105 protein-coding genes, 3 other RNA genes and 1 riboswitch (2 of these 109 cut by a window edge) are annotated in these 115,343 nt (G+C 37.8%); of the genes, 91 read left to right on the forward strand and 17 right to left on the reverse strand.

Annotation, left to right across the window (positions count from 1 at the left end; translation table 11 throughout):
• On the reverse strand, positions 1 to 259 hold the 5' portion of the coding sequence (locus tag UFO1_RS08920; RefSeq protein ID WP_038670091.1) for a PsbP-related protein. Its footprint begins 233 nt before the window's first position; 259 of the gene's 492 nt are visible here — the first part of the coding sequence; it begins with the start codon at positions 257 to 259; its stop codon lies off the left edge, out of view.
• 270 nt (positions 260 to 529) lie between these two features.
• On the opposite strand from UFO1_RS08920, the gene UFO1_RS08925 reads away from it, so the two are divergent.
• Together UFO1_RS08925 and UFO1_RS08930 are read left to right on the forward strand one after the other, a co-directional pair.
• The gene (locus UFO1_RS08925) at positions 530 to 1,156 is read left to right on the forward strand and encodes a hypothetical protein (protein ID WP_038670092.1); all 627 of its coding nucleotides are present in this window, start codon (positions 530 to 532) and stop codon (positions 1,154 to 1,156) included.
• A gap of 1,009 nt (positions 1,157 to 2,165) precedes the next feature.
• Positions 2,166 to 3,635 (forward strand): YdiU family protein, encoded by a 1,470-nt coding sequence (locus UFO1_RS08930; RefSeq protein WP_038670093.1) that lies wholly within the window; start codon positions 2,166 to 2,168, stop codon positions 3,633 to 3,635.
• A gap of 165 nt (positions 3,636 to 3,800) precedes the next feature.
• Here the strand turns inward: UFO1_RS08930 and UFO1_RS24875 are convergent, their stop codons facing one another.
• Positions 3,801 to 4,010 (reverse strand): hypothetical protein, encoded by a 210-nt coding sequence (locus UFO1_RS24875; protein WP_038670094.1) that lies wholly within the window; start codon positions 4,008 to 4,010, stop codon positions 3,801 to 3,803.
• Between the two features lie 741 nt (positions 4,011 to 4,751).
• A riboswitch (cyclic di-GMP riboswitch) is annotated at positions 4,752 to 4,838 on the forward strand.
• 178 nt (positions 4,839 to 5,016) lie between these two features.
• On the opposite strand from UFO1_RS24875, the gene UFO1_RS08940 reads away from it, so the two are divergent.
• The 8 genes from UFO1_RS08940 to UFO1_RS08975 all read left to right on the forward strand — a co-directional run bounded on the left by UFO1_RS08940 (position 5,017) and on the right by UFO1_RS08975 (position 16,004).
• Positions 5,017 to 6,510: a porin gene (locus UFO1_RS08940; RefSeq protein WP_144390877.1), complete on the forward strand. Its 1,494-nt coding sequence runs from the start codon at positions 5,017 to 5,019 to the stop codon at positions 6,508 to 6,510.
• Between the two features lie 28 nt (positions 6,511 to 6,538).
• Complete coding sequence (locus tag UFO1_RS08945; RefSeq protein WP_038670095.1) at positions 6,539 to 7,861, forward strand: nucleotide sugar dehydrogenase; 1,323 nt, start codon at positions 6,539 to 6,541, stop codon at positions 7,859 to 7,861.
• 19 nt (positions 7,862 to 7,880) lie between these two features.
• Positions 7,881 to 10,553, forward strand: a complete 2,673-nt coding sequence (locus UFO1_RS08950; RefSeq protein WP_038670096.1) for a polysaccharide deacetylase family protein — start codon at positions 7,881 to 7,883, stop codon at positions 10,551 to 10,553.
• Between the two features lie 89 nt (positions 10,554 to 10,642).
• The gene (locus UFO1_RS08955; protein ID WP_038670097.1) at positions 10,643 to 12,481 is read left to right on the forward strand and encodes a glycosyltransferase; all 1,839 of its coding nucleotides are present in this window, start codon (positions 10,643 to 10,645) and stop codon (positions 12,479 to 12,481) included.
• Complete coding sequence (locus UFO1_RS08960; protein WP_038670098.1) at positions 12,482 to 14,353, forward strand: glycoside hydrolase; 1,872 nt, start codon at positions 12,482 to 12,484, stop codon at positions 14,351 to 14,353.
• Positions 14,354 to 14,373: 20 nt separating this feature from the next.
• A complete protein-coding gene (locus UFO1_RS08965; RefSeq protein ID WP_038670099.1) occupies positions 14,374 to 15,408 on the forward strand; it encodes a glycosyl hydrolase family 18 protein in 1,035 nt (344 codons plus the stop codon).
• Between the two features lie 74 nt (positions 15,409 to 15,482).
• Complete coding sequence (locus UFO1_RS08970; RefSeq protein WP_038670100.1) at positions 15,483 to 15,767, forward strand: hypothetical protein; 285 nt, start codon at positions 15,483 to 15,485, stop codon at positions 15,765 to 15,767.
• A 60-nt stretch (positions 15,768 to 15,827) separates the two neighbouring features.
• Positions 15,828 to 16,004: an aspartyl-phosphate phosphatase Spo0E family protein gene (locus UFO1_RS08975; protein WP_038670101.1), complete on the forward strand. Its 177-nt coding sequence runs from the start codon at positions 15,828 to 15,830 to the stop codon at positions 16,002 to 16,004.
• Positions 16,005 to 16,048: 44 nt separating this feature from the next.
• Here UFO1_RS08975 and UFO1_RS08980 read toward each other — a convergent pair whose 3' ends face one another.
• The 4 genes from UFO1_RS08980 to UFO1_RS08995 form a co-directional block, all read right to left on the reverse strand.
• Positions 16,049 to 16,309 (reverse strand): hypothetical protein, encoded by a 261-nt coding sequence (locus UFO1_RS08980; protein WP_038670102.1) that lies wholly within the window; start codon positions 16,307 to 16,309, stop codon positions 16,049 to 16,051.
• A 171-nt stretch (positions 16,310 to 16,480) separates the two neighbouring features.
• Complete coding sequence (locus UFO1_RS08985; protein ID WP_038670103.1) at positions 16,481 to 17,608, reverse strand: hypothetical protein; 1,128 nt, start codon at positions 17,606 to 17,608, stop codon at positions 16,481 to 16,483.
• Positions 17,608 to 18,111 carry a PilW family protein gene (locus tag UFO1_RS08990; protein WP_038670104.1) on the reverse strand — a complete coding sequence of 168 codons (504 nt, stop codon included), beginning with the start codon at positions 18,109 to 18,111 and terminating at the stop codon, positions 17,608 to 17,610. The genes UFO1_RS08985 and UFO1_RS08990 overlap by 1 nt, the downstream gene beginning before the upstream one ends.
• 10 nt (positions 18,112 to 18,121) lie before the next feature.
• Entirely contained in the window at positions 18,122 to 18,487 is a 366-nt protein-coding gene (locus tag UFO1_RS08995) for a hypothetical protein (RefSeq protein WP_038670105.1), read from the reverse strand.
• 275 nt (positions 18,488 to 18,762) lie between these two features.
• Between UFO1_RS08995 and UFO1_RS09000 the strand changes: the two genes are divergently transcribed.
• Complete coding sequence (locus tag UFO1_RS09000; protein WP_038670106.1) at positions 18,763 to 20,466, forward strand: methyl-accepting chemotaxis protein; 1,704 nt, start codon at positions 18,763 to 18,765, stop codon at positions 20,464 to 20,466.
• Positions 20,467 to 20,687: 221 nt separating this feature from the next.
• On the forward strand, positions 20,688 to 20,858 hold the full coding sequence (locus UFO1_RS25165; RefSeq protein WP_158442787.1) for a hypothetical protein: 171 nt from the start codon (positions 20,688 to 20,690) through the stop codon (positions 20,856 to 20,858).
• A 265-nt stretch (positions 20,859 to 21,123) separates the two neighbouring features.
• Here UFO1_RS25165 and UFO1_RS09005 read toward each other — a convergent pair whose 3' ends face one another.
• The 3 genes from UFO1_RS09005 to UFO1_RS09010 all read right to left on the reverse strand — a co-directional run bounded on the left by UFO1_RS09005 (position 21,124) and on the right by UFO1_RS09010 (position 21,970).
• Positions 21,124 to 21,312, reverse strand: coding sequence for a hypothetical protein (locus UFO1_RS09005; protein ID WP_038670107.1), 189 nt, complete (start codon positions 21,310 to 21,312; stop codon positions 21,124 to 21,126).
• A 238-nt stretch (positions 21,313 to 21,550) separates the two neighbouring features.
• On the reverse strand, positions 21,551 to 21,673 hold the full coding sequence (locus UFO1_RS25965) for a hypothetical protein (RefSeq protein WP_256380538.1): 123 nt from the start codon (positions 21,671 to 21,673) through the stop codon (positions 21,551 to 21,553).
• A 105-nt stretch (positions 21,674 to 21,778) separates the two neighbouring features.
• The gene (locus UFO1_RS09010) at positions 21,779 to 21,970 is read right to left on the reverse strand and encodes a hypothetical protein (protein WP_038670108.1); all 192 of its coding nucleotides are present in this window, start codon (positions 21,968 to 21,970) and stop codon (positions 21,779 to 21,781) included.
• Positions 21,971 to 22,159: 189 nt separating this feature from the next.
• Between UFO1_RS09010 and UFO1_RS09015 the strand changes: the two genes are divergently transcribed.
• The 4 genes from UFO1_RS09015 to UFO1_RS09030 all read left to right on the forward strand — a co-directional run bounded on the left by UFO1_RS09015 (position 22,160) and on the right by UFO1_RS09030 (position 27,016).
• A complete protein-coding gene (locus tag UFO1_RS09015) occupies positions 22,160 to 24,292 on the forward strand; it encodes a BglG family transcription antiterminator (RefSeq protein ID WP_084159802.1) in 2,133 nt (710 codons plus the stop codon).
• 7 nt (positions 24,293 to 24,299) lie between these two features.
• The gene (locus UFO1_RS09020; protein WP_038670110.1) at positions 24,300 to 24,584 is read left to right on the forward strand and encodes a PTS sugar transporter subunit IIB; all 285 of its coding nucleotides are present in this window, start codon (positions 24,300 to 24,302) and stop codon (positions 24,582 to 24,584) included.
• Between the two features lie 12 nt (positions 24,585 to 24,596).
• On the forward strand, positions 24,597 to 25,970 hold the full coding sequence (locus tag UFO1_RS09025; RefSeq protein WP_038670111.1) for a PTS ascorbate transporter subunit IIC: 1,374 nt from the start codon (positions 24,597 to 24,599) through the stop codon (positions 25,968 to 25,970).
• A gap of 110 nt (positions 25,971 to 26,080) precedes the next feature.
• Positions 26,081 to 27,016, forward strand: a complete 936-nt coding sequence (locus UFO1_RS09030; protein WP_038670112.1) for a carbohydrate kinase family protein — start codon at positions 26,081 to 26,083, stop codon at positions 27,014 to 27,016.
• Positions 27,017 to 27,139: 123 nt separating this feature from the next.
• Here the strand turns inward: UFO1_RS09030 and UFO1_RS24400 are convergent, their stop codons facing one another.
• On the reverse strand, positions 27,140 to 27,364 hold the full coding sequence (locus tag UFO1_RS24400) for a hypothetical protein (protein WP_071842000.1): 225 nt from the start codon (positions 27,362 to 27,364) through the stop codon (positions 27,140 to 27,142).
• A 162-nt stretch (positions 27,365 to 27,526) separates the two neighbouring features.
• On the opposite strand from UFO1_RS24400, the gene UFO1_RS25435 reads away from it, so the two are divergent.
• From UFO1_RS25435 to UFO1_RS09050, 5 genes are all read left to right on the forward strand, one after another.
• A complete protein-coding gene (locus tag UFO1_RS25435; protein WP_173406216.1) occupies positions 27,527 to 27,703 on the forward strand; it encodes a hypothetical protein in 177 nt (58 codons plus the stop codon).
• A 119-nt stretch (positions 27,704 to 27,822) separates the two neighbouring features.
• Positions 27,823 to 28,080 (forward strand): GlsB/YeaQ/YmgE family stress response membrane protein, encoded by a 258-nt coding sequence (locus tag UFO1_RS09035; protein WP_038670113.1) that lies wholly within the window; start codon positions 27,823 to 27,825, stop codon positions 28,078 to 28,080.
• A gap of 132 nt (positions 28,081 to 28,212) precedes the next feature.
• The gene (dinB, locus tag UFO1_RS09040; protein WP_038670114.1) at positions 28,213 to 29,451 is read left to right on the forward strand and encodes a DNA polymerase IV; all 1,239 of its coding nucleotides are present in this window, start codon (positions 28,213 to 28,215) and stop codon (positions 29,449 to 29,451) included.
• An 8-nt stretch (positions 29,452 to 29,459) separates the two neighbouring features.
• Positions 29,460 to 29,693, forward strand: a complete 234-nt coding sequence (locus tag UFO1_RS09045; protein WP_038670115.1) for a hypothetical protein — start codon at positions 29,460 to 29,462, stop codon at positions 29,691 to 29,693.
• Between the two features lie 92 nt (positions 29,694 to 29,785).
• Complete coding sequence (locus UFO1_RS09050) at positions 29,786 to 30,085, forward strand: DUF960 family protein (RefSeq protein WP_038670116.1); 300 nt, start codon at positions 29,786 to 29,788, stop codon at positions 30,083 to 30,085.
• Positions 30,086 to 30,157: 72 nt separating this feature from the next.
• Here the strand turns inward: UFO1_RS09050 and UFO1_RS09055 are convergent, their stop codons facing one another.
• Positions 30,158 to 31,294, reverse strand: coding sequence for an aldo/keto reductase (locus UFO1_RS09055; RefSeq protein WP_173406246.1), 1,137 nt, complete (start codon positions 31,292 to 31,294; stop codon positions 30,158 to 30,160).
• Between the two features lie 309 nt (positions 31,295 to 31,603).
• Here UFO1_RS09055 and ssrS (UFO1_RS24405) point away from each other — a divergent pair.
• From ssrS (UFO1_RS24405) to UFO1_RS09105, 11 genes are all read left to right on the forward strand, one after another.
• Positions 31,604 to 31,776, forward strand: a non-coding RNA gene (gene ssrS, locus UFO1_RS24405) — 6S RNA.
• A 351-nt stretch (positions 31,777 to 32,127) separates the two neighbouring features.
• A complete protein-coding gene (locus UFO1_RS09060; protein WP_038670118.1) occupies positions 32,128 to 33,141 on the forward strand; it encodes a LacI family DNA-binding transcriptional regulator in 1,014 nt (337 codons plus the stop codon).
• Positions 33,142 to 33,164: 23 nt separating this feature from the next.
• Positions 33,165 to 34,595, forward strand: a complete 1,431-nt coding sequence (locus tag UFO1_RS09065; RefSeq protein WP_038670119.1) for an L-fucose/L-arabinose isomerase family protein — start codon at positions 33,165 to 33,167, stop codon at positions 34,593 to 34,595.
• A gap of 21 nt (positions 34,596 to 34,616) precedes the next feature.
• The gene (locus UFO1_RS09070) at positions 34,617 to 35,462 is read left to right on the forward strand and encodes a transketolase (RefSeq protein WP_371256679.1); all 846 of its coding nucleotides are present in this window, start codon (positions 34,617 to 34,619) and stop codon (positions 35,460 to 35,462) included.
• Entirely contained in the window at positions 35,443 to 36,375 is a 933-nt protein-coding gene (locus UFO1_RS09075; protein ID WP_038670121.1) for a transketolase family protein, read from the forward strand. The genes UFO1_RS09070 and UFO1_RS09075 overlap by 20 nt, the downstream gene beginning before the upstream one ends.
• Positions 36,376 to 36,391: 16 nt before the next feature.
• Positions 36,392 to 37,882, forward strand: coding sequence for a glycerol kinase GlpK (glpK, locus tag UFO1_RS09080; protein WP_038670122.1), 1,491 nt, complete (start codon positions 36,392 to 36,394; stop codon positions 37,880 to 37,882).
• A 76-nt stretch (positions 37,883 to 37,958) separates the two neighbouring features.
• Complete coding sequence (locus UFO1_RS09085) at positions 37,959 to 38,945, forward strand: D-ribose ABC transporter substrate-binding protein (RefSeq protein WP_038670123.1); 987 nt, start codon at positions 37,959 to 37,961, stop codon at positions 38,943 to 38,945.
• 91 nt (positions 38,946 to 39,036) lie between these two features.
• The gene (locus UFO1_RS09090) at positions 39,037 to 39,783 is read left to right on the forward strand and encodes a DUF2291 family protein (RefSeq protein WP_051788879.1); all 747 of its coding nucleotides are present in this window, start codon (positions 39,037 to 39,039) and stop codon (positions 39,781 to 39,783) included.
• Positions 39,780 to 41,321 (forward strand): sugar ABC transporter ATP-binding protein, encoded by a 1,542-nt coding sequence (locus UFO1_RS09095; RefSeq protein WP_038670124.1) that lies wholly within the window; start codon positions 39,780 to 39,782, stop codon positions 41,319 to 41,321. The genes UFO1_RS09090 and UFO1_RS09095 overlap by 4 nt, the downstream gene beginning before the upstream one ends.
• A 22-nt stretch (positions 41,322 to 41,343) precedes the next feature.
• Positions 41,344 to 42,405, forward strand: coding sequence for an ABC transporter permease (locus UFO1_RS09100; RefSeq protein ID WP_201771062.1), 1,062 nt, complete (start codon positions 41,344 to 41,346; stop codon positions 42,403 to 42,405).
• An 11-nt stretch (positions 42,406 to 42,416) separates the two neighbouring features.
• Positions 42,417 to 42,848 carry an RbsD/FucU family protein gene (locus tag UFO1_RS09105; protein ID WP_038670125.1) on the forward strand — a complete coding sequence of 144 codons (432 nt, stop codon included), beginning with the start codon at positions 42,417 to 42,419 and terminating at the stop codon, positions 42,846 to 42,848.
• Between the two features lie 145 nt (positions 42,849 to 42,993).
• On the opposite strand, the gene UFO1_RS09110 is transcribed toward UFO1_RS09105, so the two are convergent.
• The gene (locus tag UFO1_RS09110; protein WP_038670126.1) at positions 42,994 to 44,172 is read right to left on the reverse strand and encodes a MalY/PatB family protein; all 1,179 of its coding nucleotides are present in this window, start codon (positions 44,170 to 44,172) and stop codon (positions 42,994 to 42,996) included.
• 244 nt (positions 44,173 to 44,416) lie between these two features.
• Here UFO1_RS09110 and UFO1_RS09115 point away from each other — a divergent pair, with 244 nt between their 5' ends.
• The 10 genes from UFO1_RS09115 to UFO1_RS09160 all read left to right on the forward strand — a co-directional run bounded on the left by UFO1_RS09115 (position 44,417) and on the right by UFO1_RS09160 (position 52,507).
• Positions 44,417 to 45,481: an HD-GYP domain-containing protein gene (locus UFO1_RS09115; RefSeq protein ID WP_038670127.1), complete on the forward strand. Its 1,065-nt coding sequence runs from the start codon at positions 44,417 to 44,419 to the stop codon at positions 45,479 to 45,481.
• Positions 45,482 to 45,656: 175 nt separating this feature from the next.
• Positions 45,657 to 46,142: a hypothetical protein gene (locus tag UFO1_RS09120; RefSeq protein WP_236639365.1), complete on the forward strand. Its 486-nt coding sequence runs from the start codon at positions 45,657 to 45,659 to the stop codon at positions 46,140 to 46,142.
• A gap of 42 nt (positions 46,143 to 46,184) precedes the next feature.
• Positions 46,185 to 46,895 carry an MBL fold metallo-hydrolase gene (locus UFO1_RS09125; protein WP_236639366.1) on the forward strand — a complete coding sequence of 237 codons (711 nt, stop codon included), beginning with the start codon at positions 46,185 to 46,187 and terminating at the stop codon, positions 46,893 to 46,895.
• 155 nt (positions 46,896 to 47,050) lie between these two features.
• Positions 47,051 to 47,269 (forward strand): hypothetical protein, encoded by a 219-nt coding sequence (locus tag UFO1_RS09130; protein WP_038670130.1) that lies wholly within the window; start codon positions 47,051 to 47,053, stop codon positions 47,267 to 47,269.
• A 317-nt stretch (positions 47,270 to 47,586) separates the two neighbouring features.
• Positions 47,587 to 48,771 (forward strand): phosphopentomutase, encoded by a 1,185-nt coding sequence (gene deoB / locus UFO1_RS09135; protein ID WP_038670131.1) that lies wholly within the window; start codon positions 47,587 to 47,589, stop codon positions 48,769 to 48,771.
• A 201-nt stretch (positions 48,772 to 48,972) separates the two neighbouring features.
• The gene (locus UFO1_RS09140; protein WP_038670132.1) at positions 48,973 to 49,536 is read left to right on the forward strand and encodes a hypothetical protein; all 564 of its coding nucleotides are present in this window, start codon (positions 48,973 to 48,975) and stop codon (positions 49,534 to 49,536) included.
• 24 nt (positions 49,537 to 49,560) lie between these two features.
• Positions 49,561 to 50,397 (forward strand): site-2 protease family protein, encoded by an 837-nt coding sequence (locus tag UFO1_RS09145; RefSeq protein ID WP_038670133.1) that lies wholly within the window; start codon positions 49,561 to 49,563, stop codon positions 50,395 to 50,397.
• A 163-nt stretch (positions 50,398 to 50,560) separates the two neighbouring features.
• The gene (gene rlmN / locus UFO1_RS09150) at positions 50,561 to 51,619 is read left to right on the forward strand and encodes a 23S rRNA (adenine(2503)-C(2))-methyltransferase RlmN (RefSeq protein WP_038670134.1); all 1,059 of its coding nucleotides are present in this window, start codon (positions 50,561 to 50,563) and stop codon (positions 51,617 to 51,619) included.
• A gap of 46 nt (positions 51,620 to 51,665) precedes the next feature.
• Positions 51,666 to 52,007, forward strand: a complete 342-nt coding sequence (locus tag UFO1_RS09155) for a CGGC domain-containing protein (protein WP_038670135.1) — start codon at positions 51,666 to 51,668, stop codon at positions 52,005 to 52,007.
• Positions 52,007 to 52,507, forward strand: coding sequence for a GGDEF domain-containing protein (locus UFO1_RS09160; RefSeq protein ID WP_038670136.1), 501 nt, complete (start codon positions 52,007 to 52,009; stop codon positions 52,505 to 52,507). The genes UFO1_RS09155 and UFO1_RS09160 overlap by 1 nt, the downstream gene beginning before the upstream one ends.
• Before the next feature lie 463 nt (positions 52,508 to 52,970).
• Here the strand turns inward: UFO1_RS09160 and UFO1_RS09165 are convergent, their stop codons facing one another.
• Together UFO1_RS09165 and UFO1_RS09170 are read right to left on the reverse strand one after the other, a co-directional pair.
• Positions 52,971 to 53,897: a DMT family transporter gene (locus UFO1_RS09165; protein ID WP_038670138.1), complete on the reverse strand. Its 927-nt coding sequence runs from the start codon at positions 53,895 to 53,897 to the stop codon at positions 52,971 to 52,973.
• 118 nt (positions 53,898 to 54,015) lie between these two features.
• Positions 54,016 to 54,900: a LysR family transcriptional regulator gene (locus UFO1_RS09170; RefSeq protein ID WP_038670140.1), complete on the reverse strand. Its 885-nt coding sequence runs from the start codon at positions 54,898 to 54,900 to the stop codon at positions 54,016 to 54,018.
• 123 nt (positions 54,901 to 55,023) lie between these two features.
• Here UFO1_RS09170 and UFO1_RS09175 point away from each other — a divergent pair, with 123 nt between their 5' ends.
• Both UFO1_RS09175 and UFO1_RS09180 read left to right on the forward strand, forming a co-directional pair.
• A complete protein-coding gene (locus UFO1_RS09175; RefSeq protein ID WP_051788880.1) occupies positions 55,024 to 55,983 on the forward strand; it encodes a DMT family transporter in 960 nt (319 codons plus the stop codon).
• Between the two features lie 220 nt (positions 55,984 to 56,203).
• A complete protein-coding gene (locus UFO1_RS09180) occupies positions 56,204 to 57,133 on the forward strand; it encodes an NAD(P)/FAD-dependent oxidoreductase (protein ID WP_038670142.1) in 930 nt (309 codons plus the stop codon).
• Positions 57,134 to 57,203: 70 nt separating this feature from the next.
• Here UFO1_RS09180 and UFO1_RS09185 read toward each other — a convergent pair whose 3' ends face one another.
• On the reverse strand, positions 57,204 to 58,124 hold the full coding sequence (locus UFO1_RS09185) for a LysR family transcriptional regulator (protein ID WP_084159805.1): 921 nt from the start codon (positions 58,122 to 58,124) through the stop codon (positions 57,204 to 57,206).
• Between the two features lie 187 nt (positions 58,125 to 58,311).
• Between UFO1_RS09185 and fdhF the strand changes: the two genes are divergently transcribed.
• The 11 genes from fdhF to UFO1_RS09240 all read left to right on the forward strand — a co-directional run bounded on the left by fdhF (position 58,312) and on the right by UFO1_RS09240 (position 70,615).
• Positions 58,312 to 60,348 (forward strand): formate dehydrogenase subunit alpha, encoded by a 2,037-nt coding sequence (gene fdhF, locus UFO1_RS09190; protein ID WP_038670143.1) that lies wholly within the window; start codon positions 58,312 to 58,314, stop codon positions 60,346 to 60,348.
• 42 nt (positions 60,349 to 60,390) lie between these two features.
• Positions 60,391 to 61,008 (forward strand): molybdenum cofactor guanylyltransferase, encoded by a 618-nt coding sequence (locus UFO1_RS09195; protein ID WP_051788881.1) that lies wholly within the window; start codon positions 60,391 to 60,393, stop codon positions 61,006 to 61,008.
• A gap of 16 nt (positions 61,009 to 61,024) precedes the next feature.
• The gene (locus UFO1_RS09200; protein ID WP_038670145.1) at positions 61,025 to 61,612 is read left to right on the forward strand and encodes a 4Fe-4S dicluster domain-containing protein; all 588 of its coding nucleotides are present in this window, start codon (positions 61,025 to 61,027) and stop codon (positions 61,610 to 61,612) included.
• An 11-nt stretch (positions 61,613 to 61,623) separates the two neighbouring features.
• Positions 61,624 to 63,015, forward strand: coding sequence for a [FeFe] hydrogenase, group A (locus tag UFO1_RS09205; RefSeq protein WP_038670147.1), 1,392 nt, complete (start codon positions 61,624 to 61,626; stop codon positions 63,013 to 63,015).
• Positions 63,012 to 63,596: a 4Fe-4S dicluster domain-containing protein gene (locus UFO1_RS09210; RefSeq protein WP_038670149.1), complete on the forward strand. Its 585-nt coding sequence runs from the start codon at positions 63,012 to 63,014 to the stop codon at positions 63,594 to 63,596. Before UFO1_RS09205 ends, UFO1_RS09210 begins: the two co-directional genes overlap by 4 nt.
• A gap of 21 nt (positions 63,597 to 63,617) precedes the next feature.
• A complete protein-coding gene (gene fdhD, locus UFO1_RS09215) occupies positions 63,618 to 64,415 on the forward strand; it encodes a formate dehydrogenase accessory sulfurtransferase FdhD (RefSeq protein ID WP_038670151.1) in 798 nt (265 codons plus the stop codon).
• 243 nt (positions 64,416 to 64,658) lie between these two features.
• Entirely contained in the window at positions 64,659 to 65,903 is a 1,245-nt protein-coding gene (gene glp / locus UFO1_RS09220) for a gephyrin-like molybdotransferase Glp (protein WP_038670153.1), read from the forward strand.
• Positions 65,904 to 65,919: 16 nt separating this feature from the next.
• Positions 65,920 to 67,869: a molybdopterin biosynthesis protein gene (locus UFO1_RS09225; RefSeq protein ID WP_038670155.1), complete on the forward strand. Its 1,950-nt coding sequence runs from the start codon at positions 65,920 to 65,922 to the stop codon at positions 67,867 to 67,869.
• Between the two features lie 86 nt (positions 67,870 to 67,955).
• Entirely contained in the window at positions 67,956 to 68,831 is an 876-nt protein-coding gene (locus UFO1_RS09230) for a substrate-binding domain-containing protein (RefSeq protein ID WP_236639368.1), read from the forward strand.
• 9 nt (positions 68,832 to 68,840) lie between these two features.
• On the forward strand, positions 68,841 to 69,539 hold the full coding sequence (locus UFO1_RS09235; protein ID WP_038670158.1) for an ABC transporter permease: 699 nt from the start codon (positions 68,841 to 68,843) through the stop codon (positions 69,537 to 69,539).
• Positions 69,540 to 69,541: 2 nt separating this feature from the next.
• Positions 69,542 to 70,615: an ABC transporter ATP-binding protein gene (locus UFO1_RS09240; protein WP_038670161.1), complete on the forward strand. Its 1,074-nt coding sequence runs from the start codon at positions 69,542 to 69,544 to the stop codon at positions 70,613 to 70,615.
• 54 nt (positions 70,616 to 70,669) lie between these two features.
• On the opposite strand, the gene nudC is transcribed toward UFO1_RS09240, so the two are convergent.
• Positions 70,670 to 71,464, reverse strand: coding sequence for an NAD(+) diphosphatase (gene nudC / locus UFO1_RS09245; protein ID WP_038670163.1), 795 nt, complete (start codon positions 71,462 to 71,464; stop codon positions 70,670 to 70,672).
• Between the two features lie 153 nt (positions 71,465 to 71,617).
• Here nudC and UFO1_RS09250 point away from each other — a divergent pair, with 153 nt between their 5' ends.
• The 30 genes from UFO1_RS09250 (at position 71,618) to UFO1_RS09385 (ending at position 110,048) form a co-directional block, all read left to right on the forward strand.
• Positions 71,618 to 72,946 (forward strand): 5'-deoxyadenosine deaminase, encoded by a 1,329-nt coding sequence (locus UFO1_RS09250; RefSeq protein ID WP_038670165.1) that lies wholly within the window; start codon positions 71,618 to 71,620, stop codon positions 72,944 to 72,946.
• 241 nt (positions 72,947 to 73,187) lie between these two features.
• The gene (gene yqeB, locus UFO1_RS09255; protein WP_038670167.1) at positions 73,188 to 73,985 is read left to right on the forward strand and encodes a selenium-dependent molybdenum cofactor biosynthesis protein YqeB; all 798 of its coding nucleotides are present in this window, start codon (positions 73,188 to 73,190) and stop codon (positions 73,983 to 73,985) included.
• Positions 73,986 to 74,027: 42 nt separating this feature from the next.
• Complete coding sequence (locus UFO1_RS09260; protein ID WP_038670169.1) at positions 74,028 to 75,776, forward strand: sigma-54-dependent Fis family transcriptional regulator; 1,749 nt, start codon at positions 74,028 to 74,030, stop codon at positions 75,774 to 75,776.
• A 448-nt stretch (positions 75,777 to 76,224) separates the two neighbouring features.
• On the forward strand, positions 76,225 to 78,507 hold the full coding sequence (xdhA, locus tag UFO1_RS09265; RefSeq protein WP_038670171.1) for a xanthine dehydrogenase subunit XdhA: 2,283 nt from the start codon (positions 76,225 to 76,227) through the stop codon (positions 78,505 to 78,507).
• A gap of 14 nt (positions 78,508 to 78,521) precedes the next feature.
• Positions 78,522 to 79,400, forward strand: coding sequence for a xanthine dehydrogenase subunit XdhB (xdhB, locus tag UFO1_RS09270; protein ID WP_038670173.1), 879 nt, complete (start codon positions 78,522 to 78,524; stop codon positions 79,398 to 79,400).
• A complete protein-coding gene (xdhC, locus tag UFO1_RS09275; RefSeq protein WP_051788882.1) occupies positions 79,400 to 79,906 on the forward strand; it encodes a xanthine dehydrogenase subunit XdhC in 507 nt (168 codons plus the stop codon). The genes xdhB and xdhC overlap by 1 nt, the downstream gene beginning before the upstream one ends.
• Before the next feature lie 140 nt (positions 79,907 to 80,046).
• Positions 80,047 to 81,393 carry an NCS2 family permease gene (locus UFO1_RS09280; protein ID WP_371256681.1) on the forward strand — a complete coding sequence of 449 codons (1,347 nt, stop codon included), beginning with the start codon at positions 80,047 to 80,049 and terminating at the stop codon, positions 81,391 to 81,393.
• A gap of 19 nt (positions 81,394 to 81,412) precedes the next feature.
• Positions 81,413 to 83,125, forward strand: a complete 1,713-nt coding sequence (gene ade / locus UFO1_RS09285; RefSeq protein WP_038670175.1) for an adenine deaminase — start codon at positions 81,413 to 81,415, stop codon at positions 83,123 to 83,125.
• 345 nt (positions 83,126 to 83,470) lie between these two features.
• A complete protein-coding gene (gene dpaL / locus UFO1_RS09290) occupies positions 83,471 to 84,688 on the forward strand; it encodes a diaminopropionate ammonia-lyase (protein ID WP_038670177.1) in 1,218 nt (405 codons plus the stop codon).
• Between the two features lie 21 nt (positions 84,689 to 84,709).
• Positions 84,710 to 86,035: a putative aminohydrolase SsnA gene (gene ssnA / locus UFO1_RS09295; protein ID WP_038670179.1), complete on the forward strand. Its 1,326-nt coding sequence runs from the start codon at positions 84,710 to 84,712 to the stop codon at positions 86,033 to 86,035.
• Positions 86,036 to 86,108: 73 nt separating this feature from the next.
• On the forward strand, positions 86,109 to 87,440 hold the full coding sequence (locus UFO1_RS09300; RefSeq protein ID WP_038670181.1) for a nucleobase:cation symporter-2 family protein: 1,332 nt from the start codon (positions 86,109 to 86,111) through the stop codon (positions 87,438 to 87,440).
• Between the two features lie 54 nt (positions 87,441 to 87,494).
• Complete coding sequence (gene ygfK / locus UFO1_RS09305; protein WP_371256723.1) at positions 87,495 to 90,758, forward strand: putative selenate reductase subunit YgfK; 3,264 nt, start codon at positions 87,495 to 87,497, stop codon at positions 90,756 to 90,758.
• Between the two features lie 35 nt (positions 90,759 to 90,793).
• Complete coding sequence (locus UFO1_RS09310) at positions 90,794 to 92,044, forward strand: YgeY family selenium metabolism-linked hydrolase (protein WP_038670185.1); 1,251 nt, start codon at positions 90,794 to 90,796, stop codon at positions 92,042 to 92,044.
• A 35-nt stretch (positions 92,045 to 92,079) separates the two neighbouring features.
• A complete protein-coding gene (locus UFO1_RS09315) occupies positions 92,080 to 93,084 on the forward strand; it encodes an ornithine carbamoyltransferase (RefSeq protein WP_038670187.1) in 1,005 nt (334 codons plus the stop codon).
• A 2-nt stretch (positions 93,085 to 93,086) separates the two neighbouring features.
• The gene (gene arcC, locus UFO1_RS09320) at positions 93,087 to 94,037 is read left to right on the forward strand and encodes a carbamate kinase (protein WP_038670189.1); all 951 of its coding nucleotides are present in this window, start codon (positions 93,087 to 93,089) and stop codon (positions 94,035 to 94,037) included.
• Between the two features lie 122 nt (positions 94,038 to 94,159).
• Entirely contained in the window at positions 94,160 to 95,539 is a 1,380-nt protein-coding gene (hydA, locus tag UFO1_RS09325; RefSeq protein ID WP_038670191.1) for a dihydropyrimidinase, read from the forward strand.
• 38 nt (positions 95,540 to 95,577) lie between these two features.
• Entirely contained in the window at positions 95,578 to 98,139 is a 2,562-nt protein-coding gene (xdh, locus tag UFO1_RS09330) for a selenium-dependent xanthine dehydrogenase (RefSeq protein WP_038670193.1), read from the forward strand.
• 101 nt (positions 98,140 to 98,240) lie between these two features.
• Positions 98,241 to 98,996: a selenium cofactor biosynthesis protein YqeC gene (yqeC, locus tag UFO1_RS09335; protein ID WP_051788883.1), complete on the forward strand. Its 756-nt coding sequence runs from the start codon at positions 98,241 to 98,243 to the stop codon at positions 98,994 to 98,996.
• On the forward strand, positions 98,996 to 99,610 hold the full coding sequence (locus UFO1_RS09340; protein ID WP_038670194.1) for an NTP transferase domain-containing protein: 615 nt from the start codon (positions 98,996 to 98,998) through the stop codon (positions 99,608 to 99,610). The genes yqeC and UFO1_RS09340 overlap by 1 nt, the downstream gene beginning before the upstream one ends.
• A gap of 86 nt (positions 99,611 to 99,696) precedes the next feature.
• The gene (locus tag UFO1_RS09345) at positions 99,697 to 100,452 is read left to right on the forward strand and encodes an XdhC family protein (protein ID WP_038670196.1); all 756 of its coding nucleotides are present in this window, start codon (positions 99,697 to 99,699) and stop codon (positions 100,450 to 100,452) included.
• Between the two features lie 13 nt (positions 100,453 to 100,465).
• Positions 100,466 to 100,768, forward strand: a complete 303-nt coding sequence (locus tag UFO1_RS09350) for an XdhC family protein (RefSeq protein WP_236639420.1) — start codon at positions 100,466 to 100,468, stop codon at positions 100,766 to 100,768.
• 39 nt (positions 100,769 to 100,807) lie between these two features.
• Positions 100,808 to 101,836: a selenide, water dikinase SelD gene (gene selD, locus UFO1_RS09355; RefSeq protein WP_038670199.1), complete on the forward strand. Its 1,029-nt coding sequence runs from the start codon at positions 100,808 to 100,810 to the stop codon at positions 101,834 to 101,836.
• Complete coding sequence (gene yedF, locus UFO1_RS09360; RefSeq protein ID WP_038670201.1) at positions 101,826 to 102,416, forward strand: sulfurtransferase-like selenium metabolism protein YedF; 591 nt, start codon at positions 101,826 to 101,828, stop codon at positions 102,414 to 102,416. Before selD ends, yedF begins: the two co-directional genes overlap by 11 nt.
• Positions 102,417 to 102,425: 9 nt before the next feature.
• The gene (locus tag UFO1_RS09365) at positions 102,426 to 102,698 is read left to right on the forward strand and encodes a DUF3343 domain-containing protein (protein ID WP_051788884.1); all 273 of its coding nucleotides are present in this window, start codon (positions 102,426 to 102,428) and stop codon (positions 102,696 to 102,698) included.
• 204 nt (positions 102,699 to 102,902) lie between these two features.
• A complete protein-coding gene (locus tag UFO1_RS09370; protein WP_038670203.1) occupies positions 102,903 to 104,627 on the forward strand; it encodes an ABC transporter ATP-binding protein in 1,725 nt (574 codons plus the stop codon).
• Positions 104,628 to 104,631: 4 nt separating this feature from the next.
• Entirely contained in the window at positions 104,632 to 106,485 is a 1,854-nt protein-coding gene (locus UFO1_RS09375) for an ABC transporter ATP-binding protein (protein WP_038670205.1), read from the forward strand.
• Positions 106,486 to 106,637: 152 nt separating this feature from the next.
• Positions 106,638 to 106,811: non-coding RNA, 6S RNA (gene ssrS / locus UFO1_RS24410), on the forward strand.
• Between the two features lie 192 nt (positions 106,812 to 107,003).
• Positions 107,004 to 107,177, forward strand: a non-coding RNA gene (gene ssrS / locus UFO1_RS24415) — 6S RNA.
• Positions 107,178 to 107,556: 379 nt separating this feature from the next.
• Complete coding sequence (locus tag UFO1_RS09380; RefSeq protein ID WP_038670207.1) at positions 107,557 to 108,468, forward strand: hypothetical protein; 912 nt, start codon at positions 107,557 to 107,559, stop codon at positions 108,466 to 108,468.
• Between the two features lie 236 nt (positions 108,469 to 108,704).
• Positions 108,705 to 110,048, forward strand: a complete 1,344-nt coding sequence (locus tag UFO1_RS09385; RefSeq protein WP_038670209.1) for an anaerobic C4-dicarboxylate transporter — start codon at positions 108,705 to 108,707, stop codon at positions 110,046 to 110,048.
• A gap of 107 nt (positions 110,049 to 110,155) precedes the next feature.
• Here the strand turns inward: UFO1_RS09385 and UFO1_RS09390 are convergent, their stop codons facing one another.
• Positions 110,156 to 110,452, reverse strand: a complete 297-nt coding sequence (locus tag UFO1_RS09390) for a hypothetical protein (RefSeq protein ID WP_038670211.1) — start codon at positions 110,450 to 110,452, stop codon at positions 110,156 to 110,158.
• A 175-nt stretch (positions 110,453 to 110,627) separates the two neighbouring features.
• Between UFO1_RS09390 and UFO1_RS09395 the strand changes: the two genes are divergently transcribed.
• The 6 genes from UFO1_RS09395 to thrS all read left to right on the forward strand — a co-directional run.
• Positions 110,628 to 110,795 (forward strand): hypothetical protein, encoded by a 168-nt coding sequence (locus UFO1_RS09395; protein WP_236639369.1) that lies wholly within the window; start codon positions 110,628 to 110,630, stop codon positions 110,793 to 110,795.
• A 123-nt stretch (positions 110,796 to 110,918) separates the two neighbouring features.
• On the forward strand, positions 110,919 to 111,476 hold the full coding sequence (locus UFO1_RS09400) for a nitroreductase family protein (RefSeq protein ID WP_038670213.1): 558 nt from the start codon (positions 110,919 to 110,921) through the stop codon (positions 111,474 to 111,476).
• 107 nt (positions 111,477 to 111,583) lie between these two features.
• Positions 111,584 to 112,012, forward strand: a complete 429-nt coding sequence (locus UFO1_RS25725) for a DEAD/DEAH box helicase (protein ID WP_371256683.1) — start codon at positions 111,584 to 111,586, stop codon at positions 112,010 to 112,012.
• Between the two features lie 26 nt (positions 112,013 to 112,038).
• Positions 112,039 to 112,737 (forward strand): helicase-related protein, encoded by a 699-nt coding sequence (locus tag UFO1_RS26200; protein ID WP_371256724.1) that lies wholly within the window; start codon positions 112,039 to 112,041, stop codon positions 112,735 to 112,737.
• Positions 112,738 to 112,883: 146 nt separating this feature from the next.
• Positions 112,884 to 113,801, forward strand: a complete 918-nt coding sequence (gene ytxC / locus UFO1_RS09410; protein WP_038670215.1) for a putative sporulation protein YtxC — start codon at positions 112,884 to 112,886, stop codon at positions 113,799 to 113,801.
• A 379-nt stretch (positions 113,802 to 114,180) separates the two neighbouring features.
• On the forward strand, positions 114,181 to 115,343 hold the 5' portion of the coding sequence (gene thrS, locus UFO1_RS09415; RefSeq protein ID WP_038670217.1) for a threonine--tRNA ligase. It continues 745 nt past the right edge of the window; only the first 1,163 of its 1,908 coding nucleotides appear in the window; its start codon is at positions 114,181 to 114,183; its stop codon lies beyond the right edge, outside the window.

Below are 115,343 nucleotides of genomic sequence, written 5' to 3' on the forward strand. Positions count from 1 at the left end.
AGTCTGCAAATCTGTCTATCTCTTCCTCGCTAGGTTCTATTTCAGTATATCCAAGAGAAATATAAACTTTAATCGTGGAACTACTGGGTGAAGTTGCCGCGAATAAAGTTCCATGAAAGTTGCTGATTTGCCAGTCGTTGGGCAATGTGATGCGAAATGTATTGTGGAATCGATCCTCATACACACTTCCTTCGGACGCAAAGGTGCAATTTGTCATAAATACAGTAAACAATACAACAAATAATAATATACGTTTCAAATGAAGACCTCCTATTTTTCAGCATGATTCTGAAGATTTTATTAAAGTAAATACGTTTCCCTTTAGTTAATGGGCTTCCCATATTCCACCAATATATCGGTAAATGCTTACTATTTCTTAAGTTTGAGTAAGAGTGAGTAACGTGATACTTATAGCTAATCTGATTTTTTCTAAAATTTTTTTAAATAGAATGCCATCATTGCAGGAGAAAGATGTATTTTATGGTAATTATGCCATTATAAGTAATAATCGTTTAGGAGTGTGATTGTTTTGAAATTAAAAGTATCTATGATTGTATTTTTTCTTCTACTTAGCATATCAATACCAGTACTTGCGTCATCTAAAATTGACCAATATATGTCAAATGCTAGATTTTCATCTGTTGTACCTTTAGAAACCGTATTAGATAACGGTGTTAGCATTAAGTTTGTTACATTAATGACTGGATATCTAGTTGAAGATTGGGGTAAGTCATATTATACTTCAAAACAAGGATTACTCGGTGTACCTTACACTGCGACAGTTGAGGGAGTTCGTATATCTATTAATAACCCAACAACTAAAGTAGCTATTATGAAATGGAGCGAATCGAATTTATCAATAGATTCTTTTTCGGGTATTCCCTTTTTGGATGGTATGAAATATCGGGATGCAGGAAACCCAGCATTTACACCAAATACAATTATAATGCCTGGACAGATTGTAGAAAAAAGCCTTTTTATTTCGAATATTACATATGCTGCAAGCATGTCTACAATGAAACATGAATGGCAAGTCATAGGAGTTCCAATACGCAGGGACGGAACAACAAAAGCAACAGTAACTTTCAATTTAATTCTAGGTAATGATCAACCACAATACCATAGCATATCAACACCTCCAATAATTATTCAATAATCAAATATGCAAAAGTCCTTACAAGTGTAGAAAGCATATTAACATGATAGAAACCGCTTACAAATGTAGGCGGTTTTATTGTTGCTATTTGTATTAATTTGAATAAAGGAAATAATTACATTTTATCCAATATATGTAAAATATAAAATGGATGAAATGGATGTGGATGAATGACTTCTCCAGTAACTCGAATAACGCCTATTTATAAGACCGAATTGAGAAAGCAACCCTATCAAAATATCTATTTACCAAATAGGAAACCGAAGGAAATTTCTAAAGAAGTATTAAATAAAGAAATATGTAAGGAATTAGGTTCTAAAATTTCAGTGAGAATTTAAGATTTAAATCTGTTAGCGTCCTCTGGACGCTTTTTTTTGTGCAAAAAATTAAAACCACGCTTTGGTAAAGCGTGGTTGCAAGAGGTTGGGGAATTAGTGGATTAGCCTAGAAAAATTAGCAACTAGAGAAAGAGTCTTCACCGCCACAACATAAGAATAAGAGGATAATAATAATAATAATAATACAGCCGGAACCGCCAAAGCCGTTGCGACCGCCTCCAAAACCTAAACCCATAAGTATTCCTCCTTTATCTTTACTCATATATTGTATGTAGTTAAATGCAGGAGGTGAATACAATGTACCTTAATAATTAATTTAATATAGTTTTTAGTAAGCCACTGGATGAAAGAATTAACGGTGGCTATTTCTATTTTAAATTCCAAGAGATTTAATCGTAACTTGCGAGGTACAGAGTGGCACTAGAGGATTATCTTAATCGTCTAAAACAAATAATTAGATTATGTGCATATAGGGAAAAAAATCCATAAAAAATAGAATTTGGTGAGGTAGTTTAGTTCCCTAACGTGTGAAAAGAGTATAATAGAATTAGTAGAAGTAGACACTAAAAAGGCTGCCTTTCGTAGGTAAATAAACTAGATAACGAAAAGTCGTAGAATCGTTATGATTTTAGCTAAGATACACAAAGAACAAAGGCGAAGGAGATACGACGATGGAGAGAAAAACAATATCAGATACAGGATGGAACTTAGATAGCAGTTATGCCCGTTTGCCGGATATGTTTTTTACTAGACTAAACCCAACCGCTGTACGCTCACCGCAATTGGTTATTCTCAATTATCCGTTAGCTACGTCACTGGGGTTGAATGCCGAGGCACTGCAAAGTGAAGATGGCATAGCGGTATTTGCTGGCAACCAGATTCCAGAAGGTGCTTCGCCTCTGGCTCAAGCTTACGCGGGGCATCAATTCGGAAATTTTGCTTTGTTAGGGGATGGGCGGGCTCTGCTGCTTGGCGAGCAGATTAATCCTCTAGGTCAGCGGGTTGATATTCAGCTCAAGGGTTCAGGAAGAACGCCATATTCCCGCCGGGGCGACGGTCGAGCGGCACTTGGGCCAATGCTGCGCGAATACATCATCAGCGAAGCAATGCATGGTCTTGGTATTCCTACCACTCGCAGCCTAGCGGTGGTGACAACAGGTGAGACCTTAATCCGCGAAACCTACCAGCCTGGTGCAATTCTGACCCGTGTGGCTGCTAGTCATCTGCGCGTCGGCACCTTTCAGTATGCTTCAAACTGGGGCACTATTGAGGAACTCCGGATCCTAGCTGATTATACATTGCAACGACATTTTCCAAACGTTGACATTGCTCCGAACCGCTATTTTTCTTTGCTTCAAGAAGTGATCAAACGGCAGGCCGTATTGATTGCCAAATGGCAACTGGTTGGCTTTATTCACGGGGTGATGAATACCGACAACATGACCCTTAGTGGCGAAACTATAGATTATGGTCCTTGTGCCTTCATGGATATCTATGACCCAGCAACGGTATTCAGTTCTATTGATTTACAAGGTCGCTATGCTTATGGCAATCAGCCGCATATTGCTGGATGGAATCTCGCGCGATTTGCTGAAACCCTATTGCCATTGTTGCATGACAATCAGGAGCAGGCTGTCAAGCTAGCCCAGGATGCAATTTCAGATTTTACTGAGTTGTATCAATCTAATTGGCTTGCGGGAATGAGAGCAAAACTGGGAATATTTAATGAAGAAGAACAGGATAAAAATCTTATTGAAGACCTTCTCGGTATGATGAAGAAGTATCGTGCGGACTATACCAACACCTTCCGCGCATTAACTTTTGATATGCGGCCCAATATGGAACTGTTTGGCACCACAGAATTTGCTCAATGGCATGAGTTGTGGCAGGCGAGGCTAGGCAGGCAGCAGGAAGCGGAAGCCTCTTCGCATCAGTTGATGCAAAATAGCAATCCTACGATAATCCCACGTAATCACCGGGTAGAAGCCGCACTAGAAGCCGCGGTGCAAGGAGAATACAGTGTAATGGAGCGGCTTCTTGATGTTCTTTCATGTCCTTACGCACACTCCCCCGAACAGGCTGATTACTCTACACTGCCAGCGCTATCAACCCGTCCTTACCGAACTTTTTGCGGTACCTGACATAGAAGCAAAGGGAGGATGTAGAGAGTACCATATAGGAATTCAAAAAAGCCACTACTGGTCATTTGACTGGTAGTGGTCTTTTTACCTTGCAAAGCGGCACTGCTTTTAAAACGTCTCCAGAGGCCGCTATAAAACATATTATAGTAGTTACCGTTTTTTACTTTAGGTATTTGGGTGATTGGGCTGATCTATACTAGCAATATAGGCAGCATTTTTTATATCCTGTTGTTTGTCTTTGGTTGATCGTTGTTGTTGCGAGTTACTGGCTTGTTGCGAGTTACTGGCTTGTTGCGAGTTACTAGCTTGTTGCGAGTTACTGGCTTGTTGCGAGTTACTGGCTTGTTGCGAGTTACTAGCTTGTTGTTGTGTCATATGATCACCTCCTGACCATATTATTTACGCATAGTGATCGAGCTATGCAATTGGTATTGGATATACGTCGTACCTATTGGTAGCACGGTGTTTTTTATTTTGAAGATTGTGTTATAAAAAATGATAAATAAAGTATGTATATAGTAAGGCTTTTCAAAAACATATATAGTTATGGGAGGGGGAGAAATGTGGTTCGATGGGCCTGATGTGTTTGAAGTAGGGGTTATTTTAACTCTGGTAGCTGCTTTGTGTATTTTTTGGCTAACTCATTCGGATCGTGCTTAAAGAAATTATTATCTTTTTTTGACCAAAAATTTTAAAATGCCGTTCTCATCTCAGACACTACAAGGGTTAACGAGCCATGTAGTGTTTTTAGTTTACTGCTTAAAATATCTTGATTAATCAAATATTACTAACTCATAGGCGATTATAATTAGTACAATCCAAGGGAAATAATGTGAAGCATTGGATAATAAAGTACACGTAGTTGTTAAATCCATTATAAAAGTCTCCTCTAAAAATAAAATAGATTCTAAATATACCAGTAATTAGGTTAAATGTAAAGTATTTACATTTAACCTTTTGAAATGCTTCTAGAGGAATTTTATTGAAATCGATAATGGAATGTTTTGAAAAATAGAAAGATGAATTATGATAATAGATGTTATGTATCTTAAATATTTAACAATATACCATAATTATGCAGGAATTTAACAATATTGAGCGAAAATTAACTAAAAAGTATATAATTGGCAAACCTTCTGAAAAGAAGGGACGCAAAGCTATGGGTCTAAGGACGATTAAGTCTATGATTGCCAGGTTGCATTTCTTGAAATGCAACCTGGCATTTTTTTGTGCAAAAATTGATGTTTGTTGCCAATTTTCCATCGAGAGGAATTAACCTGTATAAGTGTTGCAGCAAGCTTTCAGGTGAATGAAACGTATGTAATGGGACAACCAGACGCGACTATGAAAATACATCTTATCAGGGCGGTGAGTTTTTTAAGTGAAAAAGGTTTTTATATTACTGTTTTCGGTTGCAACGATAGTCGTTATACCAATAAATGAGCCCGGGGGAAACGTGGTATATGCTTCAAATGAAATGAAAATCGAGGGTGACAATAAACTTGTAATTCCAGGAAATACAGAAAAATTCAAAGCTGAATTTGCCTATGAAATGGCACAAATTACAGGGAAAATATTATCTACCCCAACCACAAATGTCGAGAACTTTAAAGTTGAATTTGCGTATTCAACTGCTAAGGTAACAGCAAAAATAATGCCGATTTTACCTAACAACCAAAGAAATGAATTCGCATATAAAATGGCACAAATCACAACAAAAATAATTGGTGACCAAAACCTAGATATTGAAAAAGCCAAAGCTGATTTTGCGTATGAAATTGCGCAAATGACAACGAGAATTATAACGAATCCAGACAAACTCACTACTGATAAAAACACAATGCTTACACTAAATAATGACTATGTTGATCCGAAAACAATGCTTAGGAATAATGCTGATATTGAGCCAAAAACAGTGGTTCAGTTAAATAATACAGTAACTAAGGAAAAAACAAAAAGTAGTAATACAAATTATATCTCACCGGAAACGTATACAGGCCTTGTAGATGAATTGAGTCATATAGGTGACCGGAGCAATCAGTTGGATAACAAAGTAAAGATTGATGGAGAAATTCGTTATCATTACGCATTGAATAGTGGTCCTGGGCAATTAGATCGGGATTCATCTGGAATTCGTGCCCGTATTGGTTTTAATAGTGCAGTGAATCAGGATTGGCGTGCTTATGGTATGCTAGAAGGTCAAAAGAATGTAGTAAATTATAATAATGACTTCAAGCTTTCACATCTATATGTGGCGGGAAAAAGCGGTGAATCGATAGTGACAGCAGGTTCGTTCGGTTACCTTATGGCGGACGGTAATATTTATGATAGCGATTTTAAAGGCGTCAAAGTTGAGTTTGGAGATCCGATAAAATACACGGTAAGTTATGGCGAAACCGATTACACGAAAAAAACATTGATAGCAACCGCGCGGTATAACGATTTTGATTACAATCTTGAAGTCGGTGCTCATCACTACCAAAAGGATGACGGAGATCACAGTCAAAACACAATCTGGACTCTTGGTGGGAATTATAATTTCAGTAATTTTGGTGTAGGGGCCATGGCTTTGGGATCTACTTTGACAGATAGCAAAGGTTATGTGCTTAGTGCTAACTATGGAGAATTAAAAACATGGAGGCCGGGTACCTATGGAGTATTTGCCAAATATTATAATCAACCCCAGGGCACGTATATTGCTCATGGAATGAATGGCACAGGTAGCTCTATGAAAGGATTTAAAGGCTATGGCTTAGGAATGAACTATACTTTGACAGAAAATGTTGTTACAGGTATCGAATATTATGGACTAAAAGACAAAATCAGCGGAGATAAAGGCGACACATGGTGGAGCCACTTAACTCATTATTTCTAAATTAATAGGTAGGTGAAATGAGATAGGGATGGAAATATTTGAAAGAATACGAACGAAAAAAGATTTTTTAGCAGTTGTAGGCCTTGGTTATGTGGGATTACCTGTTGCTGTTGCGTTTGCTGAGAAAGTCAAAACGCTGGGATTTGATACGAATCAAGAAAAAATTAATATTTACAAAAAGGGAATTGACCCTACTAAGGAAATTGGTGATGAGAAAATTCAAAGTACGGCATTGGATTTTACCACGGACCCAGCTAGGTTAAAAGAAGCCAAATTCATCATTGTTGCTGTTCCAACGCCTGTCAATGGAGATAAAACGCCAGATTTGGCACCGATTGTTAATGCCAGTAAAATAGTAGGGCAAAATTTATCAAAAGACAGTATTGTTGTTTTTGAATCTACAGTATATCCGGGCGTTACAGAAGACGTTTGTGTACCTATTTTAGAGAAAGAATCAAATCTGGTATGCGGAAAAGATTTCAAAATCGGTTATTCTCCAGAAAGAATTAATCCTGGAGATCGAGTACATAAACTTGAAAATATTCAGAAGATCGTATCTGGTATGGATGAAGAAACCGTGGAAAACATTGCGGCTGCCTACGAGTTGATTATTCAGGCAGGTGTTTATAAAGCACCTAGCATTAAAGTTGCGGAAGCAACAAAATTAGTTGAAAATGCCCAAAGAGATATTAATATTGCTTTTATGAATGAATTGGCAATGGCATTTAATCGAATGGGCATTAATACCAAAGAGGTCATCGATGCTATGAATACCAAATGGAATGCTTTAGGTTTTTATCCAGGATTGGTAGGCGGACATTGTATCGGTGTCGATCCGTATTATTTTATCTATCAAGCAGAGGTGCTAGGTTATCATTCCCAGATTATTGCGGCCGGTAGAAAGGTTAATGACAATATGGGGATTTTTGTTACTGATAATGTAATAAAGAAAATGATTCAATCTGATATCAATGTCAAGAAATCGAACGTTTATATTATGGGAATTACCTTCAAAGAAAATTGTCCGGATATGCGCAATTCAAAAGCCGTTGATGTTTTTAAATACCTTGCTTCCTATGGAATCAAGGTAAAGGTGGTAGATCCGGTCGCTGATAAGGCTGAGTTCAAGAAAGAATTCAATATGGAACTTGTCGATATAAAGGATGTTCGAAATGCTGATTGTCTGGTGTTCTTAGTAGCACATCAGCAATTTAAAGACTTACAGATAGAGGACTTAGAAAGTATGTTAAAACAACAAAAACAACAAACAAAGCATGTAATTATTGATATCAAGAATATATTTGACAAAAAGAACATAGAAGAGAAGGGCTACTCTTATTGGAGTCTTTAATGATAAGGGGATGATATACGTGAAAAACAAGAAAATTGTATCATCACTGGTTCTGCTTATAGGTATTTGTCTAATGGGGGTGCTATTCTCCAAAGACTTCTTTACAACGCAGACAGCCGGCGACTATCGCAATATTACCGATGTCCAAAATTCCTATAATGCCGATGCAGAAACTGCACAAGCCTTAACGCAGCTTAAAACAAGTCAAGAGAAGGCAACGGTTATTACACATAGCAATAGTGGACAGCGCCATATTGCATTAACTTTTGATGGATTAACAGATCGCACAAGTGTACAACAAATTTTGGACTTATTGAAAAAATATAATGCAAAAGCGACTTTTTTTGTTGATGGGATGCAGACTGCCGAAGATCCCCAGACTGTTGTAAACATCAAAAAAGAAGGACAAAGAATCGAGAATTATACACTCTCAGGTATGGTTAAAATGGAGAATCTCCCCGTAGAAAGAATAGTTAAAGATTTTTGTCGGGCGCAAAAGATTATCAAAGTAACCACTGATCAGGGGCCAAATCTTTTAAAATGCAATGAAACCAAATATACGGATCAATTGCTTCAAGTGGTGAAAGCCTCTGGGTTTAACAGTGTTGTAAAAAGCGATGTTTTCTTAAATGTGAAACAAATAAACTCTCTTCCTACAGCAGACAATTTTGTTGGTAATATCAAACCGGGGAGTATTGTTTCCATTAAACTAAAAACTAACCCCGAGCCGGTTGTTAATGAACCAGGAAAAACAGACTTAAAACCAGCTATAGACAAACAGCCAGGTTTAAAAGTGTTGCCACAATCGACAGACTTGGGAGAAAAAGAAATTATTGATGCGGTAGAAAAATTATTAATTGCGTTGGATAAGGCAAATTATACTACAGCCTATGTGGAGGATTTTTCAAAAACCAATACTACCCCAAAACCAGTAAAAACCACCCTATTGCAGAATCGTAATGATGTTAAAGTAAATAACGTTTTTTCCTTTATGCCTAAAATCACTGACTTTTTACGAGAACAGATCGCGGATTTGTTTACCTGCCGGACAGCTTATGCAGCAGAGATTGTAGATAACAATGCTAAAGAAATTAAGATAGTTTTAACCACAGAACCAGCTCTTTCCTATACATTCGGTGGACTGTCCAACGAAGCAGTAGTGAATGATGTACTTGGAAGATTGAACAGCCTTGGCATTAAAGCAACCTTCTTTGTGGCGGAAATAGAAATGAAAAAATATCCCGAAACACTACGGAGGATTATTGCAAACGGGCACGAAATCGGTGTTGCGATACGGCCAAAAGATGGGGAAACAATCGATGAAACTCGCAACACTATTATGCGTGGCCGTAATACCTTGCAAGAACAGTTTGGTGTGAAAACCAACTTGGTAAAACAACCATGGGGTGCCGTAGCAGATACAACAAAAGAAGCCGTTTTTAGCCTGGAATGCAAATTAATTGGTCAATCAATCAATGTTGTGCAAAGTAAACATAAAGATTACACCTCCGCAGATCAGGTTATGGCGGAAATTTTCGGTAAGTCCATATTTTCTTTAGCCCGCGGACAGATCATACATTTTAGAATGGATTACTATACCAATGATCGATTGGTTGGTGATTTGATGGAAACAATCAAACAACGCAAAGTGGATAACATTGCCTATGCAACATTTTATGATAATCCTGCAAATAATCCTGCAAATTATTCTCAGTATAAGATTAAGCCAGTCGGAGAAATTCTTAGTAATACAAAATTTACTTATCAATACCCAGTAGATCCGAAGAACATTCCAGTACGCTTAAGAAATGATCTTCATAGGTTAACGATTGATCAATACAATTTCCTCGACGAAGTTTCCAAACGCTATATTGGTAACGCGGATGTTACTTATGAAGATCGTATGCTCGGTTTTTCAAAAATGGAGACTCGTCATCTTGATAAGAGCGGTTTAGTACAAACAGAAGACAATGTTATATTCCTAACCTTCGATGACTGGGGGACGGATGCGGCAATCAATAAAATTTTATATGTCCTGCATAAGCATAATGTCCCAGGGACATTCTTTGTTCTTACAAACAATGTATTGAATAACCCTAATTTGCTCCGAACAATTGCCGTGCAAGGTCATAATATCGGGAGTCATTCTGACAAACATAAGCCAATGGTGGTTCGTGATCCGAAAACAGGTAAGCAAGTTATAACCCAGAATAAAGAAGAATATACCAAGGATCTTGCCACAGCATATCAAAAATTGCGGGATGTTACAGGTGATGTAACAATCAACGGCAAAACCGCCTTGACCAGATTCTTCCGTCCACCAACGCTAGCAATCAGCAAGATGGGGGCTGAAACATTGTTTGAAACCGGTTACGAGTATATTATTTCTGGTTCGTGTAGCACATACGATTATAAGGCCCAAAGTATTCCTGAGCTTGTTGAAACTATCAAAGAAGGAGTATATGCAAAAAACGGTAGTGTAAAAAAGGGTGCTATTTTAACTATGCATATGGGGGATAGCTGTATATACACTCCAACAGCGTTAGATATATTGCTGACTGCAAATGAAGCAAAATCTGATACTGATCCTTCCAAGTTTAAAGTTGGCAGGCTATCCGACTATTTAATTGATGGCTATTCGCAAATAAATCGAAAAAAGTCACTGAAATTAACTAGCCATGATAAGGATTAAAAATAGTCGGGACAAGAAAATTTATGGTGAAATGGCGAGATTGATTTATTTTATGCTGGTGCAGCGTGGAAATGGCAAGGAAGTGAACTATGAATAAATTATTTCAACAACAGATAAAAGAAGAAAAGGATGTTTTACTTGTTGCCAAACCTGACCGCAGGCTACTTTCAAAAGTGCCTGACAAGGAAGGTGTGCGTACAAATCTAGATAGGCGCCAAGTAAAAGATAATGAGGGTTCTAGCGATATTTCAAATCTTATAGAACATGAAAAAATGGGCAGACGTTATCTAGTGAATTATGATGTTTCAATCGAATATGTTTCTGCTGACAAAAAAGTAACTTGCCACGGGAAAGGTACTGATATATCGACTACCGGTATGTTAATTGAAGTCCCCCATGAGGTTGCTCAAGATTTGAGTCACGCATCGCAAATCAAGCTAAGGTTTATCATAACACCCGGCAGTATGCCGGAAGGATATGAAATGAAAGTCAATATTGCTGCTAAATATATTCGCTTTGACAAAAATGCAGACGGGAAAACCTTATGTGGAGTAGCATTTTTAGAATCACTAGCCCAGTATGCAACCAAGAAGAAAAATTGGTATATGTTATCGGTAGCCGCATTTTTCCTATTTTTTATTAGTGCTTGCATTCTTCTGATGAGGGCGGAAAGTGTACTTTATTTTAAGTTTAATAAAATTTTGTATATGTATAGCATTATTGCAGCAACCTTTTTGCTCACTAGATATTTGTTCGGTTCTTTTTATCGACCTGTTCCCATTGATAAAGACTTTACACCAGGCGTTACGATCATTGTTCCTTGCTTCAATGAGGAACAATGGATACAAAGAACGATTTCAGGTTGTATTAATCAAGATTACCCAATCGACAAATTAGAAGTTATTGTTGTAGACGATTGCTCTAACGACCAATCTTTTAAAAAAATTAAAGAAATCGTCGAAGAACTAAAAATCAAAGAACAACGTTATGATATCGAAAACAGGGTTTATTGTGTTCGTCAGGAAGTAAATGCAGGTAAGCGGGAGGCCTTAGCAAAAGGAACTTTAATGGCCAAGCACGAATTAATTGTATTTGTTGATTCGGACAGTTTTTTAGATCCCTTTGCGATTCGTAATATCGTCCAGCCATTTAAAGATACGAAAATGGGTGGCGTTTCTGGTAGAACCGATGTTGCTAACACGTATACTAATGCACTCACAAAAATGCAGGCTGTACGATATTTCATTGCCTTTCGTATTATAAAAGCGGCAGAAAGCTATTTTGATGCAGTCACATGTTTATCCGGTCCTCTCTCTTGTTATAGGAAAGATTTGATTGTAAAACATATGGATGCGTGGTTAAATCAGCGATTTTGGGGAGCAAAAGCCACTTTCGGTGATGATCGAAGTATGACCAACTTTATATTAAGAGAAAACCGTACAGGCTACCAAGATACTGCAATATGTAATACGATTGTACCGAATACATATCGTATTTTTCTGAAGCAGCAGATGCGCTGGAAGCGTTCGTGGCTTAGAGAATCGCTAATTGCAGCTGTATTCATGTGGAAGAAAGAGCCCTTTATGGCGTTATCTTTTTATATGGGCGTGCTCGTGCCGCTCTTAGCACCCCTTATCGTTCTTTATAATTTAATTTACATTCCACTTACACACAGGGTGTTTCCGTTAACCTTTATCATCGGTATTTGTTTAATGGCATTGCTTATGAGTATGGCGCAATTGTTTCTTAGAAAAAGTTCAACTTGGATTTACGGGTTATGGTTTTGCTTATACTACGAAGCCGTACTTTTATGGCAAATGCCCATTGCTTGGTTTACTTTCTGGAAAACAACATGGGGAACACGCATGACTCCAGCAGATCTTGCAGAGCTGTTAAAAAAGAATAGTAAAAAGCAAGAGAGGGCATAGATGATGACGATATCAAATGAAAAATTCACTGCCCAAAAAGACAGAAGAAAATTTATACGTGTCGTGATACAAATTATTATCATCCTTGCAGTGATTGCTATTTGTATAACAACTTTTTTTACCCTAAGAGCGTATAAAACTTTTACGCCACAAAATACAAAAATTTCAGGAGATAAAGGCTTTATTACTCTTGCCTATTTTGGTGTAGAACGAATAGGCAACCAAAACCTAATTGGAGTGGAGCGTTTGCATGAACATTTGCAAGCGCTAAAAGATTTAGGTTATGTAACTATCACACAACAAGATGTTTTAAATTACTATCAATCAGGAAAAAACTTGCCCGAGAAATCATTACTTTTGATTTTTGAAGACGGCAGGAGAGATACTGCAATTTTTTCGCAAAAGATTTTGGAAGAAATGAATTTTAAAGCTACAATGCTGACATATCCGGAAAAGTTTGAGAAAAAAGATACTAAATTTTTAATGCCAGAAGAACTAATAGAACTTGAAAAGTCAACTTTTTGGGAAATGGGTACCAATGGATACCGACTTGCATTTATTAACGTATTTGATCGATACAATAATTATCTAGGAGAATTAGATCCATTGGAGCACGCTAAAGTTGCGCCTTATTTAGGACGTAAATACAATCATTATTTAATGGATTATATTCGTGACGAATACGGTATTCCAAAAGAGAGCTATACCAAGATGAAAAGCCGTATTGCTTATGACTATGAAACCCTGCGAGATATTTATACTAAATCAATCGGGTATGTACCTGGAATGTACATTCTAATGCATTCCAATACAGGGAGTTTCGGCAATAATGATAAAGTAAGTGCTGTAAATGAATATTGGATTAAAAATTTGTTTAAGATGAACTTCAACAGAGAAGGCTTTTCCTTCAATCAGAGAAACAGTAGTATTTATGACTTAACAAGGATGCAGCCACAGGCGTACTGGTACACGAATCATTTGCTAATGCGTATAAAATACGATAATAATCAAGACTTAGAATTTGTCAAAGGCGATTTGAATAAACAAAAATCATGGGAAACTCTTAAAGGGGCACTAGAAATCAAAGAGGAAACTATGATCTTGAGCTCTTTGCCAAAAGACAAAGGTTTGTTGCGCTTAAAGAATAGCAGTGATTTTGATGACATGAAACTTTCCGTAATGTTGAAGGGAAATAAACTTGGTTTACAGAAAATATATCTTAGAGCAGATGAAAATTTGAATCGATTCTTATCTGTACATATTCTCAATAATGTTTTATATGTTACGCAGAAAAATGGCGATTCCGAAAAAGAACTATTTAAATTAAATTTAGATAAACATGATGGTAAAGAAAGCCTGTCAATCCCTGAAGATAAAAAAGCGGCTGAAATGCGGGAGCTAGAAACTTTCGTAAAATATGCTAATTCTGCTGAGAAGGCAAAGATTTACTCAGAACGATTAAAAGATAAAAACCTAGAAAACGCTGCCACAGTGACAGCGGGCGCAGAGGAATATATACCTGACCTCAGTGTTCATGCAAAAGGCGATCGTAATGTATCACTCTCTCTCAAGGGAGATAAGATAAGTATTATGATAGATGGTAAAGATGCTGTAAAGGATTTACAAGTGTTTAATACCAAAGCGGGTGCTGTTTACCTTGAAACGGCATGGGGCGGTTATGGCTGGAGTCAAAGAAATTTGGCGGATGATGTATATGACGGTGTATTTGAAAAACTAGTTATTACAGAAAATACGGGTGCCGAGAAAGAAAAGATTTTATTTGACAGCAGTCTGCACGGACTTGATGCCGTCGAATTTAAACTTAAGAAGTTATGGGAAACGCTTATAAACTGGTTTATTGTCAACTTGTAATAATAGGAGGAAGTAAGTGGGTGGGCAGCATATTTTGTAAATTTTTAAAAGCAACTATAGTTGCATCTGTCTTTCTTATCTTAATAGGCTGTAATTATAGTAGTCAATCTGCTGTAAATGCAGTGGCAAAAGAACCAACGAAAAGAGCGGCATGGTTAGCTTACTGGGATTTAGATGCCGGGGAAAAGGATTTAGAAAAGATCGGAGATAAACTGAATAAACTCTCTTATTTTGGCGCATATTTTGACAAAAACGATTGCCTATTCATACCAAAAGAACTTAGTGATAAAAGAATGGAACTAAAAAAGAAGAAAGAAAAATATGAGACGTATCTTACTTTTGTCAATGACAAGCAAAATCTTGATGGATCGGTTGTAGTGAAAGATATAGAAGTTCTTCGCAGGCTATTTTTGGATGAGACGTCTATGGAGAAACATATTGATGAAATCATTGCGTTGACTTTGCAAGGCGGATATGATGGCATTGAAATTGACTATGAAAAAATATGGAAAGACGAAAAAGTCGGACAGTCCTTCTTGAAATTTACAGATAAACTTTATGAAGCAGCCCTGAAAAATAATTTAAAACTAAGGCTTGTACTGGAACCAAGTGCCCCTTTCTCTTCCGCCGAATTTTCCAAAGGACCAGAATATGTAGTTATGCTTTATAATCTTTACGGATTGCATAGTGCTCCAGGGCCGAAGGCCAATAAGGAATTTATTCAAAAAATGTTGAAAAGGATGGAAGCTTTGCCTGGTGAAAAAACAGTAGCATTTTCAACGGGCGGTTGCCTATGGGGTGACAATGGTGAAAAAAGATTTTTGACGGAAGTAGAAGCAAAAACCCTTGCAGTGACATATGGTGTTGAAACCAAAAGGGATGAAGAGAGCCAATGCGTAGTGTTTGAGTATAAAGATATGGGGGTTACATATCAAGTCTGGTATGCTGATGTGAAAACTCTAAATTACTGGATCGCTATCGCTAAGGAACAAGGGGAAAATAGCATCAGCTTATGGCGTTTTGGCGGCAATGTAGACATTAACAAAATACTATAAGTAAACTTATACCTTGCAGGATAATATTACCTTTTACCGAAATGCTTATAAAAATGGTAAAGGGAGTGATCTTTGTGTCTGCTAAAGTTTATGCGGCTATCTATGTGAAGGGCAAAAAGGAAAAAATAAAAGAAGATTTAAAAGCGTATTTTTCTAAAGAAAACATTATTAGCGAAAAGACTTTTGACAATGTCGATAGTGTTCACATGTCTGTTAGGAGTGGTTCCGAAGAGAACTTGTATCATTTGCATTTAGAGGTAGATGAGGATGAAAGTGAAAGAGCAATGAATCTTCTACATGACTGGCTGAAGAAAAACAAGGGTGTTCAAATACACAGAACTCCATGCATAGAAAAATAGCGTCCTATGGGACGCTTTTCTTGTACGATTTTTGGTTACACTACATATGAGGTGGTGTAAATGGATGAGGTACAAAAAATCGAGCAGATAATTGAAGAATTACGTACTCGATTACATGGACAAGCGAAAGGGAAATGTCTTACTGATCCTGAAGTCGTGAAAGCGAGTCAAGAGCTTAACAAGATGTTAAATGAATATGAGCGGTTATTAACAAAAAAATGTAAGTTAGAGCCATAAAAGGCTCTTTCTTTTTTTATTAAAATCAAATGAGGCGTGTAGTGCTATTGAATCGTCTTTATACTGCTGTTTAAAGAAGCAATGCTATTTGAAAGTTCAATAATATTAGAGAAATTGGCAACTGGGTTAACTGCCTGTTGCTCAATTATTTCTTGTAATACAAACATAGTGAATAATGCAATAGCATTACCAGTGAGCGGGGCTAATTGGGGAAATTCAATTGCCCTATTCGCCTTTTTCTCTAATTCTTCAAGATTCAAAACACCACAAGTGGCTAAACAATCATGGTTTTTATGGCAATTCATCAGTTTCGCCTCCGCCTTCATTGATACTTCTAATATATTCATCAGATTGGATTTTGTACCGATACGAAAGTAAAGGGTTGGAAATTATAAATAAGTTACTTGATTCATGGTAATAAGGAAAACCCCTTAAGCTAATTGCTTAAGGAGTTATTTGTTTAATTATATTTAGGTTTATTGCCCCCAATTCGACAGGACATTAGGATCATAGTAAATTGTACCACCGTTAAGCGTTAAAAATCTACCTGCAATAATACAACCAGTTATTACGACACCGCTATTTATAGATAAATCTTGTCCGGCAATGACAACGGCTTTATTTAGCACAACATTGGAATTGATAGTTATGTCTTGATCTGACATTATTTGTACGTAATTAGTAGGTGGAGGGGTACCTGTTCCACTGTTAATCTGTATCCCTTGGTGTGAGAATATCTTAATGTTTCCTATAAGGTTTACGTTACTATTTATATTGAATCCTTGATCTGTAATAAGTGTAAGAGTTGTTGTCGCATCGGTTTTTAAAAGTGCAGGATTAGTGGAACTATTACCACCTAAATTACCTCCGCCGTGAGCAAAAATAACAACATCGCCACCACCTGATGCAATAATACTATTGCCGTTATTATTTATACCATCAGGCATATAATAGGTACCTTTTGTAAGGTTGAGAGTTGATTTTAAAGGGGTTAATAGCGAAGGAAATTTATTATAAGAACCGTTATTTGTATCGACTGGCATCTTTGGTATCTCCATAGACTTATATATCAAAGGAAAATGAGCATTATTGTTAATTTGATTTATATTTGCTTGAGTTGAAAGCATGCCCTCTTGGTCTATTTGCCCGTTATATATGATATGGAAACCTTGGTTTACAGTTAATTTATTTCCGCCGTTATATACTGCATAAGGGAAAAGTGACTTGGAGACCTTTATTGTTACTGCCTTTCTAAGACCATTAACAATTCCAGTAGATATAATTGTGTATGTTTTATTTTGCTCAGCGGAAGCATTATCTTGAATTGTTGGGATAATTGTCACATTATATGTTTTATTTTCATCAGTAGCCACCGATATAGAGGTATTGAGCCATGACCAGTCACTACTCCCGCTTAAAATGCCGCTTTTTGCACGCACAGCCCCAGATTCGGCAGCATATTGTGCTTCTAACGCATTTTTGTTTTTAGTCATTAGTTTTACATTGGTTTCAGTTGCAAAGGTTAATCCTGATACGATAATTCCCATAAAAATCATAAACACTAAGCCCATTACAATGACGCTGCCACGTTGATTATTAATCATTATATTCCACCTGTCATAATGTTACTGGTGATAGTAATATCGTCATCTTTACCAGATGAATTGAATAGTATTCTCACTATATAATTCTTGGTAGTACCTACTTGTTCAAAACTCACATTCTGGATGTTTTGCGAATTTATAATATTTGCCACAACGGCATTCCGAGTAAATACAATTTTTTTAGTACTGTCGTCAAAATAGATACATCGAGGCTCTTCAGTAAGCTTCATTTGTGCCCCTATATTTTCATAAACGTTATATGTATAGTCTATTTTTTTCTTGTTTCCAGATAAATTTGTTATGGTAGAAAACTTTAATTCCTCTGAAATTAGCGATAGAGTTGTATTTATAATTGGTATTACTTCAGCTTGGTGTATGGTATTTTGATAAATTCTATTTGAAGCTATAAAGAGTTCTAACATACCAGACGCTATAATACTAAAAATTGCCATACCAATAATAAGCCCTATTAGTGTATATCCTTTATTATTTTTAAAATTCATTTACTGCCACCTAATTTGCATAGTAGTAATTTACAATGCTGATATGCTTATCGCCACTTTGTTCATGCCAATCTACTACAATTTCAACAGGGGTGATACTTTTTCCTAAATTGTCGTTGGTGGCAACGTTAATGATTGGCTTTACTGTGAAAATTCCATGTGTTTCTGTGGTGAATGTAGAATCGCTTACCTTATGGTTTTCTGCATACTGTTGGGCAATAGCCAATGCCTGACCGTAATTTTTAGCGTATGTATTTGATTTTGCCGACATTATATATGTGCCAGCTAATGCCAAGATAGCAACTACAAGGATAACAATACCGAGTATTGAATCAATAAATATCCAGCCTTTTTCTGACATAAATAGTTTTTTCATTTACTATTTCATCCTTATTTTGTGTATTTTTCTGCCAGTCAAATGAGGAACCGATTAAAGAGCGAAAAAGATTTCAGTAAATGTTCATTTTTCGATATTTTTTACTACCATCTTTGTAATTAATGTCATACATATAATTACCATAAATAACATTATATTCCTGCATGGAAATTAAAATAAATAAAAATTCAATAAAATTGTCCGTTGCCATTTATTGAAGGGTAAATAGGGAAAAATGTCGAATTATAGCATTTAAATAGAAAGAGGTGGATAATATGTTTAAAAATGCAAAAGTTCGCACAAAGATTCTTTTGGGATTTGTTTTGGTTTTAATCATGATGGTAATTAGTATGGGAATTACGTTCTTTTGTTTAGGAGAGATGACACAAGCAACAGATTATATTGTAGAAGATGCCATTCCTATGGGCAGAATAACAGAGCAAGTGTTTATGGACCTTCTCAATCAGGAGACTGGAGTGCGTGGGTATATTGCGAGCAATGGTGACGAAAACTTTTTAGGGGCGTTTAACAATGGCCGTAAAAACATCGCCGTCTCACTAAAAAATCTGGAACCCTACCTCACCAAACATCCAGGTATGAACAAAATTATCAAAGAAGAAGCTATACCCGCGATAGATGCGATTCACAATTACTTTGATAGTCAGATCAACTTAGTTAAATCGGGTAAACTGGAAGAAGCCCGAAAGCGTCTTGGAGAGGGGAAAGCCTTATTTGCAAAAGCCCGTGAAGTCCATGAGAAAATGAATGCAGATATTGACGTTATTACAAAACGAGACTGGGATAGCTCATTGGCAGCAAGTTCAAAAGCTAAGTGGAGTGCCGGCTTAATCTTTATTATCAGTTTTATATTGAGTTCAACGATAGCGCTGTTACTTGCCAGGGAAATAGCTACTCGTCTTCGGATTGACGTGGAGGCACTACGGGAAGTTGCATCTGGAAATCTTGGGATAGCGGAAATACATATTAAAAGCAATGACGAGATAGGCGAAATAAGTTTAGCTATTAATAGAACTGTTAAGAGTCTGAGAACTCTTGTTAATACAGTAGCTCAATCGACACACCAAGTAGCTGCCTTATCAGAAGAGTTAACTGCAAATGCTGAGCAGTCAGCTCAAGCTGCTACCCAGGTAGCAACCTCCATCATGAGCGTCGCCAGCGGTGCGCACCATCAGACAGAGGTAGTTGCTAAAGGTTCGGTATTTGTCGAGGAAATGTCAGAAAACGCACAGAAAATTGCCTCCAATACCACTGAAGTGGCCCACGCATCTCAAAAAGCAGAGGCAGCTGCAAAAGAAGGTGCTTTAGCTATAGGCAATGCCATAGTGCAGATGACAAGTATCGAAAAATCTGTAACTAATTCAGCGATGGTAGTCACCAAACTAGGTGAGCGATCCAAAGAAATTGGTCAGATAGTTGAGACCATTTCCGCCATTGCAGGGCAGACTAACTTATTGTCACTAAATGCAGCAATTGAAGCGGCTCGTGCTGGTGAACAGGGAAGAGGGTTTGCAGTAGTGGCGGAAGAAGTGCGAAAGCTGGCTGAGCAATCGCAAAGAGCTGCGAAACAAATTGCTACTCTTATTAGTGAAATACAGGATGAAACCGATAACGCTGTACAGTCTATCAATGAAGGAACTCGTGAAGTCAAATCGGGCACTGAAATAGTTAATTTTGCAGGCTCGTCATTTGATCAAATAGTATCGTTGGTCAACCAGGTAACTAATCAGATCCAAAATATTTCGGCATCTACTCAGCAAATGGCGGGGGGAAGTCAGCAGGTCGTCGATGCGATGTATGAGATAAATGAGGTGAGTAAAGAAACTGCTGGCCAAACCCAAACAGTATCAGCAGCAGCGGAGGAACAATCCGCCTCTATGGAAGAAATCGCTGCTTCCAGCGAATCCCTTGCAAAGCTAGCAGAGAATCTTCAGACTGCAGTTCAGGAATTCAAGCTTTAAAAGTCTTGTATCCTGTGACTAAAGTGTCTAAAAAAAGCTATTAATAGTAATAAATAACAAGCTCCTGCGAAGGTATAATCAACCTTGCAGGAGTTTTGTTTATTACTTGTAAATGAAATAGACTTACAATGTTATTTAAGATTGTAAGCCTAGCTTAGTCGTGCTTATTTTTTATGAGTATATAAATATAAACATTCATATACTATATCAGAGGTGAGTGTGTGAAAGTGTATGCTTATATTGACACCTATTACGACCCAGCACATGGGTTTCAAGTACATGTGTTACAGTGTTTACGAGAAAAACCCAAGGACATTGATGTGCAGGAATTCGAAGTGGAAAGCACAGATAAGCTGTTTTACGACGGTGAAAAAATAAGGGTACTTAACTGAGGCTTAATAGCCTCTATTTTATTATTACGTTCTGGACTAAAAGAAATTCCCCGACGAATAGAATTGTGGGAGATCACAATTTAATGTAAGTCGCAGTAAAGGTTGCTTTTGAAGATGAAAAATGACATATTAATTACAAATATGGTAAAGATATCCACAAAATACATGCGTTACCAACAGGGTTATCCACAGGACCAGGAGGCGTGACTTAAAGTGATCCACTTACTTGATGGCCGTTAATGCGGAAGTGGGGAAGCTTACTAACTTACTCAGATAAAGAATCATAAACGTTTTGGTTTGATGTAACTGCGGGATCATCTCGTAAGAGTAATTTCTTTTTGTCATTCATGATGGCTGCATCCATTTCTTTATTGACTAACATTAGGTTAGGTTTGTTACTTGTTTTAATGTTGTCCGGAAATTTAAGATAGGAGCCATTATCTCTATAAGTCATATTTATCACCTCAGAATTAGTCTATGGATTCTAGCTATTTCTATGCTATATTTTGACGCCTACTTAGTAATTAAGAGCAAACTGTTAAACGTGAAGGCCAAATAGTGATATATGCACTATAACAAGGGAATTTTTCATGGAATAAAGTTGCAATAATTACGGGGTAACCATTAAAGCAAAAAAGCAGGCTATTTGGCCTGCTTTTTTGTAATAATTCATGGAAAAATGCCTATACCGTCTAATGAGTCGCTTTTTTATCCTCTTTTGTTTTATTAGGAGGTGTGGTTCCAGTATATATTTTTTTTAATACTTCTTGCTGTTTATCCCACTCATTAGTGCGGTCAGGATGCTTTTCACCCATACTATCACCTCACGATTAGTTTTCCCGAAGTTTTTTATTACATGTGTCAAATCGAAATAAAAAGAAAAAGCCCGAAAGCTTTTTCTGTAAAAAAACGATAAGAAGCTAGACTGGCCAGCAACCCTGTCTAGGCCAGCAATATTTTCTAGGGCTACAAAATCTACGAGGAGAACAAGCAAAACCGAAGCCTAAGCCTAAACCTAACGCGAGGCCTAACGCTAAGAGGGCTTGGCGCTCATCATTGGATCTGCTTTCCCAATCTTCAATTTCTGGCTCTTCCCATTTACGATTGTCCATATTAAGTATCCCTCCCAATGAAATAGAAACATTATCTATACATAATATGATCGATGGTAAATAAGAGTGATTAAAGCAAGAAAGGCTCTCAAAGTGAGAGCTGATTAGGTTTATTTTGTCACATTTAGTAAGACAAATCTTACTCTTTTATAAGTAGCTTTTTACGTTATATAATGAAGACGAAAAGAGGTGATATTCATTAGGCCTAATGAAATGTCAGCCCAATTGTTTGAAAGAATCACGAGTAGCAATAAGCCTGTAAAGATTTCTGCATTGGCAGAAGCTTTGCATAGTACTTCACGGCAAGTCCGCTATAAGCTGGATAAAATGGATGAGTATCTGAAAGATAATAAGTTTCCCCAATTCATTCGCAAACAAAATGCAGGAATTTCCTATGCTGCTTCCCCAGAAATAGTGAAGACAATAATGGAAAAACTGCAAGAAGTGGAAGTTTATCATTATGCTTCTCAAGAAGAGAGAGTTGATAGTATCTTGGCTATTTTGCTCCAGCAGCAAGACTATATAACCATTGATGATTTTGCAGAAAAACTACATAGCAGCCGCAGTACAGTAGTCAAAGATTTGAATAAAGTCAGAGAGTTACTGAAAAGCAAGCATTTAACGCTACTTTCCTCAACGAATCACGGGATAAAAATTACGGGTGAAGAAAAATATCTTCGACGAGCATCCATTGAGCTTTTGATGAAAAGCTCAGAAAGCCAGGGGATACTAAGTAAAGAAATGTTGCCTAGTTTAAAAAGATTGAATTTATTTTCTCAATCGGAAATTGCTACGATGTTCTCCAATACAAGTATACAAGTGATTGAGGATTGTTTGATTGAGGCGGAGAAACAATTAGAAACTACATTCTCTGATGAAGCTTTTTATAGCTTGGTCGTCCATATAGCAATCGCCATTAAAAGGCTAAAGCTTGGTAGAGATATTGTGATGTCTTACCAAGAACTCAAAAACTATGAAACAACGAAGGAATTTGCTGCAGCCTCTTATATCGCCAGTAGATTAGAGAAAGAATTTGAAATTGAAATTCCTTATGATGAAATCGGCTATATTACGATTCATTTGCTAGGCAGCACCGTATATGTTGCCAATCCTTCATCAAGTGAAGATTGGGCAACTCTACAAATATTAACAGGAAAAATTCTAGGTGAAGTAAGCGAAAATCTTGAGCAAGAATCTTTGATTCATGATGATCAATTATTTAGCGGTTTGCTTGAGCATTTACGACCTGCAATATACAGATTGAAAAATGGTTTAAAGTTAAAAAATCCGGTACTTGAGGAGATTAAAAACAGATACTATTATTTGTTTAACATTGTAAAGAATAGTATGTCTCCCGTGGAATGTCACGTCGGAAAGCTATTTGATGATGAAGAGATCGGTTATTTTACCTTGCACTTTGGGGCAGCTTTAGAAAAATTGAAGCCTAAGAACGAGGTAGAGAAGAAAATTCTAGTGGTTTGCAGTACAGGAGTAGGTACTGCAAGGTTGTTATCTTCTAGATTGTTACAATTGTTTAATGTAAATATCGTGGACACAATTGCTTACCGTCAAGTAAGTCAAGTTCTCAAGTATCAGCAAGTGGATCTGATCGTTACGACACTGCCAGTGAAGTTTGACTTAGTTCCGTGGGTACAGGTGAATCCATTGCTTCTAGACAAAGATATCGAGAATTTAAAGAAATATTTGACACAATATCACTTTCAGCCAAAGAATGTATTTGTGGAAACGGTTAAACTGATTGAAGAGCACTGCGACATAAAAAATTATGATGCGTTACTTTTAGGGCTGGCAAAGATTTTAAAAGCGGACATTATAGTGGGGCAGAAGGGAGTTGTACAACCATTGTTGAGAGAGTTATTGACAGCAAATATGATAGAGTTAAAGGTTGAAGCAAAGAATTGGGAGGAAGTGATTTATGCTGGTGGAAAAATTTTAGAGGCTCATGATTTGATTGAACACAGGTATGTGGATGCCATGGTCAATACAGTAAAGAAAATGGGGGCGTATATTGTTATAGCGAAAGGGATTGCCATGCCTCATGCAAGGCCGGAAGATGGTGCCAAAAAAGTGGGAATGGCATTGCTTACCCTAAAAAATCCAGTGAACTTTGGGAGCAAGGAAAATGATCCTGTTAGTGTAGCGATCTTCTTATGTGCCGTAGATAATATTACTCATTTAAAGGCTTTAGCGGAGTTAATGCAACTACTAGACGACGATGATTTTAAAAGAATGGCAGATGAAGCTAGCAGTAAAGAAGAACTTATAACATATATCAGTAGCAAAACGAGAGCGGAGGAATGATCGTATCATGCTTACGATTTTAACTGTATGTGGAAATGGGATTGGCAGCAGTATTATGTTAAAAATGAAAATTGATGAAATCTGTGAAGACCATCATATCAAAGTTTCTGTGGAATCGGCTGATTTTAATTCGGCACAAGGAAAAAAGACAGACCTGATTATCACGGTAAAAGAACTGGCCTCTCAATTCGAGGGGCGTGAAGTAGCGGTGGTGCGAAGTTACATAAACAAGAAAAAAATTGAAGAAGACATTCTTGAAATTCTTTTGAGATTACATGAAAGTAAAATGTAGGGGGTATGATTTATGTCCACATTGACTATCATTCTAGAATTTTTTCGAGACGTTCTAAAACAACCCGCCTTATTAATGGGGATCATGGCGCTGATCGGGCTGGTTGCGTTAAAAAGGCCTATGTTCAAAGTCATGACAGGGACCTTAAAGCCAATATTGGGTTATCTGATGTTGGGGGCAGGTGCGGATTTTATCGTTGCCAATTTGAACCCTCTAGGGAAAATGATTGAAGAAGGTTTTCATATTACCGGTGTAGTTCCTAACAATGAAGCGATTGTTTCTGTAGCACAAAAAGTACTGGGTATTGAAACCATGTCGATTCTGTTGGCTGGATTGGTTATTAATCTTATGATTGCAAGATTTACCAAATACAAATATGTATTTTTAACTGGGCATCATAGTTTCTTTATGGCTTGTCTTCTCTCGGCAGTTTTAGGTGCTTCGGGGATGAAGGGGATCGAGCTGATCCTTATTGGCGGTTTTATTCTCGGGGCATGGAGTGCCATATCACCAGCGATTGGGCAAAAATATACATTAAAAGTGACCGATGGTGATGAGATTGCCATGGGACATTTCGGTAGTTTAGGCTATTATTTATCCGCATGGGTTGGTAAATTCGCTGGGAAGGCAGAAGAAAGTACAGAGAAAATACAAATTCCCGAGCAATGGGGATTTCTTAGAGATACCACCATATCCACGGCACTTACAATGATGGTATTTTACTTAATTGCAGCCTTTGCTGCAGGGCCGAGCTTTGTAGCAACTTTAGCTGGTGAGATGTCACCTTTCTTATTTGCTATCATGGCGGCACTGAAATTTGCTGTTGGCGTTACCATAGTGTATGCTGGGGTCAGAATGATCCTTGGTGATTTAATCCCTGCTTTCCAAGGAATTGCGACAAAGATAATACCCAATGCCATTCCTGCAGTGGATTGTGCTGTATTTTTCACCTATGCTCCAACAGCAGTAGTAATTGGCTTTATTAGCTCCTTTATTGGCGGAGTTATAGGCATGTTGCTGTTAGGTATTGCTGGAGGCGTGCTTATTATACCAGGGCTTGTTCCACATTTCTTTTGCGGTGCAACCGCTGGGATTTACGGTAATGCTACAGGCGGTAGGAGGGGAGCTGCATTAGGGGCTTTTGTAAACGGTTTAGCCATTACTTTTCTACCTGCATTTCTGCTTCCTGTCCTTGGACAATTAGGCTTTCAAAATACTACCTTCGGTGATGCTGATTTTGGCTTCTTGGGTATTTTGTTAGGTAAGGCATCTAATGCGATAGGCCCAGCAGGGATTTATGTCATTGTAGCGATTTTGCTTATTGTTTTACTGATTCCAAACTTTATTAAAACAAAAACTCATGCGATAAATAATGTGCAAGGTTAATGAATCTCTTGAGTTCATTACTAGCTCAAATTGGTAAGTGGGAAGGCGTGCATTCTAGGAGAATCGCACGCTACTTCTCTCAAAAATAAGTAAAGGAAAGAATGAAAAATATGTCTGATGAAGTTACTAAAATAGTAGATGTGGTAGGAATCGGAGTCTCAACGCTGGACATGTTTACCGTGGTTGATACATTTCCGACGACTAGAGAAGTGCAAAAAGCCGTAACTATGGTTCTTGATGGCGGCGGCCCAGTTGCTACAGCAATGGTGACTTTGGCGAAGTTAGGTGCTAATACGGTTATGATTGATAATCTGGGAGGGGATTGGAGTGGTTCGCTAATTTTACAAGATTTTAAAAAGTATAATGTTAGCACAGATTGTATAGAAGTTTTCCCAGAACATTCTTCTTCCGTAGCCAATATATTGGTGCAAAAAAGCACGGGAATAAGAGCAATCATTTATCATCCCGGATCGGCTCCAGAGCTAAAAGATATTTTAAAGTATTCCTCGGTAATACAAACAGCTAAAGTACTGCATATCAATGGTCGGCATTTAGATGCGAGTCTGCAGGCCATTGATATTGCGAAAAAAGCAGGAGTCAAAGTATCATTTGATGGTGGGGCAAACCGATATCACCTTGGTATGCGGCTTATTGTGCCAAAGGTAGATATTTGTATTGTCGCCAAGGATTTTGCCCTTGCCTATGCTAACGGTACTTCAATTGAACATGCTGGGGAAATGTTGCTGAAAAACGGTCCAGAGCTTGTCGTAATTACAGATGGAGTAAACGGCAGCTGGGTTTTTAGCAATGACATCGGTAGCTTTCGTCAACCTGCCTTTAAGATCGAAAATGTAGTAGATACAACAGGATGTGGCGATAGTTACCATGGGGCATTCTTATATGGATTAATCCAAAACATGTCATTGAAAAAAACATCCGAGTTTGCTAGTGCAGTTGCTGCCCTTAATACCCAATCCTTTGGCGGAAGAAAGGGATTGCCTTCGTTGGAAACCGTTGAGAAATTTTTATTAAGCTATAAGAGTTAAGTATATGACATGCTCCTAAATCCACGGTAAGAATTAACCCCCTTTGGAGAAAAATCCAAGGAGGGTTAATTTTTATATTTGCACTTTTATGAAAGTATACCCGGCCGAATTTGCGCTATGCTTTTAAGAGAGAACCAAACCACTAAATAAGGATGCAATCATTGCAAGTAATATCCAGATATAAATAACTATAGCAACTAGTATTTTCCATGGCGTCTTAGAACGAAAACCCGGTAATTTTCTCCAATTTGGTAATGGTTGTTCAGTTGCTAAAGGCATTTTATACCCGCAATGAGGACAATGGGAAAAATCAAATGTAGTGTTTATACCGCACATCGGACATTTCATGTTAACACCTCTGATTAATGTTCCGCATTTGTTATAAGATTATAAGAAAATGTTATTTGCTTTTATATTTTCCGGCTATAGTGTTCTTTACATAATCTTATGGTGATCTTTTTCGGCTTAATTACATAGTATGTAGTAAAAGATTATTTGAGGTGGTTGGGAATGAGTTTGGAAGACTCGGTTATGGCTTCGGCTATGGTTGTAGTTTTGGTTTCAGGCATGGATTTGGTCATATCTTCAGAAATGACTTCAAACCTGACTACAATTATGGTTTCAAGTATGGACTTGGTCAAGGTTTCGGGAATTATAATTGGTGCTAAACTTCTTACAAAATATTAAGAATAGTAGAAAATACTAGTCATCCCACCTTTCATTAGGTGATGGCTTTTTCTATTTTAAAATTTATGCCAAATTAAAATAGGATTATTGGGAACGCTATTTATAAGGAGGCGATTAAAATGTTATGGTTTTTATTAATTGGATTGATCTCTGGATGGCTAGCTGGCATGATTTCCAGAGGTGGAGGTTTTGGTCTTTGGGGTGATTTGGTAACAGGTGTTGTAGGTTCTTTTATTGGTAGTTTTGCCTTTAATCTTTTGGGCATCGGCGCATATGGTACAATCGGATCAATAATTTCAGCTACTGTAGGGGCCATTATACTTTTATGGGTTATACGGATGTTTAACGTAGCAGCCCCCGCACAGAAGAAAAAATGAATTTTCTTTTTAACCATCTACCTACGGGTGGGTGGCTTTTTTTATTGCCAATAATTGTTACTTGCTTTTTATATTTCCTAATTCTATAATACTTTAGAACATATGTTCGATTTAAAAAGAGAGGTAAGATAGATGAAGCGCACCATCTTACACGTAGATCTTAATAATTTTTATGCCAGTGTAGAGTGTTTGTATAGGCCTGAAATACGCAGCAAACCTGTTATTGTATGCGGTGATATTGAGGCACGTCATGGCATAGTTTTGGCAAAAAACTACCCTGCCAAGGCCCTAGGAATCAAAACCGGTGAGGCAAATTGGGAAGCAAAGCAAAAGTGCCCAGAATTAGTAATGGTACGAGCAGATTTTGCTAAATATCTGCAGTTTTCTAGAATGGCGAGAAAAATATACGCAGATTATACAGACCAAGTTGAATCATTTGGAGTCGACGAAGCTTGGCTTGATGTTTCTGGTACAGAAAAAATATTCGGTTCTGGCTTTGCTATTGCAAATCAAATTAGGCAGCGCTTACAGGATGAGCTTGGACTTACAGGATCTGTCGGCGTATCATGGAATAAAATCTTTGCTAAGCTTGGCAGTGATCTAAAAAAACCAAATGCTACAACGGTTATTGCAGAAGAAAATTTTCAGCAGGTTGTGTGGCCCCTGCCAGTTGGCGAACTTTTATATGTTGGTCGCGCGACTAGACGTAAACTTGCAAATCGCGCTATATATACCATTGGGGAACTAGCCAACCGGGATCGGAATGATTTAAAGCTATTGTTAGGAGTCTGGGGAGAGACGTTGTGGCATTTCGCAAACGGCCTTGATTCAGCTCCAGTAAAGCAAGTAGGGGAAGAAACTCTTATCAAATCGGTAGGTAACAGCACGACAACGCCAAGAGATTTAGTAAATAATCAAGATGTTAAATTAATTATCTATGTGCTGGCAGAGAGTGTGGCAGCTAGGTTACGAAAACACGGTCTTAAATGTAAAACGGTTTCTATCACTGCACGCAGTAGTGAACTATTATCTTTTGAGAGACAGGCCAAAGTTCCCGATCCAACGTTTTTGTCGAATGAGATAGCAAAAAGGGCGATGGAATTATTTCAAGCAAATTATCGATGGGATAAGCCAATTCGTAGTCTTGGAGTTAGGGGGAGTGATCTAGTAACAGCTGAGGGGCATGTGCAGCTTGGTTTATTTGAAAATAGTCAGTTGGATGCAGAAAACTTGGAGTTTACTATAGATAATCTACATAAACGTTTTGGACATTATAGTGTCCAGCGTTGTGCTATGTTACTTGATAGACAGCTTACTGGTTTCAATCCCAAGGAAGATCATGTTATACATCCAATATCATATTTTAGGTAGGTGCTAAAATGGGAAAAGTTTTTGTACAAGTCACAGCGGAACATGACGTTAATGGCAAAATTCGTCCTTTAACGATTAAGTGGGAAGATGGACGAATTTTTGAAATTGATCGTCTGCTTGATGTTCGGCAAGCTGCATCACTCAAAGGCGGGGGCATAGGGATGCGGTATACTTGCCGGATCTATAATAAACAAGTTTATTTATTTTCTAATGAAGGTAAGTGGTTTGTAGAACGGAAATAAAACAAGCCGGAAATGATCCCGGCTGTCTACGTGAGTTTTAGATTCTAGAATTGTTTTTCATTTCATATGTTAGAACATGGGGGTGTTGTTTAATGTGTAATGAGGAAAAATCTAGTGATTCATTGCTTGCTGATATTGGACTAGATATACAAAGGGTTTTATGGAGTTTATTTGAGTGCTGGAAAAATGAAGGCACTGAAGCTGACCATGTACAAGTATTTGAGTTATCAGTCGAATTTGCATGTGGCGAGGTTTATCAAAAGGTAGTTCACTCTCAGGAAGGAAAAACAGAGACTTTTTATTATAAAAATATATACCATCCAGTTGATGCTACCATATGGATAGTCGATAGTGAAGAGGGTGCAGTCATGATGAAAACAGAAAAGAAGTGATTAAATTGGTAGAGGCTCGAAAAAAACTCCTGCAAAATTTCCAATGCGAAAATTGCAGGAGTTTTCTATGTACTAAATGGATTCAAATAATTCTTTAACCGTATTCAATTCTTGACGAATTAAGATGCCTTGTGGACAATGACTTTCACATTTGCCACAGTCTACGCATTTGGATGCATGGGCTGCAGCGCCTACACGGAAATTATATAAATGCTTAAACCGATCTTTTAACTCTGGTGTACCGCCCGAGATCAAATAGTCATTGAGAATTGTAAAACAACCTGGAATGTTTACGCCTGCAGGACAAGGCATACAGTAGGCACAGGCTGTACAGTTGACTTTTATTCGTTTTTTGAAAAGAGTTTTTACTTGATTAATAATGCCTATTTCCTTTTCTGTTAAAGAATTTGCCTGGGCATCTTGGGTAATTTTTATGTTTTCAGTAACATGATCCATAGTTGTCATCCCACTTAAGGCAACAGAAACTTCTGGATGATTCCAGACCCAACGCAAAGCCCATTCCGCTGGAGTTCGCTTATTATCTGCCTGATTGAAAAAGGTAAGAGCATCTTCAGGGAGATTTTCAGCAATCTTCCCCCCACGAAGTGGTTCCATAATGGCAATACCTAGTCCCTTTTTTGCTGCATATTCTAGGCCTTCTTTGCCAGCTTGATAGGTTTCATCCAAATAATTATATTGAATTTGGCAGAAGGACCAATCATAATAGTCTACGATTTCTTTAAACAGGCCAATTCTCTCGTGGAAGGAAAATCCTGCATGTTTAATTCTACCATCCTTGATGGCTTGGTCTAGAAAATCACAAATTCCAGCTTCCTTTAATATAGGCCATGTAGTAGCATTCAGTGTGTGCACTAAATAAAAATCAATGGTATCTGTCTGAAGCCTTTCTAATTGCTCATTTAAGTATCTGTCCATATCTGTTCTTGTTTTTATTAACCAGCTGGGGAGTTTAGTAGCTAACTTCACACGCTCTCGATAGCCATCCTTTAGTGCTTTTGCAACAAAGGGTTCACTTTCTCCGCCATGTTCCATGCCTTTGCCATGATAAGGATAGGCAGTATCGATATAGTTTACGCCTTCATCTATCGCATGACGAATCATCTTGATTGCCTTGTTCTCATCAATATGAGTCGTATCACCATCAATAATAGGAAGTCTCATACAGCCAAATCCTAAAACGGAAACCATTTCATTTGTCTTGCCATACTTTCGATATAACAAATTAATCACCCCTACCTGTAATAATGTTAAATGTAATATAGATAAAAATGGAAACAATATACTTAGTATATCGCGAAGTAGATGAATTGTCTCTAAAGATAAAAAGAATTTATACAAGAAATATAATGGTAGTAATCCTGCAGTTCTCATAGGGATAACATAAACTAGTTGCTCAAAGCGTTAACAAAGTGTATACATTACTTAAGAAAAAGTACCAGGTATCGATTTTCTCTTTCACGCCATACTATATAGCGTAAAGCATTCGTTAAAAGGAATTCTTGCCTGCGATATTCGTTATCTTTTATATGTCCAACCTACTGTTAACATTAGGGAATCTAATGTTATGTGGATGTCGGGCCACCTTTGAGTGGATGGCAAAAGCATACTAGGATGCCCACCTGCGAGTCGCAGGTTTGGACATATAAAAGAAACGATATTGCGGGCTATATTCTGCCAATAAGAAAAAAGATTTACCTATGGGTAAGTCTTTTTTTATATTTATAAATGCGAACCCCACTCAAATGAGTGGGGTTCGCATATTTGAAGTAATGTTTTTATATAAGAAAACTAAACAATATAGTTAATTTTTTAGGTAGTAATACTAAAAACTTTTAGTACTAATGTACTAACTAAAGGCATATTCTCAAGCATAGGGAAAAGATGGAAGTCGCTGTACAGATGGTGATAGTCGAAGCTCATCAGCTATTTTAATCTTAACAAAGAAGATAAAATTTTTAATTAAAGAATGGTATGGATAAATACTCTATATGCGTACTATTCATAGCCAACAGAGGAGTAAAATGAAGAAAAAAAATATTACTGATATAGCAAATAGAGTAGGCGTATCGCCAGCGACTGTATCGAATGCACTTAATAATCGGAAGGGTGTTAGTGAAGAAACAAAGCTAAAAATTGTTAGAGCCGCCAAAGAACTAGAATATTACAAGGAATCGGGTAAGAGGCAAAAAACTATTCGCTTTGTTATTTATAAAAAACATGGTCTGATTGTATCTGATACTCCATTCTTTTCATCATTAATTGAGGGAATTGCAAATGAGTGTAGGAACCAGGGATACGAATTATTGATTTCCCATGTATATCATAGTGAGTGTGAAGAAATTATTCATACGGTTGCCGCTGAGTATTCTCAAGGCCTAATTATTTTAGCTACTGAAATGTGTCTAGCAGATTTAGCTCCTTTTTACGATTTTGATATACCCATCGTCCTATTAGATAGTTATTTTAAAGAAGAAAATTTTGATTGTGTACTGATTAACAATAGGGATGCTTCCTATCGAGCTACAAAATATTTGGTGCAAATGGGACATACCCAATTTGGGTATCTTCATAGTACGTTACCTATTAATAATTTTTACTATCGAAAGGCTGGATTTAAAGATGCGTTACAAGAGTTTAAAATCCAAAGTAATGCAGAATTTGAACTTTTCTTGGAACCAACTATGGAAGGGTCTTATAGAGATATGAAGGCTTTGTTAGAAAAAGGTGATATTGAATTACCCACAGCTTTTGTTGCTGATAATGATATCATTGCTTTTGGTGCAATGCGAGCTTTAAAGGAGAGAGAGATTCGAATTCCAGAAGATGTATCCATAGTGGGTTTTGATGATATGCCATTTTGTGAAATTACCAGTCCCCGGTTGACGACTAGTAAAGTTTTTAAGCAAGATATTGGCAGTACTGCAGTTAAAAGACTACTTCAAAATATAGAAGGCAATAAAGAGAGGGTTACGCAAAGAATCGAGGTGAATACGGAACTGATCATTAGAGATAGTGTTTTACAATTAAGATCTTAAATTATAAAAAAGGGGTAGAGGGTATGAGAGAGAAAATTAAGCTTGGTTTTGCTCCTACACGGCGTTTCGTATTTAGTAAAGAAGATGCCCATAAGTTTAAAAAACTGATCTTAGAAAAAATTTCTCAGTTTGATATTGATATCGTTGATCTGGAAGGCATAAATAAAGAGGGACTCTTGTTTGATAATGATGAAGATGCAAAGAAAATTATTAAACGATTTAAAGAGGCCGAAGTAGATGCTGTATTTTTTCCTCATTGTAATTTTGGTACAGAAGATACAGTAGCGCGAATTGCAAAGGCTTTGCAAAAACCAGTACTCCTATGGGGGCCTAGAGACGAAGCGCCATTAGCAGATGGAAGTCGGCTGAGGGATACCCAATGTGGGTTATTTGCTACTGGCAAAGTACTGCGACGTTTTAATGTTCCCTATACATATATCGTGAATAGCACATTGGAAGATCCTGTGTTCACTAGAGGATTTAAAAATTTTATTGCTGCCAGCAATGTAGTGAAAAAAGTGAGAAGCTTGCGAATCTTACAAGTGTCTACCCGTCCAGCTGGCTTTTGGACAATGATTTGTAATGAAGGGGAACTTCTCGAAAAGTTTGGGATTGAAGTTTATCCAGTAACATTGCAAGATATTAAGGACTTAACTGAGCAAGTGGAAAGAGAAAAGGCTATAGAGCTTACAGACACAATTCAATTAATTACCTCGAAATTAGATTGCAGTGAAGTAGATGATGTTTCCATCACAAGGGTAGCGGCATTAAAGGTTGCTTTATCAAAATTGATTAAAGATCATGGGTGTTCTGCTATGGCTATACAATGCTGGACAGCATTGCAAAATAGTATCGGTATCATGCCTTGCCTAGCCAATGCATTATTGACGGATGAAGGTATACCAGCGGTATGCGAAACGGATATACATGGGGCAATAACGGCTGTGATGGCCCAAGCAGCAGCTATGGATACAACAGCGCCTTTCTTTGCTGACTTAACAGTTAGGGATGAGAAGAATGCCAATGCCGAATTATTATTTCATTGTGGAAATTTCCCCATATCTCTGGTAGATAAGGAATGTACACCTCGATTTAGACATCATTTCTTATTTGATTCTCATGCCCCAGGCACCCATGAAAGTGAAATCAAAGGTGGAAATGTATCAATTGTTCGTTTTGATGGTGACCATGGTGAATATTCCTTATTTTTGGGTAAGGCAAAGGGTATAAAAGGTGCATTTACTCGAGGGACTTACTTATGGATTGAAGTTAACGATTGGCCTTTGTGGGAAGAAAAGTTAGTGACTGGCCCTTATGTACATCATTGCGTAGGTATACACCAGGACGTAATTCCAGCTCTTTTTGAAGCCTGTAAATATATACCTGGTTTGCAGCCTGATCCAGTGGATCCAACTAAAGAACAAATTGAAGCATTCTTACGTGGCAAAAATTAACATTTGAGGAGGATGAGCCTGTTGGTTACTACGGAAGAGTTAAAGGGAAAAGCAAGACAAATACGCCAAGATGTAATCGAAATGGTTTATAAGGCAAAAACAGGTCATACGGGTTCCTCACTATCCAACGCGGATATTTTGACTACGCTATATTATAGTAGCATGTATATAGATCCACAAAATCCACAGTTAGCTGATAGAGATCGATTTATTCTCAGTAAAGGGCACGCAGTTGAATCTTACTATGCGATACTTGCCGATAAAGGCTTTTTCCCAAAAGAAGAACTTGAAACCTTTAGTCAGTTTGGTAGTAGGTTACTTGGGCACCCCAATAATAAAGTTCCAGGAGTAGAAATGAATACTGGCGCATTAGGACATGGTCTTTCTATATCTGTGGGTATGGCATTAGCAGCTAAAAAAGATCAAAAATCCTATCGAGTATTTACCTTGATGGGGGATGGGGAACAGGCTGAAGGATCTATATGGGAAGCTGCTATGGCGGCAGCACATTATCGACTTGATAATTTAGTTGGTATAATTGATCGCAATAAATTACAAATTTCAGGAACGACAGACTTTGTAATGGGACTGGAGCCCTTAGAAGAAAAGTGGAAAGCCTTTGGCTGGGAAGTGATCTCTGCCGACGGACACGATATAGAAAAAATGCGCAGCGTATTCGAAGAGGTGCCAAGGATAAAAGGGAAGCCGACTTTGGTTATGGCATATACAACCAAAGGCAAAGGGATATCGTATATGGAAAATGTGCCTCATTGGCACCATGGAGTACCTACGGCAGAAGAATACAAACAGGCGCTACAAGAACTATCAGGAACGGAGGGGTGCAAGCATGAATTCCATACCAAATAGACAAATCATATGTGATGCACTCATTGCTTTTGGCAAAATAGATAGGGACATTCTTGTTCTTACGAGTGATTCTCGGGGATCAGCTTCTATGACCAATTTTGCCAAGGAATTGCCGGAACAGCTTATTGAGGTAGGGATTGCTGAGCAGAATTTAGTTGGGATTGCTGCAGGCCTTGCTGCTTCGGGCAAGAAACCCTTTGTCGCTTCACCGGCTTGTTTTTTAACCATGCGTAGTATCGAGCAGATAAAAGTAGATGTTGCTTATTCAAAAACGAATGTAAAGCTAATCGGTATCAGTGGTGGGGTAAGCTATGGAGCCCTTGGCATGTCTCATCACTCATTACAAGATCTTGCGGTAATGCGGGCCATTCCAGGCGTTGCTATTGTACTTCCCGCTGATCGATTTGAGACAAAACTGGCGGTCGAAGCTTTACTTGTCCATAAGGGGCCTGCTTATATGAGAATTGGCCGTAATGCAGTTGCCGATGTATATCAATCTGAAGAGTATGAATTCCAAATTGGCAAGGCAGTCACTTTGGCAGAAGGAAAGGATCTTACAATAATAGCAACTGGGGAAATGGTGAAAGTAGCAGTTGATAGTGCTGTTGAATTGAAACATATGGGAATTAATTGTAGGGTCTTAAATATGCATACCATTAAGCCGTTAGATGAAGAAGCGATTATTAAAGCAGCTAGAGAAACAGGCAAGATCATTACGATAGAGGAACATAGTATTTTTGGTGGCTTGGGCTCAGCAGTTGCTGAAGTGGTAGCGCAGAATCATCCAGCACCGGTAAAAATTCTTGGTATTTTGGATGAACCTGCTATAGCTGGAAAAGCTCAAGAAGTATTTGCGTATTATGGTCTTTGCGTTAAAAATATTAAAAAAATTGCTTTGGAATTATTGAAGTAAAGTGGGGTAGGAAAGAATGAACAATGGTTATATCCTTGCCCTTGACCAGAGTACATCGGCTTCAAAAGCGATGATAGTAAACAGAGAGGGATTAATTGTTGCCCAAATGGCACGAGAACACAAGCAACATTATCCTAAGCCAGGCTGGGTTGAGCATGATCCTATAGAAATCTATCAAAATGTGAAAGGTATCTTAGTTGATGTACTCAAAAAAGCCAATATTTCATCAACTAGTATTGATGTTCTTGCGATTACCAATCAGCGTGAGACGGTAGTCGTTTGGGATAAAGACACTGGGATCCCCGTTTATAATGCGATTGTATGGCAGTGCCGAAGAACCCAGGAAATATGTTCCAAGCTAAAAGAGCAAGGGCTGGAACGTATGGTAAAAGATCGGACTGGTCTTTTGCTTGACCCTTATTTTTCGGCAACGAAGGTGAAATGGATTTTAGAGAATGGGGGTTCTCCCCTTATAGGGCAGGCACAGGCAGGCAAACTATTAATGGGTACCATTGATACTTGGCTCATCTGGAAGCTTACAGGCGGAAAAGTTCATGGGACAGATTATACGAATGCCAGCAGAACGCTTTTATTTAATATAAAAACTCTTCAATGGGATGACGACCTTCTTACTATTTTTAATATTCCAAAAACAATGATGGCAGAGATAAAATCTTCTAATGCAACTTTTGGTTATACCGAAGCTGGGGAACTTTTTCCGCATAGTATTCCTATTTCCGGTGTTATTGGGGATTCGCAGGCTGCTCTATTTGGGCAAAATTGCTTTGAACCTGGTTCGGTAAAGGCAACCTACGGTACAGGTTCATCTGTACTCATGAATATTGGATCAGAATATAAGGTAGTAGGGAATGGCTTGGTAACATCGATCGCTTGGGTAATTGATGGAAAAGTAGAGTATGTATTAGAAGGGATCGTTCATTGTTCAGGAGATTCTTTGAAGTGGCTAAAAGATGAATTAGGGATATTTACTGATTTTTCTAAGCTGCAAAGCATAGCGGAAAGTATTGAAGATAATGAAGGGGTTTACATGGTCCCTGCCTTTGTTGGACTTGGTGTACCTTACTGGGATGCAGATGCCAGGGCCGCGATCCTTGGTATGTCTAGGAGAACAGGCAAACAACATATTATAAGAGCCGCCTTAGAATCTATCGTTTATCAAATTAAGGATGCTATTGAAACCATGCAAGCAGAATCAGGTATATATATCAAGGAATTAAGGGTAGACGGTGGACCAACGGAAAATTCATTTTTAATGCAATTTCAAGCTGATATGCTCAATATCCAAGTCGCAAGAACGAAGGTAGCAGAATTATCCGTAATGGGTGCTGTATATATGGCGGGGCTTGGAATTGGCATTTGGAACAGGATGGATTTAGAAAAGTTAAGGCAGGTAGGAGAATGCTATACTCCTATGATGGAAGGGCATGTGAGGGAACAGTATTATCAGGGGTGGAAAGAAGCGGTCGCAAGGGTTCTAACCAAGTAGATGGATAGCTTTAGGTCTATATTCTTTTTCTCAGGGAAAAGAGTATAAATAAAATCATATCAAAGGGGGAGAAAAGATGAAAAAGATCAGTAAGTTTATGTTCCTTGGTCTCTTAATCGTCAGTATGCTCGCTCTCTTAGTTTCCGGTTGTGGCGGACAAAAACCCGATGCTGCGAAGTCAGCTGAAAAAGAATCTCCTAAATCAAAATTAGTAGTTATCATTACTCCATCTCATAGTAATCCATTCTTTAAATCCGAGGCCGTAGGTGCAGAAGCCAAAGCAAAGGAACTTGGTTACGAAGTATTGACATTAGTGCATGATGATGATGCTAATAAGCAAAATGAAATGTTTGATACGGCAATTGCGCGTAAAGCAGTTGCGATCATTTGTGACAATGCTGGTGCAGATGCAACTGTGGCTGCTGTGAAAAAGGCAAAAGATGCTGGAATTCCTACTTTTCTTATCGATCGTGAAATTAATGTGACAGGTAGTGCCGTATCACAAATCGTTTCTAATAATTTTCAGGGAGCTAAGTTAGGTGGAGAAGAATTTGTTAAGTTGATGGGTGAAAAAGGAAATTATGTTGAACTTGTGGGTAAGGAATCAGATACAAATGCAGGTATACGTTCGAAAGGCTATCATGATGTAATTGACCAATATCCAGAATTAAAATCTGTTGCCCGCCAAAGTGCAAATTGGAGCCAAACAGAAGCTTATTCAAAAATGGAATCTATTATCCAAGCTAATAAAGATATTAAAGGTGTAATTTGCGGTAATGATACCATGGCAATGGGGGCAATAGCTGCTATTAAGGCTGCCGGTTTGAAAAACGTAATCGTAGTAGGTTTTGATGGAAGCAATGATGTAAGAGATTCCATTATTGCTGGTGATATCAAGGCTACTGTTCTGCAACCAGCCTTTCGTATCGCACAGATGGCTGTAGAACAAGCTGATAAATTTCTGAAGAATGGTTCAACAGGAGAAAAAGAAAAGCAATTAATAGACTGTGTCTTAATCAATGGAGAAAATGCTAAAAAATTAGAAACCTTCGCTGTAAAATAAATAAGAATTAGGGAAGGAATATGTCAGGATAGGCATAACACACTATCCTGACATAATGTAATCAATTGACAATTTGATGAGGAGAAATAGTATGGAAAAAATAATTAAATCTATCTGTAAATTGCATGCTGAAACGGGTTTAAAAAGTCATTGCACTAGGAAAATCAATATTACTATGTTACTTGTGATATGTTTATTCTCATCGATCTTGTTTTCTGGCTGTAAGCTTTATACTGTGGTTCCTCATGACAAAAATAAGAATAGTAAACAGGGGACCACTTTTTATTTTCAAGATGAAAGCTTTGATGCCAATCAATTTGTAGATTCCATATGGGATAGCAAGGTGCTTTTGACAATAAACGAAAAGGCAAATGATGTAGGTGAGGTTATTAAAGAAACTAAAATTAGTGTGGATGAAGCTGGTAAGAAATATGGAATTAGGAGTGCACAGGAAGGTAGTCCGTGGAATTTTATTGTCAAAGGCAAAGGGAAAGTTCTAAATGTTAATAAAGAATCTAGAGTTGGCACGTTAGATATAGATATTGCCCCTTTTGATGGTAAAACGGATTTTAAAATACAGCTAGGACCTGTTATTAAAGGTACAGCAGTACGCGATTCTCTTGAATTTATTAAATATGATGATTTTAAAAACCAAATGGTTTTTGCAGAATTATCAAATGCTTTTCATAAAAAAATTACGGAGACGCTCTTAGGAAAATTTGACGCTACCCTTGCTAAAGGAAAAGAAGTGAATTTTATCGGCGTTTTCACCTTTGCGTCGTCGAGTGAAATACTTCTAACGCCAATAAAAATGGAGTTAGTGGAAGGAGGTAAATGATGGGTGATGAGCTGTGCTTAACGGCCCGAGGCATAAGTAAAATATATCCTGGTACCGTAGCCTTGCACAAGGTGGATTTTAATGTATATCGGGGCAAGGTGAATGTAGTAATTGGAGAAAATGGGGCTGGTAAGTCGACTTTAATGAAAATCATTGCCGGAATTGAAAAACCATCGGAAGGTAGTATTTATTTAAACGGAGAGGAAATATGCCTTAATGATACACGTGATGCATCAGCAAAAGGGATCGGTATTATTCACCAGGAATTAAATTTGTTTCCTAATCTTACTGTAGCACAAAATATTTTTATGGGTCGGGAAAATACAAAATATGGAATAATCTTAGATCATAAAAAACATATTGAAAAAACAAAGATTCTTCTCGAGAGACTTGAACACCCCATTCATCCCGATACTTCCGTAAGTGATCTAAGGGTAGGTCAGCAACAAATAATTGAAATAGCGAAGACCATGGCTCAACAAGATTTACATGTTTTAATTATGGATGAACCAACTTCATCACTCAGCACAGCTGAAGTAGAAGTTTTATTTCGATTGATTAAGGAATTGAAAGAACAAGGAATTTCTATTATATATATTTCTCATAGGTTAGAAGAAATTATGCGTATCGGTGATTATGTTACTGTGCTTCGTGATGGTAAATTGATTGAACAAGATCAAGTTAAGAATATTGATATTCCTTGGATTGTAAGAAAGATGGTAGGTCACAACAATACCAATATGAATTATAAACAAGAAAAGCCAATTGGCGATGAAATTCTACGTGTTGAGTCCTTAACCTTACCTCGTAAAGGAGGCGGTTATACGCTAGATAAGGTTACTTTTTCTGTGCGCAAAGGGGAGATAGTAGGGATATATGGCCTGTTAGGCGCAGGACGCACAGAACTAATTGAATGTTTGATGGGGATGCACCCAGAAGCTACAAGTGATATCTACCTAGAAGGTAAAAAAATTAGGCCAAAGTCGATTTGGGAGCAAATTCAGAAAGGATTTGCCCATATACCAGAAGATCGACAAAGAGAAGGGTTAGTGCAAACCCTTTCTATCGGAAAAAATATGACATTAGCAAGTTTATGGGATTATACGAAGGGCATCCATTTACTCCCTAAGAGGGAAAATGAGAACATAACAAAAGCTATTAAAAATTTGGAGATTAAGGTAGCAGATAGAAATTTACCAATCCTTTCGTTGAGTGGTGGCAATCAGCAAAAGGTTGTGATTAGCAAAGGAATTCTTACTTCACCTAAAGTGCTGCTATTGGATGAACCCACAAGGGGAATTGATATAGGTGCCAAAGCCGATGTATTTAAAATTGTGAATAAATTTGCAGCAGAAGGTATGGGTATTATTATAGTGGCCTCAGAATTGAAGGAAATTATAGGAATCTCTGACAGAATCATTGTTTTATCTAACGGACAAGTAACTGCTGAATTAAGTGGGGATGAGATTAGAGAGGAAGCTCTTGTTAAGGCTTCAGGTGTAGGGCATCACGCAACGAAAGTTAAGAATATTTCTTAAGAGTAAAAGGAGACTACCTACTATGAGCAAAATAATGAATCAGATAGAAGGAGTACATACAAAAAACGTGTCACTAGGGATGCTTTTATTAAAAGCTAGAACGTTTATAGCCTTAATTCTTTTAATTATTATATTTAGCTTTCTTACACCAAGTTTTTTGTCGGCAAATAGTCTAATACTCATAGCTAAGCATGTTGCCCTCTATGCTTTGTTGGGCATTGGTATGACCCTTGTTATTATTAGTGGTGGAATTGACTTATCAGTGGGCTCTATTGTTGGGCTTGCTGGGATGATTGCGGGCGGGCTTATTCATGAGGGATTACGGCTTAATATGTTTGGAGTTACTATTTATTTTAATGTATTTATTATCATGCTCTTTGCATTATTGATGGGAACAGGTGTAGGGGCTGTCAACGGACTGCTAATTACTAAATTTAATGTAGCTCCCTTTATAGCAACCTTAGGTACCATGTACGCGGCTAGAGGATTTGCCTTAATTCGTTCTAATGGAGAAACTTTCCCCAATCTAGTGGGTAATTCCAGCTTGGGTAATGAAGGCTTTCCTATCTTAGGTGCGGGCAGTGTTTTAGGAATACCTATTTCCATTTGGCTTATGATTCTTGTTGGCCTAGCTGTAGCGTATCTTCTTAAGAAAACACCTTGGGGCTGGCATATCTTTGCCGTAGGCGGAAATGAAAAAGCAGCTAAACTTTCTGGGATTCGAGTAAATCGGGTTAAAATGTTAGTCTACATGGTTTCTGGTTTCTGCTCTGCCTTGGTAGGGCTAATTGTATCCTCCCAGTTGGTAGCAGCTCATCCAGCCACCGGAAATACCTGGGAAATGAATGCGATTGCCGCAGCCGTATTAGGGGGAACATCTATGGCTGGTGGTATCGGAACCATCGGTGGGACACTCATTGGTGCATTTGTTATTGGCGTATTAAGTGATGGTATGGTTATGATCGGCGTTTCCGAATTCTGGCAGATGGTAATTAAAGGTCTGGTTATTGTAATTGCAGTTATTGTAGATCAATTTCAAAGAAATATGGAAAATAAACTGGCTCTTGAAGGGAAAAATAGTTAGGAGGAGTTACTGTGTTAAAAGGGATTCCTGATATTATCTCACCAGAACTTTTAAAAATATTACATGAGATGGGGCATGGCGATGATTTAGTCATTGGAGATGCCAACTATCCTGCAGCCAGTAATGGTAAAAGGCTCGTTCGCTGTGACGGTCATGGTGTTCCTCAATTACTGGATGCAATTTTGCAATTTTATCCTTTGGATAGTTATGTAGATCATCCTGTTTCCTTAATGCAAGTGGCGCCGGGGGATACAACGATTCCAGAAATTCATGAGGATATAAAAACAGTGGTTAGTAGGTATGAGGAACGGGGTGATAAAGTAATCGAATATGTAGAGCGTTTTGCCTTCTATGAAAGAACAAGAAAGGCTTATGCCATAGTTGCAACGACAGAGCGTAAATTGTATGGTTGTATGATTATCAAAAAGGGTGTAATAAAGTAGAGCCGATTCAATTGATATAGAGTATTTATTAATAATTTTAAAAAAAGATTGGCAATGTTTCATAAGAAATATTGCCAATCAGGTGTTATACTTTCTGTTCCGCGAAAAAAAGCCCTTGCATCTAGCAAGGGACAAGAAATATCTATTAACGTATTCTTTTCTCTATGGCGTTTTGCCAACGCTCTAGTGCCTGAGCGATGATGCTTCGAGGACAAGCTGCATTCAACCGCATATAACCTGCATAGGCATCACCAAACCAATATCCGTCATCCAGAGCAAGTTTTGCTTCGTTAATCATGAAGTTGTGAAGTTCATCTTTATTCATTCCTAACTTACGACAATCAATCCAGACTAGATAAGTGCCTTCTGGGAAGTTGGGATGAATTTGGGGGATATTTTTTTTGCAAAAATCTTGAATAAAGGAAAAATTGCCTTCAATATACTCCTTGACTTGCTGTAACCATTCATCACCATAACGGTAAGCTGCTTCTGATGCTACTAAACTAAAGCAGTTATTTCTTCTTATATCTAGGTTTCCTAATATTTCATCAAATTTATTACGATCATTAGCATTGGGAAAAATGGTAATAGATGCCTGTAAACCTGCTAAATTAAAGGTTTTACTAGGAGCAATGCAAGTATATGTGTTCTTACGGAATTCCTCAGAAATCATGGCAAAAGGTGTATGCTTATGTCCAGAAAATACTAAGTCAGAATGAATTTCATCAGCAATAACAACAATCCCATGTGCTAGACAGATCTCGCCTAAGCGAACTAACTCGTCTTTTCTCCACACTCGACCAATTGGGTTATGCGGACTGCATAAAAGAAGCATCTTAGCGCCACTTTTAGCTAAGCTTTCCAGATGATCATAATCCATTTCATATTGCCCATTCACTAGCTTTAATGGATTTTCTAGGAGTGTCCGTCCATTGTTTTTTACCACATCAAAAAATGGATAATAGACTGGTGGCTGAATAATAATATTATCCCCTGGTTGTGTAAAGTGCTGAATCAATAAACTTAATGATGGCACAACACCTGGACAGTGGATCATCAACTGCGTATCCGTAGTCCATTCATGCTTATTCATAAGCCATTGTTGAATTGCTTGAAAATAGGAATCCGGTCTGGAGGTATAGCCAAAAATTCCTTGCGCTGCACGAGATTGAATTGCTTCAATGATAGGATTAGCCACTTTGAAATCCATATCAGCAACCCACAAGGCAATGAGATCGTCCTTCCCAAATTTTTTCCCCAATTCATCATACTTAGCAGCAAAGTTACTGGATCGGTCCAGTACCGTGTCAAAATCATATTTCATATTTGATCATCCGCCTAACGTATTAGTGATTTGGGATGAAGTATTACTATCATTCCTTACTACTAGACATTCTTCTTAATAGCTTAAATTCCTTTTAGCGGCTGATAATTATCAAAAAATGATGTTCTATGACATGTTTAGTTTAATTATAAATACTAACAGAATAATTTGGAAATACATATATAGGAATTAGCTTTATATGGTATAATTAGTTTAATATGGATATTGTGGAGGTTGGTCAAGGATGGCTGTTGCAATTAGTCGCTATAAATTATCTCAAATCTTGCCAGGCATGGAAGTAGGACGACCTATATTAGATCGAAATGGCATGGTTTTGCTAACAGAGGGTACTATGCTAAATGAAAATCTTTTGAAACGCTTATCAAGATTAGGTTTATCTGAAATTGATATAAAAGAGCAGTCCTTAGTCGATAGTGGATCGATCTTGTTCGATAATGAGCAGCTTAAAATTTATCAGAATGCCGTTAGCAAGGTGAAAGATCTGTTTAGAACGATAATAGTTGATAAGAAGGTGCCATTGCGTCAATTTCAAAATATAGCTTGCAACCAAGTAGCTCCTCTTGTTGCTTCTCAATTTGCAATTAATTACTTAAATTTGGAGGGGCCTCGCGAGGACTATACTTATTGTCACAGTATTAATGTTGCTTTACTATCAGGACTTATTGGCAAGTGGTTACATTATAGCCCCGAGGCAATAAATCAACTCATTCTCGCAGGATTATTACACGATGTAGGAAAAACTCAAATACCCATATCAATATTAGGAAAGATAGGTACCCTAACGAAAGATGAGATGCAGTTAGCACAACTTCATGCCACTCATAGTTATCGTTTGCTAAGCAGTATACCAGGAATTTCTCCCTCTGTCGTCTTTGGAATCTTACAGCATCATGAACGATTAGACGGTAGCGGTTATCCTGGCAATTATAGTCATGAAAAAATACATCCTTATGCTAGAATTATTGCAATTGCAGATATTTATGACGCAATGACTTCTGATAGAGCGTATAATAATAAAGTAACTCCTTTTTTGGCGGCAGATGCATTAGCTTCAGGCATGATTGCCAAATTAGATGTTGGAATCTGTACTACTTTTCTTGAACAGTTCCGCTATAGTATCTTAGGAAACTCTGTACAGCTAGCGGACGGACAAGAGGGAGAAATTGTGCATTTGGGAGAGTTTCTAAATCCAAATCCAATCATCAAATGTTCTGATGGAAAAATTATCCAACTTGATAATTGGAAGGGAATTTCAAAAGTAAAGCCTGTGGCTAGTCTTATTAGATAACTGCTTAGTATATAGTTATTTTCAAACTTTTTACACCTTTCCTTTATAGGATAGGTGTATTTTAATACGTTCTTTTGCGATAGGAATTGTTGACAAAAGTGAGGGATGAGATTATACTTCATTCGAAATAGATATGAAATTTGTTAATTTTACATAGTATTAGGAGAGGAGGGGTATGATGCATTGGAGATCATTTACTATTGGTGCTATGGTAGTGTTTGCTTTTATAGGCGTGTATTTGTTTTTTAATGGAGTTCCGGATTCTTCACAATCATCTCCTAGTCCAGTAGTGGAAACACCGATTCCTTTTGATGCTGTGAAGATCACACCACTTAGAGTTATTAGTGGAAAGGAAGTTCCTTTTGAAGGTAAAATAGAATTGAAACAAGTCATTGCAGGAAAGTTTGCTCAGAAAATAAATGTTGTCAATTTCCAAGCTAAAGGTGAGCATGCTGAAAAATCAAAGCTTATTATTTTATGGGAGAACGGTGAGGTCGAAACAATTTATCCTGGCACAAGGGATCGCGTTTTACCCCCTGAAAGAAGGGCAATCCAGATAACAGTCGTAGGATATAGTGTGCGGGAAAGGCGCATTTTTCAAGACTCCAATCGTAAAGGGTATCTTACTTGGGAAATCCATTATGAGCCTACTGAACTGTAAAATTGAACTTTGAACTCACGTGTTGCAATAAGAAAGGAAATTATGATGTCATTACATTTAGAATTAATTTATTTAGAAAATAGCGGTTTTGTCGTAGAAACAGATAAACATGTTCTGGTTTTTGATTATTATCAAGATGCTGCAGGTACGGTTGCCCAATTAATAGCAGCGGGGAAAATGCTATATGTTTTTTCGTCTCACAGGCATCATGATCATTTTAATCCGATCATTAGTACGTGGCAAAATAACGTAGCAAAATTTTTTTTGAGTGATGATATTGACAACTTACCTGGCGTTAATGAGGAAAAAATTGAGTATATGCGTCCCTACGAGACGAGTGTGCAAGATGGCATAAGAGTCAAAACATATGGGTCTACCGATGTAGGGGTTTCTTTTGCTGTGGAAGTGGATGGTTGGCGCCTATTTCATGCTGGCGACCTTAATTGGTGGCATTGGAAATGGGATCATAAATATAATCTTATGTTGGCTAAAGATCTATTTATAAAAGAAATGGATAAATTAGATGGTTTAAAGCTTGATATAGCTTTCTTTCCAGTAGATAGTCGGTTGGAAGAATATCGAGCAATTGGGGTAAAAGAATTTTGCCGTAGAGTAGATGTAGGACAATTGGTAGCAATGCATACGCGTGGAGAAAGATGGGCACCACCCATTGGCTTTTTTGGTAAGGGAAAGTCGGTTGCTACTTGGTGCCCCGTTTTTTCAGGGGATAAGTTAAAAGTAACAAAAGAATAGTTCTCGTAACTCTTATTATTAAAAAACTTTAAATTGGATTGCTCATTATCGGGTTGGAGAAATAATGAGCAATCCAATTTAATTTTCCAAATATTCAATAAAATTGTAGAATATATAAAGTATGAGTGATATAATAATACTAAGGAGATGATAATATGCTTAAGAACTATCCATCAACTTCCTTATTTATATTATCAGTAGCAGTCTTCTTGGGTATTTTATTGATTCAACCAATCGTTGGGCCGTGGCATGTGTCTTGCTCTATAACGTTAGAAGTATTAAGATTTACGGCATCTGTTACTTGTGCATTTTTCTTTTTCTGTGCTGTGATCGAAAATGCTCATAATATGTTTTTTAGAAATCGGCACCATTAAAAAAAATTACTTCGAAAGGTCAATAAAGCTACTAAATATAGTTAGTGCTACAGGCCCAACAGCTGTCCTTTATATGGACAGCTGTTTTTTGCAAGTAAAGAGAGATGGACTATTGCCTATATATTGGATATACTAAGAAAATATAGTCTATATACTACTAAAGAACAATCAATGGGCATCTTGTAGCTAGTAAGAAAGGTTTATTAATAATAAAAGTGTAATAAAATATTTATGGGATGATCATAATGTCTAATAAGCGTGTACTATAGCAATTGTGGGATGTTCTAATAGCTGTGTATTGCTAAGGAGGAAAAAAGATGGTAACGACAAAGTTTAAACGAATTCATTTAGTGGTGATGGACTCTGTAGGAATAGGGGAAGCACCTGATGCGGCGAAGTTTGATGATGTTAATGTAGATACGTTTGGTCATATTGCTCAAGCATGTGGTGGCTTAAATATGCCTAATATGGGAAAACTCGGTATTTCAAACATACGGGATATTGAAGGAATTGAGCCTGAAAAACATCCTCTTGGTTATTATACGAAAATGCAAGAGTTATCGAATGGCAAGGATACAATGGCAGGCCATTGGGAATTCATGGGACTTTTTACGGAAAAACCATTTCGCGTATTCCCTCAAGGGTTTCCCAAAGAATTAATTCAGCAAATTGAGGAGAAGACGGGACGGAAAGTGATTGCTAATCGGCCAGCAAGTGGTACCGAAATCATAGAGGCTCTAGGGGAAGAGCATATGAAAACAGGAGCACTCATTGTTTATACCTCTGCTGATTCTGTTCTGCAAATTGCTGCACATGAAGAAATAATTCCAATAAAAGAACTCTATGAAATCTGTGAGTTTTGTCGCAAAATTACGCTGGAAGAGCCTTATAAAGTAGGACGCATTATTGCTCGTCCTTTTATTGGAGAGCCAGGTAAGTTTACTCGTACTGCCAATCGCCATGATTATGCGCTAAAACCTTTTGGTCGTACAGTGATGAATGAGTTGAAAGATGCTGATTACGAAGTAATTGCTTTAGGTAAAATTTCTGATATCTATGCTGGTGAAGGGGTCACGAAATCCATTCATACGATATCGAATATGGACGGTATAGACAAATTACTAACCGTTTTTGATGAAAAATTTACTGGTCTTAGCTTTCTAAATTTAGTAGATTTTGATGCCTCATACGGACACCGTCGTGATCCTCGTGGTTATGGACAAGCCCTGGAAGAATATGATGCTCGTTTACCGGAAGTGCTGGCTAAAATGACGAATGAAGATTTATTAATTATTACTGCCGATCATGGAAATGATCCAACTTATCGCGGTACAGACCATACACGGGAATACGTACCTTTACTTATTTATTCCCCTCTTTTTTCTGGAGGGAAGGAGTTGCCTATAAGAACCACATTTGCGGATATCGGTGCTACTATAGCAGAGAACTTTAATGTAAAGATGCCAGAGTACGGTACTAGTTTTTTACAAGACTTGACATAAAGTAATATAAAACCGAATAAAAATGCACCACTCACTCAATAGTGTGGTGCATTTTTGTGTCGGATACTAGAGAATCCTATTCAAACTTTACCACCAGACACTGCGTAGAAATAAATTTAGAAGGGGATCAAAAGAAAGTGGAGAATATTAACTATAAAATAAAGATGATAATAAAGTTAACGTAATTTTAGGGGGATAACTATGAAGAAATGGAGAATTTTCGTTCTTGCCTTGTTGGTTGGGCTTTGTTTTACCAGCTATACGTATGCAACTTATTCGCCTAGTTTTAATGATAGACCGACTGTGTTTGATCCAGGCAAGATTAGAGGATATTTTCTATGGCAAGATAAAGAGGGGGTTCATTTGCGAACTACATCCAATGGGGGCATCCATAATTTTAGTGGAACGGTGCGTACCGACGGCCGATTTAAGAATGTTTTAGAAAGCTATAAAGGCGATAGTGACTATCTTGAAGTGAATAAAAGCCAAAATAAGATAAAATACAATATCACGGCTTCTGAAGAGGAAGAGGGAATTGATTTTCAGCTTTCTTATGGGAGTTATATAAAATTTAGCTTATCCTTAGATAGCGAAGCTATCAATCCTAATGAAGTTTTTATAGGAAAAGATGGATGGCATCCCGTCAGTCATGATTTTACTATTCTGTATGATGGAGATTATACAAAATACATAGATGGACAAACTATTCTAATCATTGATAGTAGATTTGGGTGGCCAAGAGGGCCAGGTCAAGGCAGAGATTAATAAATAATAGGAGGTATGCTAATTATGGATGAAAATAAAGATAACATTACAGTTATAGGAAATGAAGAAGCTAACTCTGAGCAAGAACCTCCTAAAAAGAAAAGTAGATGGGGTTGGTTTACTAGCATCGGCGGTGTTCTACTGCTTTTAAAAGCCTCAAAGATATGGGCAATCATAAAGGGAGCGCTTATATTCCTTAAACTCGGTAAATTCCTTACTACAGGCTTGTCGATGATGCTAACCGTCGTTATATATACTTTTATATATGGCTGGAAATATGCAGTAGGGATTGTATTATTGTTGTTTGTACATGAAATGGGACATCTGGTTGCGTCTAGAAGGTTAGGTATCAATACGAGCTTGCCAATGTTTATTCCTTTTCTCGGTGCAATCATCCAAATGAAAGAAGCACCGAAAGATGCAAAGACTGAATCTATCGTTGGCATTGCTGGTCCAATTTTCGGAGCCTTGGGAGCATTTGTATGTCTTTGGATTGGAGAAATATTTGACTCTATGTTACTATATGCTTTAGCTTATTTCGGCTTCTTTTTAACTGTTTTTAATTTGATTCCAGCCCATCCACTTGATGGTGGACGTATTGTAACTGCTATATCCTTAAAGCTTTGGCTCGTTGGTATTCCTATAATGCTCTTTTTTTCCTTGTACTTCTTCAACCCTATCGGAATTTTAATTTCTATATTGGCAGTAAAAAAAGCATGGGAAGTTTGGAAAGATCGAGAGAATCCGTATTATGATACTGATCCAGGATTTCGTCTAAAAATGGGCTTTTCCTATTTTGCTCTTTTTGCTCTGTCAGCCTATTATACTTACAATTTACATGAAACGCTGAATAGACACTAATTTTAGCAAATGTTACTTATTTACCACCCAAAGGAAACTTATTAAATTAGCTTTTTAACTCCCTTGTTTTAACCTAGGATATTTGGGATAATAATAAAAAGATTGTAACTTTGACAACGTAAGAGAATAGGATTGATTTTAAGTTTGGAAAAGAGGATTATGAATGATTAAAGAATCCATTTATGGATTGACATTAGATCAACTGGTAATATGGCTTGGGGAGCGTGAACATAAAAAGTCTAGGGCAGTGCAAGTATGGGATTGGCTTTATAGGAAGCGGGTGAGAAGTTTCTCAGAAATGACGGATGTTAATAAAGAATGTATTGAATTATTAGCAGATCATTTTGCCATCCAAACCCTAAGTGAACATTTACGCCAAGAATCAGAAGATGGAACGATTAAATTTTTGTTCAAGTTACAGGATGATAACCTGATTGAAACCGTGTTAATGAGGCACAAATTCGGTTTGTCTGTTTGTGTTACAACCCAAGTAGGCTGTAATATAGGATGTAGTTTTTGTGCAAGTGGACTACTGACGAAAAATCGTGATTTATCCAGTGGCGAAATTGTAGAACAAATTATGAAAGTCCAGCATTATTTAGATAAAAGGAACCAAGATGAAAAGGTAAGTCATGTTGTGGTAATGGGTATCGGAGAGCCATTTGATAATTTTAAAAATATAGTAGATTTTTTGCTGATTATTAAAGATCATAAAGGACTTGCCATTGCGGGAAGACGTATTACCGTATCTACTAGTGGTCTTGCAAACAAAATTATAGAATTTGCCGATGCTAACTTGCAAGTAAATCTGGCGGTTTCATTGCACGCACCCAATGAAGAACTTCGAACCCGGATCATGAAGATAAATCGTATCTTTTCAATTGAAAAAGTAATGCAGGCCGTTACTTACTATTTGAAGAAAACGAATCGTAGGATTACGTTGGAATATATTTTATTAAAGAACGTGAATGATAGTAGAGAACATGCCCTAGAGCTTGCTCATTTGATTGGTGATAAAAAGCATCTTACAAATGTTAACTTAATTCCTTATAATCCAGTGGATGAGCACAGCCAATATCAAAGAAGCGACCTAGATTCTATGCGGGCATTTTATGATACACTAAAAAAGCAAGGTATTAATTGTAGCAATCGCCTGGAGCATGGAACAGATATTGATGCTGCTTGTGGGCAGTTAAGAAGCAAACAAATCAAAAAAATGTAGAAAGTAACCTAATATAGGAGTTTGTATTCGGATGATGAGGTGAAAAGTGAAAATAGCGATATTGGTCAGGGAAGAAACTATGCAACGTTGTACAGGTAGGGGATGTCTTAACGCTTTCTTTCAGAGAAAGGATGCCTTTGAAAGATATGAAGAAGATGTTCAGCTTGTTACTTTTTCTCATGCTGGTGGTGATATTGATCATAAAATTGAGACAATGATAAAAAACGGGGTGGATGTGGTGCATTTATCTTCCTGCATGCGAGGGAAAGCAGCGAATTATGAAACTTTGGCAAAACGCCTTGGAGAGCACTTTGATGTTATTGGATACACCCACGGATCAGAAGAAGGCAAGGGACAAAAAACAATAAACATTAAGAAAAAGTTATAATGGATGAACGCCTGTATCCTCGAAATTTTGAGGGTACGGGCGTTTTTCATATATCAGTGGAGTATATACAAGTATCACTGGACGCCAAGTGGTCGCAATTTCACCCCAATTATGATGAAATGATTCAAGTATATAACGATACCATTAGTAAGCTTGAAGAAGTTCATACTTCATTGGCAGGAGCGGCTGATAGTGATGGATTGATAGGAGCCTATAACCGTAGATCTTTTGATAAAACATTAGAATTAATTAAATGTGAACTACAGTCAGGATCCCTTACCCCAGTAGGAATTATGCTATTAGACCTGGATAACTTTAAGCGCCAAAATGATACAAGTGGTCATATAGCTGGTGATGATATTTTGAAAAGGTTTACAGATATAGCGCAATCAGTTGTAGGAAATCGAGCCATATTTCGGTTCGGTGGAGATGAATTTGCGATTATTTTACGCAATATCCCAGATACAACGTTTATGTTATATGCAGAACAAATTGGCTAGTAATTGATTCAAATTATAATGGTCACGCAGTTTTGAAAATAAGAATAAAAAAGAAAACAACTACTGAAATGTAGTTGTTTTCTTACATGGAAAATTTGGTTATGTTGGTTAAAGTTTTATTTTAGCAGGAACAACTATCGTTATCGTTAAAGCAGCACAGCAGCAAAAGGATGATGATTATAATCACAACTCCACCGTTATTATGACCATGACCGCCGCCGCATCCAAAACCCATAATAAACCCTCCTCTTATAATCCATATGTAGTACTTACGCTGTATTGTATGATTAAGATAGAAAAATGTTAAAGAATATTTTGCGTCTAAAGTATATAGGGTACACTTCAGAAAATGAATCTTGTTATATGCTTGCTTCTTATTTAGAAATGAAAAAACGCGGAAAAATCGTTTGCGATTTCCTCCGCGTTTTTTTCATTACATTAAGTGACTTTACGTTTAAAGTAGTTACTGTTGTAAACGATTCTTTAAAATCACTAAGCGAGCTGGGATTTTAATAACTCCTGTACCCAAGCTGACACCTAAGAGGACAAGAAAAAGAGCAACAAAATGATACCAGTTTAGTTGTTCTCCTAAGAAGAAAGCCGAGGCAAGAACACCTACTATGGGAGAAGCATTTTGGAAAAGGGAGGCTGTGGAAGCTCCTACTTTTTGTATCGCTGTGTTCCACCACAAAGCCCCTAATGCCGTACTCAAAAAGCTCGAAGACAGTAGCACAATAATTGGCCAAAAACCGAAACTGCCAGGGTAGCTCCATTCAGGGTTCACAGATAGCCCTAGTATCAATAATCCAATAGAAGCTAAGGTATGGCTATAAGCTGTTACGACTAAGGGAGAAACGGATACAGTAGCTTTTTTAACAAATAAAGAACCGATTACAAAGGTAATGGTTGCAATTAACACAACTCCATCACCAAAAAGTGTGGCACCGCCTTGTGATTTACCTGAGACGACCAGCAGCAACCCGCCAAATCCCAAAAGAATAGCAATTCCTTTTTCCCAGGTAAATTCTTCTTTTAGGAGATAGCCAGCAGAAGTAGTTGTAAACAATGGATTTAAGCCCAAAATAAGAACAGCATGCATTCCGCTGGTAGCAGTTAACCCTATGTTAAGTGCAATTTGGTGGAGAAAAATACAAAACGTGGAAACCCCAATAATAGGAAGCCATTCTTTGTGAGAAAGCTTTTTGTATCCATGTTTTTTAAAGACGAGAGGTAAGAGTAAGGCGCTTGCTAGACATAAACGAATAGGAGCTAATGCCAATGGCGGGAAAAAACTAGTGAGATATTTAATTGCGACTACATTGAGTCCCCATAGAATTACAACTAGAATCAGCAGGAAGAATACATGCCGATTGTCATTTACCTTTGTCAAATTCCGTCACTCCGATACAAATTATAATTCCTTATCTTATCACAGCATGCTAGAAAGGAAAAGTATAATTTCTTGTATCATTGTTTAATGGTAATAAAATGGCGGGAAAAAATCCGTTTTAAAAATGAAAATCTTTAAAGCCTAGGACTAATTCCTCAATAAATTTATCAGTGGCTGCTGATAAAAATCTGTCTTTTCGATAGATAAGTCCCATTTCTTTTTTCATAGCAGGGTTTGCTATCGAAACAGTTTGAATGCGTTCATCTGCAAAACTGTTGATGTAGGATCGAGGAAGAATCGTGACTGCAATATTACGGCCTACGATCTCAAGCAAGTGTTCAAAGGGCATCATTTCGATTATTGGGTTAAACAAAAAACCAAGTTCTTCTGTAGCATGGTCAATAAATTGCCGGATGATGTACTTGGGAGGGAGTAGCACAATGGGGATTGATTTAAGCATATCAAGGTTCACTGATTTTTGTTTGCTAAGTTCGTTTTTTTTGCATACGGCTAGACATAATTCTTCTGCGTATAAATAAAGAGTTGCTAGCTGCAGGTCGTCTAATGGTAAAAAAGCAATTCCAATATCTAACTCATTTTTAAGTAGCTTTTCTTTTATTTCTTCTGTTGATAGTTGGACAATGGAAAATTTAATACCTGGATAACGAGTATGAAATTTTACGATTGAAGAGATCAGTAGATGACTTCCGGAACATCCTACAGCAAGGCTGCCCCTTTCTAAACCTTGTAATTCTCCGATGGCAGTATGAGCTTGTTTCAATTCACCAAAAATTTGCAAACAATGTTGATATAGAATTTCTCCCGCCTGGGTGACAAGAACCTTTTTGCCAACTCTGTCAAAAAGAAGGGCATCCACCTCACTTTCTAAAATTCTAATTTGTTGACTTAAAGTAGGCTGAGATATGCCAAGCTTTTCAGCAGCTTTCGTAAAGTGAAGTTCTTTATACATTGTCATAAAATACTCCAAATGCCTGAGTTCCATTGTTTTCACATCCGATCATAGTTTATAACTATGATTATACTAAAAATTATTAGATTGATCAATTATAGGCTGTTGCATATAATGAGAGCAACCAATAGATTTTAGTTACGGAGGATGATTGTTATGAAATATAAAGAATTTGTATTTCTTTTAATATGTAACTTATTATGGGCAGGAAATTTTATATTTGGTAAATTTGTTATTCAAGAGTTCTCTCCACTCTGGATTACTTTTCTGCGTTGGATGATTGCAGTCAGCATTCTAGTTCCCGTTGCAGTGGTACATGACAATTTGAACTATACAAAGATGAGAAGTATACTGAAAGAATCTTGGCCGGCGTTAACTTGCATGGGGATATCGGGAGGAATATTATTCAATGTATTTACTTATTCAGCCTTGCAATATACTTCTCCAACGAATGGATCGTTAGTTTTTTCCTTAACACCTGCTATCACAATGATTTTTTCTTATCTTATTTGGAAGGAAAAAGTTTCGATAATGCAGATGGCAGGGTTAAGTATTTCCTTTTTGGGTGTGGTGGTTTTATTGACAAGTGGGAATATACTGCAGGTGTTTCAAATGGATTTTAATAGAGGAGATTTACTCATGATAGGAGCGGATCTTTGTTGGATGATATATGCCTTTTCATGCAAGAAATCAGCTACTGTACCGCCGATTACTGCGATAGCCCTTTCCTCATTCATTGCAATATTCATTATGATTCCCTTTCTTATGCTGCAGCCTCTTGATTTTCATCAGGTAACTCGTACCGGAATAAACGGGGTTCTTTATATAGGTGTTTTTGCCTCGGTGTTTGCGTTTATCTTATGGAATATGTCCCTTCGCATAGTTGGTGCTAGTAAAGCAAATCTTACAGTCAATTTAATCCCTGTTTATACGGCTGCTATTGCTATTTTTATCGGAGAACAAGTTTCTGCAGCCCAACTATGGGGTGGGGCAATGGTATTAACAGGATTAGTTTTAACAAGTCAAAAACGCAAAGAATTGATTTGTATTCGTGTCAATAAACAAGAGGTTGATTTGGGTGAGGTTACTATCAAGCGCCCTCATTGTGTAAATTGAGTTTTAAATCGGATGTGAGATTAAAACGACCTAGCTGTAGATTAGAGCCTTCATATCTAGGTCGTTTTTTCTATGATAGTGCGTAATGAGTGATTGCTAAACGCAAATAACAGAAATATATTGACATAATAATTTAAATTGCATACAATATAGTTGTAAACAATGAAAATTTGTAATAGAAATATAATAATTGCAACTCGTAATGCTAGGATGTGAAACTATGAGTAAGAAGGTAAAACAGGTAGATTTATTAATTATTGGTGCAGGTGTAGCTGGATTAACAGCTGGTATTTATGCTGGTAGGCTCAAGCTTAATACTTTAATTATCGAAGATGAAATCATTGGCGGGCAAATCCGGGACGCTTATATTATTGAAAATTATCCTGGGTTTAGCAGTATTAGTGGCAGTGATTTAATTGATAAAATGCAAGAACAGGCAATTAATTCAGGGGCAACGATTGATGAGTTTGATAGTGTAGTATCGGTAAAATTAACGGACAATGAAAAAATCATTGAAAGTGAAAATTATATATATAAGCCAAAAGCTGTGATTATTGCGGCTGGTGCCAAACGCAAGGAATTACCTATACCGGAAGAAAAGAAATTTCGTGGAAATGGTATCCATTATTGTGAAATATGTGATGGACATTTATACGAAGGAAAACATATTGCGGTTGTTGGCGGTGGAAGTTCAAGTGTTGGAGCTGCTATATTTTTGTCTAAATATGCAGAGAAAATTACCCTAATTCACCGTTCCGAGTATTTAAGAGCAGATAAAAAAAATCAAGAAGAGTTATTTAATAACAAAAAGATAAACTTTTTGTGGAATACACAAGTGAAACAGGCTATGGGTAATGAGTTGTTAGAATCTGTACTTTTAGAAAATGTTAATACAAAAGAAAATACAGAATTAAAGTTGGATGGAATCTTTGTAAATATTGGTTCGGTTCCTAGAACTGCTATGTATAAAGAGTATATAAACATAGATAGTTATGGTAATATTGAAGCCAGTGAAACTTGTGAAACAAATGTAAAAGGTGTTTTTGCAGCGGGAGATGTGAGGGTTAAAGGGGTAAGGCAGTTAACAACTGCTGCAAGTGATGGAACCATCGCTGCATTAATGGCTGAAAAGTATATATTACAACAATAAATAGGGGAATTAGGGTGGTAAAATAATTCGGCGTAGACAATATTGTCTACGCCGAATTTAGATTAAAGAATTAGTCACTGTATTCCATTTGCGTATTATCTATAGAAGTTTTGTGTATTGTTGTAAACAAATTCAAGAAATGGCGGGCGGCAGTAGATAGATAGCGATTTCGCATCCAAATGACAGCAGCAGTTGTCTCGATGCTAGGGTTAATAATTGTTTTAAATACTAGATTCGTATTTGGGATAAGATCAATAGCAGCTCTTGGTACAACTGCTATTCCAACATCTGCATCTGCCCAAGCTAAGATAGGCATCACGTCGTCACTTTTACATAGGAAATAAGGCTCAAAACCAGCTTGTAGACAATGATCAGTAATCATAGCTTCAAATTTACGATGAATCATTAAGGGTTTACCTGCAAGTTCTGAAAGCTGGATAGAATCTGGGGGTTCTCCTAAGGAATTAGGATTATTTTTATTGAGTGCGGCAACCAAAGGCTCATTAGATAACTTAATGGATTCATAGATTGCATCATCAAAAGAAAATCGGACTAATCCTATTTCAATTAATCCACTATTGAGCAGTTCAATAATTTGGCTAGACTCTCCTTCCCTTAACTCAAACTTCAGACTAGGATATTGATTCCGAAAAATACGAGCCACTCGCGGCAAAATTGTTGCCACTGAAGAGGAGGCTGTGCCGATGGACAAGGTGCCGTGGGTACCAGCCTCTATTTCTCTTATTTCCTTAACGGTAGTATCCATTAGCTCGAGTAACTGCTCGGCCTTTTTTCGCAAGAGATGTCCTGCTTCTGTTAACTGAATCTTTCGGTGTCCTCGTTCAAATAGCTTGGCCCCTAGATTATCCTCTAGTTGCTTCATTTGGCGACTAAGAGGTGGTTGAGCAATGTGCAAAATCTTCGCAGCTGTTGTAATATTGCCTTCTTCAGCAAGGGTAAGAAAATATTTCATTTCTCGAATACTCATCATAGTGGCCAACTCCTTCGCAAATATATACTTAAAAAGTATGGAACTTACATGATATTAGTATTATTAGTATGGAATTAATTCTGTTATAATTGTAAATTAAAGAACTATTACTAGTCAAATTTTGATTGATTCTGGATAAATGCTAGTTGGAATAAAACCTATTTTACTTATGGAAGGAGTATCTGGCATGGAAAGTGTTTTGACTACTTGTCCTTATTGTGGTACTGGCTGTACTTTTTATCTCAATACGGAACATGGTGAAATTATTAGCGTTAAGCCTAATCGCGAGAATGCCGTAAATAAAGGAAAACTTTGTTCTAAGGGTTATTTCGGCTTTGATTTTGTGCATCATCGTGACCGATTACAACAACCCTTGATTCGAAAAAATGGTGTATTGGTTGAAGCTACTTGGGAAGAGGCTATTTCACTTATTTCCACTAAATTAAAACATACAATTCAGGAATTTGGTTCTGATAGTATAGCGGCTTTCAGTTCAGCTAGGTGTACGAATGAAGAAAACTATCTAATGCAAAAACTGATGCGCGCAGTGGTTGGTACCAATAATATCGATCATTGCGCTCGTCTTTGCCATTCTCCTACGGTGGCTGGACTAGCTACGGCATTTGGGAGTGGAGCCATGACAAATTCAATTAACGAAATTGAAACAATGGGGCCTAAAGATGCTATTTTTGCCATAGGAACCAATACAACAGAATGTCATCCAGTTATGGGAGTTTTCATGTTGCAAGCCAAAGCACGTGGTACCAAACTGGTAGTAGCTGATCCTCGCGAAATTGATTTAGCAAGACATGCGGATGTCTGGTTACAGCATAAGCCTGGAACGGATGTAGCACTACTGAATGCAATTTCACAGGTCATTCTTAAGGAAGGACTAGAAGATCGTGCTTTTATAAAAGCTCGTACAAATAACTTTGCGGCTTTTAAAGAAACCGTAAAACGATATACACCTCAATATGCTGAATTAATTACAGGTGTTCCCGCAGAAAAGATTATTAAAGCTGCTAAGATTATTGGGCAGGCAGATCATACTGCAACCTATTATACAATGGGAATTACCCAGCATACTAGTGGCGTGGATAATGTACTGTCTGTTGCCAATCTTGCAATGATCACAGGCAATCTTGGTAAGGAAAAAACAGGGGTAAATCCTCTTCGCGGACAGAACAATGTGCAAGGGTCTTGTGATATGGGAGCTTTACCTAACGTGTATCCGGGATATCAGCCTGTCAAAGATAGTACTATCAAAGCAAAATTTGAGGAAGCCTGGAAAACATCACTCAGTGATGAAATTGGCCTGACGATTCCTGAAGTACTGCATGGAATTGAAGAAGATCGGGTAAAAGCACTTTATGTATTTGGTGAAAATCCCATGCGGAGTGATCCTGATATTAACCATGTAAAACATTGTTTAGAACAGGTGGATTTTTTGGTTGTACAAGATATCTTCTTAACTGAGACAGCAGAACTGGCAGATGTTGTGCTACCTGGAACGACCTTTGCTGAGAAAGATGGTACTTTTACGAGCACGGAAAGACGAGTACAACGGATTCGTAAAGCAATTGAACCAAGAGGTAACAGTCGTCCCGACTGGAAGATTATTGGCGATATAATGAATGCTATGGGAGATTTAACAGAGTATTCTTCTCCGCAAAAAATTTACGAAGAAATGCAGAGCGTGACTCCATCTTACGCTGGAATTACCTACTCACGCATTGAAAAGGGTGGGATACAGTGGCCTTGTAGTGATATAGAACATCCTGGAACACCTATTTTGCATGTCGGGGCATTTAATCGAGGGATTGGAGCGTTTACTGCCGCTGATTATCGAGATCCAGCGGAATTGCCTGATCAAGAGTACCCGCTTATGTTGACAACTGGTAGGGTAGTAGCCCATTATCATACTGGTTCCATGACTCGCCGAAGCTGGGGACTACACGGAACCCACCCTGAGGGATACTTAGAAATTAATCCTCTAGACGCAAAAAGATTAAATATAGAAGATGAGGAATTAATTCGGGTTTCTTCGAGACGGGGTTCAATAACAACCAAAGCTCAGGTAACGAAAAGAGTTCCAGAGGGACTAACATTTATAACCTTTCATTTTACGGAGAGCCCTGGTAATATGCTTACCAATAGTGCCTCAGATCCTGTTTGTCAAATTCCAGAATTTAAAGTGTGTGCTGTTAAAGTTGAAAAACTATAAAAGTTTAGAAGTAGCAGCGACAATGAAGGAGAGTACTTTCAAATGAAAAAAGAACTTCTGCCGGTAACACCCATTATACTAGCTGGTGGAAAAAGTACTAGAATGAAGGAAAATAAGTCTTTTGTTCAACTAACGTCAAAACCGATGATTGAAGTAGTATTGGAAAAGGTTTTAGCCATATTTTCACTACCTCCTATAGTAATAACGAATTCTTTTACAGAGTACTCCTACCTTGGTGTTAGACTAGAAAAAGATATTTTCCCACAGAAAGGGCCTTTGGCTGGGATTCATGCTGGTCTAAGTTATTCGTCTACCCACCAGACATTTATCGTAGGATGTGATATTCCTTTATTAGATCCTGCATTTATTCAATATATGCTCTACCAAGGCGATAGTTATGATATCGTCATTCCCGAAGAAGATGGCTATACACATCCTTTGCATGCTAGATACAGTAAAAACTGTATCCATTTTATTGAAAAGAAGTTGAAGCAGAATGAGGGAAAGATAATTTCGTTTTTCCCAGAAGTCAATGTGCGTTATATAAATAAAGTAGAAATCGCAGAATTCCCTTTCGCATGGCAGTCACTGATTAATGTAAATACCCGGGAGGATTTAAAAAGTGTTCAGTTTATTTTGAAAGGTCTTTTTAAAATATAGGAAGGAGGCTGTTTTCTTGAGTATTCATTTGAATTCATTTGTGTTAGCAGATCCAAAAAAATGTATCGGCTGTAAGGTTTGTGAAATAGCCTGTGCTGTAGCGCATAGAAGTGAAGAGATAAAAACCGTAGGCAATATGGACATTCCGGTTATGTCAAGGTTATATTTGGTAAATACCGCTGATGTTACGATGCCAATACAGTGTCGACATTGCGAGGATGCACCTTGTGCAAATATTTGCCCTGTTTTTGCTATTACGCAAGTTGATAATAAGATCATTATTAATGAAGAGAGTTGTATCGGTTGTAAAACTTGTATGATTGCTTGTCCTTTTGGCGCAATCGAACTTGCTCCTGCTTTTAAAGATGGAAAACCAGTGTTTCAAAGCCTTTTGACCTTGGATAGTGAAGAAGAGCTTAGTAGTAAACAAGCAGCAGTCGCTAGCAAATGCGATTTATGTAATGACAGGCTAAATGGACCTGCCTGTATAGAAGCTTGCCCTCGTCAAGCCCTTACCTATGTGAATGTTAAAAAAGAAAAGCAACGTCGGTGTACAGAAACAGCAAGTAAAATGGGTGCAAATATCAAAAATATTATAGTATAGGAGGATTAAGCATGGTAGACAAAGATACAGACATTATTAAAATTGATGAAGAACTTTGTACAGGATGTAGACGATGTGCTGAAGTATGTCCAGTAGATGCTATTGAAGGAAAACAAGGAACTCCTCAGTTCATTAATGTTGAAAAATGTGTAATGTGTGGACAATGCATACAAATATGCAGCGCTTATGCTTCTATATTTGAGGAATATAGAACTTCTCGTGAAGACAAACTGCGTGAACGTAAGATGCCAGTAACCTTGGAAGAACCAATATTTGCTGCATATAATATTGGTGACTTGCCAAAAGTGAAAAAGGCTTTAACCAATACAGAAGCCTTTACTATGGTTCAGTGTGCACCAGCAGTAAGGGTTGCGATTGCAGAGGAATTTGGTATGCCATTAGGAAGTCTTGCACCAGGAAAGCTAGCAGCCGCTCTACGGCAGTTAGGTTTTAAACGGATATATGATACTAATTTTGCTGCGGATTTGACAATCATGGAAGAGGGAAGTGAACTGGTTCAGCGTATTACAGAGGGTGGTCCTCTGCCTATGTTTACTTCCTGTTGCCCTGCTTGGGTAAAATTTGTGGAACAAGAATATCCAGAACTCATACCCCATTTATCAAGTTGCAAATCACCCCAACAGATGGCAGGAACTATGTTTAAAACCTATGGCGCACAAGTCGATGGAATTGAACCAGAAAGCATATACAGTGTTGCCATTATGCCTTGTACTTGTAAAAAGTTTGAGTCTCAGCGCCCAGAAATGAATACAGATGGCTACCAAAATGTAGATGCAGTTCTTACAACAAGAGAGCTTGCTTATTTAATTAAGGAAGCAGGAATTGATTTTAGCAGCTTGCCAGAAGAGGATTTTGACAAGCCACTGGGTATGTATTCTGGTGCTGGTCACCTATTTTGTGCAACTGGTGGAGTTATGGAAGCTGCTATTCGTACTGCATATGAATTAATAACAAATGAGCCGATCCCTAATGTAAATATCCAATATGTTAGGGGCAGCCAAGGGGTTCGAAGAGGTGTTGTACATGCTGGCGATGTAAAGGTTAAAACAGTTGTTGTCTCAGGGCTAAAAAACGTTGCACCAATACTTGAAGAGATCAAAAAAGGGAATGCTGATTTTCATTTCATGGAGGTTATGACGTGCCCTGTTGGCTGCGTTAGTGGTGGCGGACAACCTAAAGTGCTATTACCCAAAGATACTGAGATCGCATATAAGAATCGAATAAGCAGTACCTATCGTCACGATGAGGAGCAAACTTATCGAAAGTCCCATGAAAATCCTGAAATAAAAGCGATTTATAAGAACTTCCTTGGTGAACCTCTAGGTCATAAATCACACCATCTTTTGCATACCGAGTATAAACAAAGGGGGTATTGTAAATGAATACCTTTATTTTAGGTAATCCTGAAAAATGTATTGGTTGCAAGGCTTGTGAGATTGCATGTTCTGTTGCTCATTTGCACACTAGTGTTGTAAAAGCAAATGAAATGAACCTTCCTTTTGTTTCCCGTTTAAATCTAGTCAGAACCTCTTCTGTTACCATGCCTATTCAGTGCAGGCAGTGTGAAGATGCTCCTTGCGCAAATGTGTGCAGCGTTGGTGCTATTGTGCATAAAGATAATTGTAATGTAGTTCTTGAAGAAAAATGTATTGGCTGTAAGGAATGTATGCTTGCCTGTCCATTTGGCATGATCGATATGCAACCTAAATTTGCAGAGGGAGAGGCTGAATTTCAGGTAGGACTAAAGGTAGAATCTATGGAAGGCGATGAGAAGAAGGCCTATGTTATAATGCAGAAATGTGATTTGTGTAAGGGACGTGCCAATGGGCCTGCATGCATAGAAGTTTGTCCAGCAGATGCATTTGTAATAGTAAATCCAGATTTTATTAGGAAGAATATCCATGATAAGCGAGTTTCAAGTGCTCAAGAAATTGCAAAACGTAAGTACACTGGAAATTCTTAAAAAGATATAAGAGGTGTATCCATGAGTCAAGATTCTTACCGAATTCAAAAATACCCAGCAGTAAAACTAGAAGAGGGTAATTTGGTTGCCGTTGAGCAATTGGTTTCTGAGGAAGCTCCATTAACCATTTACCTTAATGGCAAAGAGCTAGTAACAATGCTCTGTTCGCCTAACGAAGAAAAATATATTACATTAGGCTTTTTAGTTTCGGAAGGAATGATTCATGATATAGAAGCCATAACGGATTTAACGATAGATAGTGAACGAGGGTTTATTTGGGTAGAAGCAGATACAGTTTTCCCGAATGTAGCAAATACCTATCTTAAAAGGTGCTTAACAGCTTGCTGTGGTCGTGGGCGAACAGGGTTCTACTTTGCAAACGATGCTCGCACGATTAAAAGTATTGAAAGTAATTTAAAAATAAGCGCCGCCGATATACTTAGATATTCTCTAATGTTAGAAGAGTTATCAGCTACCTATCATATGACACACGGGGTACATTGTGGGGCGTTGGCAGCACAGGGAGAATTTTTGCTGTACTCGGAAGATATTGGACGTCATAATGTTTTCGATAAACTTTATGGTAAATGTTTAGAGATGAAGATATCAACTGCCGATAAGGTGGTTGTATTTAGTGGTCGTATTTCATCGGAAATCCTTATTAAAGTGAGTAAAATGGCTATACCGTTGATAATTGCACGAGCAGTGCCAACTAGCTTAGCTATTGGTCTAGCAGAAGATCTTGGCATTACTCTTGTTGGAGCTGCTAAGGGAGAATCTTTTTTTGTATATACTCATACTGGCAGAGTAACGGCTTAATCTACATGCCACTTAGTTCTGTATGCCATTACTGCTATGTATAATAATTTATATAAAGTGGAGAAGGATAAATTTAGAAATTAATAGATTGGGATCTTGCTTTTATGAATCAGCTATGTGATGATTATAGTTAAATAGGTAAATAGGCACTCAGAGATGGACGAGTCTTCAACCGGTGTACTGGTATAGGGGAAGGGATCAATGGGGTGCCTGTTTTTTTCTTATGAAAGGAGGGCTGTGATTGTGGAGTTTTTTCAGTGTATGTCACTTAAAGAAGCGCAACATGTAATTATTGAAAGTCTTAAAAAACATACTATTTTTAGTGAAACAGTACATTTAGTAGATGCTTTGGGTAGAATTGCCGCAGAGGATGTTATGGCTAAGAATGATTTACCACCTTTTAGTCGTTCCACTGTAGACGGATTCGCTGTACAAAGTGGTGATACCTTTGGGGCCAGCGAAGCTGCTTCATCACTTTTTTCTATTATTGGTGAAGTTTCTATGGGAGAAGAAAGACAAATGGAAATATTTCCCGGAAATGCAGTGGCTATTCCTACGGGCGGAATGTTACCAGTAGGAGCAGATGCGGTAGTTATGGTGGAGCATGTTGAACAACCCGATTCTAAGAATTTGTTGGTATTAAGAATGATTGCCCCTGGAGAAAATGTGATTGAAAAAGGGGAAGATGTTCAAGCAGGTACTACTATAATAAAGCAAGGACAGAGTATTGCTCCGCAACATATTGGTATGCTCGCTGCGTGTGGCTATGCTAACATTTCAGTATATAAGAAACTAGAAGTAGGGATTATTTCGACTGGTGATGAATTAGTTGGTATTGAAGAACCTATAAAATTTGGACAAATTAGAGATGTCAATTCCTATGCGTTAGGTGCCTTGTTATTGGAGATGGGCTGTGCAGTAACACAAATGGGGATCGTAAAGGATAGCTACGAAAACTTCTTTTCCGTTTTATCAAAAGCGGTAGATACTTATCAGCTCGTACTTATTTCTGGAGGAAGCTCTGTTGGAGCAAGGGACTATACGGTTAAGGCAATTGATGCTCTTGGCACTCCAGGGGTATTAATACATGGAATCGCTGTTAAACCTGGCAAACCTACTATTTTTGGTATGACAAATGATGTGCCAGTATTTGGCTTACCAGGACATCCAGCTGCTGCCATGACGGTTTGCAAACAGTTGGTTAAGATAGCCGTGAGGAAGCTAATGGGGCTTGAACAAAATGTAGAGTTTTTTGGAATCCCAGCATGCCTAGCTCGAAATGTCGCTTCTGCACCAGGGCGGGACGATTTTATTACTGTAAAGTTAACAAAGGAAAACGGAACGTATATAGCAAGCCCTATTTTAGGAAAATCAGGGCTAATTCGTATTATGGCACAAGCTGATGGTACAATACATATCCCAGCAGACAAAAGTGGAATTTATAGTGGAGAAATTGTAGAAGTTATGCTCGACAAACAAGAAGATTGAAGGAGGAGGGAAAAACTTGCATAAGAATAAAGCATATCTGAATTGTTTGCAGCGAGAGCAAGCGCAAGAATTGTGGTATCAAAAATTAACAGAGTGTGGTTTTTTCAAAAATCTTCCTAGGGAAACTATATTGGTAGGAGATGCAAGAGGGAGAGTGACAGCTAGTTCTATTTACGCAAAACAATCTGTACCTCATTATAATGGTGCAGCTATGGATGGAATTGCTGTTTGGGCGTCAGATACTTTTGGTGCCCAGGAGAATGAACCGAAACGTCTTACGCTACTTACTGAAGAACAAACTTTTTTATCTGACTGTTGTTATGTAGTTGATACTGGGGATCTAATGCCACTAGGTACAAATGCAGTGGTAATGGTGGAAGATGTATACTTTGTAGATGGTGGGGCGGAAATTATTGCAGCCGTAGCACCGTGGCAGCATGTACGCATTATTGGTGAGGATATTGTTGCGAATGAATTAGTACTACCTGAGCACCACGTAATTTCGCCTGTTGATATTGCAGCCCTATTAGCTGCAGGAGTAGAAAAAATCGAAGTTTTGAGTAAACCTAAAGTAGCTGTAATTCCAACTGGTGATGAAATTGTTGCTACGTGTAAAGAATTAAAACCTGGTGTCATTTTAGATGTTAATTCTCATATGCTTTCTGCGGCAGTAGCCGAATGGGGAGGCGAGCCAGTTCGGATGAATATTGTTAAAGATAATATTCATGGAATTAAAAGAGCAATTTTCGCTAGCTTACAAGTTAATGATATGGTTATTGTAAATGCTGGTACCTCTGCAGGCAGGGAAGACTATACTTCGACAGTTCTATCCGAGCTAGGAGAAGTGTTAGTGCATGGTGTGGCAATAAAGCCAGGAAAGCCAGTTATCCTAGCAATCTGTCAAGGAAAACCGGTGATTGGTTTACCGGGATATCCTGTGTCCGCCATGTTAACAGCTGAGTTATTTATTCGGAATATTTTAGTTGCAAGGCAAAAACTGCCACCATACGAAGAGGATAAAATAGAGGCAGCATTAGTTAAGCAAGTAGCTTCTACTCTTGGTGTGGAAGAATACGTAAGGGTATCGGTTGGAAATGTACAAGGCAAAATGGTGGCTGCACCTCTAAGCCGTGGCGCAGGCTTAATATCTTCATTGACTAAAGCACAAGGTATAATTCGTGTTGGACAAGGTAATTTAGGAATAGCAGCAGGGACTGTGTTGCCTGTAAACCTATTACACAAAGCAAAACCAGCCAATACAATTCTAGCAGTTGGCAGTCATGATTTGGCCTTAGAATTATTAGGTGTTTTTTTGAGACGACGTAAGGAAAGTGTATATTTATCATGCGCTAATGTTGGGAGCATGGGAGGAATTATGGCAATCGCTAATAATGAAGCCCATATTGCAGGGATTCATTTGCTAGATGAAGCAACTGGGCAATACAATATGGCTCAAATGGAAAAATACTTGCCCAATAAAAATTTGCATTTAGTTCATTTTGCTATGCGGCAGCAAGGGCTCATGGTTTTACCGAATAATCCAAAAGGGATAGAAGGATTAAAAGATTTGACAAGGCCTGAAATTACTTATATCAATCGACAACGTGGCTCGGGTACAAGAATGTTACTTGATTATGAGCTCAAAAAAAGTACAATTCAGTCCAGTCAAATACGTGGATATGAAAAAGAGGTAGGAACCCATATGGCTGTGGCAGCTTCGGTGATAGCAGGAGCAGCAGATACTGGGCTCGGTGTTCAGGCAGCAGCGCACGCTTTAGGGCTAGATTTTATACCTGTATCACAAGAACAATATGATTTGATTTTGAATTTTTCTACTGATGATGAACATATGAACATCATCATAGATATTTTACAGTCTCCAGAATTTCGCTATGAGGTGGAATCCTTAGGTGGCTATGATCTACGCGATGCAGGAAAGCTAATTCACTTTTCTAAAGAAAATTAAACTTAGTGTAGCGAAACAGCTTCATCTACCGCGTTATGCACTTATTCAAGGGCTAAATAATGAATTATATACAAAGTAGGAGGAATATGATGCGTAAGTTTATCGGTGTTTGTTTACTTATTGTTACAACTATTTTTTTTATCGGGTGTGGAAATGCTCCATCAAAGACAGAGACGAATGCTGGGAAAACAATTGTAAATAAGGATGTAATATTGGCCACTACAACAAGTACACAAGATAGTGGGTTGCTGGATATTCTAATTCCCGCTTTTGAGAGGAAAACGGGGTACAAAATAAAAACAATTGCTGTTGGCACTGGACAAGCGTTAGCCATGGGGGAAAAAGGCGAGGCTGATGTATTATTGGTCCATGCGCCAGCTGCAGAGAAAAAGGTAGTAGATAGTGGCGCAGCTATTCATCGTATTTTGGTAATGCATAATGACTTTATCATCGTGGGGCCAACGAATGATATTGCACAGATGAAAGGGAAATCGGCTAAGGATGCCTTGACAGCAATTGGTAAGAAAGAAGCTGTGTTTGTATCTCGTGGTGATGATTCTGGAACAGATAAAATGGAAAAGAGTTTATGGAAATTAGTAGGGATCAAACCATCTGGAGCCTGGTATCAAGAAGCTGGTTCAGGAATGGGGCAAACTCTAAAAATTGCAGATGAAAAACAAGGTTATACCTTAAGTGATCGGGCTACTTATTTGGCACAAAAGAAAAATCTTTCTTCGCAAATTCTAGTAGAAGGCGATGCCACATTGCTTAATATTTATCACGTAATGGAAGTAAATCCAGAGAAATTTTCTAAAGTAAATAATGTAGGTGCTAAGGCATTTAGTGAATTTTTATTATCAAGTGAAGGTCAAGGGTTGATTGCAGGATTTGGTAAAGAGAAATTTGGACAGCCATTATTTTTTGCCGATGGTGGTAAAACAGAAAAGGATTTTGGGCTATAGAGGAAATTTATGGATATGATTGTCAAAGGATTGATCCAAGGATTGCAACTTCTGCTCAGTGGTGATAGTGAAGTCCTAGAGGTTGCAATTCTTACGATTAGAGTATCTGGTATAGCAACAGCCATAAGTGTACTAATAGGAATTCCTATAGGTTTGTGGTTAGCTTTAAAAGATTTCTATGGCAAGCAGGCCGTCAATAGTATCGTTAATTTTGGGATGGGGTTCCCGCCTGTAGTAGTTGGTTTAGTTGTTAGCTTATTTTTATGGCGCTATGGACCTTTGGGAGAACTAAGTCTCATGTATACACCCTTAGCGATGGTTATAGCCCAAGCCATTATTGCGACTCCTATTGTGATTGGTTTGAGCTTTGCTGCTATTGTTAGTCTTAATCCAAAACTGCGTTGGCAACTTATATCTCTAGGGGCTACTCGCTGGCAAGCAAGCTGGCTCTTGATTAAAGAGGCACGTCTAGGCTTAATGGCCGCTGTAATTGCTGGATTTGGTCGCGTGATTTCGGAAGTAGGGGCCTCTATGATGGTAGGGGGCAATATTAAGGGGCAAACAAGAGTGTTGACGACAGCGACTGTTATGGAAGTGGGTAAGGGAAACTATGATTTGGCTTTAGCAATTAGTATGATTCTATTATTGATTGCGTATAGTATTGTAGTTATGTTGACTTATTTGCAGCATAAGGGAAAGAGTGAATAAGGATGAATGAGTGTATATTGGATATGCAGCACGTAAATGTGGATCGAAAAACACGTAAGAAAGTGCTAAATATTGATAATTTTCAAATGAAGCATGGTGAATTAGTAGCTGTAGTTGGGCCAAATGGTGCCGGTAAGAGTACTCTTTTACAAGTTATTAATCTATTGCATTCTTACCAAGGAAAAATACAGTTATTTGGGAAAGATAGCAATAAGGTGGATAAAACTACTTTACGTCGCCAATGTGCCATGGTATTTCAAGATGCATTGCTCTTGAATGATACTGTATTTAACAATGTAGCCTTACCGCTAAAATTTCGTGGGATGGCGACAAGTGAAATAAGGCAGAGCGTGTACCAGGCATTAGCCGATTTTCGTTGTGATCATTTGGCAAATAGGCCGGCTCGTTCTTTGTCTGGAGGGGAAGCTCAGCGAGTTTCTATTGCCCGTGCCTTAGTAACCCTTCCAACACTGTTACTATTAGATGAACCTTTTGCCTCTTTAGATAAGGCCACACGTGAAGAGATGATAGGAGAGATAAGACAACTAGTTGAGCGAAAAGGAATATCTGTACTATTGGTTAGCCATGATTTTACAGATGTGCTGCAATTTGCTGAACGGGTAATTGTAATGTTTGCTGGTAGTATTGTACAAGATAACAAACCAGAGGTTATACTTCGTAGGCCGATTAATCAACAAGTAGCAAAATTGGTAGGCATGGATAATATTATTCCTTGTCACATAGAAATGAATGATCAAAACAGATTAATAAAATTGACCAATGGAACTTGTTTCGCCCTTTATGGGGAAGTTAAGGATTCTGTCACAGCGTGCTGCCTGCCTGGGGATTCTCTTTATCTTTGCGAAGGAAATTTTCCGGGGCAGCAGGAGCAGTGGATTGAATTAGAAGGAGTAGTAGAACGAATCATACCAGGATTAGGAGCGTATCAGGTCATTGTCAAAATAGGCAAAGATAATGTAACAGCCAGATTGCCTCGCAGTCATATTACGAGCAATCTTCATATTCACGATAAAATTAAATTAACATTCGATCCAGCTGAAGTGCATTTGATTTAGAAGAGAGTACAAAAATACCCAAGTTATTTTAACTTGGGTATTTTTGTACTCTCTTTAAGCTGGGTTATGTTGATGGTTTTCCACGAACCAGTCAATTAATTTTCTCGCTACGCTAAGTTTGTCGGGTATATCTGGGAGATTATGTGCAGAAAACCAACCAGCATCAACGATTTCTTGATTATCAATGGTTATTTCTTCGGTTGAACATTGAGCGGTAAACGCAATCATAAGAGAGTCAGGGAAAGGCCATGGTTGGTTACCGAAATAGCTGATAGAATGTACTTCTACACCAACTTCCTCTTTTAATTCCCGTTGTACGCAGTCTTCTAGTGATTCTCCTGGCTCAACAAATCCGGCAATAACGCTATAACGATTGGGTGGGAATCGATTGGAGCGTGCCAGGAGAATTTGGTTATCCTTAATGACAGCAACGATAATGGCTGGAGAAATACGAGGATATACAATATGACCACATTGTACACATTTCATAGCCAGTTCATCGGTAGATACCGTCATTGTGCTCCCACAACAACCACAAAATTTACTTGTTCTCATCCAATTAGTAATGTGAAAAGCCCGACAAGCAAACCAAAAACATTCTTCTTCCATATTTCCGTAAAGCTGTCTTACTTTCTTTAATGAAAACCCGACAGTAGGTATGCTTTCGTTATCTAAAGTTGCAACATAGCATTCCATTCCGTGAAGCGTACCTATGCACTGGGCATTAGTGGGCTGTAACTGTACTGTTGTTAGATCCGATGTGGTTAAAATAGTTGTTAGACCTTCTTCTTCTTTAATAAGAAGGTCGTCATTATAAAATAAAAACCAGTAAGCGTTTATCAAAGTCATTTTATCTACCACCTTAGCATTCATTATAGAGTACAGGTATTATACTATCACAAATTTCAATAAAATGGAGACGAAATTTTTGGCTAGTTTATTTCAGTATGATTCACTGGTATACTTAGGGATGGTAGTAGATTTTACTAAGGAGGGAATTGTATGACAACCACTTTGTTAAAAAATGCTGTGATTGTGACAATGAATTCTAATCGTGAAATTGTACAGGGTGACATATTAATTGAAGATACTTATATTAAAGACATTGGACAACTTGATGTAAAGGCAGATCGGATTATAGATGTAAAGGGCCAAATTATTATTCCAGGACTCATTCAAACCCATGTTCACTTGTGCCAAACTCTATTTCGGGGCCAGGCGGATGATTTAGAACTAATGGATTGGTTAAAACTGCGTATATGGCCTTTGGAAGGTGCGCATGATTCTGAATCTGTTTATTGGTCCGCTTTACTTGGCATTGGTGAGTTATTTCGCGGTGGGACGACAGCAATCATTGATATGGAGACAGTACACCATACGGAATCAGCCTTTCAGGCTATTTTGGATTCAGGAATAAGAGCAGTAAGCGGTAAGTGTATGATGGACAGTGGTAACTCTGTGCCTGCAAGTTTAATGGAGAATAGTAATGATTCCTTGCAACAAAGTATTGATTTACTTGAAAAATGGCATAGAAAAGGGAATGGGCGATTACAGTACGCCTTTGCACCCCGTTTTGTAGTGTCTTGTACTGAAGGATTATTACTAGAAGTTGCTAAATTAGCGAAACAATATAAGGTTAAAGTACATACTCATGCTTCAGAAAACAAAGGAGAAATTGCTCTTGTTCAAGCGGAACGCAATATGCGCAATATTGTGTATCTGAATCATTTAGGTCTGGCGAATGAGGATTTAATTTTGGCCCACTGTATTTGGCTAGATGATGAAGAATTTTCTATTCTTGAAGGACAGAAGGTAAAAGTGGTTCATTGCCCGTCATGCAATCTTAAACTTGGATCAGGTATTGCAAGCATTCCAGAAATGCTAAAGAGAGGAATACATGTATCATTAGGGGCAGATGGTGCTCCATGTAATAATAATTTGGATCAATTTATCGAAATGCGCACAGCTGCTTTAATTCAAAAACCTATTTATGGTCCTACTGCTATGCCGGCATGGCAAACATTCGAAATGGCTACTGTAGCAGGCGCTAAAGCTATGGGACTGGAAAAAGAAGTTGGTTCTTTAGAAATAGGCAAAAAAGCTGATATAGCTATAATTGATCTATGTAAATTACATTGTTCCCCTTGGGAAAGCAGTAATATATATGCACAATTAGTCTATCAGGCCAAAGCAAACGATGTAACATTGACTATGGTAGACGGCCAAATTGTATATGAAAAAGGTTGTTTGATGACAATGGATGAGGCGCAAGTTATTCAAAAATCAAATATTGCAATAAAACGAGTTAGTGAGAGGGCTGGAGTTCTCTAATTTACATAAATTCATTTAGAAAGAAGTCATATCCTTTGGATATGGCTTTTCTCTATTAGAAAGGGAGTAGTATAATTATGTAATAGAGAATCATACGAAGGAAAAAAAGGTAATATGTGGAATAAGAGTTATAGTATCTATTTACTTAGTGACAACCTCATAAGAGTTAGTATTTTTATCATTTGAAATTTTATACAAGTATTTTTATATTATGTTAATAATCAACGTAGGAGGTTTTGTTATGAAGCGACTTATCGTAATCAAGGGGGCTGGTGACATAGCGACAGGTATAGCTTGTCGCTTATTTCGTAGTGGGTTTCCTATAATTATGACTGAATTAGCACAGCCTACGGTCATTCGAAGAACCGTTGCTTTTGCGCAAGCTATTTTCTCAGGTCAGGTTATTGTAGAAAATGTTGTGGCTGTAAACACTTCAATGGAAAATTCTTTAGAAGTAGTTAAACAAGGGCAAATCCCTGTAGTAGTTGATCCACAAAGTAGCATTACGAATGTACTTAAACCGTGGGGAATTGTCGATGCTATATTGGCAAAAAAGAATCTTGGTACTCAAATAACTGATGCCCCTGCTGTAGTAGGAATAGGGCCTGGATTTACTGCTGGCCTTGATGTACATGCTGTCGTGGAAAGTATGCGAGGTCATGATTTAGGTAGAGTTATTATAGAAGGAGAGGCTTTACCTGATACAGGAATACCTGGGGAAATCGGAGGTTATACCCGGGAACGAATTTTACGAGCTCCTTGCCAAGGGGTTTTTAAAGGTATTAGCAGAATTGGAGATTACGTAGTAGCAGGGGAAATTGTGGCTCACGTGAATAAAGAACCAGTTATTGCAGAAATTTCTGGTATCTTAAGGGGACTTATACAAGATGGCCTTACTGTTAAAGCAGGTATGAAAATTGGAGATATTGATGCTAGATGTGTACAACAACATTGTTTTTCTATTTCGGATAAAGCGCGAGCAATTGGCGGTGGCGTCTTAGAAGCTTTGATGCAATTAGAATTAGAAAAAAAGATGTAATGATAAAAGGGGCAGAGAAATGAATAATGGGGGCAGGCTGTTGTGAAAAAAACAATTTTGCAAGAAATTCAGGATGTCGTCATTCAGTATGGAAAAGTTATCTCCCATGTTATTAAAATGGATGTGGAGATTGTTGATGCTAATTTATTTCGAATCTCTGGCACTGGAATTTATAATAACCAGATCAATATAGATATGTCTAAAGAAGGTTTTGTCTATAAGCAAGTTCTCGCTACAGGAAAAACCCAGTTGATTGAAAAGCCTGGAGAGCATATTTTCTGTACCTTGTGTCCCAAACAAGGACGTTGCGAGGAGAAGATGGAGCTATGTACTCCGATTAAGTTAAATGATGAAATTATTGGTGTTATTGGTTTGATTTGCTTTAATGAAGAACAAAAAGAAAAGCTATTAGATGATATAGACTTTTATCAATTATTTATACTGCAGATTGCCGAATTTATAAGTGCTAAAGCATATGAACAGCGTGAAAGAGAACGAGATCAGGTTATTACGACATTATTAATGCATGTGATTAATAATGTAGACAAAGGTGTTCTTATCTTAAATCAAAACAACCAAATTATTCAGATCAATAACAGTGCGGTAAAACAACTACAACTAACTTCAGCATGTATCAATGAGAAGGTAGCCATAGAATCTACTGGGGACTCTATGTTAGGTGTAGAAGAGTATAAAGTTACTATTGCTCAAAAGAAGTTTAAATTAATGGGGGATTTACAGACGGTATCTCCTGGTTTTGCAGTGTATGATAAAATTTTTATTTTTAATGAAATGAAAAGTGTAAAATCAGATATATACGGTTTAACAAATGTGGCTAAGTCCGTTAGTTTAGAAAACATTATCGGCGAATCTGAAGCAATCAAACAATTGAAAAATAAAATTCGCAAAGTAGCTGATTCTAATTCTACAGTACTAGTTTCCGGTCAAAGCGGTACGGGAAAGGAGCTAGTAGCAAGGGCAATTCATGCTGAAAGTAATCGAAGCACTAAGCCATTTATTGCTGTAAACTGTGGAGCTATCCCAGATACTTTATTGGAAAGTGAGCTTTTTGGTTATATCAAAGGCGCATTTACAGGAGCAGATCCTCGTGGGAAAATTGGTAAGTTTGAACTCGCTAATAAAGGCGTTATCTTTCTGGATGAAGTTGGTGATATGCCAATATACTTACAGGTTAAGTTGCTACGAGTGTTACAAGAACGAAAATTAGTGCGAATTGGATCGAATCAGTTAATTTCCTTTGATGTTCGTGTGATTGCCGCTACAAATAAGGACTTGAAAGCTTTAATTAAAGAGAATAAATTCCGTGAGGATTTATTCTATCGATTGAATGTCATACCTCTTGAAGTACCATCTCTTGCCCAGCGAATAGAAGACATTCATATGCTTGTGACAAACACGATGGCCAAATATTGTGGTTTATTTCATAAGGAAGTAAGAACAATTGACCAGGCCACCATGGAGATCTTAATGCGGTATCCTTGGCCTGGTAATGTACGAGAATTAGAAAATACCATTGAGTTTATGATTAATATGGCAGATGATTTAGGGGTCTTAACAAAGGAAACTCTGCCGCGTAATATTCGAGAATACAAAAATTCTAGGGGACAAGGTAATGAGGGGGCTATTCGTCTTTTACGAGAAGTAGAGCAAGAACACATTATGAAGGCAATTGCTTTTTATGGTGATAATACGAAAGGAAAGCAAATCGCTGCAAAACAGTTAGGGATTGGTATAGCGACTTTATATCGGAAACTAAATGAAAGATTATAACTGGTATATTCTATCGGTAGAATTAATACTATGCTAAAGATGGCACTATTTTCCTCGTTAATTCCTAGTTGATCTAGATAATCTCAAAATGATAATACCTAATATACAACTGCCACAGCTAAGTCTAGAGTTTTTTGCAATAGATAAAGGACTGAAACGAGTAAAATGATATTTCTTATCATAATGATAAAAAATATCATTTTGGTAATAGACTTTATGAAGCAAATGATGGACGCAACTTTTGTGGTGGCATCGTTTCAGTATTACTCTAGTCTAGCACTTTTTTATTCTTGTGTTTTAGCCTGCTGGGGCAATGTTTAAATATATAAAGATAGAATTTTCAAGTCTATAAATACTGGCATACTTATTGCAATATATCTAACTAAATAGAAAATCTTCATTTCCGATGGTTAGATACTTTTTTGTTACGAAAAAGGAGTGATGACCCATGCAAAGTGTAGGAAAAGATTTTCCTAGAATTGATGGATTTGCTAAAGTATGCGGTAAAGCAAAATATGTAGATGATTTTTTTGAAAGGGATATGCTCCACGCGAAAATTTTTCGTAGCACAATTGCCAATGGATGGGTAAAAAGAATTGATGTCAGTAAAGCAAAAGCAATGTCCGGTGTGGAGGCGGTTATAACTTTTGCAGATGTTCCCAAACATACATTCCCGACAGCCGGTCATCCCTATAGTAAAGATCCAAAACATCAGGATGTGGCTGACCGCCATCTTTTAACCCAGCGGATACGTCTATACGGGGATGAGATTGCAGTCGTAATTGCCGTAGATGAACTGACAGCTGAAAAAGCCTTACGTTTTATCGAAGTTGAATATGAGGAATATAAACCTATTTTAACTGCCGCGGAAGCATTAGAAGAAGGTGCTATTGAAATTCATGAAGGAACTAAAAATATCATAAAAAAAACTGACTTTTGCCTAGGAGAGCTGGAAGAAGCTTTTTTAGAATCTGATTATGTTTTTGAAGATGAATTTGTAACAAGTATGGTACAACATTGCGCTATGGAAAATCATAGTGCTTATTCTTATATAGATGAGAACGGCAAAATTGTCGTAGTTTCCTCTACACAAATCCCCCATATTTGTCGAAGGATTATCGGCCAAGCGCTAGGAATTCCATGGGGAAGAGCGCGTGTTATTAAACCTTACATTGGTGGAGGATTTGGTAGCAAACAGGATGTAGTTGTTGAGCCTCTTGTCGCCTTTTTAACAACGGTTGTGCATGGAAGGCCCGTAAAACTTGAGTTTTCTCGAGAGGAAACCTTTATAGCCTCTAGGGTGCGCCATCCTATTACATTTAAATTTAGAACAGGCGTAACGAAAGACGGTACCATCCTCGCTCGCGAACTAAAGGCGATTTCGAATAATGGCTCTTATGCTTCTCACGGACACTCGATTGTTTCTAATTGTCTTACTAAATTTAGGCACCTCTATAGTCAAAAAGCAATTAGAGGAGAAGCAACTACTGTATATACCAATCTACCTGCTGCGGGTGCTATGAGGGGATATGGAATTCCTCAGGTTACCTTTGGGTTGGAATCCCATATGGAGGATATTGCTAGAGAACTTAAGATAGATCCTATAGAGTTTCGTTTAAAAAATAGTAACAAGGAAGGATACGTAGACCCTCTAACTGGTATTTCTGCCCGTAGTAATGGACTTGATGAATGTATTGCTTTGGGTAAAAAACTAATTGGCTGGGATGAAAAAAAGGCGAATTCGCTGAAACAAACAGGATCAAAACGACGTGGTTTAGGGATGGCATGTTTTTGTTACAAAACTGGGACCTATCCTTTTGGGCTAGAAATTGCAGGTGCCAGAATTATTCTAAATCAAGATGGTTCTATTCAGTTACAGATAGGTGCCACTGAAATTGGTCAGGGTAGTGATACAATTTTTGCTCAAATGGCAGCCCAAACTATCGGAATACCAATGGATATGGTTAGTGTGGTTTCTACTCAAGACACAGATATTACACCTTTCGATACAGGCTCCTATGCTTCAAGGCAGACCTATGTTTCTGGTATGGCTGTTAAGAAGGCGGCAGAAGAAATAAAAATGAAAGTATTGAATTATGCTTGGGGAATGACGGATATACCAGCAAGTGCGCTCACTCTTGTAGATGGCTGGGTTGTTTATATACATAACGGAGAAAAAGTAATGTCGATTGCCGACGTGGCATTAGATAGTTATTATGACGCTGTATTTGCCGCACCCATTACTGCGGATGTCACGAATAATGCTCGAACGAACGCTTTAGCCTTTGGTTGTACCTTTGTTGAAGTCGAAGTTGATATTCCGATAGCAAAGGTAGAGGTTCTTGCAATCTATAATGTACATGATGCAGGAAAACTCATTAACCCTAAATTAGCCCATGCTCAAGTTCATGGGGGAGTGAGTATGGCGCTAGGGTACGCGTTGTATGAACAAATGTTATTTGACTCTAAAACAGGAAAACCATTAAATAGTAATCTTCTTGACTATAAACTGATGACGACCTTAGATACACCTGAAATTGGTACGGCTTTTATAGAAACCTATGAACCTACAGGGCCATATGGTAATAAGGCTCTAGGGGAACCGCCTGCTATATCACCAGCTCCTGCCATTCGTAATGCAATCTATGATGCCACAGGTGTGAAATTATATGAAGTTCCGATGAATCCACAGCGCTTGTTTGAAAAATTTAAGTCTACAGGCTTACTGTAGGAGGTAATTAGAGAATGTATGACATAATAGCATACGAAGAAGCTTCTTGTATTGAGGAGGCTATAAAATTACTAGTAGCCAACCCGAATGCAACGCTAATCTCGGGTGGCAGTGATGTGTTAATTAAGCTACATGAAGGTCGAATGCATGATGCTCATTTAATTAGTATTCATGGCATAAAAGAACTAAGTGGTGTCTCTATGTTAGAAGATGGAACTATTGTTATTGGTTCAGGTACTAGTTTTAGCAAAATCTCAAAACATCCTATAGTTCAGCAATTTATCCCTGTTTTAGGTGAGGCTGTAGATATGGTTGGCGGTCCACAGATTCGTAACATTGGGACCATTGGCGGTAATATTTGTAATGGGGTTACCTCTGCTGATAGTGCTTCTACCTTATTTGCTTTTAATGCAAGATTAGAGATTCAAGGGCCGGATGGCGTACGTACTGTTTTGATTAAAGAGTTCTATAAAGGACCAGGTAAAGTTGATTTACAGCATGAAGAAATACTAACAGCCATTTTTATTACACCTGACAATTATCGAGGATATGGTGGACATTATATAAAATATGCAATGCGTAATGCGATGGATATAGCAACATTAGGTTGTGTTGCTCTTTGTAAAGTAAAGGGCATACATCAAATTGAAGACTTTAGGCTGGCTTTAGGTGTAGCAGCTCCTGTTCCTATGCGTTGTACCGAGACGGAACGGCTAATAAAAGGTGAATTTTTTACGGAAGAATTAATAGAAAAAGTAGGGAAAACTGCTCTAAAAGAAGTTAATCCAAGAACTTCTTGGCGTGCCTCTAAGGATTTTAGATTACAGTTAGTAGAAGAGTTGAGCAAAAGAGCCTTCAGGCAGGCTTTTAAAAACGCCGGAGGTGAACAATAATGCAATTAAAAAAAATTACATTTAAAATTAATAGTAAAGAAATCACTATTGAAGTAGATGTAAGAGAGTCCTTGTTGGATGTTTTGAGAAACAAACTTCATATGACGGGTGTAAAAAAGGGATGTTCTGTTGGTGAGTGCGGTGCTTGTACTGTACTTATTGATAATGTGGCCTTTGATACTTGCATCTATCTTGCAGTTTGGGCGGATGGTAAGGAAATTAGAACCATAGAGGGAGAAGCGAAAGAAGGAAAATTGTCTAAGGTACAGCAGAGTTTCCTTGATGAGGCAGCTGTACAATGTGGGTTTTGTACGCCGGGATTTGTGATGTCTACTACAGAAATGCTTGAAAGTGGAAAAGTGTTTTCAAAGGAGCAAATAAAAAAAGAGTTGTCAGGGCACATGTGCCGATGCACAGGCTATCATAATATTATGCTTGCAGCAGAAAAGGCTTTACAACCCGCAAACAAACACGGTTCGGAGTGTCATGGAAAATGTCATAAGTAAACTAGATACCATCTATATGCAGGCGAAAAACATTTTATATAGAGGGTACCTAAAGGGGAGGGAGAAAGAAAAGACATTGAAAGACTACTTTCTTAGAAGCTCGTATCAGTTGGTTCGAAAAGTATACTTGGGGAGGTTTTATGATGATACCCACCAGTATGGTAACCAAACAGAGTTTTTTAGATCAGTTTTTTAAACTTAGTCAGAAAAAGACGGACATTAAAACAGAGATACTAGCTGGTATAACTACTTTTGTCGCATTGGCTTATATTATTTTTGTAAATCCCAATATTCTGGCTGATGCTGGAATTCCTAAAGAAGCAGCGATTGCTTCTACGATTTATGCAACGGCTATGGCTACTTTACTCATGGGCTTATGGGCTAATTATCCTATTGCAGTAGCACCTGGTATGGGGCTTAATGCTTTTTTTGCTTATTATGTGGTTGGTGTGTTGCATCTTCCTTGGCAAGTCGCTTTAGGAGCAGTATTCTTTTCGGGTCTATTATTTTTAATATTAACGATGGGTGGAATCCGCCAAGCTATTATTAAGGCGGTACCAATGAATTTAAAATGTGCTATTGGTGTTGGTATCGGTTTATTTATTGCTTTTATCGGCTTAAAAAACTCCGGTATCATTATTGCCGATAAAGCAACTTTTGTCACAGTTGGGAAATTAACAACAATAGAGCCTTTATTATCCTGCATAGGTTTAATTTTGACAGCAGTCTTGATGGCTCGGAGTGTAAAAGGTTCCATGCTAATTGGTATTCTTACGACTACTATTCTGGGAATGTTTTTTGGTGTAGTCCCTACCCCAAAGGCTATAGGAGATATTATGAGTTTCCAATTCCCTAGTATGGGCGCAACTTTTATGCAAATGGATATTGGCGGTGCTTGGGAATATGGTATTTTTTCAATTATTTTTACTTTTACTATAGTGGAATTGTTTGATAATATGGGAACTTTAATTGGCTTAACTCGCAAAGCAAAACTAATGAATAACAAGGGAGAAATTGAGAATTTAGATAAGGCATTGACTACTGATGCTGTAGGCACAATTGGTAGCGCTATTTTTGGTACTTCCACTGTTACTTCTTATGTAGAAAGTGCTGCCGGTATTGCTGAAGGAGGCAAAACAGGACTGACAGCCATAACTGTAGCACTATTATTTGTTGTATCACTATTATTTGCGCCCTTAATCGGCTTAGTACCAGGCTTTGCAACAGCTCCAGCCCTAATCCTAGTAGGAGCTTTAATGATGGCAGAAATTAGCCAGGTTAGTTTTGAAGATTTTACCGATGGCTTCCCAGCTTTCATGACAATTATTATGATGCCGTTGACTTTTAGTATTGCTAACGGTTTTGCGTTTGGCTTTATCAGTTATACTTTTGTCAAAGCATTGACGGGGCGGGCAAAAGATGTTAGTTGGATTATGTGGGCAGTTAGTATTGCATTTTTAGTTAATTTTTATATGCGTCTTCATTAAGGGGAATAAGGTGATAACAATGAAACCAATAGAACAATTAATCTCTGTAGCCCAAGGCCATGTTCCTGCTGATGTAGTGTTAAAGAATGCACAAGTCTTCAATGTGTTTACTGGAAAATTTGATAGGGGTGATGTAGCCGTCGTAGGCGGCTACATTGCTGGTATTGGTCAATATGAGGGTCAAATAGAGATAGACATGACTGGAAAGTTCATAACACCTGGCTTTATTGATGGACATGTTCATATGGAAAGCTCGATGGTTAGTCCTAGAGAATTTGCTAAGGTAGTCGTTACGATGGGGACGACTACCCTTATTGTCGATCCTCATGAGATTGCAAATGTTGTCGGGGAGCAAGGTATTGAATATGTTTTGGACGTTGCCGAGGAACTTCCTGTACATATTTTTATAATGCTTCCATCTTGTGTACCTGCGACTAACCTAGAAACCTCAGGTGCAAATTTAACCGTACAAGAACTGGCTCGGTTTATAAATCACTCTAGAGTATTAGGACTTGGAGAGCTAATGGATTTCCCTGGAGTTCTAAGGCGAGATAAAGACACACTTGCGAAGATAAGGCTGGCTGAAGGTAAGTTAATTGATGGCCATGGACCAGAGCTTTCAGGTAATAAACTTACTGCTTATATTGCTGCTGGCATTGGGTCAGACCATGAGTGTGTAACTCCTGAAGAAGCAATAGAAAGAGTAAGACAGGGAATGTATATTATGCTGCGTGAGGGTTCGGCTGCTAAAAATCTTCTGAATCTATTACCGATGGTTAATGGTTATACTGCTAGGCGCTGTATGTTTGCGACAGATGATCGGCACCCTGCTGATCTCATTAACCAGGGTCATATTAACCATATGGTGAAAATGTCCATTGATGCAGGAATTGATTTGGCAACCGTATTACAAATAGCCACTATTAATCCAGCAACCTATTTTAATCTGAAAGATATAGGAGCCATTGCACCTGGTTATTATGCTGATCTACTAGTGTTTGATGATTTAATATCCTGGGTTCCTACTCTGGTTTATAAAGAAGGACAAATAGTAGCCACAAAGGGTAAAAGTGTTTTTAATGTTTTGAAAATGAATGATAAGAAAATATGCAATACAATGCACTTAGGAAATATTAGTCCTGTACAATTAAAAATAAAGGCTAGTTCAAGAGTGGCTAGAGTAATTGGTCTCATTCCACATCAACTCATTACCGCTTCTCTCGTAATAGAGGTGCCGGTGATCAATGGGGAATTTGTTCCTGATAGGGATAATGATATTTTGAAATTGGCGGTATTTGAGCGCCATCATGGTACAGGAAATGTTGGTGTGGGCTTAGTTAAGGGGTTAGGGATGTCAGCAGGAGCGATTGCCTCTACCGTGGCCCACGATTCACATAATGTAGTAGTGATTGGCAGTGATGATGATGACATGATTATGGCGGTGCAAGAAGTAGAAAAAATGCACGGAGGTATCGCTATTGTAAATGAGGGAAAGGTGTTAGGAACATTAGCCTTACCTTTAGCTGGATTAATGTCAGAAGAAGATCTTTATACTGTTCATATAAAGTTAACTGATTTGCATAATATTGCCCGTGGCCTTGGAGTAAATCCTAATTATGATCCTTTTATGACGTTAGCCTTCATGAGTTTACCTGTGATACCATCATTAAAATTAACGGATAAAGGATTAGTGGATGTAAATAAGTTTGCAGTTGTTCCAGTGTCAATTTAAAAATGTAATAAAAATAAGAGCGGATTACCCGCCTTTATTTTTTAATCAATATGAAATTGATTAATCCAATGAAAATGTTATTAAAATGATAAAATGCTCTAGGTTTTATTTATACTATTAAGAATTTCATGTTTATCAATTTGATAAACAATATCAATTTGATAAAAAGTGCATTGGGATTATAAATTGAGGTTTTATTTAGTCTGTTTTTTTGCCTGTACTTTACTTAAAAATCTAGGATTATATATAGGCAACCAACTATTAATAGTCTTGTAAGAAATAGTTGGTAATTGGCACGCTAATTGCAATATAAGTATAACAGAATAGTGGAGTAGAGGTGCAAATATGGAGCAGAGCATTAAATGGACTATCAATCAAATGGTAAAGGAAAAAGAGAAAGTCTCAATTGATTTTTTAAATCAAGAAGAAATCCAAAAGGCTAGATGTTTTCATGCCAGTTTTCCTGAATACAGTCCGACGCCACTGTGTAGTTTAGAAAAGTTGGCAAAGCATTTAGGAGTCGCAGGGATATATGTAAAAGACGAATCCTTTCGTTTTGGGTTAAATGCATTTAAAGTACTTGGTGGATCGTTTGCCATGGCTAACTATTTAGCTGAGCAGTTGGGGCAAGAAATTAGTCAATTAAATTATGAAACATTGGTATCAGTTGAAATACGTAATCAGTTGGGAGATATTACTTTTGCTACAACGACGGATGGAAATCATGGTCGAGGTGTAGCTTGGACTGCGAATCGATTAAAACAAAAATCAGTAGTATATATGCCGAAAGGATCATCCATCATACGTCTCAACAATATTAAGGCTGAGGGTGCAGAGGCCTACATAACTGAATTTAATTACGATGATGCTGTACGGATGACATCAGAAAATGCCAAAAAATTTGGCTGGGTAGTTGTTCAAGATACTGCCTGGGAGGGGTATGAGAAAATACCTGCTTGGATAATGCAAGGATATGGCACTATGGCAGTCGAGGCTTTAGAACAGTTGCAGGCAATGAAAGTCTATAAGCCAACACATATTTTTATTCAAGCTGGTGTTGGTTCACTAGCTGGTGCCGTGCAAGGATACTTTGCTTCTGTATTTGGCGAAGAACGTCCTAAAACTATCATTGTTGAATCAAACCAAGCAGACTGCTTATACCAGTCGGTTTTGGCAAACGATGGTCAGCCACATATTGTTACAGGAGATCTTTTTACGATTATGGCTGGTTTGGCCTGTGGCGAACCCAACACCATTAGCTGGAATGTTTTAAGAGATTATAGTGACATGTTTGTTTCCTGTCCTGATTGGGTGGCGGCAAAAGGAATGCGTATGTTAGCAAATCCGCTGAAAGAAGATAGTCGCCTTATCTCAGGAGAATCAGGCGCCGTTACCGCAGGATTGTTAGCAACTATAATGACAAGTGATAAGTTGAAAGAAATGAAAAATAAGTTAGGTCTTGATGAAAACGCAAGAATACTTCTTTTTAGTACAGAAGGAGACACTGATCCCGAGAAATATCGTAGCGTTGTTTGGGATGGCGAATGTCCTGTAATTGAGTAAAAAAACTAGTGAGGTGATAATATGCTGTTGATTGGCAATGGGCGAGTAATAACGCGCGATAGGCATCAGCCTTATCTAGGGGATGGCTGCGTTGTAATTAATGATACTATAATTATCGAAATTGGTCCGACGCAAAAAATGCGTGAAAAATATCCTGGTGCCGAATTTATTGATGTTCAAGATAAAGTTATCATGCCTGGGATGATTAATACTCATATGCATTTATATAGTACTTTTGCCCGGGGGATGTCTTCAAAAGAGGCGCCGCCACAAAATTTTGTGCAAATTTTAGAGAGATTATGGTGGAGATTAGATAAAGCATTAACCATAGAAGATATCTATTATAGCGCAATGGTTGTACTAATTGATTGTATTAAAAATGGTACGACGACGATTTTTGATCACCATGCTAGCCCAGGTGTAGTGCGGGGGAGTTTATTTGAAATGGCAAAAGCAACTAAGGCAGCTGGGATTCGTAGTTCGCTATGTTATGAGGTATCTGATCGTGATGGCAGCAAAATTATGGAAGACGGAATACAAGAAAACATTGAATTTATTAAATTTGCCAAAGGTCAGGATGATTTACTGCGAGGTATGTTTGGTCTGCATGCATCTATGACGTTGAGTAATGATACTCTTAACAAATGCTCCAGGGTTATTTCAGGGGCAGAAGCAGGTTTTCATGTGCATGTAGCAGAAGATGCTGCTGATCAAGTCGATGCTGAAAGGAAGTATGGAAAAAGGGTAATAGAAAGATTGGCTGAGTATGATATGGTTGGAGAGAAATCCATCGCAGTTCATTGTGTTCATATCAATGAAAAAGAAATTGAGATTTTAAAAACTAAAGATGCGAATGTAGTTCATAATCCAGAATCGAACATGGGTAATGCAGTAGGCTGTGCTCCTATTCTTACTTTAATGGAAAAGGGCATTGTCGTAGGCTTAGGTACAGATGGCTATACCACTGATATGTTTGAATCTTACAAGGTCGCTAATCTTTTACATAAACATGATCGAAAAAGCCCAAGTGTAGCTTGGGGTGAAGTACCAAACATGCTATTTGAAAATAATCCAAAGATTGCTATGAGTTATTTTTCACGGCCCATTGGTAAATTAGCTGCTGGCTGTTACGGAGACGTTATTGTAGTAGATTATGATCCCCCTACAGATTTAAACGAGACAAACGTTAATGGGCATATTTTGTTTGGCATGTCTGGTCGAGGGGTAGTAACAACGATAATCAATGGCCAGGTTTTAATGAAGGATCGGAAGTTAGTGAATCTTGATGAGAAAGAAATATGTGTTAAAGCACGAGAGTTAAGTTCTAAATTATGGAATCGTTTATAAAATATTATGTTTGAATAAAATGCTTTTTCTATAACAGTAAGTATGTACAGAAGAAAATAATGGAGTGATAAAAATGGCGCAAGACCGATGTCATCCAGTAGATGAAATGTTGCCGGTAGGCCAACTATTTACCTATGGTTTGCAGCATGTTTTAGCAATGTATGCTGGTGCTGTAGCTGTTCCTCTTATTATTGCCAATGCTTTAGGGTTAAGCAAAGAACAACTTATTTTTCTGATTAATGCTGACTTATTTACTTGTGGAATTGCTACTCTCATTCAAACAATCGGTTTTTGGAACATGGGTATTCGTATTCCAATGGTGCAAGGGGTAACATTTGCTGCTGTCACCCCGATGATTATTATTGGTCAAACTCATGGAATACCAGCAATTTATGGCTCCATAATTGTAGCAGGTGCTGTCACGTATTTTATTAGTCCTTACTTTAGTCGCCTAATTCGTTTCTTTCCACCAGTTGTAACTGGAAGTATCATAACCATCATTGGTATTAGTCTCATGCCGGTGGCAGTAAGATGGGCCGGAGGGGGTAACCCAGCAGCTAAGGATTTTGCTAGTATAGAGTATATTGGACTTGCACTTTTTGTTTTGTTGTTAGTGTTAACATTTTACCGTTATTTTAAGGGATTTATGAGTAATATTGCAGTGTTATTAGGGCTAATTGCAGGTACAGTAGTGGCATTTTTCATGGGAATGGTTAATCTAGAACAAGTTTCTCAATCTGGCTGGATCAGTGTTACTACGCCCTTTTGGTTTGGAGTACCCACTTTTGATTTAGCTTCTATTGCTGCAATGGTATTGGTTATGCTAGTAGTCATGACGGAAACAACAGGTGACTGTATCGCTATTGGTGAAATTGTTGATAAACCGATTAGTGAAAATGATCTTACAAGATGCTTACGGGCAGATGGTTTTTCTACTATGTTAGGCGGCATATTAAATAGTTTCCCATACACAGCTTTTGCCCAAAACGTGGGGTTGGTAGGGTTGACAAGGGTTAGGAGTCGTTTTGTTGTGGCTGCTGCTGGCGTTATTTTAATAATATTAGGGATGTTCCCTAAATTAGCAGCCGTTATTGCGGCAATTCCCAATCCGGTGTTAGGTGGTGCAGGTGTTGCCATGTTTGGCATGGTTGCTGCAAGCGGTATAAGAACACTTGCCAAAATTGATTTTAATGGAACTCATAATATTATGGTAGTCGGAATCAGCCTTGGACTGGGTATGATTACGTTAGCAGTTCCTAATTTTTATCATAATTTTCCCAGTTGGTTGCAAGTAATTTTACATAGCGGTATTACTACAGGTAGCATTGCAGCCATTATATTAAACTTAGTGTTAAATGGAACACAAAATAACAGTGTTATTATAAAAAAGAGCGTTAGAAATTAAGCTTAATGATGTAGTATTATGCTGTTGGAGGAGGCTAGTTTCATGTCTCATACAATGAAAGTTCAACCTTTTGATGTTATGCTTACTTGGATTTTAAGAGAATACGAAGAAAGGCAGTCTATCTTTGGGATACATCACTCCTTATTTTATGTACCTAAGAAAAATAGTCCTTATGCAATTGAAGATTTATATGGGAGTTATCTGGCAACCCCTATTGGTACAGCGGCGGGACCGCATACCCAATTAGCTCAAAATATTATTTGTACTTGGTTGTCTGGCGGTCGGTTTATAGAACTCAAAACTGTTCAAATTATGGATGAACTAGAAATATCTAGGCCCTGTATTGATATGGAAGATGAGGGCTATAATGTTGAATGGTCTCAGGAACTGAAATTAGATCAATCTGCAAATGAATACATAAAAGCTTGGGCATTAATTCACATCTTACATAGATTATTGGGTTTTTCTGAAATAGGTCCTGTTGGTACAATCTTTAATATGAGTGTGGGTTACAATTTAGAAGGCATAAAGAGCCTGGAAATGACCCGCTTCATGAATCGTATGGCTGATGCCAGAGAAGAAATTGCTCAAATTCAGGCAATACTTAACGAACAATTTCCCCAATTTGCAGATGTTGAAATTCCAAACCAGCTTACCAATAATGTGACTCTTTCAACGATGCATGGTTGTCCTCCTGATGAAATCGGCAAAATTGTCTGTTATTTGCTAGAAAAGCGGAAATTGCATACTACTGTAAAACTCAATCCAACTCTCTTAGGAAGAGAACGTTTACTGCATATTATCCATGATAATTTAGGTTATCAGAATATTCAAATTCCTGATTCCGTATTTTCTCATGACTTACAATATGAACTTGCTATACAGCTGATAAAAATGTTTAAAAAAGTTGCTGCAGAACAAAAACTGACTTTTGGAATAAAATTAACGAATACATTAGCTATGACAAATTATAAAAATAATCTGCCTGGTGACGAGATGTATATGTCCGGGCGGGCGTTGTATCCCATAGCAATGAATCTATATCAAAAAATTCTTAAAGAGTTTCAAGGTGATCTACAAATTTCATATTCTGCTGGTGCTGATGCTTTTAATTTGACTGATATTTTGGCATCTGGGGCAAAAACGGTAACCGTTGCGTCTGACTTACTGAAACCTGGAGGGTACTCTAGACTTCTCCAGTATCTAGAAAACCTAGAAAATGAAATGACGAAGCGTAATGTGAAAACTCTTGGAGAATTGGCCAGTAATAAAGTGAAGAACGTAGAGATTGCAGCTAAGGAGGCACTTAGCAATCCGCGTTACAAAAAGGACTATCATCCTTATGATTTGCCGAAAGTTTCATCTGAACTTGAAATGTTTGATTGTATAACAGCTCCTTGTAAAGAACAGTGCAGTCTGGGGCAGGATGTTCCAGAATATCTTTGGCTAATTGCGAATGGAGAGTATGATAAGGCGCTAGAAGTAATTTTAGCTCGTAACCCTCTTCCGGCAATAAACGGCTATATCTGTACACATCTCTGCCAGACGCGTTGCACCAGAAATAATTATGATGAACCAATCGCAATTAGAGCCTTAAAACGATTTGCTGTTGAAAAAGGTAAGGCTCAGATAGCGGTAAAAGGCAAGCTAGGGAAAAAAGTTGCAATAATTGGCGGAGGTCCTTCTGGGCTAGCTGCAGCTTCCGTCTTGGCAGCCAATGGTATTGACGTCACTATTTATGAAGCAAAAGATAAAGCGGGTGGGATGCCTGCCATTGCTCCTGAGTTTAGGATTCCTCAGAAGGTAGTGCAAGAGGATATTGCTCGTATAAAAGATATGGGAGTGAAAATAGAACTTTCTCATCCCATTATTACGCAGCCTGAAGAGTTATTAAAGAATGGTTTTGATGCTGTTTATGTTGCTTGTGGTTTCTCAAGAGATACTCCTTTAGATATTCCAGGGGCAGAAGGTAGGGGCGTTTATGGGGCACTCGATTTATTAGATCGTATAGCTAAAGGCGATAAGCCAGATTTAGGCTCAAATGTTTTGGTCATTGGCGGAGGAAATACCGCTATGGATGCGGCCCGTACAGTGCAACAACTTATTGGTAAACCAGTAAAGGTTGTTTATCGCCGGACAAAAAAAGAGATGCCTGCTACGGATGAAGAAAAGAAAGACCTGTTAGAAGAAGGCAATGATTTAATAGAGCTAGCCACGCCAACTGAAATTATTTTACAAGATGGTCGGGTAGTAGCCCTTAGGTGCATAAGGAATCTGTTAGGAGAGCAGGATGGAGATGGCCGAAGAAATCCAGTGGGGATACCAGGTAGCGAGTTTGAAATTAAGGCTGACTCTATAATCATAGCGATTGGTCAGAGTTCAGATGTTCCTTTTCTTACTGGAAGTGCTGTATCTTTACGTAAAAATGGTGCAATTGTTGTAGACGTTAAGACTGGTATAACAGATAAGGACAGTGTTTATGCAGGAGGCGATGTAACTCGAGGGCCAGCTATTGTAGTTCAGGCTTGTGCCGATGGAGGCCGCGCGGCCGAAGCTATTTGTCAAGAATTTGGCGTTCTACTTAAATCCGGAGATTGTCCTTCGACATCGCTTTCTGAGGAAGATATTTTAAAAGTAAAACAAATTCGAGTTAGAAAACAAGTACAGCAGAAGCCAGAGATGCTTTCAGTCGCTGAGCGTATCGATTTCAAACTTGTTGAACAAACCTTTTCGGAAGAGGCGGCACGCAAAGAAGCTAGTCGCTGCATGCAGTGCTCGGAATTTTGTGATAAGTGTGTTGAGGTTTGCCCTAACCGAGCGAACTACACCTATATGATTTTGCCAATGAGCATAACGTTGCCTACAATTGCTTATCAAGATGAGAAGCTAAAAGTGATAGGGGAGCGAAAATTCCAGATAAATCAAAACCGACAAATTATCCATATAGATGATTTCTGTAACGAGTGTGGTAATTGTGCTACTTTTTGCGTTCATCTTGGCAAGCCCTACAGAGATAAGCCAAGGTTATTTCTCAGAGAACGTGATTTTATACAGGAGGATAACAATGCATTCTACATTGAGGGTAATATCATTCGTCAACGTCTAGATGGAGTAGAATCTAAGCTTATAGTAGAGGAAGATGGTTTTTTCTTTGAAAGCCCTTTAGCAACTATTCATTTATCTGCTGACTTTGCAATTAAGGAGATGGAACCAAGAGTAGATTTTACGAGGACATTCCCTATTCAAGAAGTAGTCCATATGGCATTGATTTTTCAAGGTGTTACTACATCACTGCCTTTTGTGTTAAATCAATTGTAATTCGTAGATGAAATGTTTGAAGGAGGCTTTAAATTATGAAAGTCGATTTTGATAAAGTATTAGAATTAGCAAAAAAATATGAGCCAGAAATGACTAAATTTCTAAGAGATATGATAGCTATTCCCAGTGAGAGCTGCCAGGAAGAAAAAGTAATATTACGCATTAAAGAGGAAATGGAAAAGGTTGGCTTTCACAAAGTGTATATCGATCCCATGGGGAATATTTTTGGTTATATTGGTCATGGAAAACATGTAATTGCAATGGATGCCCATATTGATACAGTGGGTATTGGTAATCCGGAAAACTGGAAATATGATCCTTATCAGGGATATGAAGATGATGAGATTATCATTGGTCGTGGTAGCAGTGATCAAGAAGGTGGCATGGCTTCTATGGTTTATGCTGGAAAAATCATCAAGGAACTTGGATTAGAAAATGACTATACCTTAGTTGTAGTTGGTTCGGTGCAAGAAGAAGATTGTGATGGTCTTTGCTGGCAGTATATCATTAATGAAGTTAAGTTAAAGCCCGAATTTGTTGTCATTACAGAGCCGACTGATGGTAAGATTTACAGAGGGCAAAGAGGAAGAATGGAAATAAAAGTAACGACTCAAGGGATAAGCTGCCATGGCTCAGCTCCTGAGAGAGGGGATAATGCCATTTATAAAATGGCTAATATTCTTACGGAATTAAGGGCTCTTCATGAAAATTTAGTAGATCATGATTTCTTAGGTAAGGGTAGTTTAACCGTATCAGAAATTTTCCATACCTCTCCTTCTAGATGTGCAGTTGCTGACAGTTGTTGGATTTCTATTGATCGAAGATTAACGGTTGGAGAAACTGGCGAATATGCAATCCAGCAAATTAAAAATCTTCCGGCAGTAAAAGCTGCTAAGGCAGATGTGACAATGTACAAATATGAAAGACCTTCTTATACCAACTTAATCTATCCTACAGACTGTTATTTTCCAACATGGCTTATTGAAGAAGAACATCCTGTTTGTTGCACCCTAGTCGATACTTATAAAGCGTTATTCAGAGAAGATCCTAAAGTGGATAAATGGACCTTTTCTACCAATGGTGTTTCGATAATGGGACGGTATGGCATTCCCTGTGTTGGATTTGGTCCAGGCCATGAAGATCAAGCCCATGCACCAAATGAACGTACTTGGAAGAAAGAATTGGTTAACTGTGCAGCTGTATATGCAGTGATTCCTACGATGTATGTTACGCAATATGTTGATAAAATGCCCGTTTATACGAAAAACACGGTAAATAATCTTTAGTAACAAAAAATATAAAATTATTGGAGGATACTAATATGCAAACAATTTTTCGCGGAAGACATTTCATTAACTTGGAAGATTTCACAAAAGAAGAAGTAGATACTATGCTTGAGGTTTCTCTTGATCTTAAGAAAAAATTTGCAATGGGTGTTCCTACTAATTATTTACCAAACCAATCCATGTTTTTAATGTTTTTTGAACAATCTACTCGTACTAGAAATTCTATGGAAGCTGGTTTTGCTCAACTTGGTGGTCACGCAGGTTTTCTTGATTCTAGCAGCATGCAAATTGCTCATGGCGAAAGTGCTAAAGATACAGCAATTATCCTTTCGCGTTTTGGTCATGCGATAGCGTGTCGCTACTGTAATTGGGGATATGGTAACAAATATCTTAATGAAATGGCAAAATGGTCAGAAGCTCCTATCATGAATCTTCAGTGCGACCTCTATCATCCATTCCAAGCCTTGGCAGATTTAATGACTATGAAAGAAAAACTTGGTGATTTAAAACGTGTTAAAGTTGCAATTATTTGGGCCTATGCAGAAAGCCATAAAAAACCAATTTCTGTACCCGTATCACAGCTTCTTGTTTTCCCGCGTTATGGTATGGACGTATGGTTGGCCCATCCAAAGGGATGGGAACTTCCTGAATGGGTTATTGAACAAGCGAAAGAAAATGCTGCAAAGTACGGCGGTACAGTAACAATTACGAACAATGAAGCCGATGCCTATGAAGGTGCCCAAATTGTAATTCCAAAGAATTGGGGAAACTGGGTAAATGATCAGACGGGCCTTGCTGCTTCAGGATCTGTAGCTGTTGTTGATGATAAACTTATGGCGCAAAAATCTTGGAAATGTACAGAAGCTAAAATGGCAACAGCCCACAAAGATGTTTTATATATGCATGCTCTACCTGCTGATAGAAATAATGAAGTGGAGGATTCAGTGATCGATGGCCCTCATTCGATTGTATATGATGAAGCGGAAAATCGCCTTCATACAGCAAAAGCCGTTATGACCCTGTTAATGGGTGGAAGATAATTATGAATAAGTTGGTTGTTATCGCTATTGGAGGCAATTCTTTAATACGCGACAATGCCCATCAAACAGTAGAGGATCAGTATGGTGCTGTTTGTGAAACTGCAAAAAGTATTACAGATATGATAGAGCAGGATTATGACGTAATTATTACTCATGGTAATGGTCCTCAAGTCGGCTTTATTCTACGAAGATCGGAGATTGCCACAGAATGGGCAGGAATGCACCCTGTGCCTTTGGTAAGTTGTGGGGCAGATACGCAAGGTGCGATTGGTTATCAGATACAACAAGCTATGGACAATGAGTTTAAAAAAAGAGGTATTGATAAATTAGCTGTTGCGCTTGTTACCCAGGTTATTGTTGATCCGCAAGATCCAGCGTTTGAAAAACCGACAAAACCAATTGGTTCCTTTTATACAGAAGAACAGATGCAAAAGATCAAGGCTGAAAAACCCAATTGGATAATTGATAATGATGCTGGTAGAGGATATCGCCGCATGGTTGCTTCCCCTCTCCCACAAGAAATTGTAGAAGGTGCCATTATCAGGAAACTAGTTGGGGAAGGATATTGTCTTGTAGCAGCTGGTGGCGGAGGTATCCCCGTTACAAAGGAAGAGGATGGGACATTAAAAGGTATAGATGCGGTGATAGATAAGGATTTTGCTTCTAGTTTACTGGCAACACAAGTTCATGCTAATGTACTCATTATTTCAACAGGTGTACCTATGGTGTATTTGAATTACGGTAAGGACGACGAAAAAGCATTGGAGAAGGTTGGTTTAGCTGAATTAAAGCAATACGTAAAGGAAAAACATTTTGCTCCTGGCAGTATGTTGCCAAAAATTCAAGCCGTAATCAATTTCTTAGAAAATGGTGGGGAAAAAGCAATTATTACGAATCCTGAGTCATTGAAAGCAGCCATTGCCGGAAAGGCGGGTACTCATATTTTTCCATAAGTTTTAGATTGTATGATATGAGAGTGCACTGGCTTACACATCATGGTGAATTTAATCAATTTCAAGATTACAGAGATACTTCTAGGGATAAGTATCTCTGTAGTTTTACTGGAGGAGTTACTATGGGAATTATTTTGTGCGGTGGAACCATTGTAACAGCTACGGATTATTATAAAGCGGATGTTCGCATAGAAGGTGAAAAGGTTGTTGCTATTGGTAAAGGAATTGCTTTATCTGAAGATATAATCGTAGATGTAAGGGGTTCCCTTCTCTTTCCAGGAGGTGTTGATGTTCATACACATTTTGATCTTCCAGTAGGAAATACTGTCACTGCTGATGATTTTGCTAGTGGCACAAAAGGTGCAATCATCGGTGGAACAACGACGATTATTGATTATGCAACCCAATGTAAAGGTGAAACCCTTAAAGAAGCACTGGAGAATTGGCACTTAAAAGCTAAGGGCAATTGTTATGGAGATTATGGATTTCACATGGCAATAACGGATTGGAATGATAGGGTAGCTGAAGAAATAAGCTGGCTGTCACAAAGTGCTGGTGTTACTTCAATTAAATTATATATGGCGTATAAAAATGTTCTACAAGTAGATGATGATATCTTATTTCAAGCGTTAGCTAGGAGTAGACAGTATGGGGTACTTGTATGCGTCCATTGTGAAAACGGAGATATGATTTACAATTTGGTAAATCAATACCGTAGACAAGGACTTATAACACCGAATTATCATCCTGTATCTCGTCCTATAATCGCAGAAGAAGAAGCCGTCACCAGAATAATTGCTTTAGCTCAAGTAACTAAATCTTCGGTTTATATTGTACATATCAGCTCTAGCGATGCGCTGCAAGTTGTAATGAAAGCAAAGGCTAAAGGAAATCAGGTTTATGCTGAAACCTGTCCTCAATATTTAGTGTTAGATGAAAATTATTATACTAGAGCTGGTTTTGAAAGTGCTAAATATGTAATGTCCCCTCCCCTGCGAAAGAAAACGAATCAGGATTTCCTTTGGCAAGGCTTGCAAAATAGAATGATAGATGTTGTTGCTACAGATCATTGTTCTTTCAATTTCCTTGGACAGAAAGATGTAGGTTTACATGATTTTAGTAAGATTCCAAATGGTATCCCTGGCGCACAGAATCGCTTAGGAATACTGTACACCTATGGTGTTCTAACGGGTAAAATCGATTTGCATACATTTGTCAACGTAACGGCGACTCAGCCCGCTAAAATCTTTGGGCTATTTCCTCGCAAGGGTACAATCGCAGTAGGCAGTGATGCCGACATTGTGGTATGGGATGTGAATGATACCTCCCTCATTGGAGCAGAAAAACAGCATCATAAAGTCGATTACACGCCTTATGAAGGTTTTCAGCAAAAGGGTAAGGCTGTACATGTATTTTTAAGAGGGCGGCATATTGTAAGAGATGCTAAGTTATGTGATATAGATCCTCAGGGAATTTATTTGCCACGTACTCCGATTGGATAAGGATAGGCCCGTCTATAAAACTTGAAAGGTCGTGGAGTATGTTCAGAATAAATATTAACAATAAAATTTATTCTGTAAAGGAAGACATGAACTTATTAAATTTTCTACGAGATGAAGCTTCTCTGACATCTGTTAAAAATGGGTGTGGCGAAGGGGCATGTGGTGCTTGTATGGTTTTAGTTGATGGCAAAGCTTTTCGTGCCTGTCTTTTACGTATTGCAAAACTAGGGGAAAAAAAGGTTATTACTGTAGAAGGCCTATCCCAGCGTGAAAAAGATATATATAGTTGGGCTTTTGCTCAAGCTGGAGCAGTACAGTGCGGTTTTTGTATTCCGGGAATGGTGATAAGTGCGAAAGCATTGCTAGACGGAAATCTTAATCCAACAAAAGCCGAAATTAAAAGAGCCCTGCAAGGGAATATATGTCGCTGTACAGGTTATATAAAAATTGAAAAAGCTGTTGCCATGGTAGCTAAGGCTTTACGAGAGGATACTATTCCACAAGTGAAGGCTAACTATCGAGTTGGGGAAAATATGCAACGTGTTGACGCTGCTGAGAAAGTATTAGGTACTGGCATTTATGTTGATGATATGAAAGTGGAAGATATGTTGTATGGTGCTGTATTAAGAGCCAAATACCCAAGAGCTTTGGTGCAGAAAATTGATATTTCTGCTGCGAAATTATACCCTGGTGTAAAAAAAGTGTTAACCGCTAAGGATGTACCAGGCCAGCGATTTTTAGGTCATATCGTTCCAGATTGGCCAGCATTGATTGCTGAAGGGGAAGAAACTCGTTATGTAGGAGACGCCCTAGTTTTAGTGGCAGCTACCTCAAAAAAGATTGCCGATGAAGCGTTACGGTTAATTGAAGTAGTTTATCAAAAACTAGATCCAATACTTAGCCCAAGACAAGCACTGGAGGTGGGGGCACCTCAGATCCATTCAAAGGGCAACCTGCTAAATAAAACAATTCTTAAACGGGGCAATGTAGAAGAAGCCATTGCTAAAGCAAAATACGTTATAACACAAAGATATACGACTCCTCCGACAGAACATGCCTTTTTAGAACCAGAAAGCGCTTTGGCTGTTCCGTCTAAAGAGGGAACATTAACAGTATATACAGGAACACAAAGTGTGTATGACGATCATCATGGCATTGTGGCAGTACTTGGGGTAGCAGATGATAAAGTACGAGTAATTAGTAAATTGGTGGGTGGTGGGTTTGGCGGAAAAGAAGATTTATCAGTACAACACCATGCAGCCCTTCTGGCTTGGCATACTGGTAAACCCGTTAAGCTGACATTAAGTCGCCAGGAAAGTATTAGGACACATCCCAAACGTCATGCCATGGAAATGGAATTTACGACGGCTTGTGATGAAAATGGAAAACTTACAGCGGTAAAAGCCTTTTTGCTAGCGGATACTGGTGCGTATGCTTCTTTAGGCGGACCTGTGTTGCAACGCGCTTGTACCCATGCTGCAGGACCTTATCAAATTGAAAATGTAGATATTACAGGTATGGGAGTATATACAAATAATCCACCGGCTGGAGCTTTTCGTGGATTTGGTGTAACGCAGTCTTGTTTTGCTATGGAATCAAATCTGAATTTGCTGGCAGAACAAGTAGGAATATCTCCTTGGGAAATTCGTTACCTAAATGCCATTGAGCCTGGTAAGGTGCTGACTAATGGACAAATTGCTGATGAAGGTACTGCTTTAAAAGAAACTCTGTTGGCGGTACGAGATATTTTTAATGAATATCCTGATGCGGGAATTGCCTGCGCTATGAAAAATAGTGGACTTGGCGTAGGTGTACCCGATGTAGGGCGAGTCAGAATCAAAGTGGAGCAAGGTAAAGTTATTATTTTTACTAGCGCAGCTTGTATGGGCCAAGGTCTGGCAACAACATTAATTCAGATTGTTTCGGAAGCAACGGGCTTACATGCCAATTTTATAGAAACCTATCCTGCTGATACAATGATGACCCCAAATGGAGGTACTTCAACAGCGTCTAGACAGACTGTGTTTAATGGAGAAGCTGCTAGGCAAGCTGCTCTTCTACTTAAAGCTGATCTTGAAGTGAACGAGCTTTCCCAGCTAGAGGATAAGGAATATTATAAGGAATACTGTGGAGTTACAGATCCTATGAATTCAGATAAGCTGAATCCAGTTAGTCACGTTGCTTATGGCTATGCGACACAAATCGTAATTTTAGATGAAAATGGTAAAATAAAAAAAATAGTTGCTGCACATGATGTAGGAAAAGCAATTAACCCAACATCGGTAGAAGGGCAAATCGAGGGCGGAGTAGTAATGAGTCTGGGTTATGCCTTAACAGAGGATTTTCCTCTAGAGAATGGTATGCCTACGGCAAAGTTTGGAACATTGGGTTTGTTTCGCTCGATTCAGGTACCTGACATTGATTGTATTCTTGTAGAAAAAAATCCATCATCTCTTGCTTATGGAGCTAAAGGGGTAGGAGAAATTGTATCTATTCCTGGTGCGCCTGCAGTCGCATGTGCTTATTATAGGCGAGATGGAAAAATTAGGAATTCTTTACCGTTAAAGAATACTGCGTACAGTAAAAAAAGGATAATTTGATACCATTACCGTGATAGGTTATAATTGTATAAAAATCCATAAAGGGAATTTAGTCCAAGTTCCCGAATAATAGTTTTTACCAAATAGATGAGGTGGTAGTAATGGACCTATGGGATGCAATCGGTTGCAAGGAACCTTCTCTTATTGCTTGTACTGGAGCTGGTGGAAAAACATCAGTTATGCTATCACTCGTCAATGGGGCCCAGCAGCGTAAGGTCCCTGTTTTAGTTTCCACAACAACAAAAATGTTTTATAGCCAGGTAGTAGATCTCAATCCTATTTTCACTGGTGAATTTGATGCGGGGGCAGCTTTTGTTGCCTCTCATTTATGTCGTGGTGGGATTGCTGCTTGGTTTAGTAGAATGGAAGGCGATAAAGTAATTGGATTACCGCCCAAATGGCTTGATAGAATAGCAAAGCAAAAACCCAGTTCCTATATCATTGTTGAAGCTGATGGTGCCAGAGGATTATGGCTCAAAGCTTCAAAGGGCCATGAACCAGTAATACCTGATTGTACTAACATAACGATTGGTATATTAAATCTAAAGGCTATAGGACAGCCTCTTACCAGTGATATAGTTCACCGTTTAGATTTAGTTTTAGCATTATTGCAAAGAAAGAAGGGTGCAATTACTAGATGGCAGGATATAGCAACACTAGCTCTTCATAATCGTGGAATTTTTCAATATAGCCAGGGAAAAAAGATTTTGTTATTAGCTGGAGGTAGTGCAGAGCAAACCAATAATGTGAAGCAGATTGTCAATCATTTGACGACCTATAAAGCAGGAATAGATAAATGCATTGTAACCGAAGGACACGGGGCATTTTTACAGCCAATTGAGGTGCATGATTTATAATGAAAAATATAGGTGTTATTATTTTGGCTGCAGGTTTTGCTAGTCGTATGGGTAAGCAGAAGCTATTACTGCCTTTGGGAGAAAAACCAATATTAATGCATGTAATTTCTACTGCTATGAGCACAGGTTTTGCCGACTGTATCACTGTCATCGGTGAACCAAAAGATAAACTGGCAAAGTTGTGCACTCAGTTACATAGTGATTGGGTCTATAATTCAGAACGGCATACAGGTCAGGCATCCTCTATTGTTTTAGGACTTAATAAATTACAATTGGATTTAGATGGGATCTTATTTTTACTAGGGGATCAACCGTTAATTACACAATCCTTATTGCAGGCTCTATTTGATAGTTTTGCATCTACGGGTAGTAATAAATCTATTATTGTACCTAGACATAAGGGACAGCTATATAGTCCCGTTTTATTTGGATCTTGGTGGCGTCATCATTTAGCAGCTTTATCTGGCGACTGTGGTGGACGTAGTCTTATTCGAGAAAATCCTCATTATGTAATTCCTGTAGAGTGGCCTGATGGTAAGCCTTTTTATGATGCAGATTCCTGGGAAGACTATCAATCCTTATGTAAGCTTTGGGTAGATCATGCTGTAGATTAGTTTTATTCCCCTTTGCTGTTATAGGGGACTTTATTTTACATATCTAATTAAACCTGGCCTATGGCAAAGGAGAGTAAGGTAACGATATGGATATTTTTACAAAATTATTGAAACAGATCGAACAGTTTCAGTCAGCGGATATTATAACAATAGTTGATTCACCAAAAGAAGATCAGTTAGGGCAAATGCTGGTTATATCGAATAGCGGTGAGATAGATGGAATGCTTGTCAATATGGAATTTACTAGCCAGATTGTCAATGAAATAGCAAGTTTAAATTGGCAGCATCCAAAGATCATAGAAACAGAGTATTGTGGGCAGTATCGTCTGTTTTGGGATCGATTAAGCACCCGTCGAAGGGCCTTGGTACTTGGCGCGGGGCATATCAGCCAACCCTTGGTTGAATTGCTACATCAAATAGATTATGCTGTAACTGTCATAGATGATCGTCCTGATTTTGCCAATATAGTTTCTTTTCCTAAAGCGGAAAGAGTGATCTGCAAAAACTTTAGTGTAGCTTTGGATCAAATCGACTGCCGAGTATATTCTGCAATTATTATTGTAACTAGAGGGCATCGCTATGACCTGGATTGCTTGCATTCAGTTCTTCATTATCAAGTGCCATACCTTGGTATGATTGGTAGTCGGCGGCGGGTTAGTGGGATCATGGATAGATTAGCTAGGGAAGGTATTGCAGAAGAAACATTATCTCGACTTAGAGCTCCTATCGGTCTTGATATTGGTGCCCAGACACCAGCCGAGATCGCTATTAGCATTGTTGCTGAGGTGTTAGCAACAATACGAAATGGAACATGCCTGCCCCTTAGTGGCATACGGAGGTGAGAAAGTGGATGAAATGATTCTTAGGGCTATTTGTAAAGTTAAGGAAGAAAAGAGTGCAGCTGTATTAGTAACTATTATTGGGACTCGCGGCTCCACACCTCGTAAAGCTGGCACCAAAATGCTTGTATATCCTGACGGAAGAATGTTAGGAACAATTGGCGGGGGCTGTACCGAATCAGAGGCTCGCTTGCAGGCTCTTAGGGCACTCGACGAAAATCTATCATTTACTTATCATTTGTCCTTGCTCGATGAGATGGCTGCTGATGAGGGCATGATTTGTGGTGGTACTATGGAAGTATTTATTCAAGTGCTCTAAAAGTAAAGGGATAGCAAAGTTCAGACAGGAGGCAATTTTATGATTAAATTGACTGAGTACAGCAAGAATGGCGGTTGTGCTGCAAAGATTGGTCCAGGGGACTTGGCGAGCGTACTACGTCAGCTGCCTAAAGTATCTGACCCTCGTCTTTTAGTTGGCATTGCTACTTCCGATGATGCTGGTGTATATAAATTAAATGAAACAACGGCATTAATTCAGACCGTTGATTTTTTCACACCCATTGTTGACGATCCTTACACCTTTGGACAAATTGCCGCAGCAAATAGCTTAAGTGACGTATATGCAATGGGGGGGAAGCCACTTACTGCGATGAATATAGTGGCTTTTCCAGTATGCAAACTTGATCCTAAGGTTCTTTTGACTATTTTGCAAGGCGGTCAAGATAAGGTATCTGAAGCGGGAGCTCTTATTGTTGGTGGTCATTCAATTCATGATGATGAACCTAAATATGGATTAAGTGTTACTGGGGTAGCGCATCCTGATAAAATTTTAACGAATGCTGGTGCAAAGGCTGGTGATGTGCTACTTATTACAAAAGCCATTGGAACAGGGGTGCTGACGATGGCAGCACGTGCGGAAATGTTTGCTGATGGTGTAGCGGCAGCAATTAAGAGTATGGTGAGACTAAATCGAGTAGCCGCTGAAATAATGACAAGATTTACAATTCATGCATGCACAGATGTTACAGGATTTGGTCTTTTGGGACACCTTCATGAAATGGCTGATGCAAGTAGAACAGCCATGGAGATTGATACAAAGGCACTTCCCTTACTGCCAGAAGCAAAAAAGGCAGCAGAAATGGGGTTGGTACCAGCTAGTGCCTATAATACACGTGCTTTTCTAAAAACTGTCACCTTTGCACATAGTGTACCAGAATGTATAAGGGATTTATGTTTTGATCCTCAAACTTCTGGTGGTCTATTGATGAGTGTTCCAGAAGAAATCGCTGCGGCCTTATTAATAGAATTAAGGGAAGCAGGAATTGCAGAGGCTGCAATTATAGGATGTGTTACTAATAAAAAAAGGGGTGAAATATATGTCTATTAACTTAGATGCTCGTGGCCTTGCTTGCCCACGACCGGTTATTGCTACCAAAAAGGCATTAGAGGGAATAGAAGACGGTGTCGTTATTATACTTGTTGACAATATGGCGGCAAAAGAGAATGTAGCAAAATTTGCGATTGCCAATCAGTGTGAAGTAGCGGTAGATGAAAAGGATGGAGTTTATTCCATTAAAATTATAAAGGGCCAAGGAAAGGGTGAAGAAAAATTGCCCCAAACCCCCTCTCAAGACGATAGTGTATTCCTTATTACACAAAAAACACTTGGACATGGTAGTAGTGAATTGGGAGAAGTTTTAATTAATTCTTTTTTTTATGCTTTGCTAGAAAAGGAGCCTTTGCCTCGAACTATCATGTTTATTAACGGTGGGGTATATTTAACGACGGAAAATTCACCAGTTTTAGAACATATAGCCTCTCTGAGTGCAAAAGGGGTACAAATCCTATCCTGTGGGACATGCCTTGACTATTATGAACTAAAAGATAAATTAGCTGTTGGTGGAATAACTAATATGTATTCTATTATAGAAGAGTTCTCGTCTGCGGCAAAAACGATTACCCTGTGAGGTGGCATCATGTATGAGGAATATGACCGGTTACTTTCCTTTTGTTCCGTACGTCATGCTATTCGGGCTGAAGAGCTCTTGACCAAATGTGGTATTAAGGTTGTAGCCTTACCAAAACCACGAGAAATTGATATAAACTGTGGTCAGTGTATATTATTTTTGTATGAACAAGAGAATGAAGTAATGGCGATCCTACGAAATAAGAATGTTTTCTGGGCAGAGTTATATAGTAGAGATGGTAAGAATAAAGAGTATGTAAAAATTGCAGAGTATGAAGATTAAACAAATTAATCGTTGTTGGCATATTTACAAAAGAAAAGGTATACAATTTCCTGTTGAGGAATTGTATACCTTTTTTAGTAATCTCAAGAATAAATACAGGAATTCTAAAGAGTATAAGAGTATGTATTTGTAGTGATATGATTTCAAATATACTGTTTTATTTAGTGCATTTGAATTATAAAATTTTCAAGGGGTATTTAAATTATGGGATTTTTAAAAGAATACATAGGCAAATATGGTAAGTCTTTTTTCATTGCAGTTTTTTTTGTAATGATTGAAACTGTATGTGATCTTCTGTTGCCGACGATTATGTCGCAAATTATTGATGTCGGTATAGCTGATAAAAATATAGACTACGTATTTTCAAAGGGAAATTTAATGATTTTCATTACGGCATTAGGCGCTGTTGCTGCTTCTGTTCGTAATGTAATATCGAGTACTGTTTCACAAAAATTCGGCGCAGAACTTAGATCAGATGTATATAAAAAAATTCAAAGCTTTTCATTTGAACAGATTAATAAATTTGATACGGCTTCGTTAATAACAAGATTAACAAATGACGTTTTGCAAATACAAGTCTTAGTAAACGGACTTATGAGGATTTTCATTAAGGGACCTTTTTTGTGCATAGGGAGTCTAATTATGGCTACACGCCTAAATTATAATTTAGCAACGGTGCTAGCAGTGGTTGTTCCTGTTGTTGGAGTGTTAATTATAATTAATATGAAGATTGGGTTTCCTTTTTTTACAAAAGTACAACAGGCTCTAGACAAAGTAAACAGTGTGATTCGAGAATATTTGTCTGGTGTTAGAGTGGTAAAGGCATTTAATCGATTTGATTATGAAGTAGATAGATTTAATAAAGCGAATAAAGAGTTTCAGTCTAGATCTGTACAGGGCTTGCGTGTAATGGCTTTATTTGGTCCTTGTATTATGTTGACTGTAAACTTTGGCATCGTTTCTGTACTTTGGTTTGGGGGGATACGGGTTAACTTAGGCGAAATGCAAGCTGGCCATATTATTGCTTTTATTAATTATATGACACAAATTCTTTTTTCCTTATTGCTTATTTCCATGGTTTTCAATATGTTTGTAAAAGCCAAGGCCTCTGCAGAACGTATTAGTGAGGTGCTTACTCAAGAAAGTAATACAATGTGGGAAATCCACCATGAAAGACAAAGTGATATAAAAGGGAGAATAGATTTTGAGAATGTATTCTTCTCTTATGAAGGAGTATTAGGGCAATTTATTCTTAAGGATATTAACTTAACTTGTATGCCTGGAGAAACTATTGGCATTATAGGAGCTACGGGGTCGGGTAAGAGTAGTCTTATCAATCTTATCCCGCGTTTTTATGATGTTACTTTGGGTTGTATCAGAGTAGATGGTGAAGATATTAATAGTGTAAGCCCAAAAAGAATACGAGATAAAGTAGCAGTCGTTCCCCAAAAAACAGTTCTATTTACGGGTACTATTATGGAAAATATAAGATGGGGAAAAGAAGATGCTACAATGGAAGAGATTCAAAAAGCGGCAATGATTGCTGAAGCACATGATTTTATTTCTGTATTACCAGAAGGCTATCAAACACGATTAGGGCAAGGGGGAGTTAATTTTTCTGGAGGACAAAAGCAACGAATATCTATTGCACGGGCTTTGGTGAGAAAGCCAGAAATCCTTATTCTAGATGATTCTACAAGCGCAGTAGATGTAGTTACTGAAAGAAAAATTAAGGAATCATTAGAGAAATATGCAAAAGATCTGACCTGTGTAATCATTGCACAACGAATTTCCTCAGTTATAGATGCAGATAAAATAGTAGTGCTAGAAGAGGGGGAAATTATTAGCATAGGGAAACATAATGAATTACTAAAAACTTGTGAGGTGTATCGAGAAATATTCCAATCACAATTAGGTAAGGAGATGTAGTTATATGTCTCAGTCAAAGGATGGCAAGGAACAAAGTAGTCGGATAACAAGTGGTATTGGAAGGCGAGGATTTGGCAGAAGCCGTCAAGGAGAACCTGTCGTTAAACCTAAAAATTTTACAAGGACTCTTAGGCGGTTATGGCTTTATCTGAATAAAGAACGTAAGCTGCTAATGCTTATTTTTATTTTAATGTTAGCGGATTCTTTACTGACTCTTATAGGTCCTTATTTGATTGGTATGTCTATTGATGCTATGTCTGCTTCAATGAACATGGTTAATTTGAAAAAACTAGAAATTATAGTAATAACACTTGTTTTTGTATATGTTTTAAATGGTTTTCTTTCTTTTTGTCAAGGGTGGATTATGGCGGGGGTTTCTCAGCAGGTAGTTACCAATCTTAGAAGTACATTATTTGGAAAAATGCAAAAGCTTCCTATTGTTTTTTTTGACAAACATTCTCATGGAGAATTAATGAGCAGGCTATCGAATGATATTGAGAATGTAAGTAGTACGATATCTCAGTCTACAACTCAATTACTATCTGGCTCTATTGCGATTATTGGTTCTCTGATTATGATGATAGCATTAAGCCCTTCCCTAACATTAGTTAGTTTACTTACTGCACCATTGATTATTTTACTTGCACGGATCATTGCTAAAAAAACTAGTAAATTATTCAAAGAACAGCAGATGCAACTCGGCAGATTAAATGGACATATTGAAGAAACCATTTCAGGAATACAGGTAGTGAAGGCATTTAATTATGAAGATAAAGTGATAGCAGAATTTGATGAGATAAATACAAAGTTATGTGACGTCGGATTAAGGGCGCAAATTTGGTCCGGGTTCCTTATGCCCCTAATGAATGTAATTAATAATATTGGATTTGCTCTTATTGCTATTGTTGGTGGTGTATTAGCCATCGATAACTTAATAACGGTTGGCGTTATCGCTAGTTTTTTAAGCTACTCAAGACAATTTGCCAGACCTTTAAATGATATAGCTAGTTTATTTAACCTTTTGCAGTCAGGTGTGGCCGGTGCAGAAAGAGTGTTTGAAATTCTTGATGAACCAGAGGAAGCGCCTGATCGGCCTAATGCTGTTGTATTAGAAAAGGCAATAGGAGATGTAGTATTTAAAAATGTAAGCTTTGGTTATAGAGCAGATGTATCCGTGTTGAAAAATGTAAGCTTTGTAGCAAAAGAAGGTAGCAGCACAGCACTTGTAGGTCCTACAGGTGCTGGGAAAACTACCATTGTAAATTTAGTTACTCGTTTTTATGATGTCACAAATGGTGAAATATTACTGGATGGACGTGATATAAAAGACTATACCAGAGATAGTGTAAGGAGAAGTTTTGGTATTGTACTTCAGGATGCCTATTTATTTTCCGGTACTATCAAGGAAAATCTAAAATATGGCAAACCCGATGCTAGCGATGAGGAAATGAAAGCTGCAGCTGTAATGGCTAATGCAGATGCCTTTATTGCACGTCTTCCTGAACAATATGATACACTGCTGTCGGAAAACGGTGGCAGCTTAAGCCAAGGGCAGAAGCAACTTTTAGCGATTGCCAGGGTTATTTTAACAAAGCCATCGATACTGATCTTGGATGAAGCGACAAGCAGCATTGATACTCGCACTGAGCTTCATATACAAGACGCTTTACTAAAAATTATGAAGGGTCGTACAAGTTTCGTTATTGCTCATAGATTAAATACTATTCGTGATGCAGATAACATATTGGTAATTGATCATGGTGAAATAGTAGAAAAAGGGAGCCATGATTTTTTGATATATAAGAAAGGAGTATACCATGGTATGTTCTTTAATCAATTTCAATTAGAAATTGAATAGGGCACAAGATTTTATGAAGAACTGCATTTTGAAGCATAAAGTCGTATAATGAAAGTTGTTCAATCTAAACAAAGAAGACAAGATTTAATTCATGTTAAAAGTCTTTGCATCTACTGAATTCATATGGTATTATATATTCACTGTAGTAAACAAATTGCCTGGGGTGTACGTTATCTTTTATATGTCCAACCTACTTTTTTAAATAGGGAATCTAATGGTATTTGGCTGTCGAGCCACCTTTGAGTGGATGGCAAAAACATATCTAGGATGCCCACCTGCTAGCTGCAGGTTTGGACATATTAAAGAGACGATATTATGGGCGTTCATTTTTTCTATGGAGAAAAGACTTGCCATTTGGTAAGTCCTTTTTTTATGGTAGCAGGAAGTAGCAAATCTTCTTATTCATGGTATTCTTTAAATAAAGAATTAGTATACGAAAAAATCCTTAATATTCCATGGTCGATGGCTTTGCATCTACTCAAGTGATGTGGTATCATATAGTTACTGTAAGAACAGCAATATGCCTGGGATGTTTGTTATCTTTTATATGTCCAACCTACTTTTATAAATGGGGAATCTAATCGTTATGCGGATGTCGGGCCATCTTCGAGTGGATGACAAAAACGTAACTAAGATGCCCACCTGCGAGTGGCAGGTTTGGACATATAATAGAAACGATATCATGGGCTACATAGTTAATAGATGGAGACCGTATTGAATTATTTCAATACGGTCTCTTTATATATATGTCTAATATGTTTTAATTTTAAGTTCCCTATTTTTGCAGGATAAATCAGGTAATAAACCGCCTATCATTCGTAGATAGGCGATTTTACTATAGTTACTGTAGGAGAAGGTTATTTACAGATCATGACTATAATAGGATGTAGTTTTCCATCAAATTTCTTTCGATAATTAATAAGATTATAAAAAATATTATTAATTTAGCAGGAAATACCTTTCAGAAAATTGAATTAGTTTATCCAATGGACAAAGTTGGTAATAGAGATAAGTTAATGGATAGAATTGAAAGGTATCTTGATAAATAAGATAAAAGGTGAGTGAAGAAATATGTCAGCAGTTCAAATTAAAGAAATTATATACGAACAATTTGGTAATTGTATTGAAATTTCTAATGAAGTAATTAATTTAGTAGTGACAGTGGATCACGGACCAAGAATCATAAGAATCGGCTTTATTGGTGGCGAGAATGAGTTTTGTGAAAATAATGATGCCACTCTTGCTACTTATGGGGATGAGGAATGGAAGATAAGGGGAGGCCATCGCTTATGGCACAGTCCAGAATATTTTCCACGCTCCTATATTGCTGATAACGAACCGGTAGAATGGCAAACCATTAAGAATGGAGTTAAGTTGGTACAAAAGGTTGAACCTTGGGTGCAGATAAAAAAGGAAATGGAAATTGAATTATCAGCAGATTGTAATAGAGTTGTTGTTACACACCATTTGACAAATAAGAATGCATGGCCTGTTGAATTAGCTGCATGGTCCTTGAGTGTCATGGCTACGGGTGGTATGGAAATAATACCTCAGCCATCTAGAGATACTGGATTTTTAGGCAATAGAGTGGTGGCTTTATGGCCGTTTACCAAAATGAATGATCATAGAATTTATTGGGGAGATAAATATATTGTTTTAAGTCAAGATCCTAAAATGAAACCTCCTTTTAAACTTGGGATTTCTAATGAGGATGGATGGGCTGCATACTTTAATCATGGTAATTTATTTATAAAAAGGTTTAATCATATAATAGGGAAGAAGTATCCAGACTTTGGTGTGTCGTTTGAAACCTATACGACTGACTTTATGTTGGAAATGGAGTCTCTTTCTCCGTTAACACTACTAGAACCTGAATCAACACTTACTCATATTGAAGAATGGGAGTTAATTCAAAATGTAGATAGGCCTAGTAATGAGGAATCTAGTATTGACGCCGTTGTCAAACAATATATTGCTAAATAATTGAAAGAATTAAATAAGTAAAAAAAACGCAAAAATTCTGTGAAATAGGTATATTTCGCAGGATTTTCGTACGTTAATGGCAAATGTCTAAAGTATAAAAGAGTCGTTAGTGAGAGTGGAATTAAAAGAGTAGCAAGACGAATTAGAATAGCGTCTACATAAAAGCGCTTACATATCGTCATTCTTTTATTTCATATGTTACTTGCTCTTAGAAAGAAAGGAGAATCGTATATAATATGCTTGGTATGGAATTTTTGGTAATTCTAGGATGTTTGATTTTAGGTACTCGATATGGAGGTATGGGACTAGGACTAATTAGTGGTATTGGTCTTTTTATTCTTACTTTTGTCTTTCATTTACAACCTGGACAGCCTCCTGTCGATGTTATGTTAACCATTTTAGCGGTAATTGGTTGTGCATCTGTCTTACAAACTGCTGGCGGTTTAAATGTCATGATGAAGGTTGCGGAACGTATACTCCGCCGACATCCTGCGTACATCACGATTTTGGCTCCAGTTACTACTTGGACATTAACTTTCTTATGTGGTACTGGTCACGTAGTCTATACTATGTTTCCTATTATTTATGACATTGCCGTAAAGAAAGGTATTCGTCCAGAAAGACCCATGGCCGTTGCTTCCGTTGCCTCACAAATGGGTATCGGTGCATCTCCAGTATCGGTTTCGGTAGTTTCAATGGTTTCAATTTTGGCGCAAGCTCATGGTGTAGGTAAAGCGATTGGTATTCTTGATTTATTATCTGTTTCAATTCCATCTACCTTAATCGGGGTAATCGTAGCGGCTCTTTGGAGTATGAACCGTGGTAAGGATCTTGATAAGGATGAGGAATTTCAAGCTAAGCTCAAAGATCCTGAACAAAAAGCATATATTTATGGAAGTTCTGAGACATTGTTGGATAAAGTGTTTCCAAAGGAATCCTACTGGGCAACTTGGATTTTCTTTGCTGCTATTGGTGTTGTAGTATTGTTTGGTTCATTTCCAAATTTACTTCCCTCCTTTGGTCCCGCTGGTAAGATGAAACCCTTATCCATGAATCTAGTGATTCAGATGTTAATGTTGATCGCAGGTGCTATTATTTTAATTGTTTGTAAGGTTAATCAAAGAGAAATTTCCAATGGACCTGTCTTTAAGGCTGGTATGGTGGCGATTGTTTCAGTATTTGGTGTTGCGTGGATGAGCGAGACTTTCTTTCATGCGCATTTTGATTTGTTAAAGAGTACTTTAGCTGGAATTGTTGCTAGCAAACCTTGGATGTATGCGATTGTGCTATTTCTAGTTTCAAAATTAGTAAACAGTCAAGGTGCTGCTGTTGCTGCTATTGCGCCATTGGGTCTTAGCTTAGGCGTAGATCCCAAAATGATGGTAGCTTTCTTCTCAGCTTCTTACGGCTATTTTGTATTACCAACTTATCCAAGTGATTTAGCTTGTATTGGTTTTGATCGTTCCGGTACTACTCGTATTGGTAAATTCATTATCAATCATAGTTTTATTGCCCCTGGTCTAATTGGCGTTGGAGTAGGGTGTCTTACTGGTTACTTATTAGTTAGTATATTTATGTAATATTATTGCCCTAAAGCTATAAAAAAGTCTCTCATCATCTTGATGAGAGACTTTTTTGGTTAATTAAGATTTGAGGTGCCTAGAAATTTTTAAAACAATGAACTTATTTAATGCTCAGTTTTTAATTTTTGTATTTGCAAATATTTTTTTTGTAACTCTCGCTCAATTAGTTCAATTTCTCGTAGAAGGCTAATAACTTGTGGGCCGTCAGCTTGGCCGTAGATAAATACCTTTTTACCGTAATCTTTAAAAAGACGATCTTGTTTTACTTCTAAATATTCCATTTGGACCCGGAGTTCGGTGACGTCTTTAGCCCATTTGAGGTCATCCCCTAGTTCCTCCCATAAGGTGGCAAACTTTTTAGAAAATAGTTCTTTATATTGAATTACTTTTTCCTTATCCATATTATAACCTCCTTATATTCCAATTAGATATTCTATTGGCGGTTTATGAATGAAAACCTCTTTTATTGCGAATAAATTTATAAATTTTGGTAAAAGGTATTGATGTATTAAAAAAATTATACGATAATGACTATGTAAAAACTATCATTATTTGCTATAATAAGGAGGAAGTACTGTGTGTCCTTTTAAGTGTGACTGTATCATTTCCTGTCCACCAGAGCTCTATTGTGATAGACATAAAACATGTGCACGGTACATAGCAGCAAAGGAAGTTGGCATTGCAGCTGTACCAGATGAGATGTCAGCGATTAACTATGCTTTAATTCAGACACTAAAAAGATAGTTGTTGTAGATATATATAACAGTAAATCTAATACCGCCCGTTTGGGCGGTGTTTTGATTTGTTCTTTATAGTGATGATCTGTAGCATCATAGTAGTTATTTTAGAAATAAAGGAGATTTTTTTATGAATGAAGTTATTAATACTATTAAGACTCGACGAAGCGTACGTATTTACCGAGAGGAACAAATTAAGGAAGAGGAATTACAGATGATCCTAGAGGCTGGTTTATGGGCACCGAGTGGCCATAATGCTCAGCCATGGCATATTGCTGTCATTCAAGATAGAAAACTAATAGAACATATGAGTCATGTTGCTACGCAAGATATGGCTCAATCAACTTTACAATGGGTGGCCCGTATGGGGCGTAGTGGGCGAAATCTCTTTTATAATGCTCCAACTGTGCTTATTGTATCAGGTAAGAAAGAAGAGGATACTATGCTTAGTTCTGTTGTAGACTGTTCAGCTGCAATTCAAAATATATTATTGGCTGCGGAGTCACTAGATATCGGTTCTTGTTGGATTGGGTTAATTCGATTCTTTTTTGCTCATGAGATGGAAGTTGAGAAACTACAGTTACCAGCAGGATATAAGCCTTTATATGCTGTTTGTTTGGGATATAAGGCACGAATGAATGGTCGAGGCCCAGAACGTAAGAATGGAACTGTTAGTTATATTCGATAATTTAAAAGTAATAAGAATAGCTTATTGTTTTTTTAGATAGTAGAAATAGAGTATAATGGAATAATCTATAAATAAATAGTAATTATATGATATAAAGAGGAGATAAGATGAGTAATTCATTTGAAACAATAGGCATAACTACATCACTGATAGAAGGATTGGGTAAGGCTGGAATCAATGTTCCTACTGGGATACAGGAAAAGGTAATTCCCTTGGCCTTAATTGGAAAGGACATCATAGGGCAATCGGCAACTGGTACAGGTAAAACATTAGCATATTTATTACCTTTATTCCAAAAAATCGATACGACGAAACGTGAAATGCAGGCTATGATTCTTGCACCTACTCATGAACTTGCTATTCAGATACAACGGCAAATTGAGGTCTTAGCGAAAAATTCAGAAGTACCTATAACTTCAACCCCGATTATCGGAAATGTAAATATCGCGAGGCAGATTGATAAATTAAAAGAGAAACCTCACATTATAGTAGGATCTAGTGGTAGAATATTAGAGTTGATACAAAAAAGAAAATAACATCTCAGACAATAAAGACTATTATTATTGATGAGGCGGATCGATTACTAGACGATAGAAATGTTGATAGTGTGAAAGCTGTACTAAAAACAACATTAAGAGATCGACAGGTCTTGTTATTTTCGGCGACGATAACTCCGCAAACGTTGGTATTAGCTACAGGAATTATGCGTGATCCGGAGGTTATTACCGTTGCAGAAGAATCTAGTGATAGACCTGATATTACTCATATGTATTTCGTTGCAGAACAAAGAGATAAGGCAGAAGTAGTACGTAAAATGGTAAGATTAGTAAATGCTGAACGTGCATTGGTTTTCATCAATAAAAGTGAAGATATTGAAGAGACTACGGCAAAACTTGTCTATCATGGACTAAAAGCTGCTGGTATACACGGTAGCTCTATAAAAGGTGATCGTAAAAGATCTTTAGAAGAATTTCGGAAGGGGAAAGTTAATCTTCTGGTTGCTTCAGATGTAGCAGCACGGGGATTAGATATTGTTGGTGTAGATTATGTGTTTAATCTGGATCTGCCTGAAGATCCGCAAATATATTTACATCGTGTAGGCCGCACTGGGCGAGCAGGTAAAAGTGGTATTGCTATCTCTATTGTCACTAAAAAGGAAGTTGCCTTGATTCATAAATATGAGAAATTCTTAAAAATAAATATAGCACCCAAATATATGGAACATGGCAAAATATTTGATAGTGGCAAAACTCGTAAGTAGAATTGTTTTGTAAAAATGATTAATAGAATAGACGTATAAAGTAATTTTAGACTTGGCGTAAAGCTAAGTCTTTTTTTATTATATATTTTGTTTTGTATGCAAATATAATGTGATACATATAATAAAGTAGGAAAGGAGTGAGGGTGGTGAAATTGCTTTCTGTTGGCTTAAGCGGAACAACCCAAGATATACGCGAGAAACTCCAACTGGATTGTAAAACGCTAATAAAGGACGGATATAGAGTAGCTATTGATGAAACGAATAAAGGACATTATACTTTTATTGGTTGTAACGTAATGGAAGGTGAGTTGTCTTTTCGTAATTATGAACGAATAAAGAATGCCGTCAAACATCATGTTGCCCAAATGCTGGCCGAATTGATTATTTCACGAGAAGAAAAAAAGATTGTTTACAAAATTATCGAACATAATTACTATTATTTTTCTGAAGAAGAACGTAAAATTATTTACGATAATGCATTGCATTTACTGAATGATAACTATGGTGTAGTTGCAGATTTTGGCTTTGGCATGCGTTGTAAAAGTATAGTAGAAAAGATTGGGGAATATCTTAATTCTCATCATGAACTGGTTTTGGAGGGATTTGTAAATTTTAGATTAAAAGAATATCGAGAAAATTTAGCAAAAGTGGTAGATACAGCTGTAGATGATTTTATGATGGAATTGGAATACAAAGAATTTATTCGTGTATTGCGATATTTTATTACAATTCAAGAGCCGCAAATGGAAGAAGTACACGTTGTGATTATTAACTGTGGAACTTATAAAATTTTGGATGAACAAGGAAACCTAATTAACAATCAAATGTTAGAAACATTTGCATCGAATAGTGATGAAACAATTAATTATGAAGATTTGTTAATTACAGCTCTTATTACAATAGCTCCTTACAGCGTTATGGTTCACGTTGATGATAATTATCGGTCTGCTACCCAAGGTGTAGTAGATATTATAAAAAATATTTTTGAGGGTAGGTTTATGGTATGTAATGGGTGTGATTTTTGTATAAAAGCTTATAAGGAATATTTTACACCTCCTAGTTGAAACAGTTACTATAGATCTTGACAATCATATTGAAAATAGATATTATTATTTTAATAATTAAATTTGTAAAAGTAATGCAAAGGACAAGACAATAGTGTAACTGTTGTTTCAGAGAAAAGATGTCGTAGGCTGTGAGCATCTTTACGTACACCATTATTGTTACCACCTTTAAACTGCTATGCTGAAAATTTTATGCGATTAATTACGTAAGTACTTGATTGTCTTTATAAAATAGTAAGCTGTGCCGGGGTAATTCCCGTTATCAAAAATTAAGATGGGCTTTGGCCAATCAGGGTGGAATCGCGGGTTATAACTCTCGTCCCTATATGGGGATGAGAGTTTATTTTTTTGAGAAAGATGCATGAGGAGGAAGGTTTAAATGAAGATTCAAATTACGCTAAAAGATGGAAGTATGCGTGAGGTTGAGCAGGGAACAACCCTAGCTGAATTTGCAGCATCTATAAGCCGTAGTTTAGCCAAAAGTGCTGTAGCTGCAAAGGTGGATGGCCATGTAACCGATTTGCCAATTAAATTAGAAAAGGATGCGAAAGTAGAATTTCTTACTTTCCAAGATGCTGAAGGACGTGATGCCTTCCGCCATACATCGTCACATATCTTGGCTCAGGCTGTAAAACGTTTGTTTGATGATGCAAAAATAGCAATTGGCCCAGCAATCGCTAATGGTTTTTATTATGATTTTGATATGGCTTCTGCCTTCACAATAGACGATTTAGCGAAGATTCAAGCTGAAATGGAGAAGATTGTTAAGGAAGACCTCCCAATTGAAAGAGTGGAAGTTGACCGTGATGAGGCTATTCGTATATTTGAAAACCTAGGTGAAGATTACAAAGTGGAACTGATTAGAGATTTGCCTGCTGATGTAACGATATCCATGTATAAACAAGGGGAATTCATTGATTTATGTGCTGGTCCACATCTTCCATCAACAGGAAAAGTAAAGGCAATCAAACTACAGAGCGTAGCTGGCGCTTATTGGCGCGGTGATGAAAAACGTAAGATGTTGCAGCGAATTTATGGTACTTCTTTTGAAAAGAAAGCGGAGTTAGATGAATATATTACTATGTTGGAAGAGGCTGCGAAACGAGATCATCGTAAGTTAGGTAAAGAACTTGACTTGTTTAGCATACAAGAAGAGGGGCCGGGATTTCCATTTTTCCATCCTAAGGGAATGGTTCTTAGAAATGAATTGGAAAATTTCTGGCGTAAATTACATTTTAAATATAGATACCAAGAAATTAAGACTCCGATTATTTTAAATCAAAAGCTATGGCAACAGTCCGGTCATTGGGATCACTATCGAGAAAATATGTATTTTACCAAAATTGATAATGAAGGATACGCAGTAAAACCAATGAATTGTCCAGGAGGAATTTTAGTATATCGTACCCAACACCATAGTTATCGGGATTTTCCTCTTAGAACAGCTGAGTTAGGTTTAGTACATCGTCATGAAATCTCTGGAGCGTTACATGGGTTAATGCGTGTGCGGAGTTTTACCCAAGACGATGCTCATATTTTTAT

The sequence above is a fragment of the Pelosinus sp. UFO1 genome (assembly GCF_000725345.1).
GTDB lineage: Bacteria > Bacillota > Negativicutes > DSM-13327 > DSM-13327 > Pelosinus.

Excerpts from the sequence above, each read along its gene's own strand:
- fdhD (WP_038670151.1), top strand. The coding sequence starts at position 63,618 with ATGAGTCAAGATTCTTACCGAATTCAAAAATACCCAGCAGTAAAACTA.
- UFO1_RS09345 (WP_038670196.1), top strand. The coding sequence starts at position 99,697 with ATGGATATTTTTACAAAATTATTGAAACAGATCGAACAGTTTCAGTCA.
- dinB (WP_038670114.1), top strand. The coding sequence starts at position 28,213 with ATGAAGCGCACCATCTTACACGTAGATCTTAATAATTTTTATGCCAGT.
- nudC (WP_038670163.1), bottom strand. The coding sequence starts at position 71,464 with ATGACTTTGATAAACGCTTACTGGTTTTTATTTTATAATGACGACCTT.
- xdhB (WP_038670173.1), top strand. The coding sequence starts at position 78,522 with ATGTATGACATAATAGCATACGAAGAAGCTTCTTGTATTGAGGAGGCT.
- UFO1_RS09185 (WP_084159805.1), bottom strand. The coding sequence starts at position 58,124 with ATGATGAGTATTCGAGAAATGAAATATTTTCTTACCCTTGCTGAAGAA.
- ade (WP_038670175.1), top strand. The coding sequence starts at position 81,413 with ATGAAACCAATAGAACAATTAATCTCTGTAGCCCAAGGCCATGTTCCT.
- glpK (WP_038670122.1), top strand. The coding sequence starts at position 36,392 with ATGAACAATGGTTATATCCTTGCCCTTGACCAGAGTACATCGGCTTCA.
- UFO1_RS09030 (WP_038670112.1), top strand. The coding sequence starts at position 26,081 with ATGTCTGATGAAGTTACTAAAATAGTAGATGTGGTAGGAATCGGAGTC.
- UFO1_RS09400 (WP_038670213.1), top strand. The coding sequence starts at position 110,919 with ATGAATGAAGTTATTAATACTATTAAGACTCGACGAAGCGTACGTATT.
- UFO1_RS25965 (WP_256380538.1), bottom strand. The coding sequence starts at position 21,673 with ATGGGTGAAAAGCATCCTGACCGCACTAATGAGTGGGATAAACAGCAA.
- UFO1_RS09180 (WP_038670142.1), top strand. The coding sequence starts at position 56,204 with ATGAGTAAGAAGGTAAAACAGGTAGATTTATTAATTATTGGTGCAGGT.
- ygfK (WP_371256723.1), top strand. The coding sequence starts at position 87,495 with ATGAAAGTTCAACCTTTTGATGTTATGCTTACTTGGATTTTAAGAGAA.
- UFO1_RS09145 (WP_038670133.1), top strand. The coding sequence starts at position 49,561 with ATGGATGAAAATAAAGATAACATTACAGTTATAGGAAATGAAGAAGCT.
- UFO1_RS09085 (WP_038670123.1), top strand. The coding sequence starts at position 37,959 with ATGAAAAAGATCAGTAAGTTTATGTTCCTTGGTCTCTTAATCGTCAGT.
- UFO1_RS09000 (WP_038670106.1), top strand. The coding sequence starts at position 18,763 with ATGTTTAAAAATGCAAAAGTTCGCACAAAGATTCTTTTGGGATTTGTT.
- UFO1_RS09235 (WP_038670158.1), top strand. The coding sequence starts at position 68,841 with ATGGATATGATTGTCAAAGGATTGATCCAAGGATTGCAACTTCTGCTC.
- UFO1_RS09315 (WP_038670187.1), top strand. The coding sequence starts at position 92,080 with ATGCAAACAATTTTTCGCGGAAGACATTTCATTAACTTGGAAGATTTC.
- xdh (WP_038670193.1), top strand. The coding sequence starts at position 95,578 with ATGTTCAGAATAAATATTAACAATAAAATTTATTCTGTAAAGGAAGAC.
- UFO1_RS09380 (WP_038670207.1), top strand. The coding sequence starts at position 107,557 with ATGTCAGCAGTTCAAATTAAAGAAATTATATACGAACAATTTGGTAAT.
- UFO1_RS09060 (WP_038670118.1), top strand. The coding sequence starts at position 32,128 with ATGAAGAAAAAAAATATTACTGATATAGCAAATAGAGTAGGCGTATCG.
- dpaL (WP_038670177.1), top strand. The coding sequence starts at position 83,471 with ATGGAGCAGAGCATTAAATGGACTATCAATCAAATGGTAAAGGAAAAA.
- UFO1_RS09110 (WP_038670126.1), bottom strand. The coding sequence starts at position 44,172 with ATGAAATATGATTTTGACACGGTACTGGACCGATCCAGTAACTTTGCT.
- UFO1_RS09100 (WP_201771062.1), top strand. The coding sequence starts at position 41,344 with ATGAGCAAAATAATGAATCAGATAGAAGGAGTACATACAAAAAACGTG.
- UFO1_RS09050 (WP_038670116.1), top strand. The coding sequence starts at position 29,786 with ATGTGTAATGAGGAAAAATCTAGTGATTCATTGCTTGCTGATATTGGA.
- UFO1_RS09385 (WP_038670209.1), top strand. The coding sequence starts at position 108,705 with ATGCTTGGTATGGAATTTTTGGTAATTCTAGGATGTTTGATTTTAGGT.
- yqeC (WP_051788883.1), top strand. The coding sequence starts at position 98,241 with ATGGACCTATGGGATGCAATCGGTTGCAAGGAACCTTCTCTTATTGCT.
- UFO1_RS09350 (WP_236639420.1), top strand. The coding sequence starts at position 100,466 with ATGATTCTTAGGGCTATTTGTAAAGTTAAGGAAGAAAAGAGTGCAGCT.
- UFO1_RS25725 (WP_371256683.1), top strand. The coding sequence starts at position 111,584 with ATGAGTAATTCATTTGAAACAATAGGCATAACTACATCACTGATAGAA.
- UFO1_RS09075 (WP_038670121.1), top strand. The coding sequence starts at position 35,443 with ATGAATTCCATACCAAATAGACAAATCATATGTGATGCACTCATTGCT.
- UFO1_RS24400 (WP_071842000.1), bottom strand. The coding sequence starts at position 27,364 with ATGAAATGTCCGATGTGCGGTATAAACACTACATTTGATTTTTCCCAT.
- UFO1_RS09175 (WP_051788880.1), top strand. The coding sequence starts at position 55,024 with ATGAAATATAAAGAATTTGTATTTCTTTTAATATGTAACTTATTATGG.
- UFO1_RS09045 (WP_038670115.1), top strand. The coding sequence starts at position 29,460 with ATGGGAAAAGTTTTTGTACAAGTCACAGCGGAACATGACGTTAATGGC.
- UFO1_RS08975 (WP_038670101.1), top strand. The coding sequence starts at position 15,828 with ATGGATGAGGTACAAAAAATCGAGCAGATAATTGAAGAATTACGTACT.
- UFO1_RS09340 (WP_038670194.1), top strand. The coding sequence starts at position 98,996 with ATGAAAAATATAGGTGTTATTATTTTGGCTGCAGGTTTTGCTAGTCGT.
- UFO1_RS09140 (WP_038670132.1), top strand. The coding sequence starts at position 48,973 with ATGAAGAAATGGAGAATTTTCGTTCTTGCCTTGTTGGTTGGGCTTTGT.
- UFO1_RS09035 (WP_038670113.1), top strand. The coding sequence starts at position 27,823 with ATGTTATGGTTTTTATTAATTGGATTGATCTCTGGATGGCTAGCTGGC.
- UFO1_RS09300 (WP_038670181.1), top strand. The coding sequence starts at position 86,109 with ATGGCGCAAGACCGATGTCATCCAGTAGATGAAATGTTGCCGGTAGGC.
- UFO1_RS09090 (WP_051788879.1), top strand. The coding sequence starts at position 39,037 with ATGGAAAAAATAATTAAATCTATCTGTAAATTGCATGCTGAAACGGGT.
- UFO1_RS09115 (WP_038670127.1), top strand. The coding sequence starts at position 44,417 with ATGGCTGTTGCAATTAGTCGCTATAAATTATCTCAAATCTTGCCAGGC.
- rlmN (WP_038670134.1), top strand. The coding sequence starts at position 50,561 with ATGATTAAAGAATCCATTTATGGATTGACATTAGATCAACTGGTAATA.
- UFO1_RS09240 (WP_038670161.1), top strand. The coding sequence starts at position 69,542 with ATGAATGAGTGTATATTGGATATGCAGCACGTAAATGTGGATCGAAAA.
- deoB (WP_038670131.1), top strand. The coding sequence starts at position 47,587 with ATGGTAACGACAAAGTTTAAACGAATTCATTTAGTGGTGATGGACTCT.
- fdhF (WP_038670143.1), top strand. The coding sequence starts at position 58,312 with ATGGAAAGTGTTTTGACTACTTGTCCTTATTGTGGTACTGGCTGTACT.
- UFO1_RS09205 (WP_038670147.1), top strand. The coding sequence starts at position 61,624 with ATGGTAGACAAAGATACAGACATTATTAAAATTGATGAAGAACTTTGT.
- UFO1_RS09020 (WP_038670110.1), top strand. The coding sequence starts at position 24,300 with ATGCTTACGATTTTAACTGTATGTGGAAATGGGATTGGCAGCAGTATT.
- UFO1_RS09005 (WP_038670107.1), bottom strand. The coding sequence starts at position 21,312 with ATGACTTATAGAGATAATGGCTCCTATCTTAAATTTCCGGACAACATT.
- UFO1_RS09195 (WP_051788881.1), top strand. The coding sequence starts at position 60,391 with ATGAAAAAAGAACTTCTGCCGGTAACACCCATTATACTAGCTGGTGGA.
- UFO1_RS08980 (WP_038670102.1), bottom strand. The coding sequence starts at position 16,309 with ATGAATTGCCATAAAAACCATGATTGTTTAGCCACTTGTGGTGTTTTG.
- yedF (WP_038670201.1), top strand. The coding sequence starts at position 101,826 with ATGTCTATTAACTTAGATGCTCGTGGCCTTGCTTGCCCACGACCGGTT.
- ssnA (WP_038670179.1), top strand. The coding sequence starts at position 84,710 with ATGCTGTTGATTGGCAATGGGCGAGTAATAACGCGCGATAGGCATCAG.
- UFO1_RS09055 (WP_173406246.1), bottom strand. The coding sequence starts at position 31,294 with ATGGTTTCCGTTTTAGGATTTGGCTGTATGAGACTTCCTATTATTGAT.
- xdhA (WP_038670171.1), top strand. The coding sequence starts at position 76,225 with ATGCAAAGTGTAGGAAAAGATTTTCCTAGAATTGATGGATTTGCTAAA.
- UFO1_RS08995 (WP_038670105.1), bottom strand. The coding sequence starts at position 18,487 with ATGAAAAAACTATTTATGTCAGAAAAAGGCTGGATATTTATTGATTCA.
- UFO1_RS09230 (WP_236639368.1), top strand. The coding sequence starts at position 67,956 with ATGATGCGTAAGTTTATCGGTGTTTGTTTACTTATTGTTACAACTATT.
- UFO1_RS09065 (WP_038670119.1), top strand. The coding sequence starts at position 33,165 with ATGAGAGAGAAAATTAAGCTTGGTTTTGCTCCTACACGGCGTTTCGTA.
- UFO1_RS25435 (WP_173406216.1), top strand. The coding sequence starts at position 27,527 with ATGAGTTTGGAAGACTCGGTTATGGCTTCGGCTATGGTTGTAGTTTTG.
- UFO1_RS08945 (WP_038670095.1), top strand. The coding sequence starts at position 6,539 with ATGGAAATATTTGAAAGAATACGAACGAAAAAAGATTTTTTAGCAGTT.
- UFO1_RS09170 (WP_038670140.1), bottom strand. The coding sequence starts at position 54,900 with ATGGAACTCAGGCATTTGGAGTATTTTATGACAATGTATAAAGAACTT.
- UFO1_RS08955 (WP_038670097.1), top strand. The coding sequence starts at position 10,643 with ATGAATAAATTATTTCAACAACAGATAAAAGAAGAAAAGGATGTTTTA.
- hydA (WP_038670191.1), top strand. The coding sequence starts at position 94,160 with ATGGGAATTATTTTGTGCGGTGGAACCATTGTAACAGCTACGGATTAT.
- UFO1_RS09130 (WP_038670130.1), top strand. The coding sequence starts at position 47,051 with ATGCTTAAGAACTATCCATCAACTTCCTTATTTATATTATCAGTAGCA.
- UFO1_RS24875 (WP_038670094.1), bottom strand. The coding sequence starts at position 4,010 with ATGACACAACAACAAGCTAGTAACTCGCAACAAGCCAGTAACTCGCAA.
- UFO1_RS09310 (WP_038670185.1), top strand. The coding sequence starts at position 90,794 with ATGAAAGTCGATTTTGATAAAGTATTAGAATTAGCAAAAAAATATGAG.
- UFO1_RS09250 (WP_038670165.1), top strand. The coding sequence starts at position 71,618 with ATGACAACCACTTTGTTAAAAAATGCTGTGATTGTGACAATGAATTCT.
- UFO1_RS09025 (WP_038670111.1), top strand. The coding sequence starts at position 24,597 with ATGTCCACATTGACTATCATTCTAGAATTTTTTCGAGACGTTCTAAAA.
- UFO1_RS09010 (WP_038670108.1), bottom strand. The coding sequence starts at position 21,970 with ATGGACAATCGTAAATGGGAAGAGCCAGAAATTGAAGATTGGGAAAGC.
- UFO1_RS09390 (WP_038670211.1), bottom strand. The coding sequence starts at position 110,452 with ATGGATAAGGAAAAAGTAATTCAATATAAAGAACTATTTTCTAAAAAG.
- UFO1_RS09370 (WP_038670203.1), top strand. The coding sequence starts at position 102,903 with ATGGGATTTTTAAAAGAATACATAGGCAAATATGGTAAGTCTTTTTTC.
- UFO1_RS08960 (WP_038670098.1), top strand. The coding sequence starts at position 12,482 with ATGATGACGATATCAAATGAAAAATTCACTGCCCAAAAAGACAGAAGA.
- UFO1_RS09365 (WP_051788884.1), top strand. The coding sequence starts at position 102,426 with ATGTATGAGGAATATGACCGGTTACTTTCCTTTTGTTCCGTACGTCAT.
- UFO1_RS09120 (WP_236639365.1), top strand. The coding sequence starts at position 45,657 with ATGATGCATTGGAGATCATTTACTATTGGTGCTATGGTAGTGTTTGCT.
- UFO1_RS08930 (WP_038670093.1), top strand. The coding sequence starts at position 2,166 with ATGGAGAGAAAAACAATATCAGATACAGGATGGAACTTAGATAGCAGT.
- UFO1_RS09375 (WP_038670205.1), top strand. The coding sequence starts at position 104,632 with ATGTCTCAGTCAAAGGATGGCAAGGAACAAAGTAGTCGGATAACAAGT.
- UFO1_RS09210 (WP_038670149.1), top strand. The coding sequence starts at position 63,012 with ATGAATACCTTTATTTTAGGTAATCCTGAAAAATGTATTGGTTGCAAG.
- xdhC (WP_051788882.1), top strand. The coding sequence starts at position 79,400 with ATGCAATTAAAAAAAATTACATTTAAAATTAATAGTAAAGAAATCACT.
- UFO1_RS09160 (WP_038670136.1), top strand. The coding sequence starts at position 52,007 with ATGGATGAACGCCTGTATCCTCGAAATTTTGAGGGTACGGGCGTTTTT.
- UFO1_RS08985 (WP_038670103.1), bottom strand. The coding sequence starts at position 17,608 with ATGATTAATAATCAACGTGGCAGCGTCATTGTAATGGGCTTAGTGTTT.
- UFO1_RS08990 (WP_038670104.1), bottom strand. The coding sequence starts at position 18,111 with ATGAATTTTAAAAATAATAAAGGATATACACTAATAGGGCTTATTATT.
- yqeB (WP_038670167.1), top strand. The coding sequence starts at position 73,188 with ATGAAGCGACTTATCGTAATCAAGGGGGCTGGTGACATAGCGACAGGT.
- UFO1_RS09095 (WP_038670124.1), top strand. The coding sequence starts at position 39,780 with ATGATGGGTGATGAGCTGTGCTTAACGGCCCGAGGCATAAGTAAAATA.
- UFO1_RS09125 (WP_236639366.1), top strand. The coding sequence starts at position 46,185 with ATGATGTCATTACATTTAGAATTAATTTATTTAGAAAATAGCGGTTTT.
- selD (WP_038670199.1), top strand. The coding sequence starts at position 100,808 with ATGATTAAATTGACTGAGTACAGCAAGAATGGCGGTTGTGCTGCAAAG.
- arcC (WP_038670189.1), top strand. The coding sequence starts at position 93,087 with ATGAATAAGTTGGTTGTTATCGCTATTGGAGGCAATTCTTTAATACGC.
- UFO1_RS09280 (WP_371256681.1), top strand. The coding sequence starts at position 80,047 with ATGATGATACCCACCAGTATGGTAACCAAACAGAGTTTTTTAGATCAG.